The organism is Mesorhizobium sp. WSM4833 (genome assembly GCF_055811095.1).
The window spans coordinates 1-111767 of the sequence record NZ_JBVVQG010000017.1; the positions used below are offsets into that span (position 1 = coordinate 1).

General features: G+C 63.3%; 111 protein-coding genes and 4 pseudogenes (1 of these 115 running past the window's edge). 63 read left to right on the forward strand and 52 right to left on the reverse strand.

Annotation, left to right across the window (positions count from 1 at the left end; translation table 11 throughout):
- Positions 1-1110: a chorismate synthase gene (aroC, locus tag AC0L2D_RS26640; protein ID WP_013532800.1), complete on the reverse strand. Its 1110-nt coding sequence runs from the start codon at positions 1108-1110 to the stop codon at positions 1-3.
- Between the two features lie 178 nt (positions 1111-1288).
- Between aroC and AC0L2D_RS26645 the strand changes: the two genes are divergently transcribed.
- On the forward strand, positions 1289-1549 hold the full coding sequence (locus tag AC0L2D_RS26645) for a DUF1344 domain-containing protein (RefSeq protein ID WP_013532801.1): 261 nt from the start codon (positions 1289-1291) through the stop codon (positions 1547-1549).
- Between the two features lie 168 nt (positions 1550-1717).
- On the opposite strand, the gene AC0L2D_RS26650 is transcribed toward AC0L2D_RS26645, so the two are convergent.
- From AC0L2D_RS26650 to AC0L2D_RS26665, 4 genes are all read right to left on the reverse strand, one after another.
- On the reverse strand, positions 1718-2305 hold the full coding sequence (locus AC0L2D_RS26650; RefSeq protein WP_013532802.1) for a histidine phosphatase family protein: 588 nt from the start codon (positions 2303-2305) through the stop codon (positions 1718-1720).
- A 44-nt stretch (positions 2306-2349) separates the two neighbouring features.
- Positions 2350-3168, reverse strand: coding sequence for an enoyl-ACP reductase FabI (gene fabI, locus AC0L2D_RS26655; protein ID WP_063167666.1), 819 nt, complete (start codon positions 3166-3168; stop codon positions 2350-2352).
- A 106-nt stretch (positions 3169-3274) separates the two neighbouring features.
- Positions 3275-4204 carry a DnaJ C-terminal domain-containing protein gene (locus tag AC0L2D_RS26660; RefSeq protein ID WP_473543179.1) on the reverse strand — a complete coding sequence of 310 codons (930 nt, stop codon included), beginning with the start codon at positions 4202-4204 and terminating at the stop codon, positions 3275-3277.
- Positions 4205-4304: 100 nt separating this feature from the next.
- Positions 4305-4766, reverse strand: coding sequence for an RT0821/Lpp0805 family surface protein (locus AC0L2D_RS26665; protein ID WP_013532805.1), 462 nt, complete (start codon positions 4764-4766; stop codon positions 4305-4307).
- Positions 4767-4838: 72 nt separating this feature from the next.
- Between AC0L2D_RS26665 and pdxH the strand changes: the two genes are divergently transcribed.
- Positions 4839-5456, forward strand: coding sequence for a pyridoxamine 5'-phosphate oxidase (gene pdxH, locus AC0L2D_RS26670; RefSeq protein ID WP_013532806.1), 618 nt, complete (start codon positions 4839-4841; stop codon positions 5454-5456).
- 9 nt (positions 5457-5465) lie between these two features.
- On the opposite strand, the gene AC0L2D_RS26675 is transcribed toward pdxH, so the two are convergent.
- Positions 5466-6218 (reverse strand): crotonase/enoyl-CoA hydratase family protein, encoded by a 753-nt coding sequence (locus tag AC0L2D_RS26675; protein WP_473543181.1) that lies wholly within the window; start codon positions 6216-6218, stop codon positions 5466-5468.
- Positions 6219-6237: 19 nt separating this feature from the next.
- Entirely contained in the window at positions 6238-8007 is a 1770-nt protein-coding gene (locus tag AC0L2D_RS26680; RefSeq protein WP_473543183.1) for an acyl-CoA dehydrogenase, read from the reverse strand.
- 214 nt (positions 8008-8221) lie between these two features.
- Between AC0L2D_RS26680 and AC0L2D_RS26685 the strand changes: the two genes are divergently transcribed.
- Together AC0L2D_RS26685 and AC0L2D_RS26690 are read left to right on the forward strand one after the other, a co-directional pair.
- Positions 8222-8440, forward strand: a complete 219-nt coding sequence (locus AC0L2D_RS26685) for a hypothetical protein (RefSeq protein WP_473543185.1) — start codon at positions 8222-8224, stop codon at positions 8438-8440.
- Positions 8441-8686: 246 nt separating this feature from the next.
- The gene (locus AC0L2D_RS26690) at positions 8687-9796 is read left to right on the forward strand and encodes a glycoside hydrolase family 25 protein (protein ID WP_473543285.1); all 1110 of its coding nucleotides are present in this window, start codon (positions 8687-8689) and stop codon (positions 9794-9796) included.
- 13 nt (positions 9797-9809) lie between these two features.
- Here AC0L2D_RS26690 and purD read toward each other — a convergent pair whose 3' ends face one another.
- Both purD and AC0L2D_RS26700 read right to left on the reverse strand, forming a co-directional pair.
- Positions 9810-11087, reverse strand: a complete 1278-nt coding sequence (gene purD / locus AC0L2D_RS26695) for a phosphoribosylamine--glycine ligase (RefSeq protein WP_473543187.1) — start codon at positions 11085-11087, stop codon at positions 9810-9812.
- Between the two features lie 278 nt (positions 11088-11365).
- A complete protein-coding gene (locus tag AC0L2D_RS26700; protein WP_473543189.1) occupies positions 11366-12181 on the reverse strand; it encodes a phytanoyl-CoA dioxygenase family protein in 816 nt (271 codons plus the stop codon).
- Between the two features lie 89 nt (positions 12182-12270).
- On the opposite strand from AC0L2D_RS26700, the gene AC0L2D_RS26705 reads away from it, so the two are divergent.
- A complete protein-coding gene (locus AC0L2D_RS26705) occupies positions 12271-13182 on the forward strand; it encodes a LysR family transcriptional regulator (RefSeq protein WP_013532815.1) in 912 nt (303 codons plus the stop codon).
- 68 nt (positions 13183-13250) lie between these two features.
- Entirely contained in the window at positions 13251-14234 is a 984-nt protein-coding gene (ubiA, locus tag AC0L2D_RS26710; protein ID WP_027164169.1) for a 4-hydroxybenzoate octaprenyltransferase, read from the forward strand.
- 167 nt (positions 14235-14401) lie between these two features.
- Here ubiA and AC0L2D_RS26715 read toward each other — a convergent pair whose 3' ends face one another.
- From AC0L2D_RS26715 to AC0L2D_RS26725, 3 genes are all read right to left on the reverse strand, one after another.
- Positions 14402-14968 (reverse strand): DUF6101 family protein, encoded by a 567-nt coding sequence (locus AC0L2D_RS26715; RefSeq protein ID WP_013532817.1) that lies wholly within the window; start codon positions 14966-14968, stop codon positions 14402-14404.
- A 186-nt stretch (positions 14969-15154) separates the two neighbouring features.
- Complete coding sequence (locus AC0L2D_RS26720) at positions 15155-16585, reverse strand: FAD-binding oxidoreductase (RefSeq protein WP_473543192.1); 1431 nt, start codon at positions 16583-16585, stop codon at positions 15155-15157.
- An 8-nt stretch (positions 16586-16593) separates the two neighbouring features.
- Positions 16594-17568: an L-threonylcarbamoyladenylate synthase gene (locus AC0L2D_RS26725; protein WP_473543194.1), complete on the reverse strand. Its 975-nt coding sequence runs from the start codon at positions 17566-17568 to the stop codon at positions 16594-16596.
- A gap of 192 nt (positions 17569-17760) precedes the next feature.
- Between AC0L2D_RS26725 and AC0L2D_RS26730 the strand changes: the two genes are divergently transcribed.
- Together AC0L2D_RS26730 and AC0L2D_RS26735 are read left to right on the forward strand one after the other, a co-directional pair.
- A complete protein-coding gene (locus AC0L2D_RS26730) occupies positions 17761-18246 on the forward strand; it encodes a hypothetical protein (protein ID WP_473543196.1) in 486 nt (161 codons plus the stop codon).
- Between the two features lie 135 nt (positions 18247-18381).
- Positions 18382-18771 carry a hypothetical protein gene (locus AC0L2D_RS26735; protein WP_024502648.1) on the forward strand — a complete coding sequence of 130 codons (390 nt, stop codon included), beginning with the start codon at positions 18382-18384 and terminating at the stop codon, positions 18769-18771.
- A gap of 104 nt (positions 18772-18875) precedes the next feature.
- Here AC0L2D_RS26735 and AC0L2D_RS26740 read toward each other — a convergent pair whose 3' ends face one another.
- Together AC0L2D_RS26740 and glyS are read right to left on the reverse strand one after the other, a co-directional pair.
- Entirely contained in the window at positions 18876-19163 is a 288-nt protein-coding gene (locus tag AC0L2D_RS26740) for a hypothetical protein (RefSeq protein ID WP_024502647.1), read from the reverse strand.
- Between the two features lie 109 nt (positions 19164-19272).
- Positions 19273-21393, reverse strand: a complete 2121-nt coding sequence (gene glyS, locus AC0L2D_RS26745) for a glycine--tRNA ligase subunit beta (protein WP_473543199.1) — start codon at positions 21391-21393, stop codon at positions 19273-19275.
- A gap of 88 nt (positions 21394-21481) precedes the next feature.
- Here glyS and AC0L2D_RS26750 point away from each other — a divergent pair, with 88 nt between their 5' ends.
- Positions 21482-21796 carry a hypothetical protein gene (locus AC0L2D_RS26750; RefSeq protein ID WP_473543201.1) on the forward strand — a complete coding sequence of 105 codons (315 nt, stop codon included), beginning with the start codon at positions 21482-21484 and terminating at the stop codon, positions 21794-21796.
- A 3-nt stretch (positions 21797-21799) separates the two neighbouring features.
- Here AC0L2D_RS26750 and AC0L2D_RS26755 read toward each other — a convergent pair whose 3' ends face one another.
- The gene (locus tag AC0L2D_RS26755; protein ID WP_174299093.1) at positions 21800-22720 is read right to left on the reverse strand and encodes a glycine--tRNA ligase subunit alpha; all 921 of its coding nucleotides are present in this window, start codon (positions 22718-22720) and stop codon (positions 21800-21802) included.
- A gap of 218 nt (positions 22721-22938) precedes the next feature.
- On the opposite strand from AC0L2D_RS26755, the pseudogene AC0L2D_RS26760 reads away from it, so the two are divergent.
- Positions 22939-23401: pseudogene (locus tag AC0L2D_RS26760) on the forward strand (GNAT family N-acetyltransferase).
- An 81-nt stretch (positions 23402-23482) separates the two neighbouring features.
- On the opposite strand, the gene AC0L2D_RS26765 reads toward AC0L2D_RS26760, so the two are convergent.
- The 5 genes from AC0L2D_RS26765 to AC0L2D_RS26785 form a co-directional block, all read right to left on the reverse strand.
- The gene (locus tag AC0L2D_RS26765) at positions 23483-25258 is read right to left on the reverse strand and encodes a tetratricopeptide repeat protein (protein ID WP_473543203.1); all 1776 of its coding nucleotides are present in this window, start codon (positions 25256-25258) and stop codon (positions 23483-23485) included.
- Between the two features lie 256 nt (positions 25259-25514).
- Complete coding sequence (locus AC0L2D_RS26770) at positions 25515-25958, reverse strand: DUF1284 domain-containing protein (protein ID WP_024502643.1); 444 nt, start codon at positions 25956-25958, stop codon at positions 25515-25517.
- Positions 25955-26548 (reverse strand): biotin transporter BioY, encoded by a 594-nt coding sequence (locus AC0L2D_RS26775; RefSeq protein ID WP_473543205.1) that lies wholly within the window; start codon positions 26546-26548, stop codon positions 25955-25957. Before AC0L2D_RS26775 ends, AC0L2D_RS26770 begins: the two co-directional genes overlap by 4 nt.
- A 106-nt stretch (positions 26549-26654) precedes the next feature.
- Positions 26655-27323, reverse strand: coding sequence for a GntR family transcriptional regulator (locus AC0L2D_RS26780; protein WP_127290934.1), 669 nt, complete (start codon positions 27321-27323; stop codon positions 26655-26657).
- Positions 27324-27428: 105 nt separating this feature from the next.
- Positions 27429-28445, reverse strand: a complete 1017-nt coding sequence (locus AC0L2D_RS26785) for a polyprenyl synthetase family protein (RefSeq protein ID WP_013532830.1) — start codon at positions 28443-28445, stop codon at positions 27429-27431.
- 200 nt (positions 28446-28645) lie between these two features.
- Between AC0L2D_RS26785 and AC0L2D_RS26790 the strand changes: the two genes are divergently transcribed.
- The 6 genes from AC0L2D_RS26790 (at position 28646) to moaB (ending at position 32343) form a co-directional block, all read left to right on the forward strand.
- Positions 28646-28870 (forward strand): putative signal transducing protein, encoded by a 225-nt coding sequence (locus AC0L2D_RS26790; RefSeq protein ID WP_027164177.1) that lies wholly within the window; start codon positions 28646-28648, stop codon positions 28868-28870.
- The gene (locus AC0L2D_RS26795) at positions 28870-29670 is read left to right on the forward strand and encodes a tRNA1(Val) (adenine(37)-N6)-methyltransferase (RefSeq protein WP_013532832.1); all 801 of its coding nucleotides are present in this window, start codon (positions 28870-28872) and stop codon (positions 29668-29670) included. Before AC0L2D_RS26790 ends, AC0L2D_RS26795 begins: the two co-directional genes overlap by 1 nt.
- Positions 29671-29749: 79 nt before the next feature.
- Positions 29750-30613 (forward strand): S49 family peptidase, encoded by an 864-nt coding sequence (locus tag AC0L2D_RS26800; protein ID WP_063171637.1) that lies wholly within the window; start codon positions 29750-29752, stop codon positions 30611-30613.
- An 83-nt stretch (positions 30614-30696) separates the two neighbouring features.
- Positions 30697-30882: a membrane protein gene (locus AC0L2D_RS26805; RefSeq protein ID WP_023808667.1), complete on the forward strand. Its 186-nt coding sequence runs from the start codon at positions 30697-30699 to the stop codon at positions 30880-30882.
- Between the two features lie 20 nt (positions 30883-30902).
- A complete protein-coding gene (locus AC0L2D_RS26810; RefSeq protein ID WP_127371055.1) occupies positions 30903-31802 on the forward strand; it encodes a 4-(cytidine 5'-diphospho)-2-C-methyl-D-erythritol kinase in 900 nt (299 codons plus the stop codon).
- Positions 31789-32343, forward strand: coding sequence for a molybdenum cofactor biosynthesis protein B (gene moaB, locus AC0L2D_RS26815; RefSeq protein ID WP_013532836.1), 555 nt, complete (start codon positions 31789-31791; stop codon positions 32341-32343). Before AC0L2D_RS26810 ends, moaB begins: the two co-directional genes overlap by 14 nt.
- 20 nt (positions 32344-32363) lie before the next feature.
- Here the strand turns inward: moaB and AC0L2D_RS26820 are convergent, their stop codons facing one another.
- Together AC0L2D_RS26820 and AC0L2D_RS26825 are read right to left on the reverse strand one after the other, a co-directional pair.
- Positions 32364-33338, reverse strand: coding sequence for a hypothetical protein (locus AC0L2D_RS26820; RefSeq protein ID WP_127368987.1), 975 nt, complete (start codon positions 33336-33338; stop codon positions 32364-32366).
- A gap of 143 nt (positions 33339-33481) precedes the next feature.
- Positions 33482-34006, reverse strand: a complete 525-nt coding sequence (locus tag AC0L2D_RS26825) for a glycosyltransferase (RefSeq protein WP_063167649.1) — start codon at positions 34004-34006, stop codon at positions 33482-33484.
- A 148-nt stretch (positions 34007-34154) separates the two neighbouring features.
- On the opposite strand from AC0L2D_RS26825, the gene AC0L2D_RS26830 reads away from it, so the two are divergent.
- Both AC0L2D_RS26830 and AC0L2D_RS26835 read left to right on the forward strand, forming a co-directional pair.
- Entirely contained in the window at positions 34155-35309 is a 1155-nt protein-coding gene (locus AC0L2D_RS26830; RefSeq protein ID WP_023808673.1) for a PA0069 family radical SAM protein, read from the forward strand.
- Between the two features lie 152 nt (positions 35310-35461).
- Positions 35462-36163, forward strand: a complete 702-nt coding sequence (locus tag AC0L2D_RS26835; RefSeq protein ID WP_027164182.1) for a ribonuclease HII — start codon at positions 35462-35464, stop codon at positions 36161-36163.
- A gap of 274 nt (positions 36164-36437) precedes the next feature.
- On the opposite strand, the gene AC0L2D_RS26840 is transcribed toward AC0L2D_RS26835, so the two are convergent.
- The 7 genes from AC0L2D_RS26840 to AC0L2D_RS26870 form a co-directional block, all read right to left on the reverse strand.
- On the reverse strand, positions 36438-36929 hold the full coding sequence (locus AC0L2D_RS26840; RefSeq protein WP_013532841.1) for a F0F1 ATP synthase subunit B: 492 nt from the start codon (positions 36927-36929) through the stop codon (positions 36438-36440).
- A 10-nt stretch (positions 36930-36939) separates the two neighbouring features.
- Positions 36940-37539, reverse strand: coding sequence for a F0F1 ATP synthase subunit B (locus tag AC0L2D_RS26845; RefSeq protein WP_473543210.1), 600 nt, complete (start codon positions 37537-37539; stop codon positions 36940-36942).
- 63 nt (positions 37540-37602) lie between these two features.
- Positions 37603-37827 carry a F0F1 ATP synthase subunit C gene (locus AC0L2D_RS26850; protein ID WP_006206606.1) on the reverse strand — a complete coding sequence of 75 codons (225 nt, stop codon included), beginning with the start codon at positions 37825-37827 and terminating at the stop codon, positions 37603-37605.
- Between the two features lie 85 nt (positions 37828-37912).
- Positions 37913-38671, reverse strand: a complete 759-nt coding sequence (locus AC0L2D_RS26855) for a F0F1 ATP synthase subunit A (RefSeq protein ID WP_013532843.1) — start codon at positions 38669-38671, stop codon at positions 37913-37915.
- Positions 38672-38730: 59 nt separating this feature from the next.
- Positions 38731-39138, reverse strand: coding sequence for an AtpZ/AtpI family protein (locus AC0L2D_RS26860; RefSeq protein ID WP_013532844.1), 408 nt, complete (start codon positions 39136-39138; stop codon positions 38731-38733).
- A gap of 254 nt (positions 39139-39392) precedes the next feature.
- Positions 39393-40577, reverse strand: coding sequence for a cell wall hydrolase (locus tag AC0L2D_RS26865; RefSeq protein WP_473543214.1), 1185 nt, complete (start codon positions 40575-40577; stop codon positions 39393-39395).
- A 144-nt stretch (positions 40578-40721) separates the two neighbouring features.
- Positions 40722-42011 (reverse strand): MFS transporter, encoded by a 1290-nt coding sequence (locus AC0L2D_RS26870; protein ID WP_473543216.1) that lies wholly within the window; start codon positions 42009-42011, stop codon positions 40722-40724.
- A gap of 119 nt (positions 42012-42130) precedes the next feature.
- Between AC0L2D_RS26870 and AC0L2D_RS26875 the strand changes: the two genes are divergently transcribed.
- A complete protein-coding gene (locus AC0L2D_RS26875; RefSeq protein WP_013532847.1) occupies positions 42131-43039 on the forward strand; it encodes a LysR substrate-binding domain-containing protein in 909 nt (302 codons plus the stop codon).
- Positions 43040-43071: 32 nt separating this feature from the next.
- Here the strand turns inward: AC0L2D_RS26875 and der are convergent, their stop codons facing one another.
- A complete protein-coding gene (der, locus tag AC0L2D_RS26880) occupies positions 43072-44505 on the reverse strand; it encodes a ribosome biogenesis GTPase Der (protein WP_013532848.1) in 1434 nt (477 codons plus the stop codon).
- Positions 44502-45167: a tetratricopeptide repeat protein gene (locus tag AC0L2D_RS26885; protein ID WP_013532849.1), complete on the reverse strand. Its 666-nt coding sequence runs from the start codon at positions 45165-45167 to the stop codon at positions 44502-44504. The genes der and AC0L2D_RS26885 overlap by 4 nt, the downstream gene beginning before the upstream one ends.
- Before the next feature lie 213 nt (positions 45168-45380).
- Between AC0L2D_RS26885 and AC0L2D_RS26890 the strand changes: the two genes are divergently transcribed.
- Positions 45381-46388: a polysaccharide deacetylase family protein gene (locus tag AC0L2D_RS26890; protein WP_473543219.1), complete on the forward strand. Its 1008-nt coding sequence runs from the start codon at positions 45381-45383 to the stop codon at positions 46386-46388.
- 33 nt (positions 46389-46421) lie between these two features.
- Here the strand turns inward: AC0L2D_RS26890 and sbmA are convergent, their stop codons facing one another.
- From sbmA to AC0L2D_RS26905, 3 genes are all read right to left on the reverse strand, one after another.
- Positions 46422-47681: a peptide antibiotic transporter SbmA gene (sbmA, locus tag AC0L2D_RS26895; protein WP_013532851.1), complete on the reverse strand. Its 1260-nt coding sequence runs from the start codon at positions 47679-47681 to the stop codon at positions 46422-46424.
- A gap of 113 nt (positions 47682-47794) precedes the next feature.
- Positions 47795-48955: a YbfB/YjiJ family MFS transporter gene (locus AC0L2D_RS26900; protein WP_473543222.1), complete on the reverse strand. Its 1161-nt coding sequence runs from the start codon at positions 48953-48955 to the stop codon at positions 47795-47797.
- 116 nt (positions 48956-49071) lie between these two features.
- Entirely contained in the window at positions 49072-49293 is a 222-nt protein-coding gene (locus AC0L2D_RS26905) for a hypothetical protein (RefSeq protein WP_024502627.1), read from the reverse strand.
- 94 nt (positions 49294-49387) lie between these two features.
- Here AC0L2D_RS26905 and AC0L2D_RS26910 point away from each other — a divergent pair, with 94 nt between their 5' ends.
- The 3 genes from AC0L2D_RS26910 to AC0L2D_RS26920 are packed head-to-tail and all read left to right on the forward strand — an operon-like array spanning position 49388 to position 52008.
- On the forward strand, positions 49388-50380 hold the full coding sequence (locus AC0L2D_RS26910) for a LysR substrate-binding domain-containing protein (RefSeq protein WP_473543224.1): 993 nt from the start codon (positions 49388-49390) through the stop codon (positions 50378-50380).
- Positions 50377-51633: an aminopeptidase gene (locus tag AC0L2D_RS26915; protein ID WP_127366022.1), complete on the forward strand. Its 1257-nt coding sequence runs from the start codon at positions 50377-50379 to the stop codon at positions 51631-51633. The genes AC0L2D_RS26910 and AC0L2D_RS26915 overlap by 4 nt, the downstream gene beginning before the upstream one ends.
- 21 nt (positions 51634-51654) lie before the next feature.
- Positions 51655-52008, forward strand: coding sequence for a DUF488 domain-containing protein (locus AC0L2D_RS26920; RefSeq protein WP_473543226.1), 354 nt, complete (start codon positions 51655-51657; stop codon positions 52006-52008).
- A gap of 213 nt (positions 52009-52221) precedes the next feature.
- Here AC0L2D_RS26920 and AC0L2D_RS26925 read toward each other — a convergent pair whose 3' ends face one another.
- The 9 genes from AC0L2D_RS26925 to AC0L2D_RS26965 form a co-directional block, all read right to left on the reverse strand.
- Positions 52222-52572, reverse strand: a complete 351-nt coding sequence (locus tag AC0L2D_RS26925) for an ArsC family reductase (protein ID WP_473543228.1) — start codon at positions 52570-52572, stop codon at positions 52222-52224.
- A 173-nt stretch (positions 52573-52745) separates the two neighbouring features.
- The gene (locus AC0L2D_RS26930) at positions 52746-53099 is read right to left on the reverse strand and encodes a nuclear transport factor 2 family protein (RefSeq protein WP_013532858.1); all 354 of its coding nucleotides are present in this window, start codon (positions 53097-53099) and stop codon (positions 52746-52748) included.
- 136 nt (positions 53100-53235) lie between these two features.
- Positions 53236-53841 carry a 2'-5' RNA ligase family protein gene (locus AC0L2D_RS26935; protein WP_063167639.1) on the reverse strand — a complete coding sequence of 202 codons (606 nt, stop codon included), beginning with the start codon at positions 53839-53841 and terminating at the stop codon, positions 53236-53238.
- 177 nt (positions 53842-54018) lie between these two features.
- Positions 54019-55104: an ABC transporter ATP-binding protein gene (locus AC0L2D_RS26940; protein WP_027164193.1), complete on the reverse strand. Its 1086-nt coding sequence runs from the start codon at positions 55102-55104 to the stop codon at positions 54019-54021.
- Positions 55094-55702 (reverse strand): cupin domain-containing protein, encoded by a 609-nt coding sequence (locus tag AC0L2D_RS26945; RefSeq protein WP_473543231.1) that lies wholly within the window; start codon positions 55700-55702, stop codon positions 55094-55096. The genes AC0L2D_RS26940 and AC0L2D_RS26945 overlap by 11 nt, the downstream gene beginning before the upstream one ends.
- A gap of 173 nt (positions 55703-55875) precedes the next feature.
- Positions 55876-56946: an ABC transporter substrate-binding protein gene (locus AC0L2D_RS26950; RefSeq protein ID WP_024502621.1), complete on the reverse strand. Its 1071-nt coding sequence runs from the start codon at positions 56944-56946 to the stop codon at positions 55876-55878.
- Entirely contained in the window at positions 56931-57800 is an 870-nt protein-coding gene (locus AC0L2D_RS26955) for an ABC transporter permease (protein WP_473543233.1), read from the reverse strand. Before AC0L2D_RS26955 ends, AC0L2D_RS26950 begins: the two co-directional genes overlap by 16 nt.
- On the reverse strand, positions 57797-58681 hold the full coding sequence (locus AC0L2D_RS26960; RefSeq protein ID WP_013532864.1) for an ABC transporter permease: 885 nt from the start codon (positions 58679-58681) through the stop codon (positions 57797-57799). Before AC0L2D_RS26960 ends, AC0L2D_RS26955 begins: the two co-directional genes overlap by 4 nt.
- Before the next feature lie 104 nt (positions 58682-58785).
- Positions 58786-60066 (reverse strand): NAD(P)/FAD-dependent oxidoreductase, encoded by a 1281-nt coding sequence (locus AC0L2D_RS26965; protein WP_127366541.1) that lies wholly within the window; start codon positions 60064-60066, stop codon positions 58786-58788.
- Positions 60067-60303: 237 nt separating this feature from the next.
- Here AC0L2D_RS26965 and AC0L2D_RS26970 point away from each other — a divergent pair, with 237 nt between their 5' ends.
- From AC0L2D_RS26970 to AC0L2D_RS26990, 5 genes are all read left to right on the forward strand, one after another.
- Positions 60304-61461: a fumarylacetoacetate hydrolase family protein gene (locus AC0L2D_RS26970; RefSeq protein ID WP_027163817.1), complete on the forward strand. Its 1158-nt coding sequence runs from the start codon at positions 60304-60306 to the stop codon at positions 61459-61461.
- A 342-nt stretch (positions 61462-61803) separates the two neighbouring features.
- The gene (locus AC0L2D_RS26975; protein WP_013532868.1) at positions 61804-62739 is read left to right on the forward strand and encodes a substrate-binding domain-containing protein; all 936 of its coding nucleotides are present in this window, start codon (positions 61804-61806) and stop codon (positions 62737-62739) included.
- A gap of 114 nt (positions 62740-62853) precedes the next feature.
- Entirely contained in the window at positions 62854-63840 is a 987-nt protein-coding gene (locus AC0L2D_RS26980; RefSeq protein ID WP_024502616.1) for an ABC transporter permease, read from the forward strand.
- Positions 63841-63843: 3 nt separating this feature from the next.
- Positions 63844-64635: an ATP-binding cassette domain-containing protein gene (locus tag AC0L2D_RS26985; RefSeq protein ID WP_473543237.1), complete on the forward strand. Its 792-nt coding sequence runs from the start codon at positions 63844-63846 to the stop codon at positions 64633-64635.
- Positions 64636-64773: 138 nt separating this feature from the next.
- The gene (locus AC0L2D_RS26990; RefSeq protein WP_473543239.1) at positions 64774-65796 is read left to right on the forward strand and encodes a LacI family DNA-binding transcriptional regulator; all 1023 of its coding nucleotides are present in this window, start codon (positions 64774-64776) and stop codon (positions 65794-65796) included.
- Positions 65797-66125: 329 nt separating this feature from the next.
- On the opposite strand, the gene AC0L2D_RS26995 is transcribed toward AC0L2D_RS26990, so the two are convergent.
- Positions 66126-66716 (reverse strand): TetR/AcrR family transcriptional regulator, encoded by a 591-nt coding sequence (locus AC0L2D_RS26995; protein WP_013532873.1) that lies wholly within the window; start codon positions 66714-66716, stop codon positions 66126-66128.
- Positions 66717-66957: 241 nt separating this feature from the next.
- Between AC0L2D_RS26995 and AC0L2D_RS27000 the strand changes: the two genes are divergently transcribed.
- From AC0L2D_RS27000 to AC0L2D_RS27010, 3 genes are read left to right on the forward strand one after another with little or no spacing between them, the layout of a single operon-like run.
- On the forward strand, positions 66958-67212 hold the full coding sequence (locus AC0L2D_RS27000) for a hypothetical protein (protein ID WP_024502614.1): 255 nt from the start codon (positions 66958-66960) through the stop codon (positions 67210-67212).
- Positions 67206-70403: an efflux RND transporter permease subunit gene (locus tag AC0L2D_RS27005; RefSeq protein ID WP_473543241.1), complete on the forward strand. Its 3198-nt coding sequence runs from the start codon at positions 67206-67208 to the stop codon at positions 70401-70403. Before AC0L2D_RS27000 ends, AC0L2D_RS27005 begins: the two co-directional genes overlap by 7 nt.
- Positions 70396-71547, forward strand: a complete 1152-nt coding sequence (locus AC0L2D_RS27010) for an efflux RND transporter periplasmic adaptor subunit (protein ID WP_013532876.1) — start codon at positions 70396-70398, stop codon at positions 71545-71547. Before AC0L2D_RS27005 ends, AC0L2D_RS27010 begins: the two co-directional genes overlap by 8 nt.
- Before the next feature lie 22 nt (positions 71548-71569).
- Here the strand turns inward: AC0L2D_RS27010 and AC0L2D_RS27015 are convergent, their stop codons facing one another.
- Positions 71570-71755 carry a hypothetical protein gene (locus AC0L2D_RS27015; protein WP_473543289.1) on the reverse strand — a complete coding sequence of 62 codons (186 nt, stop codon included), beginning with the start codon at positions 71753-71755 and terminating at the stop codon, positions 71570-71572.
- Between the two features lie 109 nt (positions 71756-71864).
- Positions 71865-71996, reverse strand: a pseudogene (locus AC0L2D_RS27020) (LysR family transcriptional regulator); the annotation flags it as partial.
- 132 nt (positions 71997-72128) lie between these two features.
- Here AC0L2D_RS27020 and AC0L2D_RS27025 point away from each other — a divergent pair.
- The 8 genes and pseudogenes from AC0L2D_RS27025 to AC0L2D_RS27060 all read left to right on the forward strand — a co-directional run bounded on the left by AC0L2D_RS27025 (position 72129) and on the right by AC0L2D_RS27060 (position 81042).
- Positions 72129-72821, forward strand: coding sequence for a GntR family transcriptional regulator (locus tag AC0L2D_RS27025; protein WP_473543243.1), 693 nt, complete (start codon positions 72129-72131; stop codon positions 72819-72821).
- A gap of 35 nt (positions 72822-72856) precedes the next feature.
- The gene (locus AC0L2D_RS27030) at positions 72857-73963 is read left to right on the forward strand and encodes a mandelate racemase/muconate lactonizing enzyme family protein (RefSeq protein WP_473543245.1); all 1107 of its coding nucleotides are present in this window, start codon (positions 72857-72859) and stop codon (positions 73961-73963) included.
- Position 73964: 1 nt separating this feature from the next.
- Positions 73965-74321, forward strand: a pseudogene (locus tag AC0L2D_RS27035) (mandelate racemase/muconate lactonizing enzyme family protein); the annotation flags it as partial.
- A 75-nt stretch (positions 74322-74396) separates the two neighbouring features.
- Positions 74397-75149, forward strand: a complete 753-nt coding sequence (locus AC0L2D_RS27040) for a mandelate racemase/muconate lactonizing enzyme family protein (RefSeq protein ID WP_473543287.1) — start codon at positions 74397-74399, stop codon at positions 75147-75149.
- Between the two features lie 246 nt (positions 75150-75395).
- A complete protein-coding gene (locus AC0L2D_RS27045; protein WP_275953778.1) occupies positions 75396-77060 on the forward strand; it encodes an ABC transporter substrate-binding protein in 1665 nt (554 codons plus the stop codon).
- A gap of 100 nt (positions 77061-77160) precedes the next feature.
- Positions 77161-78144, forward strand: coding sequence for an ABC transporter permease (locus AC0L2D_RS27050; protein ID WP_181172681.1), 984 nt, complete (start codon positions 77161-77163; stop codon positions 78142-78144).
- A complete protein-coding gene (locus tag AC0L2D_RS27055) occupies positions 78141-79019 on the forward strand; it encodes an ABC transporter permease (RefSeq protein ID WP_127371076.1) in 879 nt (292 codons plus the stop codon). Before AC0L2D_RS27050 ends, AC0L2D_RS27055 begins: the two co-directional genes overlap by 4 nt.
- Positions 79012-81042 carry a dipeptide ABC transporter ATP-binding protein gene (locus tag AC0L2D_RS27060; RefSeq protein WP_063171624.1) on the forward strand — a complete coding sequence of 677 codons (2031 nt, stop codon included), beginning with the start codon at positions 79012-79014 and terminating at the stop codon, positions 81040-81042. Before AC0L2D_RS27055 ends, AC0L2D_RS27060 begins: the two co-directional genes overlap by 8 nt.
- Positions 81043-81075: 33 nt before the next feature.
- On the opposite strand, the gene AC0L2D_RS27065 is transcribed toward AC0L2D_RS27060, so the two are convergent.
- Entirely contained in the window at positions 81076-81978 is a 903-nt protein-coding gene (locus AC0L2D_RS27065; RefSeq protein ID WP_473543248.1) for a LysR family transcriptional regulator, read from the reverse strand.
- 112 nt (positions 81979-82090) lie between these two features.
- On the opposite strand from AC0L2D_RS27065, the gene AC0L2D_RS27070 reads away from it, so the two are divergent.
- The 7 genes from AC0L2D_RS27070 to AC0L2D_RS27100 all read left to right on the forward strand — a co-directional run bounded on the left by AC0L2D_RS27070 (position 82091) and on the right by AC0L2D_RS27100 (position 90421).
- The gene (locus AC0L2D_RS27070) at positions 82091-83746 is read left to right on the forward strand and encodes an ABC transporter substrate-binding protein (protein WP_473543250.1); all 1656 of its coding nucleotides are present in this window, start codon (positions 82091-82093) and stop codon (positions 83744-83746) included.
- Positions 83747-83763: 17 nt separating this feature from the next.
- The gene (locus AC0L2D_RS27075) at positions 83764-84633 is read left to right on the forward strand and encodes a DUF427 domain-containing protein (protein ID WP_473543252.1); all 870 of its coding nucleotides are present in this window, start codon (positions 83764-83766) and stop codon (positions 84631-84633) included.
- Positions 84634-84713: 80 nt separating this feature from the next.
- Positions 84714-85478, forward strand: a complete 765-nt coding sequence (locus tag AC0L2D_RS27080; protein ID WP_473543254.1) for an SDR family oxidoreductase — start codon at positions 84714-84716, stop codon at positions 85476-85478.
- Between the two features lie 419 nt (positions 85479-85897).
- Positions 85898-86872, forward strand: a complete 975-nt coding sequence (locus AC0L2D_RS27085) for an ABC transporter substrate-binding protein (protein ID WP_027163833.1) — start codon at positions 85898-85900, stop codon at positions 86870-86872.
- 77 nt (positions 86873-86949) lie between these two features.
- Positions 86950-88035, forward strand: a complete 1086-nt coding sequence (locus AC0L2D_RS27090) for a quaternary amine ABC transporter ATP-binding protein (protein ID WP_473543256.1) — start codon at positions 86950-86952, stop codon at positions 88033-88035.
- Positions 88032-90014: an ABC transporter permease gene (locus tag AC0L2D_RS27095; RefSeq protein WP_473543258.1), complete on the forward strand. Its 1983-nt coding sequence runs from the start codon at positions 88032-88034 to the stop codon at positions 90012-90014. The genes AC0L2D_RS27090 and AC0L2D_RS27095 overlap by 4 nt, the downstream gene beginning before the upstream one ends.
- A 29-nt stretch (positions 90015-90043) precedes the next feature.
- Positions 90044-90421 (forward strand): GFA family protein, encoded by a 378-nt coding sequence (locus AC0L2D_RS27100; protein WP_013532891.1) that lies wholly within the window; start codon positions 90044-90046, stop codon positions 90419-90421.
- 13 nt (positions 90422-90434) lie between these two features.
- Here the strand turns inward: AC0L2D_RS27100 and AC0L2D_RS27105 are convergent, their stop codons facing one another.
- Positions 90435-91793 (reverse strand): NAD(P)-binding domain-containing protein, encoded by a 1359-nt coding sequence (locus AC0L2D_RS27105; RefSeq protein WP_013532892.1) that lies wholly within the window; start codon positions 91791-91793, stop codon positions 90435-90437.
- 317 nt (positions 91794-92110) lie between these two features.
- On the opposite strand from AC0L2D_RS27105, the gene AC0L2D_RS27110 reads away from it, so the two are divergent.
- Together AC0L2D_RS27110 and AC0L2D_RS27115 are read left to right on the forward strand one after the other, a co-directional pair.
- Positions 92111-92827: a helix-turn-helix domain-containing protein gene (locus AC0L2D_RS27110; RefSeq protein ID WP_013532893.1), complete on the forward strand. Its 717-nt coding sequence runs from the start codon at positions 92111-92113 to the stop codon at positions 92825-92827.
- 154 nt (positions 92828-92981) lie between these two features.
- Positions 92982-93351: pseudogene (locus AC0L2D_RS27115) on the forward strand (endonuclease domain-containing protein).
- 119 nt (positions 93352-93470) lie between these two features.
- Here AC0L2D_RS27115 and AC0L2D_RS27120 read toward each other — a convergent pair.
- From AC0L2D_RS27120 to AC0L2D_RS27135, 4 genes are all read right to left on the reverse strand, one after another.
- On the reverse strand, positions 93471-94511 hold the full coding sequence (locus AC0L2D_RS27120; protein ID WP_473543260.1) for a heme-dependent oxidative N-demethylase family protein: 1041 nt from the start codon (positions 94509-94511) through the stop codon (positions 93471-93473).
- A 9-nt stretch (positions 94512-94520) separates the two neighbouring features.
- Positions 94521-95486 (reverse strand): PDR/VanB family oxidoreductase, encoded by a 966-nt coding sequence (locus tag AC0L2D_RS27125; RefSeq protein WP_473543262.1) that lies wholly within the window; start codon positions 95484-95486, stop codon positions 94521-94523.
- Positions 95483-96079 (reverse strand): dimethylamine monooxygenase subunit DmmA family protein, encoded by a 597-nt coding sequence (locus AC0L2D_RS27130; protein ID WP_473543264.1) that lies wholly within the window; start codon positions 96077-96079, stop codon positions 95483-95485. Before AC0L2D_RS27130 ends, AC0L2D_RS27125 begins: the two co-directional genes overlap by 4 nt.
- Positions 96080-96221: 142 nt before the next feature.
- Complete coding sequence (locus AC0L2D_RS27135) at positions 96222-97355, reverse strand: aminomethyl transferase family protein (RefSeq protein ID WP_473543266.1); 1134 nt, start codon at positions 97353-97355, stop codon at positions 96222-96224.
- 286 nt (positions 97356-97641) lie between these two features.
- On the opposite strand from AC0L2D_RS27135, the gene AC0L2D_RS27140 reads away from it, so the two are divergent.
- The 15 genes from AC0L2D_RS27140 to AC0L2D_RS27210 form a co-directional block, all read left to right on the forward strand.
- On the forward strand, positions 97642-97929 hold the full coding sequence (locus tag AC0L2D_RS27140; protein WP_473543268.1) for a hypothetical protein: 288 nt from the start codon (positions 97642-97644) through the stop codon (positions 97927-97929).
- Between the two features lie 12 nt (positions 97930-97941).
- A complete protein-coding gene (locus tag AC0L2D_RS27145) occupies positions 97942-98319 on the forward strand; it encodes a hypothetical protein (RefSeq protein WP_013532899.1) in 378 nt (125 codons plus the stop codon).
- A 35-nt stretch (positions 98320-98354) separates the two neighbouring features.
- Positions 98355-98516 carry a hypothetical protein gene (locus AC0L2D_RS27150; RefSeq protein WP_013532900.1) on the forward strand — a complete coding sequence of 54 codons (162 nt, stop codon included), beginning with the start codon at positions 98355-98357 and terminating at the stop codon, positions 98514-98516.
- 14 nt (positions 98517-98530) lie between these two features.
- Entirely contained in the window at positions 98531-99934 is a 1404-nt protein-coding gene (locus AC0L2D_RS27155) for an APC family permease (RefSeq protein WP_024502594.1), read from the forward strand.
- Between the two features lie 45 nt (positions 99935-99979).
- Positions 99980-100669: a hypothetical protein gene (locus AC0L2D_RS27160; RefSeq protein WP_473543270.1), complete on the forward strand. Its 690-nt coding sequence runs from the start codon at positions 99980-99982 to the stop codon at positions 100667-100669.
- The gene (locus AC0L2D_RS27165; RefSeq protein ID WP_013532903.1) at positions 100666-100989 is read left to right on the forward strand and encodes a hypothetical protein; all 324 of its coding nucleotides are present in this window, start codon (positions 100666-100668) and stop codon (positions 100987-100989) included. Before AC0L2D_RS27160 ends, AC0L2D_RS27165 begins: the two co-directional genes overlap by 4 nt.
- A 104-nt stretch (positions 100990-101093) precedes the next feature.
- Positions 101094-101990, forward strand: a complete 897-nt coding sequence (locus tag AC0L2D_RS27170) for a class II glutamine amidotransferase (protein WP_063167616.1) — start codon at positions 101094-101096, stop codon at positions 101988-101990.
- A gap of 4 nt (positions 101991-101994) precedes the next feature.
- A complete protein-coding gene (locus tag AC0L2D_RS27175) occupies positions 101995-102720 on the forward strand; it encodes a GltB/FmdC/FwdC-like GXGXG domain-containing protein (protein ID WP_013532905.1) in 726 nt (241 codons plus the stop codon).
- 6 nt (positions 102721-102726) lie between these two features.
- A complete protein-coding gene (locus tag AC0L2D_RS27180) occupies positions 102727-104055 on the forward strand; it encodes an FMN-binding glutamate synthase family protein (protein ID WP_063167615.1) in 1329 nt (442 codons plus the stop codon).
- A gap of 61 nt (positions 104056-104116) precedes the next feature.
- Entirely contained in the window at positions 104117-105424 is a 1308-nt protein-coding gene (glnT, locus tag AC0L2D_RS27185; protein WP_024502590.1) for a type III glutamate--ammonia ligase, read from the forward strand.
- 36 nt (positions 105425-105460) lie between these two features.
- Positions 105461-106714 (forward strand): sarcosine oxidase subunit beta family protein, encoded by a 1254-nt coding sequence (locus AC0L2D_RS27190; RefSeq protein WP_473543273.1) that lies wholly within the window; start codon positions 105461-105463, stop codon positions 106712-106714.
- A 16-nt stretch (positions 106715-106730) separates the two neighbouring features.
- The gene (locus tag AC0L2D_RS27195) at positions 106731-107006 is read left to right on the forward strand and encodes a sarcosine oxidase subunit delta (RefSeq protein ID WP_473543275.1); all 276 of its coding nucleotides are present in this window, start codon (positions 106731-106733) and stop codon (positions 107004-107006) included.
- A complete protein-coding gene (locus tag AC0L2D_RS27200) occupies positions 107006-109987 on the forward strand; it encodes a sarcosine oxidase subunit alpha (protein WP_473543277.1) in 2982 nt (993 codons plus the stop codon). Before AC0L2D_RS27195 ends, AC0L2D_RS27200 begins: the two co-directional genes overlap by 1 nt.
- Positions 109980-110603 carry a sarcosine oxidase subunit gamma gene (locus tag AC0L2D_RS27205; RefSeq protein ID WP_473543279.1) on the forward strand — a complete coding sequence of 208 codons (624 nt, stop codon included), beginning with the start codon at positions 109980-109982 and terminating at the stop codon, positions 110601-110603. Before AC0L2D_RS27200 ends, AC0L2D_RS27205 begins: the two co-directional genes overlap by 8 nt.
- 267 nt (positions 110604-110870) lie before the next feature.
- A protein-coding gene (locus AC0L2D_RS27210) for a DUF1989 domain-containing protein (protein WP_473543281.1) crosses the window boundary here: on the forward strand, positions 110871-111767 show its beginning. 1473 nt of this gene lie beyond the right edge of the window; 897 of the gene's 2370 nt are visible here — the first part of the coding sequence; the start codon lies at positions 110871-110873; its stop codon lies off the right edge, out of view.

The following is a 111767-nucleotide window of genomic DNA, read 5'->3' on the forward strand; positions in this document are numbered from 1 at the left end:
CTATTCCCCTATTCCCCTCCCCGTCTGTCCCCGATGCCGCAGATAATGATCGGCGATCGCACAGGCAACCATTGCCTCGCCGATCGGCACGGCACGGATGCCGACGCATGGATCGTGGCGGCCCTTGGTCATGATCTCGACGTCCTTGCCGTCCTTATCGATCGACTTTCGCGGGGTCAGGATCGACGAGGTCGGCTTGACGGCGAAACGGGCGACGATTGCCTGGCCGGTCGAGATGCCGCCGAGGATGCCGCCGGCATTGTTGGACAGGAACACCGGCTTGCCGTCATTGCCGATGCGCATCTCGTCGGCATTCTGCTCGCCGGTGATGCGGGCGGCCTCGAAGCCGTTGCCGATCTCGACGCCCTTGACCGCGTTGATCGACATCAGGCCGGAGGCGATGTCCTGGTCGAGCTTGGCATAGATCGGCGCGCCGAGGCCCGGTGGAACGCCGTCGGCGACGATCTCGATCACCGCACCGACCGAGGAGCCCGCCTTGCGGATGCCGTCGAGATACTGCGTGAAGACAGGAACGGAAGCCGGATCGGGGGTGAAGAACGGATTTTCCGCATCGCCGATGAAATTCCAGTTCCAGTTGGCGCGATCGATGGATTTCTCGCCCATCGACACCAGCGCACCGCGCACCACCACGCCGGGCACCACCTTGCGCGCCAAGGCACCGGCCGCCACTCTGGCTGCCGTCTCGCGGGCCGAGGAGCGGCCGCCGCCACGATAATCGCGCACCCCGTATTTGACGTCATAGGTGTAGTCGGCATGGCCGGGCCGGTACTGGCGGGCGATCTCGCCATAATCCTTTGAACGCTGGTCGACATTCTCGATCAGCATCGACACCGGCGTGCCGGTGGTGATCATCGTCTCGCCGTCCTCGTCGAGGATGAAACCTGACAGCACCTTCACTTCATCTGGTTCGCGACGCTGCGTCACGAAACGTGACTGTCCCGGCCGGCGCTTGTCGAGTTCGGCCTGGATCTCGTCGCGCGTAAAGCGGATGCCGGGCGGACAGCCGTCGACCACGCAGCCGAGCGACGGGCCATGGCTTTCGCCCCAGGTGGTGACGCGGAAAAGGTGGCCGAACGTGTTGTGAGACATGAAATACCCTGCCCGGCATCGGAGCCGGCTGAAGATTGCGTTCTATTGGCGTTTTTCACAGGGGTCAAACTGTGATCTGGCGGATTTAGTTTTGACACATTCGGTTGGTTTCTGCTCTGCTCCATCCGCTGTTGAACAGCCCGCCGCCATGCCGGTGCAATGATAAAGAGGAACGATTATGCGTACCCTGATTAGCGCCGTTGCCGCCACGCTGCTGCTTTCCACCGCCGCTTTCGCCGGCCAGACCGAAGGCCTGATCAAGAAGATCGACAAGGACACGGCGACGCTGACGCTGGATGACGGCAAGTCCTACAAGCTGAACGCAGAGACCGATCTCGACGCGCTGAAGCCGGGCATGGACATCGTCATTGCCTACGATGTGACCAATGGCGAAAACGTCATCACCGACATGGAACTGCCGGACAGCTCAGCCAACTAGAGCTTCCAACCTCAATTGAATGCAGCGTTTGCGGTTCAGCTTTCGCCGAGCCGCCTGCGAAATGGCCTAGAGCGTGTCGCGTCTGAACGGATTCAGGCGACCCGCTTTAGGTCTTTGTTTTATGCATGTCGTTCTCCCAAAACCGGGGCCAATTTTGGGCGACATGCATCAAAGCCACTCCAGACTCTTGCCTTCGAGCTTGAGCAGGCGATCCTGCGGTATTTCCAGGTTCGCTGCCTCGTCCTCGGCCAATCCCAGAACGAAACGAAACAAGGTGCGCATGACGCCGCCATGGGTCACGCATATCGTCTGGCGTTCAATCGCGTCGAAGCATGGCCTCACCCGTTCGAGCAGCATCTGATAGCTCTCGGCGCCTTCGCCGGGCGGCTGGAAGTTCCACTTGTCCAGAGCACGCGTCCCGCTTGCTCCGGGATACCGCGTCTCCAGCTCGGGAAAGGTAAATCCCTGCCAATCGCCGAAATTGACCTCGACGAGGCGCGGATCGGTTCGATAGGCATCCGGATCCAGCTTCATCGCGGCGCGAATACGCTGCATCGTTTCGCGCGTCCGTTTCATCGGACTGGCGACGAAGTCGAATTCCCAGGGATCTGGAACCAACGCAGCTAGCCGAAGCCCGTTGCCGGTCGCCTGTTCGCGGCCAAGAGCATTGAGATCGGTGTCAGCCTGCCCCTGAAGCCGCATTTCGGCGTTCCACGCGGTCTGGCCGTGGCGCGCGATATAAACCAGCGGGTACATCAGGTCTTCCGGTGCGGATCGGGACGGACGACGGTTGGGGGGTGCTAGTCCTTGACCGTCGAAATATCAGGCGCGTCGACCGCCTTCATGCCGACGACGTGGTAGCCCGAATCGACGTGGTGCACTTCACCGGTGACGCCGCGCGACAGATCGGACAGGAAATAGACGCCGGAATCGCCGACTTCCTCCTGCGTCACCGTCTGCTTCAGCGGCGAATTGTACTCGTTCCACTTCAGGATGTAGCGGAAATCGCCGATGCCGGAAGCGGCAAGGGTCTTGATCGGGCCGGCCGAAATGGCGTTGACGCGGATCTTCTTGGCGCCGAGATCGACCGCCAGGTAGCGCACGCTGGCCTCGAGCGCCGCCTTGGCGACACCCATGACGTTGTAGTGCGGCATCACCTTTTCGGCGCCGTAGTAGGTCAGCGTCAGCAGTGAGCCGCCATCGGTCATCAGCGCCTCGGCGCGCTTGGCGATGGTGGTGAAGGAATAGACCGAAATGTCCATTGTGCGCAGGAAATTGTCGCGTGACGTCTCGACATAGCGGCCAGTCAGCTCATCCTTGTCGGAGAAGGCAATGGCGTGGACGAGGAAATCAAGCTTGCCCCAATGTCTGGCGACATTGGCGAAAACCTCATCCAGGCTCGCCGGATCGGTGACGTCGCAATGGCCGGCGACAAAGGCGCCCAGTTCCGCCGCCAGCGGCTCGACACGCTTCTTGAACGCCTCGCCCTGATAGGTCAGCGCTATCTCGGCGCCATGATCGACGCAGGCCTTGGCAATGCCATAAGCGATCGACCTATTGTTGGCGACGCCAAGAATGAGGCCGCGCTTGCCGGCCATTAGGCCCTGTCCACCCGCCATGTGAGCGCTCTCCGCAAGATTTCAGCTTTGTGGGTTGCCCTATCGCACAGGCACAGAGCCCCTTCAAGCGCTCAAAACGGACAGTTCAGGGGACAAAAGCCGCCGATCAGCCTTTTTGGCTGCGCAACAGCGCTTCGAGTGCGCTGTCACCGCCTTCCGGCAGCATGATACGCACATGAGCGTAGAGATCGCCGTGACCGCCGGCCTTTTCCGGCAGGCCTCTGCCCTTCAGCCGCAGGACCTTGTCGGAGCTCGACCAGGCCGGAATGTTGACCGCGAGCCTGCCGGTCGGCGTCTCGACAGGCACCTTGGCGCCGAGCACGGCATCCGCCAGTGCCACCGGCAGATCGGCGTGCAGGTCGCGGCCTTCGATGCGGTAGCGTGGATGCCGGCGCAGATGGATCTTGACCAGCGCGTCGCCTGGCTGGCCCGGCCCCTGCTCGCCTTGGCCCTTGAGGCGGATGGTCTGGCCATCCTCGACATAGGCCGGCAGCTTGACCGCCACCTTGCGGCCGTCGGGGAACATCGCCGTCACCTTTTCAGCGGTCGCCGCTTCCTCGATGGTGACGTCGAGCATCACGTTCAGATCGGCAGCGGTCGCCTGCTGGCGGCGATCGCCCATGCCGGGACCGCGCGCGCCAGAAAAAGTGTCGCCAAAAATCTGGCTGAAGATGTCGCTGTTGCCGTCGAACGGATCGCCACCGGGTCGACCGGAGCGGAACTCGAACCGCGAGCCGCCCGGACCTTGCTGCCGGCGAAAGCCGCCAAACGGATCGCCGCCACCGGCAGCGCCCTCAAAGCCCTGGAATCGCGGCTTGCCGTCAGCGTCGATCTCGCCGCGATCGAAAGCGGCGCGATTCTTTTCGTCGCCGACGATCTCGTAGGCCTGGTTGGCCGCGGCGAAACGGTCCTTCGCCTTTGGATCATTCGGATTCTGGTCCGGATGATGCTTTTTGGCGAGTTTCCGGTACGCCGACTTTATGTCTTTGGCCGATGCGTTCCTGGCAACGCCCAGCACCTCATAGGGGTCGCGCATGCTTACTGCCCTGGAGAAGAGTTGAGTCTCTGGTTGCCTCTTATATGCGCTCCCATAGGAAGAAATTCCAGTGCTGGAGCCGCATATCAGACGCGGAAAATCAGAGCGCCTTGAAGTCCTGCATGCGCCAGCCGCCGGCGCTGGCCAGGCACAGTTCGCCTTCGAACATGGCAACGCCGTCAAAGCTTTCGCGCGAGGCCTTGAAGCGGCGGCAGGTCTGGCCGTTGTCCTTCAATTCCGCCAGATCGGTGATGGAACCGCGCGAGCCGGTACCGGCATTGGCCCATGGGACGGCCTGCCCGCCGAGCTGCTCGATGTCGGCCGAGGAGACTGCATTGCCGATCGTCGTCTGGTCGGAGTCGCGATCCAGACTGGCCGGCGCGGCCGAGGCCGATGTGCTGCTGGTCAGAATCGAGCGGTCGACTTCGGCTTTTTCCAGGCTGAAGCCGCCGGCGCCACAAGCGGCAAGCGGCAAGGCGACCGCCACGATCGCGGCTTTCGCGCTGGCCGAAGCGATAACGCTCCATTGCCTGCTGTCAAAAGCTTGCGCGATAAGCGACAATCGGCAGCCTCCCCCTTGCTTCGTTAAGAATCTTGGCTTTGTAAGAATCTTCGTGACAATTTGAGAAAAACTATGAGTGACACTGAGTTAACAAGCGGTGACTTTACCGAGGCTGCCGAGCCGTTTCGCCTGTTTGCCGCATGGCTGGACGACGCCACGAAAAGCGAGCCGAACGACCCCAACGGCGTGGCTCTGGCGACCGTCGATACCGACGGCATGCCGGATGTGCGCATGGTTTTGCTCAAGGGGTTCGATGAAAGCGGGTTTGTCTTCTACACGAATTTCGAGAGCGCCAAGGGCCAGGAGATTCTTGGCAGCATGAAGGCGGCGATGTGTTTCCATTGGAAATCACTGCGCCGCCAGGTACGCATTCGCGGACCGGTGGAGATCGTCAGCGACGCCGAAGCCGACGCCTACTATGCGACACGGCCGCGCGGCAGCCGCATCGGCGCATGGGCCTCGAAACAATCGCGGCCGCTGGAAAGCCGCTTTGCGCTGGAGAAGGCAGTGGCCGAATACACGGCACGCTACCCGATCGGCGAGATCCCGCGGCCAAAGCACTGGTCCGGCTTCCGAATCGTGCCCACGACAATCGAGTTCTGGCACGACAGGCCGTTCCGCCTGCACGACCGGCTCGTCTTCAGCCGCAACGCGAAAGGCGCCTGGGACAAGACGAGGCTTTATCCCTGAAGAAGAGGCTCAGGCCTTCTTTCTCGTCATGAACGCGGTGAGCGCGGCGCGCGCCTCATCGGACTTCAGGCGCTCGCGAAAATGCTCGCTTTCCTCGCCGATGCGGGCGACGAGGTCGTCGCGCGAGCCGCGCATCAGGTCGCGCGCGATCTTCAACGCCTGCGGCGGCTTGGCCGCGATCTGGCCGGCGGCCGCCAGCACCGAGGCCTCCAGTGCTGCTTCCTCGACCACCTCGTAGATCAGGCCGGCGGCCTTCGCCCGTTCAGCCGAAAAGCCCTCGCTGAGGCCGAGCAGCGCGAAAGCGCCTTGCTGGCCCAGTATGCGCGGCGCCAAAAGGCTCGATCCCGCCTCAGGCACCAGGCCAAGGTCGACGAAAGGCGTCCTGAACACGGTGCGTGGCGTGGCGAAGGTCAGGTCGCAATGCAGGTTGAGCGTCGTGCCGATGCCGACCGCGATGCCATCGACGCCGGAGACCATGGGTTTTTCGACCCTGGCCAGCGCCATCAGGAAGTCCCAGACTTCGGTGCCGCCGTCACCGCCGGTGGCGATGACCATGAAGTCGGCAAGGTCGTTGCCTGAGGAGAAGGCGCCGGGCACGCCGAGAAAGACATGGACGCGGATCTCCGGGTCGGCGTCGCCTTCAGCCAGGCTTTTTGACATTTTCGCATACATGGCACGCGTCAGCGCGTTCTTCTTGTCCGGCCGGTTCATGCGGATGATCTGGATGGCGCCCTGGCGCTCGACGAGGATATGGTCTGTCACGGTTCTTTCCTTGTGAACGTCAGGCGGAAATCAGCGTTTTTCCGGCAGCGGCGAGGCTTTCGGCGCCATCGATGACGCGCGCCCGCAAAGCGCTGACCTCGCCGAGCAGGTTTTCGGCGAAGAAGCGGCAAAGGGGAATACGGCCTTGGTCGGCAAGAGCGCCGCGCGCCAGATAGGCGCCGCCGGCGGCAAGCGAGATCAGCCTGAGATAGGGCGTTGCGCCCGCCAGCGCCTCGTCCGCCCGGCCTTCGGCCGCCAGTTTCTGCAGGAAGCGGGTCGCTTCGCTGAGATCGCCAAGTGCCGCGTCGAGAGCGTCGGCGGTGCGGCCGAAACCCTGCAGGTTCGAGGTCCGCACCGCTGCGGTCATATCAGCCAGTTCGGCGATATAACCATGCACATGGTCGCCGCCGCCGAGCGGCAGCTTGCGCATCACCAGATCGATCGCCTGAATGCCGTTGGTGCCCTCGTAGATCGGTGCGATGCGCGCGTCGCGATAAAAGGCGGCCGCTCCCGTCTCCTCGATGAAGCCCATGCCGCCATGAACCTGGAGGCCGAGTGAGGCAACCTCGACGCCGATATCGGTCGAGAACGCCTTTGCCAGCGGCGTCAGCAGATTGGCGCGGTCGCGCCAGTGGGCCGCCTCGTCACCGGCGGAGACACGGGCCATGTCGATGGCGTGGGCACAGGAATAGCTGATGGCGCGCGCGGTTTGGGTCAGCGCCTTCATGGTCAGCAGGTTACGCTGGACATCGGGGTGATGGACGATCGGCGCCATACCCGTGCCAGTGTAGCTCGCTGCCTTGCCCTGCCGGCGTTCATTGGCATAGGCGATCGCCTTCTGCGTTGCGGCTTCCGCGACCGCTACCCCCTGCATGCCGACACAAAGCCGCGCATTGTTCATCATCGTGAACATGCAGGCGAGGCCCTTGTTCTCCTCGCCGATCAGCCAGCCGATAGCACCGGGCTTGGCGCCCTGGAAACCATCGCCATAGATCATGGTGCAGGTCGGCGAGGCGTGGATGCCGAGCTTGTGCTCAAGTCCGGAACAGAAGACATCGTTGCGCGCGCCGAGCGCGCCATCGTCGCCGACCAGGAATTTCGGCACCAGGAACAGCGATATGCCGCGCGTGCCGGCCGGCGCATCCGGCAGCCGCGCCAGCACCAGATGGATGATGTTGTCGGTGAAGTCGTGCTCGCCATAGGTGATGAAGATTTTCTGGCCGAAGATGCGGTAGCTGCCGTCACCCACCGGCTCCGCGCGGGCGCGCAAGGCGGCGAGGTCCGAACCGGCTTGCGGCTCGGTCAGGTTCATCGTGCCCATCCACTCGCCGGAGACGAGCTTTTCGAGATACTTTGCCTTGAGGTCTGTGGAGGCGTGTTTGTCGAGCGCTTCGACAGCGCCCATGGTCAGCGTCGGGCCGATGCCGAAGGCCATGGCCGCGGAGTTCCACATTTCGAGCGCGGCAACGCCAAGCATGGTCGGCAGCGCCTGGCCGCCATATTCCTCAGGCCCGGAGAGAGCGTTCCAGCCGCCATCGATCCAGCGGCGATAGAGTTCCTTCCAGCCGGGTGGTGTGGTGACGGCAGCGTCCTTCAGCACGGCACCTTGCCGATCGCCGATCGTGTAGAGCGGTGCGACCTCTTCAGTGGCGAAGCGGCCGGCCTCGCCAAGAACGGCATCGACCAGGTCATCGCCGAGATCGTCGAACCTGCCGGCATCGAGCGCCGATTTCATGCCGGCGACGTGCTTGAGCGTGAAAGCAATATCCTCGACCGGTGCCCTATACATGCCGCTCACTCCTCCTGATGCATCGGCCCGCCCAACCCTAGAGCCGGCGCCGCTGCAAAACCACCCGCCGTATCAGCGCTCTCCCATCTTCTTTTTACGTAAACGTCAAATTTTGTCACGCGGATTTTGCAATCGCGGCGGCGCGTATTAAGTTCAATCCATGCCGGATCAAGTCGACCGGCGACGGATCAGAACCAGCCAACCGGAACCGCCCATGCTTGCCAGACCCGACGCCTATCGCTGCATCGAATGCGCCCTGCCCTATCGAGCGGAGGGGTTCTGCTACCATGGCGGCAGACTGGACCACGGGGCCGCCTACTGGTCGGATCGCGGCATATTATGCTCGCCGCAATGCTCACTCGCCCACCACCGCAAACGCGCCGCCGAGGGCACGCTGCGGCAAGAGCCGGCTCCGGACCCGTTAGAATTCTAACAGCTGATGCGTCGCCAGCTTTTCTGAAGTCAGCCCCGAAAGTACTTCCTTAACCATAGCCGTTCAGGATTTGTCTTTGATCAACGGGGATTCCCTGTTTTGAAAAGGACGGCGCGTCTCCTTCGCCGCTTGAAGAGTGTCGTGCCGACGCCCTTCAAGCCATTGTTTCCTCCGCATGTCGTTGCCCCAAAACCGCTGCACACTTTTGGGCGACATCCGCTGGCGCTTCTCGCCTTGGCGGCGACGATGGCGCTGTCCACGGCGGCAAAGGCTTCGGATTTTTCCGAACCCTGGAAGAACGCCGACCGCGCTTTGGTGGTCGATGCCTACGAATACAATTCCATCGGTTGGGCCCAACTCGCCACCGACAAGCGGGTCGTCGGCTTCATCAACAAGGCCTCCGACGGCATGCCGCCGCCCTATTTCTGCCTGGGCAACGACATTGAGGTGAAGCTTTGCAAGGCGCTGTGGAAACGCCATGCGGTGACGCGCGAACTGTTCCAGACGCGCCGGGTGGTGGCCAAGGCACTCGGCCTGAAATGGGGCGCCTATCACCTTGCCCGCCCCGGCAATCCGGTCGAGCAGGCCAACAATTTCCTCGATTTCGCCGAGCCCGCACCAGACGATCTCATGGCTCTCGACATTGAGGGCAATGATCCCTCGCAATGGATGTCGCTCGACGATGCCGAGGAGTTCGTGCGCCAGGTGCATCGGCGCATCGGCCGTTTCCCGGTGCTGTACACCAACGGCAAGACCGCCCAGTACATTGCCGACAACAGCTACCGATACCGGCTCCTGTCGCGGCTGCCGCTCTGGTATGCCCGCTACACCAACGACATCGACGTGCATTTTCCGATGGGCAACTGGCAAGGCTACGCACTGTGGCAGTTTTCGGCGCAAGCTAATTGCGGCCGTTTCCGCTGCCCTTACAGGGTTGCCGGCACGCCTAACGACATAGACGTCAATGTCGCGCCGACAGACGCCGCAACGCTGCGCGCGCAATGGCCGTTCGGCGGGCTTATCGACGTGCCGCCGGACTATCTCGCCTCCATACCGCTACCGGTTTCACGCGAGGCCGGCCTCGCCGGCAATGTCACCATCACCTATGCGTCTGTGGCCGCGCCGCCGACTTTCGAGGACATGGTCGCAGCGTTGGGCACACGCTGGTCCCGTTTCCGCGACGGCTTCCGCATGCCGGTCGTGAAGACGGTGCCCCGGAGACCGAGTTTCGGCATTGTACAATATGTCGCCTGGAAGCGGACCGAGCGGCGTTCGCCCGCACAACTCGACGCTGCCTTTGCCGCTGCCGATCCGCTCAGCACCGCTTCCACCGAACTCGATCGCGGCCAGCGGTAAGCCAACGCGGACTTCAGTTTCCCTGTTCGCGCGCCACCGCCTGCCAGCCGATATCGCGGCGGCAGAACCCGTCCGGCCAGTCGATGCGGTCGAGCGCGGCATAGGCTCGTTTCTGCGCCTCGCCGACCGTGGCGCCTGATGCCGTCACGTTGAGGACGCGGCCGCCATTGGCCACCAGTGCGCCGCCATTGATGGCGGTGCCGGCGTGGAAGACCTGGACGCCGTCGCTTGCCGCGTCTTCGACGCCGCGGATGACCGAGCCTTTTTCCGGCGTGCCGGGATAGCCTCTCGCCGCCATCACCACGGTCAATGCCGCCTCGTCGCGCCAGCGCACCGAGGTATGTGCCAGCTGGCCGTCGGTTGCCGCGTTGAGCAGGACCAGCAGATCATCCTTCAGCCGCATCATCAGCACCTGGCATTCCGGATCGCCGAAGCGGGTGTTGTATTCGATCAGCTTCGGCCCCTTGTCGGTGATCATCAGCCCGGCAAACAGCACGCCGGAGAAAGGCGCGCCCAGTTCGGCCATGCCGCGCATGGTCGGCTCGATGATCTCACGCATGGTGCGCTCGACCAGTTCCGGCGTCATCACCGGTGCCGGCGAATAGGCCCCCATGCCGCCAGTGTTCGGACCGGTGTCGCCGTCGCCGACGCGCTTGTGATCCTGCGCGGTGCCGAAGGGCAGTGCGGTGGTACCGTCGCAGAGGCAGAAGAAGCTCGCCTCCTCGCCGGTCATGAATTCCTCGACCACAACTTCCGCGCCGGCGGCGCCGAAGGAACCATCGAAGCAGGCATCGAGTGCTGCCTGTGCTTCACTGAGCGTCATGGCGACGGTGACGCCCTTGCCGGCAGCGAGCCCGTCGGCCTTGATGACGATCGGCGCCCCGGTCTTTTCGACATAGGCCCTGGCCGAGGCCAGGTCACTGAAACGGCCATAGGCGGCGGTCGGGATGTTGTAGCGGGCGCAGAGGTCCTTGGTGAAACCTTTCGAGCCTTCCAGCTGTGCCGCTGCCTTGGAGGGACCGAAGACGCGGATATTTTCGGCGCGCAGATCGTCGGCAATACCGGCGACCAGCGGGCCTTCCGGACCGACCACGACGAGGTCGATTTTTTTCTCCCGGCAGAATGCGGTGACCGCGGCGTGATCGGCGATGTCGAGCTTGACCAGTTCGGCCTCGCCGCCAATGCCCGGATTGCCGGGGGCGGCATAAAGCTTCGTCAGCAGCGGCGACGCGGCGATCTTCCAGGCGAGCGCATGTTCGCGGCCGCCGGAGCCCAGAAGAAGAACGTTCATGGCCACCTCTTGATGCCGAAATTCTGCTCTGGCGGCCATCTGATGGCGTTTTCTGCGCTTCCCGTTCTACTGCGTGCAGTAGAACTGAGCTCACGGACCAAATGTCCGCTCCGCTACGGTTCTCGAAACCACCACCATATGACTCGCCAGAGCGAATTTCGAAACAGTCTCTTGGAGACCCGCTATTGCTCTCCGGGCGACGGGTCAAGGCATCAGGGTGTTTAGATCGCAATTGCGCACGGGAACGTTATCCCCGCCGCCAATTTTCTGGCGATTCGCTAGGCGGAGAAAACCACCGGAAACCAGTCCTCGCGCAATCTCTGCCCCGGCTGCATGCCATGGCCGTGATAGGGCGGCGAGGTATGGCCCGGCCGCTCGACATAGCGCGCATCGTCACCGACCCAGCGCAGCGACAGCGCCCGGCGCCGCGCCGCGGTCATATTGCCACGCGCGCCATGCGCGGTCCTGAAGTCGAACAGGATGGCGTCGCCCGGCTCCATTTCCCATTCGAGCACCTTCATCGAAGGGTCCTTGTCGGGATCGGGCACCGGCAGATAGTCGCCCTCGCCGGCATAGAAATTGCTATCGTCGAGCCAGCGCACCGGCAGGATCATCTTGTCCCATTTGTGCGAGCCGGCGATCAGCCGCAGCGTCGCCTCTTTCACCGGGTCGATGGGTATCCAGAAGCTCACCGTCTGTTGGCCATCGACGAAATAGTAGGGGATGTCCTGATGCCAGGGCGTCGGCTTCTGCGTGCCGGGTTCCTTCACCAGCACATGATCATGGAAGAACTGCGCGGTGCGCGACTGCATCACCGCCGCCGCCAGTTCGGCGGCGGGTGAGTCCCGTACCAGGCTGACGAATTCGGGGATGCGCTCCCAGTTGCAGTAGTCATCGAAGAAACTACCGCGACCGTTGGCTATGTCGGATGCGGTGGCGCTGCGGTTCTGCATGTTGCGTTCGATGCCGGCGGCAATCGTGTCGACCCAGCCCTTGAAGGCGCCGCGAATGCAAACAGCGCCGTCACGCTGATAATCGGCAATCGTGGACGCGCCGATCCTGGTGGCGTCGAGGGTGGCAGTCCGGGAAGCCATGGCGTTCTCCTCTTGGAATAAAGCCACTATCGCAACAGTTAGTCATTCGGTAAAATAATAACTTTCGATCTGACATATAGAGTGCCCCTATGAGTGTGACTCTCACGCAGCTGCGCTATCTGGTTGCCGTGGCGCGTCACGGCAGCGTCACCGGCGCGGCAAAGATGCTGAACGTCTCTCAGCCTTCGATCTCGGTGGCCATTGACGCGGTCGAAAAGAATTTCGGCCAGAAACTGTTCGTCCGCCAGCGGGGAAGCGGCGTGTCGCCGACATCGTTCGGCCGCGCCGTCGTGGCCAAGGCAAGGCAGGTTCTCACCGAAACGGAGGAACTCATCGGCCTGGGTTCAAGCAAATCGGCTGTCAGCGGCGAGTTGGTGCTGGGATGCTTCGAGGATCTGGCGCCTTTCTTCGCGCCGGCTTTGATCCGCGCCTTCTCCGAACGCTATCCGGCCGTCAAGATCGTCGTTCGCGACGAGACGTTCGAGACGCTGGGTCGACGGCTGGGTGACGCGGCCATCGATCTCGGCCTGACCTATGATCTCAGCCTGCCGACGCATTTCGCCCGCATCCTGCTGCGTGAACTTCGCCCGCACGCGCTGTTGCCGGCAGGCCATGCCCTGGCGGATCGCCCGTCGGTCAGCCTTGCCGATCTGGCCGCCTATCCGCTGATCACCACCGACCAGCCGCACAGCTGGCAGCATATGCTCGACCTGTTCCGCAGCCGCGGCCTTTCGCCTGTGGCCGACATGACGACAAGCTCGTTCGAACTGCAACGGAGCATGGTCGCCAACGGCTTCGGCGTTGCGGTCAGCTACACCCGCCCGCATGGCGACCGCAGCTATGACGGGCTGCCGCTCATCTGCAAGCCGCTGTCGGATCCGCTGCCCATGCAGCGGATCCTGCTTACCTATGACACGCATCAGCGTGTGTCGAATGCAGCGCTGGCCTTCGTCGAGGTGGCCAAGGACTGGTTCGCCACCCGCGACATCTTTGCCTCGTGAAAGGCTGACGGGCGCCGCGTCTCCGCTTGCCGCTTGACGGTTTCCGCCGCTGCTGCCACTCCATGGGCATGGAAACCATCCAGTCGAAAGCGGCCCAGGGCCGTGTCGCCGATGCGCCGAACGGCCATTGGGTCTACCGCGTGCTGCCGCGCTCGATATGGCCCTATGCGCAGCTTGCGCGGTGGGACAGGCCGATAGGCTGGCAACTGCTGCTGTGGCCGTGCTGGTGGTCGGCGGCCTTGGCGGCGAGCGCCTATCCGCGTCCGGGCGACCCGCTGCTCTCGCTGCTGCCAGCGCCTTTGTATCTCGTGCTTTTCCTGGTCGGGGCCATCGCCATGCGCGGCGCCGGCTGCACCTACAACGACCTCGTCGACGAGGACATCGACAGCCAGGTGGAGCGCACGCGCTCGCGACCGCTGCCGTCAGGCAAGGCGACGCGCCGGCGGGCATGGCTGTTTCTCGTCCTGCAGGCCCTGGTCGGCCTCGTCGTGCTCATCCAGTTCAACAGCTTTGCCGTCCTGCTCGGCATCTGCTCACTGGCGGTCATAGCCATTTACCCGTTCATGAAGCGGATAACCAACTGGCCCCAACTTGTGCTCGGCCTTGCTTTTTCCTGGGGCGCGCTGATGGGATGGGCGGTCGAGTTCGGCGATCTCGATGGGCCTGCTGTCATGCTCTATATCGGCTCGATCCTGTGGGTGATCGGCTACGACACGATCTACGCGCACCAGGACAAGGAAGATGACGCCATTGTCGGCGTGCGCTCGACGGCACGCCTGTTCGGCGACAACACCAAGGCCTGGCTGGCCGGACTTTATGGCGGCGCGCTGATCTGCTTCGCCATCGCCTTCGCGTCGGCGCAGGCGCCGGTGGTGGCGCTGGCCGGGCTGATCGCCGCCGGCGCCCATATGGCGCGGCAGATCGCCGTGTTGGACATCGACAATCCGGACCAATGCCTGCGCCTGTTCAGGTCGAACAACCAGGTCGGCTGGCTGATCTTCCTCGGCCTGATCGGCGGCGCTGTGTGGGTGGCTCTGAAGCCGCTGGTTTAGCGGCGCTTCTTCCTTCTCCCCTTGTGGGAGAAGGTGGATTGGCGCGCAGCGCCAAGACGGTTGAGGGGTGCGTGACGGAACGCCGGCATTGCCAAGCTGGAACACCCCTCATCCGACCGAGCTTCGCTCGGCCACCTTCTCCCACAGGGGGAGAAGGAAGAACCTTCCTACTCCCGCGAAATAATCTCCTGGCCGTCGACGACCAGCCTGAGGCCGAGGTCGCCGGCCCTGCGGCGGGCGAGGAAACGCGGGCGGCGCGTGTTCGAAATCCGCCCCTTGCGCCGATCCTGCGGCGGCAGCGTCTTGATGGCGGCGCCGAGCGATTCTTCCAGGGTGCGGGCAACGCCGTCCGATTCGATGAGCAGCATCGGCAGGCGGTAAGCGTCGGCCCAGGCGCGCCAGTCGGCTGCGACATCGTCGAGATCGTCGGCCACCAGCAGCGGCACCGACAGCATCGGGTCGTTGTGCAGGAGTTCCAGGGTCACCGTGACATTGCCGTCCGGATCCTCCATGGCGCGGGCGGCAACGCCGCGGAACGCATTGGAAGGCAGAACGATGATCGCGGGCAGGCCGCTCATCTCGAGCAAGCGGCGGATCACGGCGCCGCGCTGGTCGATGGTGAAGGTTACATCGCCGTAGTCGTCGCGAGTCGCGTAGCTCACCACTTGCGGCAGGCGGAATGGGTCGAGACGCATGTTGCGTCCCGCCCAGACTGGCTTCAGTCCGGTGTTCATAGAGTGGCCTTCCTGTCTGTCTCCTGAGAGCCGGTGTCCGGTTCTCTCCGGGCCGGTTTTTCCAGCCTCGTTTGTATGGAGACAGTAGCGCGGGCTCCTTACCGCCCCGCTTAAGAAAGTCGGTTAAATTTTGCTGATCTCAGGGATGGTTATCGGAATCCCACCAGCCACAAGATGTCGAAAGGATCAGATAACCTTACCCGGATTCATGATGCCGGCCGGGTCGAAAGCGGCCTTCACCCTTCGCATCAGATCGATCGCCATCGGCGGCGCGGTGGCGATCAGTTCGTCGCGCTTCAACTGGCCGATGCCATGCTCGGCCGAGATCGAACCGTGCAGGCTGCGCACCACATCGTGCACCGCCTTGTTCATGGGGTGATAGAGAGCGAGGAACGCCTCATCGTCGCCGTCGACGGGCCGCGAAATGTTGTAGTGGAGATTGCCGTCGCCCATATGGCCGAAGCAGACCACGCGCGCGCCGGCGCTCACCGACGCCACCGCGCCGGCGGCTTCTTCGATGAAACGCGGGATCGAGGCAATAGGCACCGAAATGTCGTGCTTGATCGAGGCGCCCTCCGGTTTCTGCGCCTCGGGCAGCAACTCACGGAAATTCCAGAAGGCATCGCCCTGTGCGAGACTCGCGGCAATGACGGCGTCGCCGACGAATTCCTGTTCGAGGCCAGCCGAGAGCACATCCTCGATCAACGCTCTCGAATCCTCCGACGAACGGCCTGATGAAATCTGCATCAGCACGTACCACGGCCAGTCTTCGATCAGCGGCCGCACCACACCCTGGGCATGCGCCAGCGTGAAATCATATGGCCGCCTGCCGATCAGTTCGAAAGCGGTGAGTGCTGCCCCGGCACGGTCCATGGCCAGGCTGAACAGCGAAAGTGCCGCCTCGGGCGACGACAGGCCGACGAAGGCGACTTCGCGCCCCTTCGGCTTCGGGAACAGTTTCAGCACGGCGGCGGTGATGACGCCGAGCGTGCCTTCGGCGCCGACGAACAGGTTTTTCAGATCGTAGCCGGTGTTGTCCTTCTTCAGCTTGCGCAGGTCGTCGAACACCTCGCCGGTCGGCAGCACCACCTCGACACCGAGGCAGAGTTCACGCGCATTGCCATAGGCAAGCACGCCGGTGCCGCCGGCATTGGAGGAAAGATTGCCGCCGATCTGGCAGGAGCCTTGCGCGGCCAGCGACAGCGGGAACAGCCGGTCGGCGGCGTCGGCTGCCTCCTGCAGCGTCTGCAGGATGACGCCGGCCTCGACCGTCACGGTGTTGGACAGGACATCGATTTCGCGGATGCGGTTGAGCCGCGACAGCGACAGGACAATTTCGCGCCCGGACCTGTCCGGCACCTGCGCGCCGACCAGCCCGGTGTTGCCGCTTTGCGGCACGATCGGCGTTCCCGTCTCGGTCGCCAGCCGCATGATCCGGCTGACCTCGTCGACGCTGCCCGGCCGCAGCACCAGCGACGTCGCGCCGTGCCAGAGCCCACGTCGCTCAATGAGGTAGGGCGCGATGTCCTGCTGATCACGCAGCGCATATCTGTCGCCGACGATCGCAGCGAAGCGATCGATGAGGGCGGGATCGAGTGTCTTTGTGATTTCGATCATGGGGGAAACTATGTTGCGGGTTGCGTGATGTCACGAGGGGCGGCTGCACGCGACAGCCGATCGTTGATCGCTTCGCCGAGCCCGTCGCAGGGAATAGGCTCGACGGCGATGGTGCGCGCGCCGCTGCGGTCGAGTGCCTGCATACAGGCGAACAGATTGCTCGCCGCTTCGCGCAGGTCCCCGGTTTCGGACAAATTGAGGAAGGCTTCGGCGCGGCGCCAGCCGTCCGCCCGTTGGCTGCCGAAGCCGAGCAAAGCCTCGCCCTCGCCGACCGTGCCGGCATTGAGCCGCATCGCGGCACCTGGCGCATAATGCGAGGCAAGCATGCCCGGCGCCTCGATACTGGCGGTGCCGCCGCGCAACAGTTCCATGCCGATGGCCGCCTCGATCTCCTCGGCGGCGATGCCGCCGGGCCTCAGCAGCCGCATTCTTTCCCCCTCGGCCTTGAGAATCGTCGATTCCAGCCCGACCGGGGTCGCGCCGCCATCGACCACCAGCTTTATCCGCGCACCGAGATCGGCTGCCACCGCTTGCGCGGTCGTTGCGCTGATCCTGCCGGATGAATTGGCGCTGGGCGCTGCAAGCGGGCGGCCGAGCCTGGCGATCAGATCGCCGCCAAAGCCCCTCGGCATGCGCAAGGCGATTGTATCGAGCCCGGCGGTGACCAACGGATGGATGCCGTTGCCGGGCCGTTGCGGCAGCACCAGCGTCAGCGGACCGGGCCAGAACGCGCGCGCGAGTTTCTTCGACAGCGGATCGAACAGCGCGAGGCGCTCGGCCATCGCCATGTCGGCGACATGGGCGATCAGCGGGTTGAAGCGCGGCCGCCCCTTGGCTTCGAAGATGCGCGCGACGCCGATGCCGTTGGTCGCGTCGCCGGCCAGCCCGTAGACGGTTTCCGTCGGGATGGCGACGACATCGCCCTCCCTGAGCAGCGCCAGCGCCCGCTCCAGCGCCTCGCCCGAGCCAAGTATTTCAGCCACTCTCGTCACCTCCCAGATGCGGGGTGCGTAGTACGATGGCGGCCATCGGGCAAGTCGGCTGTTGGGTAACCGTTTGTTGGCGAGCAGGAGCATTGGCGATTTATCAATCTCTAAAATGCTATGTTTCCACGAAAGCCGGCATCAATTCCGGCCTGCTATCGAACAGCTTCTGGGCAAAGGGGAGCGACATCAGTGTCTGCGCGTATCCTGCTGGGTATCATTCTTGCTGTTGCGGCCGGCGAAGCCCAGGCGTCATCCCTGGTTTTTCCAGGCGCGCCATCCTCCACACCATCGATCGTCAGGATCGGCGCTCCTAACCAGCCTGGAACCGCCGATGCGGTCAACACCAGCGATGCGCGGTCGGTGATGGCAATAGGGGAAGCGCCGCCCGACGTCACCGATGAAAAGGTAGCGGCGATCCCGGACAAGCCCGCGACCGGACACGGCTTCCAGGCAGGCCCGATGGTCATTCGTGGCGGCGTTACCGGTCCCGATTTCCCGGCACCCGCGCCAACCTCTGCACCAGCGACCGGTGCCGCGCCGGCCGCTGGCACCGCGCCGGCAACGGCCACCGCTTCCGCTGCCCCCTCCGGGAACGCCGAGAACAAACCCGCCCCGCCGAGCGCTCCGGCCCCGGCAGCAGGGCAGCGCATGCCTCCCAACGGCTACACCAAGTAGCCCCGGCTCAAAGACAGCCGACATCGGTGGCGTGACTTGACGGCGATCTGGCGCCCGGCGCACCATTGCCAGGCAAACCCCGTTCCAGGCATTTCTGGCAGACGGGATTTCATCACTAAGGGTAAAGGGGGGTCCATGAGAAAATCTGGAATCGTAACCGGAGCAGGCCTATTGCTGGCGTCACTGCTTGGCGTCGTCGCGGCTCATGCCGACGACATGCTGGGATCCTATGTCGCGCGCATTTCCGATCGCGACCATCAGGCGAGTGACGGCTATGCGCTGGACAATGCCGCGCAGATGGTACGGCAGGACCGCGCCAACTGGCATAAATTCCACCGCCGTGACAGCGACGACGAGGCTGATGGCTGGTTCAGGACCAACGACCAGCGCGCCGACCTGCAGCGCATGCTGGAACGCGGCGGCGCGATGAGTTCCTCGACCAAGCGCGCCATCGTCAATGGCGAACCGCTGATCCAGGTCGACGTCTACGAAAACAGCGTGCGCGTCAGCATTCTCGAGAACTGACGGGCCGTCGCCGGGGCGGCTGACAGTCGGCTTCGGGGACGGCTGATAGGAAAGGCGGCGCCTCGGCGCCGCCTTGCCATCGATAGACTCGGCGGCTGAAAAAATCAGGCCGCTTCTTCCTTGTCGTCGTCGTCTTCGGACTCGTCGCCTTCAGCCTTCACGCTGTCCTCGGCGTCGTCTTCGTCCTCGTCTTCATCTTCGTCGTCATCCGAGAGCGTGGCAGCTTCAGTGGACTCTTCGCCTTCTTCATCGTCGCCGTCTTCGTCGTCATCAGACAGGTCAGCGGCTTCGATCGCTGCGGCGGCGGCATGATCGAGAATGGTTTCGGAAGCGGATTCAAGCGCCTCGGCGGGAGTTTCTTCTGTCACTTCGATTTCGTGATCGGAATTCATGGAAGCCTCCGTGGGGTTGGGGAACATGTCCCTTTTGCCACGGAGAGATCATCGCCATATGACTGTAAGCCGGCTCGAACGGCCGGTAGCAGAGAATATTTTCTTCGCCTTAACCTGCGATCCTGGAGAAATCCGCGACCTGACCGGTGGCCGTGCGGATGCGGGCGAGCAGCGCCAGGCGGTTGGCACGCACCGCCTGATCCTCATCGTTTACAAGAACATGCTCAAAGAATGAATCAACCGGCTCGCGCAACACGCTAAGCGCCAGCAAGGCGCCGGAAAAATCATCGTTTTGAATCGCTTCGCCGGCTTGCTTCTCAGCCTGGTTCACCGCCGCAAACAGCGATTTCTCGGTATCCGCGCGAAACAGCGCCGGCTCAACGGTTTCGGCGACCGCCGTTTTCTTTTTCTCCTCGGCAGCCAGAATGTTGGCCGCGCGCTTGGTGCCGGCGAGCAGGTTCTTGCCGTCCTCGGTGTCGAGGAAGGCGCCGAGCGCCTCGACGCGGCGGACGATCTGCAAGAGGTCGTCGGACTGCGGCGTGATGACGGCATCGATGAGATCGTGCCGGGCGCCCTGATCGCGGAGGTAGACTTTCAGGCGGTCGTGGAAGAAGGACAGAAGGTCAGACGCTTTCCCGACGATGGCTGCCAGCGCCAGTCGAATATCATTCTCGACCAATATTCTAACCACACCCAGCGCCGCTCTACGCAGCGCATAGGGATCCTTCGACCCAGTCGGCTTTTCGTCGATTGCCCAGAAACCGACCAGCGTATCGAGCTTATCGGCAAGCGCCACTGTGATCGAAACCGGATCGCTCGATACGCGATCGGACGGGCCTTGCGGCTTGTAGTGTTCCTCCGCTGCAGCGGCGACCGATGCGTGCTCGCCCTGAAGCAGCGCATATTTGCGGCCCATGGCGCCTTGCAGTTCCGGGAACTCGCCGACGACTTCAGTGGTGAGATCTGCCTTGGCCAAGACGGCAGCGCGGCGCGCGAGTGCGGGATCGGCGCCGACGATCGGAGCCAGTTCTTCCGCCAATCGCTTGATCCGCTCCACCCGTTCGCCCTGCGTGCCGAGCTTGGCGTGGAAAGTCACGCCGAGATGGTCGAGGCGGGCCATGCGCTGGTCGAGCGGCTTCTTGAGATCAAGCCCGAATTTTTCCGCCGATGCCTCGAGCTCAGCCAGGTCAGGCAAATCGCCCTGGTCGGTCGTCCAGAAATAAAGCGCGTCGGACAGACGGGCGCGCACCACCTTGCCGTTGCCGTGGGCGATCTCCTTGCCGCCATCCCTGGCTTCGATGTTGGCGGTGAGGATGAAGCGGTTGGAAAGCGCGTCGTCGACACCCTGCGGCCGTGTCACAAAGCACTTCTGGTTGGCGCGGATGGTCAGTCGGATCACTTCGGCTGGAATGGCGAGGAATGCCTCCTCGAACTCGCCCATCAGCACGACAGGCCATTCGACCAGCCCGGACACCTCCTCCAGCAGCCCTTCGTCCTCGACCAGGTCGAGCCCGTTGGCGAAGGCGAGATTGCGGGCATCGGCAAGGATGATCTCCTTGCGACGATCGGCATCGAGCACGACCTTGGCCGCTTCCAGTTTGGAAACATAGTCGTCGAAGCGGCGCACCATGATCGCATCAGGCGCATGAAAACGGTGGCCATAGGTGATGTTGCCGGAGCGGATGCCGTCGATCTCGAAATCGATCACGACAGGCTCCTCGGTCTCCGGGCCGAAGGTGCACAGGATCGATTGCAGCGGGCGCACCCAGCGCAATGAACCGGGCTTGGCCGAGGCCGGCCCCCAGCGCATCGATTTCGGCCACGGGAAATTGCGGATGATATCAGGCACCAGGTCCGCGATGATCTGTTCGGCCGCCCTGCCCGGCTTCGAAATGTGGGCGACATAAAAATCGCCCTTCTTCGGATCGGAATGGACATGCGCCTCGGCGATCGAGGAAAGTCCGGCCTTGCGCAGGAAGCCCTGGACCGCCTGTTCGGGCGCCGATGTCGAAGGCCCCTTGATCTCTTCGTTTATATCCTTCGAGCGCGCGGTGAGACCCCTGATGTCGAGGGTCAGCCGCCGCGGCGTCCAGTACTCGCGCGCGGCCTCATAGGTCAGCCCCGCCTCGACCAGGCTGTCGGTCAGCATCTTCCTGAGATCGCCAGCCGCCTTGCGCTGCATGCGGGCGGGAATCTCTTCCGAGCGGAGTTCTAGAAGCAGGTCAGGCATGGATGGGGCTCACGCGGCAAAATGGTCCGGGCGGGGGCATAGCAACTCGGCTGGCCGCTGTCACCCTTTCCGCACGGGGATCGCCGATTTGCACCCGTTTCCAGAAATTTTGGCCATCCTGTCGAGACGAGACCGCGCCACCCGTCCTTGGATCAAAGATTTCCATGAACCGAACGCAGCGCTGAAGCGACCCACGCTCAGGCAGGGAACATTTGGCTCAACGACCATGAAAACGGCATCCAGACTTCTGCAGATCCTCGCACTCGGCGCCTGCTTGACCGCGCAGGCTCACGGTGCCTTCTCGATGCCGGGCGTTCGACAGGCATTGCGCACAATCGACGGTGCCAGCAGCCAGAACATATTGCCGATCAAAGTTTCCTTCGAGATGACGAAGCGGGCCTGAGACTCAGGCCGCCAGGCCACCCGCCTGCGTCTTCAAAAACGCCTCACCGCAGGCCTTCGCCAGATTGCGCACCCGCAGGATGTAGCTCTGTCGTTCGGTGACCGAAATCACGCCGCGCGCGTCAAGCAGGTTGAAGACATGGCTGGCCTTGATGCACTGATCATAGGCCGGGAAAACCATGCGGTGCATCGGCAGATTGTCGTTCGATGCCGGCGCGCCGGCATCGAGCAGCGCCTTGCATTCGGTCTCGGCGTCCTCGAAGTGGCGCAGAAGCATCGCCGTGTTGGCGTGTTCGAAATTGTGGCGCGAATATTCCTGCTCGGCCTGCAGGAAGACATCGCCATAGGTGACCTTGTCGGCGCCTTCCCGGCCGTTGAAGTTGAGGTCGTAGACATTGTCGACGCCCTGCACATACATGGCCAGCCGCTCCAGCCCGTAGGTGAGTTCGCCGGCCACCGGTGCGCATTCGATGCCGCAGACCTGCTGGAAATAGGTGAACTGCGAGACTTCCATGCCGTCGCACCAGCATTCCCAGCCGAGACCCCAGGCGCCCAGCGTCGGGCTTTCCCAATCATCCTCGACGAAGCGGATGTCGTGCAGCAGCGGATCGACGCCGATCGCCGCCAGCGAGCCGAGATAGAGCTCCTGCAAGTTGGGCGGGTTCGGCTTCAGGATCACCTGGTACTGGTAATAATGCTGCAGCCGGTTCGGGTTCTCGCCATAACGCCCGTCCTTGGGGCGGCGCGAGGGCTGGACATAGGCAGCGTTCCAGCGTTTCGGGCCGAGCGCGCGCAGCGTCGTTGCCGGATGAAAAGTGCCGGCGCCGACTTCCATGTCGTAGGGTTGCAGGATGACGCAGCCGTAGGCCGCCCAATAGTTGTGCAAGGTCAGGATCAGCCCCTGGAACGAGCGGCTGGGATGCATATGGGCGGGGATTTCAATTGTCACGGGTGGCCTCGACAGCACAGGCTAGCTTGCCGGCACGTCCTAGAGACACGGCGGCGAAGCGTCAAGCAAAGCACGACGATGCGGTCGCGCCGACATTATGGACAATGTTGAAAGCTTTGCAGGGGCTGGCCCATTGCTCATCGCTCGGGCCTGCGCTCTGTTCGCCTGTGCAGCAACGACAACAGGTTTCAGCCATGCCCAGCCCGATCGTCATCCGCCCCGTTGCGCGACAGGATTTCGAGCAATGGCTGCCGCTGTGGGACGGCTACAATGCATTTTATGGCCGCTCGGGCGAAACGGCCCTGCCGGGTGAGATTACCCAGATGACATGGTCGCGTTTCTTCGATGCCTATGAGCCGGTCCACGCGCTGGTGGCCGAAAGCGAGGGACGGCTTTTCGGCCTCGTGCATTATCTCTTCCATCGCAGCACAACGGCGATCGCGCCCAATTGCTATCTGCAGGACCTTTTCACCACGCAGGCATCGCGTGGCAAAGGCATCGGACGGGCACTGATCGAGGGCGTCTACGAGCGTGCCCGGGCGGCCGGCTCAGGCCGGGTATACTGGCTGACGCAATGAGACCAATCACACGGCAATGAAGCTTTACGACAAGGTCGCCGAACACTCCGGCTTTGTCGTCTATCGCAAGCTCTTCTGAGGCAGCCAGCCGGATACGCGGTTCAAACGAAAACGGGACCCTGAAAAGAGCCCCGTTTGCGTTGAATTCAAATGGCTGACTTCATCCCTTCGGGGCGGGCACCGGCTCCGGCTTGACCTTCGGGGTCTCCTGCGCCGTGTTGGATTCGATCGGCGGCAGGCCCTTCATCAGCTTCTGCTGCAAGTTGGCCAGCACATCGGGATCCGGCTTCAGGTCGCGAGCCTGGTTCCACTGGAAGGTGGCTTCCAGCTTGCGGCCGACGCGCCAGTACGCATCGCCCAGGTGGTCGTTGAGAACCGGATCTTCCGGCTTCAGCGACACGGCGCGTTCCATTTCGCGCACCGCGTCATCGAACCTGCCGAGGCGGAAATAGGCCCAACCCAGCGAATCGACGATGTAACCGTCGCTCGGCCTGAGGTCGACGGCCTTCTGAATCATCGCCAGCCCTTCCTTGAGATTCATGTTCATGTCGACCCAGGAATAGCCGAGATAATTCAGCACCTGCGGCTGGTCGGGGAACAGTTCCAGCGCCTTGCGGAAGTTCGGCTCGGCCTTGGGCCATTCCTTCAGGCGCTCATAGGCGATGCCGCGCTGGTAGAAGATGTTCCAGTTGGCTGCGGTCGGCGTCTTCAGCGCCTCGACAGCCTTGTCGTAGAGTGTGGCGGCCGAACGGAAATCCTCCTTCGAGGAATAGACGCCACCGAGCGCCAGATAGGCGCGCATGTCATTGGGATGGGCGTCGACGAAAGCCTTCAGATGAGTGATCGCTTCTTCGTGACGGTCGAGATCGGCAAGGTTGAGGCCGAGTTGCAGGTCCGAAAGCTCCTTCAGCGGCGAACCGGCGGGAATCCGGCGATAGAGCGCGATGGCGCCTTCGCCGTCCTTCAATTGCTCGGACACGGCAGCGAGTTGCACAAGGGCAGCGTCGCTATCAGGCTTCAAAGCAAGCGCATATTGCAGATAGAGGCGCACGAACGGCTCGCCGCCGCCACGGTTGAGCGCGGTGGCGAGGTCGAGCAGGATTTCGGAGGCGCCATCGGATGAGCCGGCCACCAGGGGCGCAATCTTGTCGCCTTTTGCAATTCGGTCGCGCAAGGCGACGATTTCCAGCTTGCCAGGCGAAAACGCCTCGGCCTGGTCGAGCACCGACAGCGCCTTGGTCTTGTCGCCCTTGCGGGCCAGGAACGAGGCGTAGGCCTGGGCATTGCGCATCCAGGTTTCGGGAGCGGCACCACCGGCGGCGGTATCCTGCATGGTCGCGGCGTAGATCGCCTCGGCCTTTTCGGGCATGCCGGATGCATCAGCGATCAGGGCGCGGTGGAACGACTTGAACAGGCCGAACCAATCCGGCCCCTGCAGCTTGTCGATTGACGCCATCGCATCGGCAGGCTCGCCGGCGCCTTGCTGCGCCCAGCCGGACATCACCCCGGAGATCAGCCGGTCGAGATCGGATTCCAGCGACAGCTTGAGCCAGTACTGCGCCTTGGTGAAATCCTTCTTGTGGAAAGAATCGACGGCGAGCGCCAGCCGAGAGAAACGCTCGACGTCAGGCACTTCCTTGAGCTTGTCGGCATAGACCAGGGATTCGTCGAAGCGCCCTTGCGCGATCAGCGACAGCATCAGGCTCTGCTGCAGGCCGGTGTCGCTCGGGTCGAAGGCCAATGCTTGCTTGTAGTAGGCGATGGCGCTGTCGAGGTCGTTATCGCCTTCGGCGATCCGGGCTGCCAGATAGGCGCCCGAAAACGACGTGATCTTGACCGGTTCGGTGGTTTGCTTGGCATAGGCCGGCAAAGCCGAGATCGCCATGCCTGTCACAATTGCCAGCCTTGTCAGCCAGCGCGCACGTCCTTGCCGCATCGTATCCCTTTCAGCCAGGCGCCATCTCCGCGTCAGCGGGATCGGCGTAGACTCGATCTTTCCAGGCAAAGCATGGCCTTTTTGGGGTCGCGCTTCAATCCGCCTCGAATTCACAATCCGGGCACCCGATTAACAAATCATGGCGACAGGCACCAGTTTCCGCTCTTGGGATTTCGGCCATGGCCCTACGCGGCGCCGAATATATCACAGATTCGACGCTGAGGCTCCGCTTCGACCGCTAAGGCTCGGGCCAATATCAGCCCTCGCCTGGCGAGGCAGACCGTTGCACCAGCGTGTCGCCGTAGCCGCCGGCCGCTATCGTGCTGCACAGTTCGTTCCATTCGCAGCCGCCGCAGGCCTTGCGTACACGGCCAGCCGAAAAGGCCTGCCGCATCCGGCCCAGCATCGCAGCATCGAGATCAAGACGGGCGCCGACGCGGATTGGCCGCGCCAGCAACTCGCCCACATCCTGCGTGGCGAGCCGGTCCCGCTCGACGACACTCTCGTTGAGGCAGTGCGGTTCCAGCTCATCAAGCAACGGGGCGCAGACATCGTCCGGGCCGGAAACGAGGAGGATGTCCTCGCCCCGGCTCAGGCGCTCCGCGACGCGATCATAATTGGCGGTGAAGGCGGGGCTGTATCCTTTGCCCACATAGGTGAGCAGGCAAAGGAGGTGATGGGCGCGCAGCCTGATCGTCACGGATTGACCAGCTTGGCCTTGCCGCCGGGAAGGGCCATGAGGGTCGCGGCACCCAGCGCCGACTTGAGCAAGCCGCCGACGATGAACGGCAGGAAGCCGAAGGTAACGGCCTGTTCGGCTCCAATCATGACGGCAAGCCATGCTGTGCCCAGCACAAGGCAGGCAAGGTTGCCAAGCAGCATGGCGACGAAGGCAAGCATCACCCTTTTGCCGTTCCAGCCGCGTTCGGCCAGCCAGCCGACGAGGGCGCCGACAAGCGGGAAGGCGAAGAGATAGCCAGCCGTCGGCCCGACGAAATGCGCCGCACCCGCTGCCCCTCCGGACAGAACGGGAAAGCCGACCGCACCCTCGACCAGCCAGGCGGCGATGGTGAGCGCGCCAAGCCGCCAGCCATAGAGCGCGCCGATCAGTGTCACCGCGAAGGTCTGCATAGTCACCGGGACCGGCACCATCGGCACTTCGATGTAGGACGACAGCGCCAGGAACAGGGTGCCGAGCACGACGGCTCCGACCTGCCAGGCAAGGGAACGATCCTGGAGCCGGAGCGGGCTGAACGACGGCTTGCTGGACGAGAATGCGACGTCTGTCATTTGGATTCCTTCGATCGATTGCAAATTATAGATAATTTCTGTTTTCGATCTATTATCGAATCCACACTTCCCTGGAGATTGCAAGCCCTGGCTTGGCAGAGGCCGTCTAGCCTACGATGGCGAAGGCTTCGCGCGTGGTCCCTGAGGCCGTCCTTACCGGCTTGCGGCCAATCCATTGGACGTGCCGCCCCAGTGTGACGGCCGCCGATTCGGTGTTTCCCTGCCGCAAGGCGGTGAGGATCGCGCGATGGTCCTGATCGGTGCGCGTCTCCCACTCCGAACGCCATGCCGCGAACAGGAAACGGGCGCTTGCCGCGTGCAGGTCGTCGATGGTGGCGAGCAGGCGCGGCATGCCGCATGGCGACAGGATCAAGCGGTGGAAGGCGCGGTTGGCTTCCTCCCAGGACCTGACATCGCGGGACTTGTCGCCGGCCTTGGTCGCCTCCTCGGCGAGATCGAGAATGGCCGATGTCAGATGCGGCGCGGCGTGACGCAGCGCCAGCACTTCAAGGGCGGCGCGCATTTCGGCGACTTCCTTGACCTCGCCCAGATCGAAAGACGCGACACGCACGCCGCGGCGCGGCTCGCCGATGGCCAGCCCTTGCGCCTCGAGGCGGCGGAAGGCCTCGCGCACCGGAACATGGCTAGTTTGGAATTCCTCGGCGATATGATCCTGCCGAAGCCTGGCCCCCGGCTCGATCGCGCCCGAGATGATGCGGTCCGCCAGAACCTTGCTGATGCGCACCGCGATGGTGTCGTCTGTGCCCTTTGCCATGTTTTATAGATAATTTGCGGCGGTGCGGCTTGTCGAGACGGCGGGACCGAATTCCTAATCTTCGTCTTAGCGCAGGCCAGAGGTAGCGTCGCGAAAGACCAGCCTTTAGTTGACCCGGCTGATGCAGAAATCGATGACGTCGATCAGCGCCGATTTCTGCGGCGTCGCTTCGAGCGGCGCCAGCGCGTCGCGGGCAATCTCGCCGAAATGGCGGGCACGCCCGATCGTGTCGGCAATGGCGCCGTGGCGGGTCATCAGGCCGGTCGCCTTTTCCAGGCCGGCGTCATCGGCGACATTGTCCTCGATGGCGCGCTTCCAGAAGGTGCGCTCGGCCTTGGTGCCGCGCCGATAGGCGAGAATGACCGGAAGCGTCACCTTGCCCTCGCGGAAATCGTCGCCGACATTCTTGCCCAGATCCTTGCTGGTGCCGCCATAGTCCAGCGCGTCGTCGATCAGCTGGAAGGCCAGGCCGAGATTCATGCCATAGGAGCGCAGCGCGGCGCGATCGTTGCGCGTCGCCTGGGCGATGACCGGGCCGACCTCGGCAGCAGCCGAAAAAAGTGCGGCGGTCTTGGCCTTGATGACGGCGAAATGCTCGTCCTCGGTGGTTTCGAGGTTCTTGGCGGCGGCAAGCTGCATGACCTCGCCCTCGGCGATGATCGAGGCCGCACTCGACAGGATATCGAGCGCTTCGAGCGAGCCGACATCGACCATCATGCGGAAAGCCTGGCCGAGCAGGAAGTCGCCGACCAGCACGCTTGCCTGGTTGCCCCAGATCATGCGGGCGGTCTTCTTGCCGCGGCGCATGCCGCTCTCGTCGACGACATCGTCGTGCAGAAGCGTCGCGGTGTGCATGAATTCGACGGAGGTGGCGAGCTTGACGTGGCCCTCGCCGGCATAGCCGAACATCTGGGCTGCGGCCAGCGTCAGCATCGGCCGCAGCCGTTTGCCGCCGGACGAGATCAGATGGTTGGCGACCTCCGGGATCATCTCGACGTCGGAGCCGGCCTTGGACAGGATCAATTCATTGACGCGCCCCATATCGGCGGCAGTCAGATCGATCAGATCCTTGATGGAGGCGGGCTCCCGCTTCCCGTTTTCGATGTTGAGAACGACACCCACGACAATCACTCCCGTCTTGGTATAGAGCGTGCGACGGCACCCTTAGTCCCTGTATGGACTCTAGGGCGGCGGACATGGGCTCGGCAAGTGGCGAATTGGCGCGGCGGCGGCGACAGAATGTCAACGACCCCAAGGGAACGGCTCTGCCCCGGAATCCCCTGCCCGTTTACATCAATAGCGCAAACTGCGAGTTTCATACGATGATAGAACTAGTCCGCACCAACGATGCCGTGATCATTTCCTTTGTCGAATCGCTGATGCGCGACGCCGGCATTGCCTGCTTTGTCGCCGACCAGAATATGAGCATTCTCGAAGGGTCGATCGGTCTTTTGCAGAAGCGCGTCATGGTCGACGCCGACCAGGCCGACGCGGCACGGCGCATCCTCAGGGATGCCGGCATCGCCAACGAAATCCGCGGAAGATAATGTCCGCCGCGCCCGCCGCCCTTGTCCCGGACACGCCGGCCCATACGGTCGACGCTTTCCATCGCGGCCGATTCTGGCTGGTGCAGCCCAAGCAAGGCGGTCATCGCGCCGGCATGGATGCGATGATGCTGGCGGCATCCGTGCCGTCCTCCCTTGCCGGTCGTCTCGCCGATTTCGGTGCCGGTGCCGGGGCCGCCGGCCTGGCGGTGCTGTCGCGCTGCCCGGCCGCCGAGGCGGTGCTTGTCGAACGCGCGCCGGAAATGGCGGCCTTCGCGGCAGCCACCCTTGCCCATCCCGGCAATGCCCATCTGAGCGATCGCGCCTCCGTGCTGGTCGCCGATGTCACCGTATCGGGCCGGGCGCGGGCGGCCGCCGGCCTCGCCGACAATGATTTCGACTTCGTCATCATGAACCCGCCCTTCAACGCTCCCCGGGACCGCGCCTCCCCCGATCGCCTCAGAAAAGAGGCCCATGTCATGGAGGACGGGGTGTTCGAGAGCTGGATCCGCAGTGCGGCGGCGGTGGTCAGGCCGCGCGGCGGGCTTGCCGTGATCGCCCGCCCCGAACAGCTCGGCGCCATTCTCGATGCGATCGCAGGGCGCTTCGGCGATGCCGAAATGCTCGCCGTCCACCCTCGCCCAGACGCCGCGGCAATCCGCATCGTTGTGCGGGCAGCGCTCGGGGCACGGGGAAAGCTTGCCATCCGCCCGCCCCTGATGCTGCACGCGCAATCAGGCAACGGCCCTGACGAGCGCAGCGAAATGATTACCAACGGCCTCGCCTCGCTGTTCGGAGATTGAGCTATTCTGCCTGGCCACATTGCCGTTGGCCGGGAAATCCCTACATGCCTGCAACCTATCGACCGGAGACCGCGCCCTCGTGAAACGCCTTATCAACCGCCTGCTGCCGAAATCCTGGCGCTCCACCGTCGTCACCATTCCGGTCATCCGGCTGCACGGCACCATCATGGCAGGCGGTGGCCAGTTCCGGCCGAGCCTGTCGCTGGCCTCCACCGCTGGCCTCATTGAGAAGGCGTTTTCCTACGACGCCCCGGCAGTCGCCATCTCGATCAATTCGCCCGGCGGCTCGCCGGTGCAGTCGCGGCTGATCTTCAAGCGCATCCGTGACCTGGCCACGGAAAAGAACAGAAAGGTGCTGGTCTTCGTCGAAGACGTGGCGGCGTCGGGTGGCTACATGATCGCGGTTGCCGGTGATGAGATCTTCGCCGACCCATCCTCCATCGTCGGGTCGATCGGCGTGGTCTCGGCTTCGTTCGGCTTCCCGGAACTGATGAAGAAGATCGGCATCGAGCGACGCGTCCACACCGCCGGCCAGAACAAGGCGGTGCTCGACCCGTTCAAGCCCGAGAAAAAGGAAGATGTCGAGCGGCTGAAGGCGCTGCAGCTCGAGGTGCACGGCACGTTCATCGACCTCGTCAAGGAGCGGCGCGGCGCGAAACTGAAAGACGACCCGGACCTGTTCACCGGCCTGTTCTGGACCGGCATCAAGGGCCTTGAACTCGGCCTGGTCGATGCGCTCGGCGACATGCGCACGGTGCTCAAGACCCGTTTCGGGGCGAAAACCCAGCTCAGGCTGATCACGACACCGCGCGGTTTCCTCAGCCGCTTCGGCCTGTTTGGCTCAAGCAAGGGCTTTTCAGCGCCCGATATCGCAGGCGCTGCCGCCAGCGGCCTGATCGATGCGGCGGAAGAGCGCGCATTGTGGTCTCGCTTCGAGCTTTGAAAACCCGGCAAAAGCGTCTAGCATGAGAGTTTAACCGACCCGACCGGCCACCTTCGCCGGCCCAGCGTGGGAGGAGTTTTGGTATGCCGCAGATCATTTTCTTCGCCGTCGTTGGCGTCGCCGCCTATTTCGGCTACCGCACCTTCATCCGCGAAGCCGAACGCGTGACCGCCAAGGTGCGGCGTACCGAAAAGCAGACGGCCAACGGCGCGATCGGAACGCTGGTCAAGGACCCGAAGACCGGCGAGTACCGGCTGGCCAAGGACTGAGCACCATTTCGCAGACCATTGTGGACACCGACATCGGGTCGCGTAGCTGGCACGCGCACGCCAAGATCAATCTTGCGCTGCATGTCACCGGCAGGCGCCCTGACGGCTATCATCTGATCGAAAGCCTGGCGGTGTTCACGCGGTTTGGCGACAGGATCGAAATCGCGCCCGCCGACATCGATGAATTTACCGTGTCCGGCCGCTACGCCCCGGCCGTTCCTCTCGACGCCAGCAATCTGGTGCCTAGGGCGCGCGATGCCCTGCGACAGGCGGTCGGGCACGAGAGAACACCGCCGGTCGCTATCCGGCTGGAAAAGAACCTGCCGGTCGCCTCCGGCGTCGGCGGCGGTTCGAGCGACGCGGCGACCGTGCTGCGCGGGCTGGTGGAGACATGGGGCCTGGATATAGACGGCGCAGAGCTGGCGCGGATCGGCATTTCGCTCGGCGCCGATGTGCCGATGTGCCTGGCGGCAAAGCCGCTGGTCGCGCGCGGCATCGGAGATGAACTGTCGATGGTGCCGGATTTTTCGGCGCTTGGCCTGGTGCTGGTCAATCCGGGCACCCCGGTCTCGACGGCGGACGTCTTTGCGGCGCTTTCCCGGCGCGACAACGAGGCCTTGCCGCCGCTGCCGCGCAGCATCGATTTTCATAGCCTGCGCAACTGGCTGGAGATCACCCGCAACGATCTCGAGCCCGCCGCGCTGGCGATGCAGCCGGCTATCGGCAGGGCGCTTTCCTGGCTGAACAAGGCCGGATCGGGTTTTTCACGGATGTCCGGGTCCGGCGCCACCTGCTTCGGCCTGTTCGAGACCGGCAATGTCGCCAAGCGCGCCGCCGCCGAAATCCGCGGCCGCCAGCCCGACTGGTTCGTCGCGGCGACGCGCAGCATCGCATCGGAGGGATCGGATGGCCAGAATTGACGAGAGCCGCTCCTTCATTCCCGTGCGCATCGCGGTGCTGACCGTTTCAGATACGCGCAGCCTCGCCGACGACAAATCCGGCCAGACGCTGGCCGACCGCATCACCGAGGCCGGCCATATGCTGGCGGCCCGCGATATCGTCACCGACGATCGGGAAAAAATCCGCGACACGGTTCTGGCGTGGTCGCGGGACAAGAATATCGATGTCGTCATCACCACCGGCGGCACCGGTTTCACCGGCCGTGACGTGACGCCGGACGCGCTGGAGCCGATCTTCGAAAAGCGCATGGATGGCTTTTCGGAAGTGTTCCACCGGATCTCCTACGACAAGATCGGCACCTCGACGATCCAGAGCCGGGCGACCGGCGGCATCGTCAACGCCACCTTCGTCTTCGTGCTGCCGGGTTCGCCAGGCGCCTGCAAGGACGCGTGGGACGGCATCCTGAAGGCACAGCTCGACTACCGGCATATGCCGTGCAACTTCGTCGAGATCATGCCGCGCCTGGACGAGCATTTGCGGCGCGGCAAATCAGCTCCGTAAAGCCGAGGCAAGCGTCGCTCTCAGCGGATGACCGGCTCGCCATGAAACCGCCGGCGCGACGGCGGCGAGACGCCGAAGCCGACTTCCATCATCAGTCGCGGCGTGCGTGCCGGCACGGTGCCCATATGGAAGCCAAAAGGGTCCTCGACGAAACCGAGACCGGCCTCGCCGGTCAGCGTCACCGGGCTCTGCTCGCCATAGACATCCAGGACCTGTTGCGCGGGGTGGCCAACCAGAAGCGTGAGCTGGTGCTTGAGGCTGCGGCGCTTGTGGCTGCCCCTGACATAGACATGCGGACCGGTGTCGGTGTCGACCGGCTTGAGGTAGAAGAAGAATTTCAGCATGCGCCAATCATCGAGGTCGAAATGATACTTGCCGAGCGAGGCGAGGTTCTTGTCGGCATCCGAAGCGGCACCGGTTGGAAAACTCCACCAGACGCGCGTCGTGATCAGTTTTGCCTGGCCGCCGAGATAGTGCGCGGCAATATCCAGAAGCAGCGGATCGCGCTGGATGGCAAGCGCCGCCGGGCAGTCGAGGATGCGCTCGAAAAAATGCCCGCTGAGCAGCGAGCGGCCAAGGCGTTTCTCGGCCTCGGCATGTTCCCCCGGCATGAATTCGAGACGGCGGTCGAAATTGCCGAAGCAAGGCGTGCGCCCGGCGAAGTCGGCGATCTCTTCATGGATATCAGGCGGCAGGACCAAGCCTGAGAACAGCCCGTCGGAGCGCAACGCATCGACGACCGCTCCCCGTTCGACACCGGCAAACATCGTATCCCCGGCATTGGCGACCGGGCGGGCGCGTTTTGCGCCCAGCCAATGCATGCGGCGTCCAGGCATTGTGCGCGCCAGCACGAACATCGGCAGCCAGGCGGGGTTTTCGCGCAGGTCCTTGAGATAGGTGGGAATGCGCACCGCGATGCGTCGCAACAGACTGCCGTCGCGCGCAATAGCCTCGAGACTGGCCGCGCCGGATGTGTCGGGGGTTGAAAGCTTCATTGGGTCCTCGGCTATGAGAGCACCACCGATGCCGCATCGGTGCTCGCCACTCGGCATGTCCCAAACCCAATTCCCGCTTGAACGGAAGCTAACCCCGCGTCAGATTTTGTGCAATGCACAATGGCCTGAGCAGCTGCAAAAAATCATGTCGAGGAGCGGCGTTCCTGCTTGGCGGGCGCCATCCAGATCTCGGCGTCGAGCCGCTTCGTTGCGAGGCCGCGGGCGATGGCCTCAGCACTGCCGGCACTCTTGGCCGCGGCCGCCGCCTGACGCTTGCTGATCAGCAATCCGTCGGCCAGGGCGCGGTTTCCCGAAAAGACCCGTGCCAGGAATGGCGTGCGGCTGGCCCGCGTGCGCGAAAACCGTGCCGCCATGGTCTGCCTGGCCGTATGCGCGACAACCTCATCGATCCAGCCCTCCACCAACCGCGCGCCCGGTTCCAGGAGCAGCAACCAATCCCCCTTGGCCTGGCGGATGCCGGCAGCGACACCGCCGGTCACGTACTGACAGCCGGCATGCTCGGCCACACGATGCGTCTGGTCGGCGGAGCCTGTGTCGCAGACGATAACTTCACGCACCACGCCTTCGACCGCGCCGCCAATCAGCGAGGCGAGCGTGCGGGCGAGGCCCTCCTCGTCATTGCGGGTTTCGATGAGAACACTGAGCATCCTTAGCCGAATAGCGGAAAGCGCCGCACAGCGCCAGTTTTGCATCGCACATAGAAAGTTCTTGCTTTGTTCTCGTCGATGAAATAGGAATAATTTCATGAACAGAGCGATTCGACACAACACGGACAGTCCCTGGGATCGGGCGAAAATGGAACAGATCGTGCGCGCCGACATTGCAGCTTTCGGAGCAGGAAGAGCCGAGATGGCCAATGCGATGGTCGAGCAGAGCGGCATGCGTGTCCGCCCGGACCGCAACCGCGGCAGGTCGGCCGGCATCAACCCGTCCGGCCGATTCGAGCCAGTCAGCCGGCACGTGTTCGACGATGGCTGGAATTCGCTGGAAGAACTGCCCCCCTTCAAGACCGAAGTGCAGGTCGAGAAGCCGCGCACCATCATCACCCGCAACGAATCGCCCGACATTTCCTTCGACCGTTCCATCAACCCTTATCGCGGCTGCGAGCATGGCTGCGTCTACTGCTTTGCCCGCCCGACGCACGCGTTCATGGGCCTGTCGCCGGGTCTGGATTTCGAATCGAAGCTGTTCGCCAAACCTGATGCGGCGCGCTTGCTCGACAAGGAGCTTTCGAAGGACAGCTATCAGCCGCGCACCATCGCCATCGGCACCAACACCGACCCCTACCAGCCGATCGAGAAGCAATACCGGATCATGCGCGAAATCCTCGAAGTGCTGGAAGCGCGCGGCCATCCGGTCGGCATCGTGACAAAGTCCGCCCTGGTGACGCGCGATATCGATATCCTGTCGCGCATGGCCGAACGCGGGCTAGCCAAGGTGGCGCTGTCGGTGACGACGCTCGACCGCATGCTGGCGCGCACCATGGAGCCGCGCGCGTCGACACCGACCAAGCGGCTGGAAGCGATCCGGCAGCTTTCGGATGCCGGCATTCCGGCGTCGGTCATGGTGGCGCCGATCATTCCGGGCCTGACCGATCCGGAGATGGAACGCATCCTCGATTCGGCACGTGCGGCCGGCGCGCGCGAGGCGGGTTATGTGATCCTGCGGCTGCCGCTGGAGGTCAGCCCGATCTTCAAGGACTGGCTGCTGCGCCATTATCCCGACCGTTACCGCCATGTGATGTCGCTGGTCCGCTCCATGCGTGACGGCAAGGACTACGATTCGGAATGGGGCAAGCGCATGAAGGGCGCCGGTCCCTATGCCTGGCAGATCGGCCGGCGCTTCGAGATCACAGCCAAGCGGCTTGGTCTCAATGCCGAACGGCGCACGCTGCGGACCGATCAGTTCGTTGCCGCCGGGAAAGACCAGGTGCAACTGACGCTGCTTTGAAGAGACAATTCGTCGCGATGGTTTGATCCGTCGCGCACCAAGAATCCCGTCCGGCCTGCCCCGGCCTGCAGACGGTGCCCTCCCGGTCCGGCGCCCCACCCGACCCGGAGGGACTTGCGGAGAATCGGAGCCGATGCGAACCTCGCCGCAACATGGCTCGCGCGCGTTCTGATTCTCCGCCTCTCTTTGAGATCATCGAGAAGCCCGACTTCTCCTTCGAGACGAAGGCGATGGCGGAGGGCCTGTGGCCGGTCGCCGGGATGGACGAGGCAGGCCGCGGCCCCCTGGCCGGGCCGGTGGTCGCCGCAGCGGTGGTGCTCGATCCCGCCAACATTCCCGACGGCCTCGACGATTCCAAACGCCTCAGCCATTTGCAGCGTGAGGCCCTGTTCCTGCGCATTCTCGGCTCCGCACAGGCGGTCTCGATGGCCTCCATCAGCGCCGAGGGCATCGACGGCAGCAACATCCTCAAGGCAAGCCTGGAAGCCATGCGGCGCGCGCTGGTAGGGCTGTCGGTCCGGCCGAAGCTTGCGCTTGCCGATGGACGCGACGTGCCGCCGGGACTGCCTTGTGAAGGGCGCGCGCTGATCAAGGGCGACCAGCGTTCGCAGTCGATCGCCGCCGCCTCGATCGTCGCCAAGGTGATGCGCGACCGCATGATGTGCGGCTGCGGCAACCATCACGACCGCTACGGGTTCGAAGTCCATATGGGCTACGCCACGGTTCGCCATCGCACCGCGATCGAAGCGCATGGCCCGGTGGCGCGGCTGCACCGCGTGTCGTTTGCGCCATTCCGGCTGGGTGGGGCCGAGGTGGACGTGGTGGAAGAAGAGAGCTTCGCCGGGCTGGATTGAGCGACGACGACGACAAGCCAATCTCCCCCTTGTGGGGGAGATGTCCGGTAGGAGAGAGGGGGGCGCTGTCCCGCCGGCCTCTCAATCGATTGCAGTTATGCCCTCAGGCTTGTCCCGATAGACCTTAGGACAACAAAGGTTAGCGTTCCTTCACGCCCCCCTCTGCCCTGCCGGGCATCTCCCCCACGAGGGGGGAGATTGGCAGCTTCAGCGCCGCAACAAAAAAGCCGCCGGGTTGCCCGGGCGGCTTTCGATGACTGGCTAGACGAACCGCCTAATTCAGCTTCGACTTCACGTCCGCGAGCGAAGCCTTGAACAGATCTGCACCGGCCTTGGCGTCGATCTTGCCGGCAAGCAGCGCGCGTGCTGCCTCGACGGCGATGTCGACGGCGCTGGCGCGCACTTCGCTGATGGCATCACGCTCGGCCTGACCGATCTTCTGTTCGGCAAGCGCGGTGCGCCTGACGACATAGTCCTCGGTCTTCTTATGCGCGTCGGCGGCAAGCATGTCGGCTTCGCGCTTGGCGGCAGCGACGATGTCGGCGGCCTCCTGCTCGGCTTCCTTGCGCTTGCGCTGGTACTGGCCGAGCAGCTGCTGGGCCTCCTCGCGCAGCCGGCGCGCTTCGTCCAGTTCATTGCTGATCCTGGCGGCACGGGCGTCGAGCGCCTTGGCGATCATGCCAGGCACCTTGATGTAGACGGCAACGCCAAGGAAGATGATCAGGGCTATCGTGGCCCAGAGCGTCGCGAGAGATGTGTAATCCATGATGCGCTCCTCACCAGGCCACGGATTTGACCGCGGCCGCGATCTCGGCCTTGCTGGCCTTGCCGCCAACCAGAGCCTCGACGATCGCCGAAGCGGTGTCCTCGGCGATGCTGCCGACTTCCTTCATGGCATTGGCCTTGATGGAAGAAATGCGGGCTTCGGCTTCGCCAAGCTTCGCGTCGAGCGCGGCCTCGACCTTCTTGCGAGCGGTGTCGGCCTCGGCCTTGGCAGCGTCGTTGGCCTGCTGGCCGATCGCGTTGGCCTTGGTCTTGGCTTCCGCCAGTTCCTGCTCGTAGGCAGCAACGGCGGCGTCGGCCTCGCCCTTCAACCTGGCCGCCTGGTCGAGGTCCTGCGTGATGCGATCGTTGCGGACATCGATGATGCCGCCGACGCGCGGCATCACCACCCGCTTCAGGAAGAGATAGAACAGCCCGAAGGTGATAGCCAGCCACAGAAGCTGCGACGGGAACGTCGCCGGATCGAATGGCGGAAACGTGCCATGCGCTTCAGCAGGCACGCTGGTGCCGGAATGCGTGTCGCCTTCCGTCGCAGCGTGGCTGGTATCGGCTGATGGCGCGGACTCTTGCGCAAAGGCAGATGTCACGAACATGGACTATCCCCGAAATTCAGGCCCGCCGCTTGCGCGGCCGGCCTGTCCAATCTTCCCGAGTGCTCAGCCGAACAGGGCCAGAAGCGCGATGAGAAGCGAGAAGATGCCCAGAGCTTCGGTCACGGCAAAGCCGAAGATCAGACGGCCGAACTGGCCATCGGCGGCCGACGGGTTGCGCAGTGCGCCCGCCAGGTAGCTGCCGAAGATGTTGCCGAGGCCAATGCCCGCGCCACCCATGCCCAGGCAAGCGATGCCGGCGCCGATGTACTTTGCTGCTTCTGCGTCCATTTGTTCAACTCCTTTGGATCTAAAATTCCGTTGCGATTCCATCCGGCGCCAATGTTGGAAATCTTTGGGCCGGAAACTTTTGGACCTAGTGCCCTGGATGCAGGGCGTCGTTGAGATACATGCAGGTCAACACGGCAAAGACGTAGGCCTGCAGGAAGGCGACCAGCAGTTCCAGTGCCGTCAGCGCCACCGCCATCGCCAGAGGCAGGATCGAGCCGGCGACGCCAACCGCGCCGAGCGCGCTCAGGCTGACGACGAAGCCGGAGAACACTTTCAGCGTGATGTGGCCGGCGAGCATGTTGGCGAACAGACGAACCGAGAGGCTGACCGGGCGCGACACGAAGGAGATCACTTCGATCAGCACCACGAGAGGCAGCAGGAAGACCGGCACGCCGTGCGGCACGAACAGTTTCAGGAAGCCAAGACCATGCTTCATGAAGCCGTAGACGACCACGGTTGCGATCACCAGCACGGCAAGGCCGAAGGTGACGATGATGTGGCTGGTGACGGTGAAGAAATAGGGGAACAGGCCAAGCAGATTGGCGACGAGCACGAACATGAACAGCGAGAACACGAGAGGGAAGAACTTCATGCCCTGCGTGCCGGCGGCGTCGCGCAACATGTTGCCGACAAACTCGTACGCCATCTCGGAGACCGACTGAAGTCGCCCGGGAACCAGGCTGCGGCTCGACGTCGTGAGAAACAGGAATCCAGCCGCGACGATCACGGTTGCGACCATGAACAGCGCCGAATTGGTGAAAGACAGGTCATAGCCGCCGATGTCGATCGGAATCAGCTTGTTGATATGGAACTGGTGGATCGGATCGACCTTGTCAGCTGCCACGTTCAAACCCCGTCAATGCCGCGTACGGCCTCGTTACCATTACCGCGCATGGTGCGCGGTCATTTCTTGTCGTCTTGGCCACGGCGCGATTTATCGCCCTGTCCAAATTCTGCCACGACGCCGGCGGAACGCATCACATTGAGCACTCCGGCGCCAAAACCAAGCAGCAGAAACACGATCAGACCCCATGGCGATGTCCCCGCCAAACGATCGATGACCCAGCCGATGCCGGCACCCACCACCACCCCGGCGATAAACTCGCTGGAGAGTTTGAGCGCCTGACCATAACCGGCCACACTGCCCGCTTTCGCGTCGTCTTTCCCCTCGAGCCGGCCCGGCCGCCTTGTCGCAAGCGAAGCTTCAAGGTCACGGCGGCGGCGCTCAAGATCGTCGTCGCGGATGTCGGGTTCATGCTGATTGCCGCGGCCGGTTTCTCCGGTTCCGTCTGGCCCATTCTTGTCGGCCATCGCAACCCCCCTGCCCGGTCAGACCGTCACCGTCCGTCCGCTTCTAAAGTCGCCGGCAACATAGTTAGAGGGTTTGCGCCCGTCAAGCCACGGGCGGAAGTTCATTGCCATGTATTTTAGGCAATGAAATCAATGAATTACGAAGGTGCGACATCGTGCCCGCCAGGATGACGAGGATGCATGGCGCGAATCCCCCGCGCAATGGCTCTTTGATCGGCTGCGCGCCACATCAAGGATCAGCGGCTGCTCCGCACTCAGCTCCAGCCGCCGCCATAGGTCCGATAGAAGATATGCAGGCCGATCTTGGTCATCTTCTGCATCGTGCGCGCCCAGCCGGGATGGACATATTGGGCATAGTAGTGGGTCGACGATCCGACTTCCGGAATGAAGATCTTGCCGGCGGTGACGGCCATGGCGATCTCCTGGGCGGTCTTGTAGGCGGCTGGGCTATCGATGCGCTTCTTCCTGCCGTCGCAGGCGAAGGAGAACTGGCAACGGTTGAACCAGCTGTCGTTCTGGTAGACGACGCCGCAGATCGAATTCGGATAGGTCGGATTGCGGACGCGGTTGAGGATGACCTGGGCGACAGCGGCCTGGCCGCGCACGGATTCGCTCCTCGCCTCGAAATAGATTCCGTTGGCAAGGCATGCCTGCTCCTTCTTGGAGAAGACACTCGCCGGCAGCGGGTTCTGGATCCACGAATGATCGCCCTTGGCCATCGGCGGAATGAAGCGGCCCTCATTGGGCTGCTCGTCCTGAAGCAGGGCCTCGAAGGGCGATGCCTTGGCATAGTCCGGCTCGGATTGCGCATAGGCGGTGGCCAGCACATCCGGATGGTCGTTGTTGACCAGCGCCGCCAGCATGGCCGGCACGCCGGGATCCGGCTTCTTGTCCTCGCGCGCATGGAATGCCGCGGCGATCTGGATTTCCTTGCCTTTGATCTGCGGCTTGGCGAAAGCCATTTTCAGGCCGCTGTCCATGCTGGGTCGCAGCAAGGAGGACGTGCGCTCGAAGATCGAGCCGGCGTTGAAGTTCTTTGGCGGTGCGACGGGAGACATCTGGACGATGCGCCCTTTCTTCTCGGCGCGCACCACGCGGTCCTCATCGGGCGTGGCGCTGACCTTGCCGCCCTTGCCGCGAAACGACACGTTGCCGATACCGGCCAGGTGGACGCCCGATCCGGAAATGGAGCCGGTGACATCGGAATCGACAAAGGGCATCTCGGCCGCGTGGGTCGATCCGGCGACGGATTTCTCGACATAGGAATTCCAGCGCGTGCTCGATGCTTCGAGGCCGGAAACGAGGCTCGTCATGTCCTGATAGGCGGCGACGGTCGGAAAGCCGATCCAGATGCCGAAACCGATGACGAGCGGACCCAGAAAGCCACGTTTTCTCTCACCGGCGGCGGCAACCAGCCGCTTCAACACACGTCGATGCACGGAACTCTCTCCAGGAACGCTACAGACCCCACTGGAGAGCAAAATGATGCATTAACCTTGATGGGACGTTAACGGATTCGATCGGGTTTTCCCGGTCGGCCCGAGGTCGTGGTTGCGAAGTCGGGCGATTTTGCGGCCGACTATTCAGGCCGGACGCAGGAAGATCGGCCGGGCGATCAGCGCGCAGATGGCGGCCGCCAGCCAGACGCCGGACCAGGACCAGAGGTGCAAGAGCCCCGGAATGGCCACCGGCACCAGGAAGAAGCCGACGAAAACAAAGGTGTTGGCAAGGCTGAGCGCGGTTCCGACATGGCCGGCGCCGGCAAGGGTGGCAAGCTCGGTGTAGGCGACGCCGTGCCAGGCGGAGACAGAGATGCCTGCGACAATAAGCACGACCGGAAGAACCGCCAACCAAATGAGCTGGCCGCCCGGAATGGTTGGGCCGAACAGGACCAGCAGCCAAAGCATGGCGAAGGCAAGGGCGCTGAACGCGCTGCACAGGCGAAGAAATTGGCGGCGGTTGCCGTGACGGTCGGTGAAGCGGCCGCTCCAGATGCGCATGACCATGGCGCCGATCTGCACCGCGGCGAGGCTGGCACTGATTGCCGCCGTTCCCAACCCAACGAAGTCGTGCAGGAACACGGAGGCGAAGGTGAGCACGGCCACCTGCGGAAAACAGAGCAGGCCGATGGCGGTCGCGATACGCCAGACGTCGCGATTGCGCAGCGGCGCCGGTCCGGCCACAGCCGAAGCGGGATGGCCCTCGCCTGCCGTCGGCGGCTCGTGCAGCCAGCGCCAGGCGAACAGGGCAGACAGAGCGGATGCACCCGCCAGGACTCCGAACACCGCGGCAAAGCCGAAAGCCAGCGCAAGCGAGGGCAGCACGAGCGCGCCAAGGCCGCCGCCAAGCGGCACCGCCGTCTGCCTGATGCTCATGGCGAAGCCGCGCTCGTTTTCCCGAAACCAGCCCATGATGGCGCGGCCGCTCGAACCGTTGACGCTGCCGCCGAGCAATCCGGTGATGAATAAGCTCGCGGAGAGCAGCGTGACATCGGGAGTACCGGTCCTTGTCGGCACGACCAGCATCGCCATGACCAGGAGCCACGCCGCCGTCGCGCCGAGCCCGATCAACAGCACGCGGCGGTCGCCCCAGCGATCGGTGAGCAAGCCCCAGGGCAGTTCGCTGAGCGCGACCCCAAGCCCGAGAAGGCCGAGCGCCAGACCGAGTTCGGCATTGCCTAGGTGATAGCCCTGGCGAAGAACGACCGCCGTCGCCGGGATGCCGGAGAACGTAGCCGAGAAGGCGGCATTGGCGGCAACGCCGATGCCCAGGACTTTCCAGCGATGGCCCGGCTTGAACACCCTCCCGGTGGAACCGGTATCTTCCAGAAGTTCCGACGGCTGCCGGTCGGTGCAATTGACAATGGCGGACATGACTTCATTTCCCGTGCTGGCCAGCGGTCCGGCCTTGACGATCTGTCCCTACCGCCATAATTTCATCCTGAAAATCAGGAAGTTTTGAACTTACAATCCTGAAAATCGGGACTTCCAACATGCGACGCGTGACATTCGACCTCGACGTCTTGCGCAGTTTCGTCACCGGCATGGAGCTGGGTAGCTTTGCCAAGGCCGCTGACCGGCTTGGCCGGTCGACGTCGGCGGTCAGCGCGCAATTAAAGAAACTGGAAGAACAGGCGGCGACGCCGATCTTCCGCAAATCAGGACGGGGCCTCGCTTTGACCGAGGCCGGCGAGACCATGCTCGGCTATGCGCGCCGGCTGATCGAGTTGAACGACGAGGCGGCATCCGCCATCCACGGTGTCGAGCTGGAAGGCTGGGTACGGCTCGGCTTGCAGGAAGATTTCGGCGAGGCGGTGCTGCCGGACGTGCTCGGCCGATTTGCCCGGGCGCACCCCAAGGTGAAGATCGAAGCCAGGATCGCACGCAGCCACGACCTTGCCGAAAGGGTCCTGTCAGGCAGCCTCGATATCGCGCTCGCCTGGCACTGCGGCGAAACGCTGCCCTACAGCCAGCATGTCGCCGATGTGCCGATGCGCTGGATCGGGCCGGCAAAGCGTATCGAGACCAGCCTGCGCAACAGTGAGCCGCTGCCGCTGGTGGCGCTCGAAGCGCCATGCCTTCTGCGCACGGTGGCAACCGAAACGCTCGACCGCGCCGGCCTGTCGTGGCGGATGGCCTTTTCCAGCCCGAGCCTTGGCGGCATCTGGGCAGCCGTGGCGGCGGGGCTGGGGCTGACAATCCGCACCGACATCGGCCTGCCGGCCAGCGTCAGCGCGATGACGCCGGAGATCGCCGGGCTGCCGGCATTGCCCAAAATGGCGTTGGTGCTGCACCAGAAGGATGCTGAACTGGATCCGGTGGCAGCGCGGCTGGCCGACATATTGCTGCAGGCGGCGTTGCAGGCGCTGCCACGGGACGAGCGGTTGAAGGAGGTCGCTTAGACAGCCGGAACAGGTATCCAGCGCCCGACCGCTTATTTACGCTTGTTCGACCTGCCGGCGAACGGATTGTCCGACGTGCGCAGCGCGATGCGGATCGGCACGCCGGGCATATCGAAGGCTTCGCGCAGGCTGTTGGAGAGATAGCGGACATAGGATTGCGGCATCGCATCGGGCCGCGAGCACTGGACAACGAAACCCGGCGGCCGGGTCTTGGCTTGGGTGACGTATTTGACCTTCAGCCGGCGCCCGGCCACGGCAGGCGGCGGATGGTGTGCCAGGATGCCTTCCAGCCAGCGGTTGAGCTTGCCGGTCGAGACGCGGCTGTTCCATACCTTGTGGGTCCTGATGACGGCATCCATCAGCTTGTCGAGGCCGCGCCCGGTCTCGCCGGAGACAGGTACGGCCTGCAGGCCGCGCGCCTGGGGAAGAAGCCGTTCCGTCTTCTCGCGCAGTTCGGCCAGAAGCTCCTGGGGATGGTCGATCAGGTCCCATTTGTTGAAGGCGATCACCGGCGCCCGCCCTTCCCTGATGATCAGGTCGGCGATCTGCAGATCCTGCTTCTCGAAGGGAATGGTGGCGTCGAGCACGATGATGACGATCTCGGCGAAGCGGATGGCGCGCAGGCCGTCCTGCACCGACATCACTTCGAGCTTTTCGTGAATCCTGGCCTTGCGGCGCATGCCGGCCGTATCGAACAGCTTCAGGCGGCGGCCATGCCAATCCCAATCGACCGAGATCGAATCACGGGTGATGCCGGCTTCCGGTCCGGTGAGCAGCCGTTCTTCGCCGATCAGCGCATTGATCAGCGTCGACTTGCCGGCATTGGGACGGCCGACGACGGCGATGCGCATCGGCTTGGTGTCGTCATAGGTGTGCTCGGCATCCGGATCGGCGATATCCTCGCCGATCAGCACCTCGCCGGCAGCGATCTCTTCGTCTTCGCCATCTTCGTCTTCGCCGAAGGCGCGCGCTTCGCCGAGCGCGCCGATCACGGCGTCGCGCAAATCGGGCATGCCCTGGCCATGCTCGGCCGAAACCGGGATCGGCTCGCCAAGGCCGAGCTCCCAGGCTTCCAGCATACCGCCCTGGGCGCCCTTCGCCTCGGCCTTGTTGGCGACCAGCACGACCGGCTTGCCGGACTTGCGCACGATCTCGGCGAAGGTCCTGTCATCAGGCAAAAGGCCGGATTTGGCGTCGATGGTGAAGAAGATCAGGTCGGCCTCGCGGATAGCGATCTCGGTCTGCGCACGCATGCGGCCGGGCAAGGTCGAGGCACCAGCGTCCTCGAAGCCGGCGGTGTCGATGACATCGAAATGCAGGTCGTAGAGCTTGGCGGCGTGGACGCGACGGTCGCGGGTGACGCCCGGCGTGTCGTCGACAAGCGCCAGCTTTCTTCCCACCAGCCGATTGAAGAGAGTCGATTTGCCGACGTTAGGTCTGCCGATGATGGCGACTTTGAAGGTCACGACGCACTGCCCGACCCGCGGATCAGCTCGGACATCAACGTTGCGCGCTCGCGGGTGTTGCGCGGGGCGCCGTCATCGGCGGCGATCTGGTCGAACAGTTTCAGCGCGTCCTGCGTCTTGCCTTCCTTCCAGGCGGAAAGGCCGAGCGCCTCGCGCGCCGTGTGGCGCAGCGTGTTGGTGTCGGATGTCAGCGCTTCGACACGGCTGGACACGTCGGCGAACGAGCCATGGTCGACGAGCAGCAGCGCTGCCCGCAGCCGCGCCATGTCGCGAATGCTCTGGGGAATGGCCGTGTCGGCGGCGACTTCGTCGAAATCCTTGACGGCGGCGGGAACGTCGCCCTTGTTCGCCTTGACGGTCGCGCCGCGCATGCGTGCGAGCAGCGGATAGGCGCCGTAGCCATCCTTCTCCAACTGATCGAGCGCGGTCAGCGCCTCATCGTTCTTGCCGTCATTGGCAAGCTTCAGCGCCTGCGAGAACGCATCGCCCGAGCGGTTGGCGCGCGTCTCGTCCCAATAGCGATAGCCGACGAAGGCTGCGGTGCCGAGCACCACGAGGATCGCAACGACAATCAGGGCTGGGCCAAAACGGTCCCACAGCGCCTGCGCCTGTTCGCGACGGATCTCGTCGTTGACTTCACGGATAAAACTGTCGTCGGACATCAAATCAAACCATTCCTGCCCGGTCGGGCCTTTGTCAGCCCGCGTTTTAGCGAAATTTTGCCGGCATGGAAGGGGTTCAACCGGAAAATCGCTATTGTCCGGGGCAAACGGATGTTTGCCCCGGACGAGCAGCCGAAGAGGCCCATCGCACCCGCGCCACATTTAGGCGATAGCCGGCTTGCAGACGTTCCCCGAGTTAAGATCAGATTTCCTATGCTTCGTCCGTTCCGCGTTGTTACGTTTTCGCTTGCCGCGCTCGTCACTGCCGGCGTGGCTCTGGCCGACCCGCCCGCGCCACCGGTGCCGGCAAAGCCCAAGCAGGTCGTCATCATCTCGTTCGACAGCGCCCGCGACATTTCGCAGTGGAAGCGCAGTCGAGCACTGGCTGAGCGCACCGGCGCACATTTCACCTATTTTCTGTCCTGCGTCTTCCTGCTGTCGACGGAAACACGCAAGGAATACACCGCACCCGGCAGAAGCGCCGGGAAATCCAATATCGGCTTTGCCGCCTCGAAACAGGAAGTCACCGACCGGCTCGAGCAGATCGGGCTTGCCGCGCATGAGGGCCACGACATCGCCAGCCATGGCTGCGGCCATTTCGACGGCAAGGACTGGAGCAAGGCCGACTGGCTGAAAGAGTTCGGTTCGTTCGAGCACATTCTCGAGAACGCCTATGCCATCAACGGCATTGCGCCCGAGCCTGAGGGCTGGCGCGATTTCGCACGGCATGCGGTTGTCGGTTTTCGCGCGCCGTATCTGTCGACGGGCAAGGCGCTCTATGAAGCGCTGCCGGCCGCCGGCTATCAATTCGACGCCAGCGGCGTCTCGCAGGGCCCCGCCCGACCGACGGCCAGCAACGGCGTCATGCACTTTTCGCTGCCGCAGATTCCAGAAGGACCGAAGTCACGGCCGGTGATCGCCATGGACTACAATCTCTATGTCAGGCATTCCGGCGGCTTCGAACGGCCAAGCCAAGCGGGCGAGTTCGCCAACCGGACCTATGATGCCTTCCGCGCCGCCTTCGACAAGCAGTATGCCGGCAAGCGCATTCCGCTGGAGCTCGGCTTCCACTTCGCGCTGATGAATGACGGCGCCTACTGGAACGCGCTGGAGCGCTTTGCCGGCGAGGTCTGCGTCAAGGCCGATGTCGAATGCATCAGTTTTCGCGATTATGTTTCGCGGCAGGATGCCGGCCAGAGGCAGGTCTCAGTCGGCGGCTGAGCCGCCAACCCGGTTCGTTTCCAACCTCGATCTTTAGGCCGGATCCTCAGCGCCCTGCCTTGCCAGATAGCGCTGGTCGATATCGGGCAGCGGCTCGCCTTGCAGCGTCGCCTCGAAGGCGCGCAGGCGCTTGTGGACCGATTGCAGCTCGACGATGGTCGACCAGGAGGTGAGCAGAAACTGCAGTGAACCGGTCACCTTGCCGAATGCGTTCGAAATCTGGTTCAGCGCGCCGAACGTGATCTTGTGCGCCACCAGCGAGGGACCGAGGATCAGCAGCGAGAAAATGTTGTCGGCCTGCAGGTAGGTGTAACGGACGACGTTGAAATAGATGTAGTGGAAATAGAGCCTGAAATAATTGTGGCGAACATTCTCGAACAGCTCGGCCGTGGTGGCCGGCTGGGCCCGGTCCGCGTGATCCTCGCCGTAGACGAGTTCCTTGCGGTAGGCTGCCTCAACGCGCTGGTTGCGGAACTGCAGCCCTGGAAGTTTCAGACCTGCAACCATGACCGAGATCGTCCCGAACAGACACCAGGCAAGGGCTGCGACAACCAATGGCTGTGGAATCGCGCCGATAATCGGCAACTCGGTGATATGGGCCTGCAACTGGATCATGACCGGCAGGAATGCGATCAACGTCATAATCGACTGGACGAAGCTGGAGCCGAGATCTTCCATGATCTGCGAGAACCGCATCGTGTCTTCCTGGATGCGCTGCGAGGCACCCTCGATGTGGCGTAGCCTGCCCCAATTCTCGACGAAGTAGTTGTTCATCGCCGTGCGCCAACGGAAGATCCAGTGACTGACGATGAAGGCGTTGACCACCTGCACATTCATGCCGACCAGGGCGAGCCACGAAAAATCAGCCAATCCGATATAAAATTCGCTGTTGGTCGACTTTCCAGTCCCCGACATCAGGCCCTGCACATAGTCGAAGAAAGGCCCATACCAGGCGTTGACCGCGACACTGACCTGCACATTGAAATAGATGAAGAACAGAATGACCGCGGTCATCAGGATCGACCAGCGTTGCCACGGATGCGGCGAATACCAGCTCCAGAATGCGTAGAAGACGAGCACGCAGAACGCGAAATAGAGATAGAACCAGAGGAACGGCTTCGATACGAGGATGGCGATGCCGATGATGGGCGGCGCGCCGGCCGCGGCGGGCGGCAATCCGAAAACCGTACCTAATTGTTCACCACCGAAGAACCAGAACAGGATCGCCGCAAGGCTCCAGACGGCGGCCGAAGTGAAGAACAGCTTCGGCTGCGGGAAAAAGGATACGAACACTGTGGCGAATTCCTCGATCTAGGCGCAAATCAGCTGACGACAGCGGGCATAAAGTCACACATTAGTGGGAAAGAAAATGCCCGTGCCCGATGCCCGGCACAGCAAGCCCACAATCATGGCGATTTTGGCGCAGCCGACCATGTGATGGCGCCGGAGACGACCAGCACGATCGCGGCTGTGATCGAGGCGAGGAAGAAATCGCCGGACATCTGCGCCAGAAACCCGGCGGCGACCGGCCCGATGATCTGGCCAAGGCCGAACGCAGCCGTCATCAGGGCGAATATCCGCCGCGGCGCGCTTGGCGCCTGCTGCCGGGCGGCCTGCAGGCCAAATGCGGTGATGGCGATGAAGGTGCCGCCGAGCAGCACGCCGGCAAGCAGCGGCCCGGTGGCTCCGCCGATGGCGACGCTGGCGGTGACGCCGGCAACTTCGATGAAGCACGCCAGCGCATAGGCGGCATAGAGGCCGGTCCGGGCCGCGATCTTCTGCCAGAGCCAGACTGAGGGAAAGCCCGCAAGACCGGCGACCATCCACACAATGGCCTCGAAGACGCGGCTGCCGCCGCCTTGCCGGACGATGGCGACCAGGAATGTCGCCGTCACCACATAGCCAAAGCCGAACAGGCCGTAGGCGACGATGACCTTGACCAACGACCGGTCCATCCGCAGTGCCGGCTCGCGGGTGACTTCGCCGTTGCCGAGCGGACCCTCATTGGCCAACAGCGCAACGAGGACGAAACCACAGGCCGAAATCGCCGCCGACCACAGCCAGCCTGCAGCCCAGCCCGAATGCTCGGCGACCAGCACCGCCATCATCGCCGCCGATGCCGCTATGCCGAGCCCGACGCCGCCGAAATGCCAGGCCTGCAGGTCGTTGCGACCGGCAGCCGCGATATGGCTGAACACGATGCTGGCCATGAAAACCATGACGAAGGCGCTGGCCAGACCGGCCAGAAAGCGGATGGCGAGAAAGGCCGCCATCGCTTCGGTCAGCCCCATCAGCGCGGCAAGGACCGTACTGGCGCCAAGCCCCGCCAGCATCAGCAGGCGCTCGCGCCCATGCGCCCAGCCGCCCGCCGCTGCCAACGCGCCGACGAGATAACCGAGATAATTGGCCGACGCGATCCAACCGGCATCGGCAGGCGACAGACGCAATTCCTGCATCATGCCGGGCAGGATCGGCGTGTAGACGAAACGGCCGATGCCCATGGCAACCGCCATGGCAATCATGCCGGCGAAGGCGAAACGCAGCGCTGTCGAGGTGGCTGATGTCATTGCACTGCACAATAAGTGCAGGGATTGCTGAAACAATCGCCATCTGTTGGGCCAGTGCGTGCGCGGGACGTGGTGCTCGCCTCGACTTTCCTCAAGCCGGAACGCTTGGCGCCTGCTCAGCAGCGGCCGCCGGCGTGCAACGGGGCCGTCTCGTGCACTGTCCGCCGTGCCGTCAGCCTGAACGGCACATCGCCCAGTTCGCGTTCCGACATGGTGTTCAGCACCGGATGCGAAAGCGGATCGGTCAGCCATCTCTGCGTTTCGCCGTCCGGGTGCGGCTCATACGGCGTACTCGCAGCGAAAAAGACCTTCAGCGACGACGACAAGATCCTCAGCATTTCCGGCTCCACAGGTCTGTCTCTTCCGATAAAATCCGCCGTTTCGACATGCCTTTCAATTGAGATTTCAGCCGGATCAGTTTAGAAAAACTCAATGGCCATGCTCAACCGCGTCCACCTCAACGGCCTGCGCGCCGTCGAAACCGTTGCCCGTCTCGGATCGCTGGCGGCGGCCGCCGGTGAGCTCAACGTTTCCGTCAGCGCCGTCAGCCAGCAGATAAGCCGTACCGAAAAACAGCTCGGCCAGGCGCTGTTCGAGCGAACGGCGAGCGGTCTGGTGCTGACCGAATTCGGCGCCGTCTTCGCGGGCCGCCTTGGTGCTGGATTTCGTGAGCTTTCCCAGGCCGTGGCGCTGGCCGACGAGGCTACGCAATGCACATTGGTGGTTTCGGTGGCGCCGGCCTTTGCCTCGAAGTGGCTGTTGCCCAGGCTATCTCGCCACTTCGACCGACATCCCAACGTGCTGCTGCGCATCGACGCTTCGGTGCGGCTGGCCAATCTCGATCACTCAGACATCGACATCGCCATCCGGCTTGGCGACGGCAAATGGCCGGGCGGGCGCACGGAACTGCTCTTGGCGCAGGAAGTCTTCCCGGTCTGCGCGCCGGCGATTGCCCAAAAACTGAAGTCGATCGAGGACCTTGCCCAGACCTGCGCGATCACCGACGAGCGAGCAATGATCAACTGGGAAAGCTGGTTCGAGACGGCCGGCGTCCCACCTGTCAGCTTCCTCAAGGGTGCGCGTTTCACCGACCCGATGCTGTGCCTGGAATCGGCGATTGCCGGCCACGGCGTGATGCTGGGCTGGCAATTGCTCGCCGCGGATGCGCTGGCCGACGGGCGGCTGGTGGCGCCTTTCGGTATCCGCGCCCAGAGCGGGCTCGGCTATTGGCTGGTGACCTCGTCCGTCAAGGCGGAAAGCCGCAAGGTCCGGGATTTCAAGGTCTGGATCAGGGAAGAGATCGAAGCAACCATGGCGCGGTTCGGGTCCGCAAACCCAAAACCCGCCGGCGCGATCGCGGTGGAAAGCGCCGCGCCGCCGCTCTATGGTAGGTCGGACATCAAACTACGACAGGCAGGATCATGACCACACATTCGCGCGGCGTTTCCGCATCAATCGACCCGGTGAAGCTCGACAGGCTGGCGGAAGTCGCCATCAAGGTCGGGCTGCAATTGCAGCCAGGGCAGGATCTGGTGCTGACGTCATCGATCGCGGCACTGCCGCTAACCAGGCGGATCGTCGAGCATGCCTACAAGGCCGGCGCCGGCCTGGTGACGCCGATCTTCAACGATGACGAGATGACGCTGGCGCGCTACCGCTTCGGCGCCGATGCGAGCTTCGACCGCGCCGCCGGCTGGCTCTATGAAGGCATGGCGAAGGCCTTCTCCAACAATGCGGCCAGGCTTGCGGTGCGCGGCGAGGATCCGTCGCTGCTCTCCGCACAGGATCCGGCGAAAGTGGCGCGCGCCAACAAGGCCAATTCGATGGCTTATCAGCCGGCGTTGGAAAAGATCACCGGCTTCGACATCAATTGGAACATCGTCGCCTATCCGGACCTCGCCTGGGCCAAACAGGTCTTCCCCGGCGATGCCGACGATGTTGCGGTCGTGAAACTCGCCGATGCCATCTTCGCCGCGTCGCGGGTCGATGTGGAGGATCCGATCGGCAACTGGAGGGCGCACAACGCAGCGCTGCGCAGCCGCACCGAATGGCTCAACGGCCATAATTTCCATGCGCTGCACTTCACCGGACCGGGCACCGACCTGACGGTTGGACTGGCGGACGGCCATGAATGGATGGGCGGCGCCTCGACCGCCAAGAACGGCATCACCTGCAACCCCAACATCCCGACCGAGGAGGTCTTCACCACGCCGCATGCGAGGCGAGTCGAAGGCCATGTCTCCTCGACCAAGCCGCTGTCCTACCAGGGCACGCTGATCGACGACATTTCGGTGCGTTTCGAAGAAGGCAGGATCGTCGAGGCCAAGGCATCGAAGGGCGAGGACGTGCTGAAGAAAGTGCTCGACACCGACGAGGGCGCGCGCCGTCTCGGCGAGGTGGCGCTGGTGCCGCATTCCTCGCCGATCTCGGCCAGCGGCCTGTTGTTCTTCAACACGCTGTTCGACGAGAACGCCGCCTGCCACATCGCGCTCGGCCAATGCTATTCGAAGTGCTTCGTCGACGGCGCCTCGCTCAGCCAGGACGAGATCGCCGCGCGCGGCGGCAACAAGAGCTTCATCCACATCGACTGGATGATCGGCTCGGACAAGATCGACATCGATGGCGTCCACAAGGACGGCGCCCGCGTGCCTGTCATGCGCAAGGGCGAGTGGGCCTGAGGGTTCCAGCCAGGAGGTGTGATGGCCTTCAAGATCGCGGTCAAGCGTATCTACGAGCCGCCCGCTGCCGATGACGGGCAGCGGGTTCTGGTCGACCGCATCTGGCCGCGCGGCGTCAGCAAGCAAGACGCCGCGCTGACGCTGTGGTTGAAGGACATCGCGCCGAGCGACGAGTTGCGCAAATGGTTCGGACACGAGGCGGTGCGCTGGGCGGAGTTTCAGGAGCGGTATGGCGCTGAGCTGGATGGGAATGGCGCGGCGGTGACGCAGTTGCGAGGCCTGCTGGGTAACGGCAAGGTGACGCTGCTCTACGGCGCGCATGACGAGGCGCACAACAATGCGGTGGCGCTGGCGGGGTATCTGCGCGGACGCTGAGATTTTATGGCGGTCGGCGGGACAGCGCCCCCCCTCTGGCCTGCCGGCCATCTCCCCCTCAGGTGGGGAGATCCGCTGTCATCATCTTCTTCGCAAATCCCGAACGTGACAGGAATGGCGGAGCGGCGAAGCTGCCAATCTCCCCACTTGAGGGGGAGATGTCCGGCAGGACAGAGGGGGGCGCCACGGAACACCGTGGACCGAGAGGCAGCTCTACTCCCCCACCGCCGCCTCATAGACATCAGCCTTGAACCCGACCATAACCCGGTCGCCTACCTCCAGAACCGGCCGCTTGATCATGATCGGCTTGGCCAGCATCAGCGCCTTGGCGCTCTTCTCGTCGAGACCCTGCTTTTCCTTGTCCGGCAGCTCGCGGAACGTCGTGCTCGCCTTGTTGAGCAGCTTTTCCCAGCCGACCTTGCCCGCCCAACCATCCAGCCGCTTCGCGTCCAGTCCCTCGGCCCTGAAATCGTGAAACCGGTAGGCTACGTCATGGCCTTCCAGCCAGACGCGCGCCTTCCTGACCGTGTCGCAGGTGGTGATGCCGTACATGGTGATCGTCAAAAGCGTGCTTCCTTGGCTGACTGTCGAATCCGTTCCACAGACTAAACCGCCCTTCCCGATTTGCCAGAGCCGTTGCCATATCTCCGTTCCACATGACGGCCAGGACAATGTCCTGGCCGTCTAACCTCCAGATCATGCAGCAGCGATGTGAGCCGGAAGCCGGGGGTCCGGCCTCAATAATAGAAGCGCTCTTCGGTGATCTTGCCGTTTTTGACCGTGTAGAGGCCAACTTCATCCATGGTGACACGCTCGCCGGTAGCCTTGGGCGTTATGTCGAACTTGAAGCGCACCGCGAACTGGTCGCCATTGACATAGGGGCCTTCGACAGAGCCGCCATGGACTTCATTGTTCTCCTGCCACCACTGGCCCTTCTGCCTGAGAGCCTCCTTGCCACGGGAGATGGCCATCGGCCCCTCCATGGCTTCGTAGCTCACGATATCGTCGGAATTGTACTTCTCGGCGGCAGCTTCGTTCTCGCCCTGCTTGAGCAGCTCGGTAAAATCCTTGGCAATTTCCGCGATGGTCATTTGCGTTCCTCCTGTTCAGACGCACTGCAAATAGGCAACGACTCGCTGGCCTGCCATCGTCGGACCACGGGGTAGCTGACAAGCCATGTCAGGATGATGGATATCGCTCGGAGTATGTGACGACGATGTGAGCACATCACATCGCGCTCAGCGGCCAACATTCCGGGAAAACGTACTTCTTCAGTCCGCGCAAGCTGTGCACAAGGACGAACTCTCGTGCAACAAAGCTGATTGGGCCCATAGGCTGTTTGGGGACAAGTTTTCGGTCATATGCAAGCGTCAGATGCGGAACGAAACCATCTGACGCCTTGAGGCCTTCGCGCAGCATTTCGACGCCGAGCTTCCTGCTCAACTCACAAACCGGTCCGTCATCGGCGAGAAGCACGAAAGGGTGTTTGGCTGGCTTGCCCCTAGTCGCCGGTCGGCCGGGAAAGCTACTGGCATAGCGAAAGGTAACCTCGAACGGGGCCATCGCAATGCGCCGTCCCGATCGGGCGGCCGCAAAAAGAATTTTGGACCGTAGCCTTTTGTAATCACCGACATGCTGCAGGCTAACGTGAAAACGCTCCGGTAGCAGTTGGTCGCCGGTTACCCCGCATTGGCCGCATAGCCGATTTTGACAATCGGCAAAGCGCGAATGGTCCTTAGACTGCAAAAACAAACCGAAGAACACGCGCTCGGGCCGTTTAGGCCGCCATGGCGGCTCTGGAAGTCCATAGTCGAATTCGCCTTGCAGATACATACGCACACGCCCGGCAAAGAACGCTCCTGTTTTGCTCCATTCCGGAACAAAACAGGAACGCTCTCCTTGAGTCAAGCCTGGAATCTATTCGAGCTCACGCCCAGCAGCCGATGATACCCTCGACCTCGAGGAAATCGTGGATCGCCCAGTTGGCCCCGGTTTTTAGAGTTCGATGAACTAACCTGGCAGCACTGGGCAGTTGGCGCCACGGCGCAGGCTGATATGCGCCACGTCGCCGACCTGGAAGCGAAAACCCTCGGCCTGGCGCGGCGCGTCGATGACGACAGGTGCGCCCTGCCCGAGTTCGGCATGCAGGCGCAGCGTGCGGCCGTGAAAGACGACGCTGTTGACGCGCGCCGGTGCGGTGCCGGGCGCGGCCTCGGTCATCGCCAGCAAATCCTCCGGGCGCACGCCGATGGTGCGGGTAGCGCCCTCGGCAGGTGCCTCGCCGGTTTCAGAAATAGCCTCCAGCGGCAGGGTGCCGGCGGTGAAACGCAAGCGATCGCCATCGCGGCCGACAAACCGTGATTGCAGGAGATTCATGGTGCCGATGAAGCTCGCCACAAACTTCGTGGCAGGCCGGTCATAAAGTGTGGCCGGCGGTGCGATCTGCTCGATGCGGCCCTTGTTCATGACGACGATGCGGTCGGAAATCGACAGCGCTTCGGTCTGGTCGTGGGTGACCATGACGAAGGTGGTGCCAAGCCGCGACTGCAGCCGCTTCAGCTCAACCTGCATCTGTTCGCGCAGATGCGCATCGAGCGCCGACAACGGCTCGTCGAGCAGCAGCACGCGCGGCTCGCAGACGATGGCACGCGCGAGCGCGACGCGTTGGCGCTGGCCGCCAGACAGTTCGGAGACACGGGCGCCAAGCTTGTCGGCGAGACCGACCATGTCGAGCGCTTCGCCGGTGCGCTTAGCCTGTTCGGCTCCAGACAGTTTGCGCAGCGACAGACCGAAGCCGACATTTTCTGCAACATTCATGTGCGGGAACAGCGCGTAGTCCTGGAACACGGTATTGACCGGCCGGTCGAACGGGCGAAGTGCCGTGATATCGCGGCCGTCTAGCAGCACCTTGCCGCTCGACGGGCTTTCGAAACCGGCGATGACGCGCAGACTGGTGGTCTTGCCGCAACCCGACGGCCCGAGCAGCGTGATGAACTCGCCGCTGATAATGTCGAGATCGACGGCGTCGAGCCCGACGATGCCGCCAGGAAAAATCTTCGAGACCGCCTGCAGCCGGACGAGTGGATCAGGCGCCATCGCGAACCTCGGACGGCTTCGTGGTGTTGACCCAGAGAATCTGGCACCGCTCGGCGCCCGGATTGCGGAAGGCATGCAAAAGCGTGCTCTTGAAGGCAAAGCTGTCGCCGGCCTTCAGCACGTACTTTGTCGAATCCACCACCAGTTCGACCTCACCAGCCAGCACGAAGCCGAATTCATGGCCGGCATGCGCATAGGCCTCGACCGTGCCGCCGCCGGCTTCCACCGTCACCAGCATGCCGGTCAGCGTCGCGCCCGGGGGTGACAGCAGCGCCTTGGCAATGCCTTCCGATTTCACCGGGATTTGCCGCCGCTTGTCGGCACGCACGCAATAGAGGTCGTTCGCCGTATCGCTGCCGTCGGCGATCAGCGCCGACGGCTCGATGTCGAGGGCGGCGGCGAGCGGCCAGATCACCTTGACGCGCAGCGAGGACATGCCGCGCTCGATCTGGCTCAATGCACCGATCGACACGCCGGCCTTTGCCGCAAGATCGGCCAGCGACAGCTTGCGCTCCAGCCGCAGCGCCCGCACCCGCCTGCCGACCCGCACATCGGCATCGTCCTTCGGCTTTTCAGCCGTTTCGTCCAGCATGTCCATGCGTTAGTCCTCGTTTGCTTTCCCTTCTCCCCTTGTGGGAGAAGGTGGATCGGCGCGCAGCGCCGAGACGGTTGAGGGGTGTTCCAGCGGAGTGAGACGCTGGTGTTCCCTGGAGCACCCCTCATCCGTCGCCTTCGGCGACACCTTCTCCCACAAGGGGAGAAGGGGGAGCTTTATCCCCCCGCCTTCACCTTCTCAAACATCTTGGCGAGGTCGTCATTCTGTTTCATCGGTCCGGTGAAGATGGTGGTCTTCAGCATCACCTCCGGGTCGGACGGCAGCTGCAATTTCTCCAGCTCCTCCTTCGGCACCGCCGCGAAGGCCGAACTGGTCGAGCTGCCATAGCCGTAGGCCTCGATCAGGTATTTGCCGGAATCCGTCTCCAGCCGGCTGTTGATGAAATCATAGGCGAGGTCGACATTCTTGGCGTCCTTGAGCATCACGAAGCCGCAGGCCCAGGTCAGCATGCCCTCCTTGGGCTTCATGAACTCGACCGGCACGCCCTGCTTCTTGAGCGAGGTGGCCGACGCGTTCCAGGTCATGGCGGCGACCAATTGGCCGCTGGCCAGCGCCTGTTCGACGGAGGTCATGTCGGTGGTGTAGTTGGAGAGCAGCGGGCGCTGCTCGCGCAGCTTCTCGGCCACCTTGTCCATTTGCTCCGGCGTCATGTCGAACGGATTGACGCCGGCGAGCAGCGCCGCCACGACAGGCGTGTCATGCACCGCGTCGATCGTCGCCATGCGACCGGCATACTGCTTGTCCCACAAAAGGTTCCAGCTCGCTTCCGGGTTCTTCACCAGATCGGTGCGGTAGAGGATCGAGGTGTTGCCCCAGTCCCACGGGACCATCCAGACCTTGCCGTCGCCAGCCTGCAGGTCTGGCAGGTTCTTGAACACCGGGAAGATCGAGTCCCAGTTCTTGATGCGCTTGGTGTCGATCGGCTGCAGCAGGCCTTCCTTGTTCCAGCGCGCCACCTTGTCATAGCAGGGATGCGCAATGTCGGGTCGGAAGCCGGCCTTGACCTTGGTGAAGGCGTCATCGTCGTCACCGAAGATCGAGGCCTCGACGCCATCGGGATGCGCGGCAAGGAAGCTCTTGTTGAAGTCGGGCAGTTCATAGCCCGACCAGGTGAAATATTGCAGTTTGTCGCCGGCGAAAGCGACGGTCGACGACAGCGCCAGCGCGAACGCCGTCAATCCAGCGCAAACAGTCTTTGCAGAGATCGATTTCAGGTCGAATGCCATTGCAGTTCTCCTCTCTTGGTTTGTTTTGGTTGTGATGGATCCGCAGGCTTTGGCGCCGTGGCGGACAAGCCGCGATGGCGCAGGATTTCAGCTGCTGCAGCGATGACGAAGGACACCGCCAGGATCGAAGTGCCCAGTGCCATCACCGTCGGCAGCGACCGGGGAAAACGCAGCTGGCTCCAGATGTAGAGCGGCAGCGTCGGCTCGGTGCCGGCCAGGAAGAACACGACGATGAATTCATCGAAGGAGATCAGGAAGGCCAGCATGAATGCCGAGACGATGGCCGGCAGGCTGAGCGGCAGCATGACCCGCCGGAAGGTCGTCCAGTCGGAGGCGCCGAGATCGAGTGCCGCCTCGCGAATGGTTTTCGGGACGGCGGCGAAGCGGCTGCGCATGATCACCACGGTCGTGGGCAGCGCCACCAATACATGGCCGAGAACGATGGCGACGCGCGATGGCCCCAGACCAACGAGGTTGATGAGGATCAGCAGCGATATGCCGACGATGACGCCCGGGATCAGGATCGGCAGCCTTGCGATGGCGCTGATGGTGGCGGCCAGGGGCGAGCGGCCGTAGAGGTCCATGTAGGATACGGTGATGCCGCACAGCGTCGCACCCGTGGCGGCGATGGCGCCGATGGCGAGGCTGTTCAAGAGTGCACCGGTCAGCGCCGAATTGCCGAACAGCGTCGCGTACCATTGCAAGGTAAAACCTTGCAGCGGAAACGCTGCCTGGATCGAGTTGTTGAAGGAAAACAGCGGGATCAGCAGCACCGGCAGATAGAGAAAGACCAAATAGGCGGCGACATACATGCCGAGCCAGCGGCCACCTCCCTGCGTGCGTGCAGTGCTCATGTGCGGCTGCCAAATCTGCGGTCGGCGAAGCGGGCGACCAGCACCACGCACAGGATGACCAGCATGACGGCGACGGAGAGTGCTGCGCCAAACGGCCAGTCATTGGCCTTGCCGAATTGCGCCTGGATCAGCGTGCCGATCATGGTGCTGGCCGGGCCGCCGACGAGCGCCGGAGTGACATAGTCGCCGACCGTCGGCACGAAGACGACGAGGGCTGCCGCCAGCACGCCCGGCATCGAATTGGGCAGCACGATCCGGCGGAAAGAGGTGAATGGCCGCGCGCCGAGATCGGAAGCGGCCTCGATCAGCGATTTCGGGATGGTGTCCAGCGCCACGTAGATCGGCAGGATGGCGAAAGGCGCATAGGCGTGCGCCAGCGTGACGACGACGGCGGCCGGCGTGTTGAGAAAGGCCAATGTCGGCTCGGACCAGATGCCGCTTTCGATCAGCGCCGAGTTCAAAACGCCATTGTAGGCGAGCACGATCTTCCAGGCGAAGACGCGCAGGAGATAGCTGGTCCAGAACGGCAGCGTCACCAGGAACAGCAGCAGGCCGCGCCGCCGGCCGGCGTGGAAGGCAAGGTAGTAGGCGACGGGATAGGCAGTGACGACCGTCGCCAGCGTGACCAGAGCGGCAATGATCAGCGAGCGCAGCGTCACCGTCCAGTACAGCGGATCGGACACCACGGTGACGAAGTTCGCGACGGTGAAACCGGCGCCGAGCAGCGAACCGTCATTGCCGCGGAAGGCGAGGAAAAGCACGAGGCCAAGCGCAAACAGGATCAGCAGCAAGGTGACCAGCGCGCCCGGCAGCAGCATGGCGACCCGGAAGCCCTGGGAAGACCGGGCCTCTGGCGCTGATGTGGCAACTAGGGTCGACATCGACCTGCCTATTGGAAATTTGAAATTGGCTTAGAGTTTTTCATATTCATGAAACTGTCAAGCAGAATCCCCTAACGGAGCCCCAAGGGGATGAAGCGCCCTGGTCAGCGCTCCAACGCATCGAGCAGGCGATACCAGGCGATGGTCGCGGCGACGCCGACCTGGCGGAAGGCGTGAAACGGGATCGGCCGGATCGGCGAGACCGGGAAAGGCAATTGCCTGGCGTCGCCACTTTGGAGGTAGCCGGCGATGCGCTCGCCAAGCGCAGTCATCAGGCCGACACCACGACCCTGGCAGCCGACCACGGCGAGCAGGCCTTTCTCCGGCTCGTGGATGTGCGGCAGGTGGTCCGGCGTCATCGCCACCCGGCCGAACCAGCGCTTCTCGATGGGAACGCCGGACAGCGAGGGATAGAGCCGTACCAGCGCACGCTCGAGATGCGCCCAGTCGCCGGCGCTCGTCGGCAGCGCCATGCGGCCCCGTCCGCCAAGCACCAGCCGGCCGTCGGCGCTCTTGCGGTAGTAGACGAGGATGCGCCTGGAGTCCGACACCGCCTGCCCTTCCGGCAGGATCGTGGCCGCCAGATTGGACGGCAGCGGCGCTGTGGCGATCTGAAAGGAATGCAGCGGCACGATCGTCTGGGCGAGACCGGGGATCAGACCGTCCGTATAGGCGTTTGTCGCCAGCACGACCGCCTTTGCCTGCAATTCCAGGCCATTTTCGATCAAAATACGCCAAACACCGGCGGCATTGGCGAGCCGCACGACCCTTTGGCGCTCTGCTATCCTCACGCCAGTCGCGGTCCCGACCCGGGCAAGTTCAGACGTGTAGGCGAGCGGATCGATCACACCGGCGCGGCGGTCGAGCCAGCCGCCGAGATACCCCTGTGCGCCAGTCCTGGCTGCGGTCTCCGCTGCGTTCAGCAACCGGACGTCGGCACCGCGCGCGTGCCATTGCCGGTCGCGGTTCGTCGCCGCCTTCAGCGCGGCCTCGGTGTGCGCCGCCTGGATCCAGCCATTTCGAACGAACGGCACCGCCAGATTCTCGTCGCGGATCAGCTCGAACACCGCGTCGGCGGTCGACGCCGCGAAATTGACAAGCGCCTCGCCGCGCTCCGGGCCAAAATGCTCCAGCAACCATTCCGGATCGTATTTCAGGCCGGGAATGACCTGGCCGCCATTCAAGCCTGATGCGCCCTGGCCGATCTCGCCGGCGTCCAGCACCTGCACCGACAGGCCAAGCCGGGCGGCATGCAAGGCAGTCGACAAGCCCATGATGCCACCGCCAACGATGGCGAGATCGACCCGTTCGCCATTCGGAAGCGATTGAAACGTGGAAGCTGCCTGCGGCCTGCGCCAGATGGGATCGGAGAATGCTGTCGCCAAGGGTCACCTGAATGCGCTGCGATTGGTGAAAATCCTAGTCAGAATTTCACAATTTTGAAAGAGCACCATGGCTTTCGCCTGTGGACTGCCGCCGAGACGACCGGAGACCCAGAGTTCCGATCGCCTGCGACGGGATAGACCTTTGACGGGAATCCGGTGAAAGTGCCACGCCGATCCGGCTAGCCCACATTGTCGATCACTTCACCACATTGTCGATCACTAAGAGGACAGAGCGCCATGACGAACCCGACCCACCTGCCCAGCGAGGGCCTTTTTGTCGGACGCGCCAGAAGCAGCGGTGCTGCATACCCGCTGGTCGTCACGGTTCGCGATGGCACGGTCTTCGACATCACCTCGCGTACGGCACCGACCATGCGCGACCTTTGCGAGATGGCCGACCCGGCTGGGCATGTCCGCTCGGCCGAAGGCAGACCGATCGGTTCGCTCGATGACATCGCCGCCAACAGTTTTGAAACCGGGCGCGATCCAGCAAAACCCTACCTGCTCTCCCCGGTCGACCTGCAGGCGGTCAAGGCATCGGGCGTCACCTTCGTCGTCAGCCTGCTGGAACGGGTGATCGAGGAACAGGCGCGTGGTTCGGCTGAAAAAGCCGATGCCATCCGCGCCGACATTGCCGGACTGATCGGCCACGACCTGTCGAAGCTGAAGCCCGGTTCGCCCGAGGCGATGGAGATCAAGGCCAAGCTGATTTCGCGCGGCGCCTGGTCGCAATATCTGGAAGTGGGCATCGGCCCCGATGCCGAGATCTTCACCAAGTGCCAGCCGATGGCCTCGGTGGGCTTCGGCGCCGATGTTGGGCTGCACCCGGTGTCGACCTGGAACAATCCGGAACCCGAGATCGCCATGATCGCCGCCTCCAGCGGCAGGATCGTCGGCGCCACTATCGGCAACGACGTCAATCTGCGCGACGTCGAAGGGCGTTCGGCGCTGCTGCTCGGCAAGGCCAAGGATAACAATGCCTCGGCCTCACTCGGCCCCTTCATCCGCCTGTTCGACGACAAATTCTCCATCGATGACGTCAAGCGCGCCGTCGTGCGCCTGAAAGTCGAGGGCGAGGACGGGTTCTCGCTGGAGGGCGCAAGCTCGATGGCCGAGATCAGCCGCTCGCCGGAGGAACTGGTCGCCGCGGCCATGGGGCCGCACCACCAGTATCCGGACGGGCTGGCGCTCTATCTCGGCACCATGTTCGTTCCATCCAAGGATCGCGGCGAGAAGGGCAAGGGATTTACCCACAAGGTCGGCGACATCGTCACCATCTCGTCGGAAAAATTCGGCGCGCTGGTCAACCGGGTGCGGCTGTCGCCCGACTGCCCGCACTGGACCTACGGCGCCAGCCACCTGATGCGGGAGTTGGCCAGAGCCGATCTGATCTAGCAACCGGTATCGTCGGCGCCCTGCCAGGGCGCTGCGGACCTGGTCCCGTGGGCCTGGGATGGTCGTCGGCGTGCCCTTGTCGGCGCAGGCCGCGTTCGCGCGACCGAAACAATCACACCAATTATCCGACAGTCGGAAAATCACCTCAACTGATGCAATCTGATGGGAGCGCTGATGACGCCCCGTCGGGCGCCCACTACACCTGCAGATGGAGGCCTGGCAGATGGAGGCTTGCCATCCGTCGAAAAAAGGGATGCTCTGACGCATCCGATCGGCGCTGGCAAAAGACGCAAAACAAGGGACGGATTTTGAACTGACGATCTACAAACGGGAGGAAATCAAATGCTGACACGGCTAAGACTCGTTCTATACGGCCTGTTGGTGGCGCTGATGGTGGTACCAGCAGCGGCACAGGCTAAGACGTTCTACTGGATTTCGCATGGCGGTCCGGCCGATCCGGTCTGGACCTACTTCCTAGCCGGCGCCAAGCAGTGGGCTAAGGACACCGGCAACACGGTCAACACCTCGTTCCACAACGGCGATGTCGCCTCGCAGCAGGAAGCGGTTCGCGCCGCCCTCTCCGCCAAGGCCGATGGCATCGTCACCACGAGCCCCGATCCGGGCAGCCTGATCGAGATCGTCAAGGAAGCGCGTGCGGCGAAAGTGCCGATCATCAATTTCAACACGCCTGATCCGAAAGCCGATTTCAACGCCTATGTCGGCGGCGACAATGTCACCTTCGGCAAGCATTGGGCACAGTATCTGGTCGACAAAGGCCTGGTGAAGAAGGGCGACTTCGTCTGGATGCCGGTCGAAATCCCCGGCGCCACCTATGGCGTGCAGGAAGAGGAAGGCATCAAGAGCGTCTTCGAGCCGCTCGGCATCACCTATGAAATCACGGAAGCGACGCTTGATCAGGCTGAAGTGATCAACCGCATGGTCGACTACCTCACGGCGAACAAGGCCAAGGTCAAGGCGATCATCGGCCTAGGCGACCTCGTCACCGGCTCGATCAAGCGGGTGTTCGACCAGGTCGGCATCAAGCCGGGCGAAATCCCGGTCGTCGGCTGGGGCAATTCGCTCGACACCACCCAGGAAGTGCTGAACGGCTATGTCAATGCCGGCCAGTGGCAGGACCCGCAGGCGACCAGCTATGTCGCGCTTTCGCTGGCCAATATGGCCGCCGGCGGCATTCCTCCGGGCTTCAACGTCATCACCGGCGCGCTCTATGAAAAAGACACCGCGCAGATCTACGACGATATCCTGTCCGGCAAGTAACATCCAATCTCAACAGTCGCGGCCGCCCAACGGTCGCGACTGGCTCTCCATTTCGCCGAGCCCTTCGCACGCGATGTGCAACGCTCAGCCTTCCACTCATGTCGCGGATTGCCTGTGGAAAATCATTCGCTCGTCCCACGCCTGATCGCACGGCCGGAATTCGGCCCTTTCGTGCTGCTCGTCGTCGAGATCGCCGTTTTCTGGAGTTTCAACCACGACTTCCTGTCGCCGCAGAACATCTCCAACACGCTGGCTTTCACGGTCGAGCTCGGCCTGATCGCGCTGGCGATGACACTGTTGATGACATCCGGCGAGTTCGACCTCTCGGTCGGCTCCCTGTTCGGCTTCTCGCCGGTCTTGATGTGGACCCTGTTCAACAGCGGCCTGACCTCGCTCGAAGTCGGCTTTGTCGCCGCGCTGCTGGTCGCCGCCTTCATCGGGCTGGTCAATGGCTGGTTCGTGACGCAGCTCAAGATCCCATCCTTCCTGGTGACGCTCGGCATGCTGCTGGTGGTGCGCGGCACCGCCCTTTTCGTCACCGACGGTTTTCCCCAGCGCACCTGGAGTGCGGAGGGCAGTTGGCTGGCGGAAGCGCTGGTCGGCGACTTCTTCATCGGCCCGTTCCGCATCTACATGTCACTGTTCTGGTTCATCGCCGCGGCGATCGCGCTCGGCTACGTACTGACGCAAAGCCGCACCGGCAACTGGATCCAGGCGGCCGGCGGCAACCCGAGCGCGGCGCGGGCGCGCGGCGTCAATGTCAGCGGGGTCAAGATCGGCCTGTTCGTGCTGTCGTCGGTCATGGCCTCGCTTGCCGGCGTCATCTCTTCGTTGCGCACGTCCGCCGCCAACCCCAACAGCGGTACCGGCTATGAGTTGGAAGTCATCGCCATGGTGGTGATCGGCGGTACCGCACTTACCGGCGGGCGCGGCACGATCATCGGCACCGTGCTCGGCATCCTGATCCTGCGCGTGATGCGCAACGGCATCGTGCTGATCGGCGTGCCTGGTCTTGCCTATAACATCTTCATCGGTGCCATCATCCTCGGCATGATGGCACTGCATTCATGGCTGGAACGCCGGCATCAGGCGGGGACTTGAACCATGGCCGAGCCACTGATCCGCATGACGAACATCCGCAAGTCCTACGGCCGCGTGCAGGCGCTGGAGGATGCCAATTTCCATGTCAATGAACGGGAGATCGTCGGCTTGCTCGGCGACAATGGTGCCGGCAAGTCGACGCTGATCAAGGTGCTTTCGGGTGCCGTTCCGCTGACCAGCGGCGATATCTTCATCCGTGGCAAGAAGGTGAGCCTGCGCAGCACCAGCGACGCCATCGCCCATGGCATCGAGACGATCTACCAGGACTCCGCACTGGTCACGCAACTGTCGATCGCCCGCAATCTGTTCCTCGGACGCGAGCCGATCAAGCCGCCGCGCTTCCTCAACCGGATGGACCAGGACGCCATGAACACGGTTGCCCGCGATTTGCTCAAACAGGTCGGCATCACGAAGAACATCCCGCCGACGACGCCGATCGGCTCGCTCTCCGGCGGCGAGCGTCAGGCGGTGGCGATCGCGCGCGCCATGCATTTCGACAGCGACCTGATCATCCTCGACGAGCCCACCAACAATCTGGGCGTCGCCGAAACACAGGGCGTGCTGAGTTTCGTGCGCAGCGCCCGCGATTCCGGCCATTCCTGCATTTTCATCGCCCACAACATCCACCATGTCTTCCAGGTGGTCGACCGCATCGTCGTCATGCGCCGGGGCAAGGTGGTCGCCGACGACATCGACCCGAAGACGACCAGCGTGGCGGAGGTAGAGCGGATCATCACCGGCATGTCGGACAAGGAAATCCGCGATGCCATCACCGATGGCAAGCCGTCGCACTGACTATCGGGTGATGGGCGGCAATCATCCGCCACCTCAGATCGCATCGCTTGTCTGACGCGCCACCGCATGGCGAACAGGATTGCAGCATGAAAGCCACCGTCTCGGATATTGCCCGCAATGCGGGCTGTGGGTAGCGGCATGAAAGCCACCGTCTCGGACATCGCCCGCAATTGCGGGCTGTCGACCGCAACGGTCGACAGGGTGCTGAACAACCGGCCGGGTGCGAGTGCGGCCAACCGCCAGCGCGTCATGGAGGCGGCCAAGCAACTCGGCTACCTGCCGGTCGCCGATCAGGTGACGCTGCCCTCACGGCCCGCCCACCTCGAATTCCTGCTGCCGATCGGCAGCAATGCCTTCATGCGCGATCTCGCCGGGCATATCGAGGACTACGCCGCGCGTCTGCCGCTTGTCGCCTCGTGCCGGATCCACAATCTCGCCGGTATCTCGCCGAACGCGCTGCAGAGCGCTGTCGAAAACCTGTCGCTCAGGGCCAATGGCGTTGGCGTGATCGCTGTCGATCATCCGCGTACGCGCAACATCCTGCGCGACATCGTCGAAGCCGGCATGCGTCTGGTGACGCTGGTGTCCGATGTTCCGACGGCACCGCGCGCGGCCTATGTCGGCATCGACAACCGGGTGGCGGGACGAACGGCGGCGCTGCTGATGGGACGCTTCCTTGGCGGCCGCACCGGCCATCTGGCGATGGTCGTCGGCTCACGTTCCTATCGCGGCCACGAGGAACGCGAGATGGGTTTCCGCTCGGTGCTCAATGAGGAGTTTCCCAATCTGACCGTCAGCAGCGCCGTCGAGATCAACGACGAGCCCGATGCCAGCTACACCGAGACCATGAAGGCACTGCACGACGAGCCGGAGTTGCTCGGCATCTATTGCGTCGGAGCTGGACATTCGGGCGTTGCAAAGGCGATCCGCGAGGCCAGGCCGAACCGCAAGCCGGTGTTCATCTGCCACGACCTGACCAAGGACACGCGCGGTCATCTCGTCGACGATCTCGCCGATGTCGTCATCTACCAGAATGCGCGGCTGATCGCCGAGCAGTCGGTCATTCGCCTGCTCGGCTCGATTGCCTCCTCCGCACCCTATCTGACGCGCAAGTTCATCGAACCGCGCTTGATCTTCAGGGAAAACGTGCCGGTGCAGTGAAGCAGGCGGCCTGCAAAAATGCCTGTTGCCGGATTTGTATGATAATTGGCACGGCAAATCTGCACAGCAGCTATGCAAGTTTCTTTGTTGCCGAATCGTTGGGCAACTCGTAGGTTCTGGTTGTCGGCCATCTACTCCTCCCAGATGCGATGCCGACGCTGAATGGGGTGCACCTCCTCCCGCGCCACATTCGAAAATCGAGCCCGCTGCCACCTCCTCCCGGCAGCGGGCTTTTTTCGTTTGGCCGACAGGGATGGCGGCACAGCGACACCAAAGCGCGCCCAGTCATCACGCGATGAATGGCGCACATTGACAGGCGACAGGTCACGTCAACCCGCGGCAGCGCCCCGGAACGAAACGATCAGCCCTTCGGCCATGCGCACGAACTGGGTGCTCGGACCCTCGGTACCCACGGTCTGCACGCTGACACGCGCGCCCTCGAACAGCAGCGACAGCGTATCGGCGAGCAGTTCGGCCTGACCAATGCCGGCATCCCGACATAGCGTCACAAGGCGCGCGCGCTGGGCTTCCTTGAGCTCCTTGATCACCAGCCTGGCCGGATGGTCCGGCTCGGTCAGCTCAGCGGCGGCGTTGGCCATGTCGCAGCCGCGGCCGTCCGCATTGAGCATGGCAGCCGCCTTGCGAACCCAGGCATGCAGCTGGGCAAGCTTATCACCAGGGAATTCGGCCTCGAATGCTTCCCACATAGCGCCGGCCTTGGCCGCATTGGCGCGCAGGCATTCGACGATCAGTTCGTCCTTGGATTCGAAGTGACGATAGAGCGTCATCTTGTTCGTGCCGGCAGCTTCGGTGATGGCGTCGACGCCGACGCCCTTGATGCCATGCTTGTGGAACATGTCGCGTGCCGTCTCCAGGATCCGATCCCGGGGACGAGAGCGCTCCACGATGCCGTCTGCCATCATGATCTCCTTTCGTTTCCAAAAAACCCTCGGCCACCTCTTGACTAGGGTGTTACCGGTCTGTAACTTCCAGAATGTTACTTACTGGTAACACCTATATCGTCCACCGTCAATAACAAGGCCGTGAACGGCCCTGCCAGACGAGAGGGGCGAGAAACTGCCAATCATGCGGCCTCGGCCGGTGAAGAAATGAAAACGGTTCGCGAGCACGGGCTGCGAATCGACAGACAAGGAGCCGGCCATGCCACAGCGCCGCGATCTTACCATAGATGAAGCCGTCCGGGATCCGATGATCCGGCTGGTCATGAAAGCCGATGGCGTCGACCCGCGCGCCTTCGAGACGATGTTGCGCTCGCTCGCCGATACGCAGCGTGGCGAGGTGCCGTTGCTGCGTTCGCGGGACGGCCTCGGTGACAAGCGCGGCCAAAGGCTGTCTAGGGTTGCCAGCGCCTTCGGGCGGGCAACAGCAGCCGGAGAGGCGTGCGTGTCGTGGTAAATTTTTTCATTCACCGTCCGATCTTCGCCTCGGCGATCGCCATCATCATGGTGCTCGCCGGGTCGATTTGTTATTTCCTGCTGCCCGTCTCGCAGTTTCCCGACATCACGCCGCCGCAGGTCGTGGTCAGCGCCCATTATCCGGGCGCCAGCGCACAAGTGGTGGCCGACACGGTGACGACGCCGCTGGAGCAGCAGATCAACGGCGTGCAGGGCATGACCTACATGTCGTCGACGAGTTCCAATGACGGCTCCTCGACCATCACCATCACCTTCGATGTCGGCTATTCGCTGAGCACCGCCGCCGTCGACGTGCAGAACCGCGTCTCGCAGGCCGCCTCGTCGCTGCCGGCGATCGTCAACCAGGGCGGCGTGACGATCAAGAAGCAGAATCCGAATTTCGTCCTCATCGTCAACCTGACTTCGCCCGACAGTTCGGTCGATCCGGTGGCGCTGAGCAACCTTGCCTATCTGCAGGTGGTCGACCCGCTGAAGCGGCTGCCCGGCGTCGGCGACGTGCAGATCTTCGGCGAGCGGCGCTATTCGATGCGCGTCTGGCTCGATCCCGACAAGCTCGCCAATCTCGGCATCACCGCCGTCGATGTGCAAAACGCCATCGCCGAGCAGAACGTCCAGGTGGCGGCCGGCAAGATCGGCCAGTCGCCGGCACCCGCCGGCACCGCCTTCGAGATGCAGGTCAACGCCGTCGGCCGCTTGAGCGATCCCAAGGAATTCGGCGACATCGTCGTGCGCGCCAACACCGATACCGGCTCGCTGGTCAGGCTGCGCGACGTCGCCCGCATCGAACTCGGCGCGCTGCAATATTCGTCGTCTGCCTTCTTCGGTAAAGACCCGACCGTGGTGCTTGCCGTTTACCAGATGCCCGGCTCCAACGCGCTCGATCTGCAGCAGCGCGTCAAGGACAAGATGCAGGAGCTGTCGGGTCGTTTCCCGAAGGGCGTGTCCTATGCGATGCACTACGACACCACCCGCTTCGTCTCGGCGTCGATGCATGACGTGCTGATCACGCTCGGCGAAGCGCTGGTGCTGGTCGTCGCCGTGGTGTTCCTCTTCCTGCAAAGCTGGCGCACGACGATCATCCCGACCATCGCCATTCCGGTGTCGCTGGTGGCGACGCTGGTCGTCATGGAGATGCTCGGCTTCTCGCTCAACATGCTCTCCCTGCTCGGCATGGTGCTGGCGATCGGCCTCGTCGTCGACGACGCCATCGTCGTGGTCGAGAATGTCGAACGACAGCTGGAGGCCGGGCTCAAACCGCTTGCGGCGACCAAGGCCGCAATGACCGAGGTCACCGGCCCGATCATCGCCACCACCGCGGTGCTGATGGCGGTGTTCGTGCCGGTCGCCTTCATTCCCGGCGTCTCCGGCAAGCTCTACAACCAGTTCGCACTGACGGTGGCGATCTCCGTCGGCATCTCCGCCTTCAACTCGCTGACGCTGAGCCCCGCGCTCAGTGCCGCCTTCCTGCGGCATCGCGGCGAAACGCAGTTCGCCCCGTTCCGCTGGTTCAACACCGGCTTCGACAGGCTGTCGCACGCCTATGCCAATGGTGTGCGCATCCTCATCCGCTTGCGCTGGATCATGCTCGGCCTGTTCGCGGCGGGGCTGGTCGCCACCTACTTCGTCTGGCAGCGGCTGCCCTCGACCTTCCTTCCGATCGAGGACCAGGGCTATTTCTTCGTCGTCATCCAGTTGCCCGACGGCGCGTCGCTGGAACGCACCGACGCGGTGGCGCAGAAGGCGCGTGACATCCTGCAGGCGACGCCCGGCGTCGACATCGTCGGCTCGATCAGCGGCCTGAACTTCCTGACCAGTGCCGCGCAATCGAATTCGGCGGTCGAATTCGCCATCCTAAAGCCGTGGGAGGAGCGGGGCCCCGACCAGAGCGCGTCGAAGCTCGTCGCCGATGTGCGCGGCAAGCTGATGCAGATCCCGGAAGCCTTCGCGCTGAGCTTCGATCCGCCGTCGATCCCCGGTATCGGCACGACGGGCGGCTTCGAATTCGTCGTCGAGGATCTGACCGGCCGCGGCAGTTCAGCCCTCAACGATGCGACGCAAGCCGTGATCGCCGAGGCGCGCAAGCAGCCGGAAATCAACCCGCAGCAGCTGTTCTCGCCGTTCTCGACCTCGACGCCACAGTTCAACTACGACCTCGACCGCAGCAAGGCCAAACTGCTCGGCCTCAACCTGCCCGATGTCTTCAACACGCTGCAGATCTATCTCGGCTCGCTCTACGTCAACGACTTCAACCTGTTTGGCCGCACCTTCCGGGTGACCATCCAGGCCGACAAGGATGCACGTGCGGGTGCCGCCGACATTTCGCGGCTCTATGTGCGCAATGCCTCCGGCGGCATGGTGCCGCTCTCGACGCTGGGCAAACTCGTGCCCTTCGTCGGCCCGGAGACCGTGCCGCACTACAACAACAATGCCTCGGCCTCGATCAATGGCGGCGCCGCACCGGGCTTTTCCTCCGGCCAGGCGGTTGCCGCCATGGAACGGGCCGCTGCAACCGCGCTGCCAAGGGATTTCGGTTTCGAATGGACCGGCATCACCTTCCAGGAGCTCAAGGCAGGATCGATCGCGTCCGTCGTCTTCGGCCTCGCCATTGTCTTCGTCTTCCTGATCCTGGCGATGCAGTATGAGAGCTGGGCGATGCCGTTCATGGTGCTGTTGGCGGTGCCACTGGCCCTGTTCGGCGCCTTCGCAGCGTTGTTGCTGCGTGGCATGCAGATCGACGTCTACTCACAGATCGGCTTCGTCATGCTGATCGGCCTGGCGGCCAAGAACGCGATCCTGATCGTCGAATTCGCAAGGCGACGGCGCGAGGAAGGCCTCAGCATCGTCGACGCGGCGATGGAGGCGGCACGGCTCAGGCTGCGGCCGATCCTGATGACGGCCTTCGCCTTCATCCTCGGCGTGCTGCCGCTGATGTTTGCGACCGGCGCCGGTGCGGCAAGCCGGCAGTCGATCGGCACCACCGTGTTCGGCGGCATGGTCGCGGCGACCATCCTGTCGCTGGTGTTCGTGCCGGTGTTCTACGCGGTCATCGAACAGCTGCGTGAACGCCGCGGTAAAGACGAGCCCACCTCTCAAGACAATGAACCAACTGCTGAGCACGCTTTACCGCCCCTGGCGGAAGCGGCCGAAAGATTGGAGACTGATCATGCGTAAATGGAAAATCGCGTTGGGAACGGCTGTCGCGCTGGGTGCGATCTCGGTGGCCAGCGTCCACCTGCTCGATATGGGCAATCTCAGCCTCAATGCCGGCACGGCAGGTGCGGCGCCCGCCCCGGCGGCGTTCGTCATGCCGGTGCCGGTGGTCAGCGTCGTCAAGAAGACGATCCCGATCTACCTCGACTATGCCGCGCGGACAGAGCCGATCCGCAGCATCACCTTACAGGCGAGGATTCCCGGCTATCTGCAGGAGCAGACCGCAGCCGACGGCGTCGACGTCCGGCAAGGCGATCTTCTCTACAAGATCTCGCCTGACGACTTCCAGGCGGCGCTCGACCAGGCCAAGGCCCAAGTGCAGCGCGACACAGCGACGCTCGACTATGCCCGCTCGAATCTTGGTCGCGGCACCGAGCTCGCCAAGAGCGGCTACCTCGCCAAGGACGGCTTCGACCAGCGCACCAGCACCTTGCGCGAAGCGCAGGCATCGCTGGCGCTGAACCAGGCGGCGGTCCGCACGGCAGAGCTCAATCTGAGCTACGCTGAAATCCGGGCGCCGTTTGCCGGGCGCCTTGGCCGCAACCAGGCCTCGGTCGGAACGCTGGTCAGCGTCGCCGGCACCGTGCTCAACACGCTGGTGCAGCTCGACCCGATCTACGTCACCTTCAACCCGAGCGAGACGGATCTGACCGAGATCGAGCAAGCCCGTGCGAACGGCCCGATCGAAGTGGATGTCCTGCTCCCCGGCCAGACCGAGGCAAGCCAGAAGGGCGAGCTTACCTTCATCGACAATTCGGTCGACCGCTCGACCGGCACGATCACGGCGCGCGCGACGATCGGCAATGGCAAGTTTACGCTGCTGCCGGGCCAGTATGTCCGTGTCCGGCTGCATGTGAGAGAGCAGGCCGATGCGCTGATGGTGCCCCAGACGGCGCTGGGCTCAAGCCAGCTCGGCAAATATCTCTATGTCGTCGGCAAGGGCAACACGGTCGACCAGCGGCTCGTTTCGCTCGGACCGACGAGCGGCGATCAGGTCGCCATCCTCAGCGGCGTCGCCGAGGGCGACCAGGTGATTACGGGCAATCTGCAGAAGATCGGCCCCGGAGCGCCCGTATCGCCGATACCGGAAAAGCCGGCCACCTGAACACCCCCGTCAGGATCCGGCTTCAGCGCGGCGCCCCGGCCTTCCCACAGGTCGCGGGCGCCGCTCGACTGAGCAGTTTCACCAGGCCGGCAACATCGGCCCGGTCGGCCTTGGCCGGCGGCATGAATGCACAATAGGGGTGCCTGAGGCGCACCGAGACGGAGGAGAGCGCAATCAGCCGACCGGCCTCCAGATCGGCGCGCGCCATGACCCGCTGGCCAAGCGCGATGCCCAGGCCGAGCCTTGCCGAGGCGATCGGCGTCGGTGAGCGCGATGCGGTTGCCGCTGCGCACGAACAGCTGCTTGCCGAACCAGGTTTCGAGATTGCGTATCTGCTGGCTGACCGCTGCAGAGGACACGCCGAGTTCAGAGGCGGCCAGAGTGAAGCTGCCGGCACGGGCGGCAACTTCAAAAGTCTTGATCGCATTCAGCGGCGGCAACCGTTCCACAGCGGCTCCATATGATTCGCCAGAGGGAATTTCGAAACGGTCTCAGCAGCGTTGGCCAATCAATTGAGATAGCCTCTTGTTAGATTGTCGACAATCTGCTTGTCTTGCTTTCGGTTTCCTGGGAGTGGCCGAATGGCGAAAGCGGATGTCAGTCCGATCGCGGACACGACGCGACGCGCCGAGATCGTTGCGCTGTTGCGGCGCGCGATCCTGACCGGGCAGCTCGCACCCGGCCAGAAGCTCAACGAACTGCGGATTTCCGAACAGATGCGGGTCAGCCGCGCGCCGCTGCGCGAGGCGATGCGCGAGCTGGTCCAGGAAGGCATCCTGACCAGCATCCCCTATGCCGGCACCTTCGTCATCGAGGTCACAGCCAAGGACATCGACGATGCCTATTCGTTCAACAAGGTGATGGACGAGCTGGCCATCGAGCGGGCGTGGCCGCTGCGTGACCAGCGCTTCTTCGACGAGCTCGACCGGCGCCACGAAGCCGTGAAGCAGGCGACCCGCGCATTGGACACGACACGCCAGATCGAAACCGCGCTGCAACTGCATGGCCTGATCTACGAATGGGCCGACAATTCGGTGCTGCTGGAAACCTGGCAGCGGCTGACCAGCCGGCTGCAGATGTATTTCGCGCTCCACCAGCATGCCCGCAATGAGCCGGTGCCGGCCGAAGACGTTCACGAAACCTATGTGCGGTTGCTGAAGGGCAAGGACATGCGTGCGGCCCAGCGCCATGCCAGGGAGCATATCGATCTCGACTTCGAGGAGTTGCTTGCCTACGCCCGCGGCCTCGAACAACGCCCATCGAGGGGCGCCTGACCCGTTCCCAACACCACAGACAGCGGACAAGACACGTGCAGATCGAGACCATCAAGGCCTACCACGTCATGCAGCCCTTCGTTGACGGGCCATACCGCATGTCGAAGGGGCGCGAGGCCGACGCCTTCGACGCCGTGATCGTGTCCATGACATCAGACAGCGGCATCACCGGCTGGGGCGAGATGGCGCCGCTCGGCAATTTTTACTCGGCCGCCTTCCCCGCCGGCGTTCGCGCCGGCGTGGTCGAGATCGCGCCGCATCTGATCGGCCGCGATCCGCGCGAGCTGGCCAGCATCGGGCGGCTGATGGACACGGTGTTCAAGGGCCATCCCTACATCAAGTCGGCGCTCGACATGGCCTGCTGGGATCTGGCGGCGCGCGCAGCCGACGTGCCGCTGGTCACGCTGCTCGGCGGCAAGGAAAGCGACACCGCGGAACTCTACAAAGTCGTCACGCACGGGAGCGTCGACGCCATGGCCGCGCTGGCCAAGCGCATCGTCAAGGACGGCTTCCACCGGCTGCAGGTCAAGGTCGGCGGCAATGTCCATGACGACATCGAACGCGTCATCGCGGTTGCCTCCTCGGTGCCGAAAGGCACGGTCATCTTCTGCGACGCCAATGCCGGCTGGACTCCCTATCAGGCGCGCCAATTCGCCGATGCCACGCGCGCCATCGACTACACGTTCGAGCAGCCCTGCACCACGATCGATGAAAACATGTCGGTGCGCCGCATGCTCGACAAGCCGATGGTGCTCGACGAATCCGTCACCTCGCTCGAGGCGATGCTGGAAATTCATCGCCTGGGCGCGGCCGACGGGCTGACGCTGAAGATCTCGCGCCTTGGCGGCGTGACGAAGACGCGCCAGATCCGCGACATTGCCGTCGACCTCGGCTTCATGATCACGGTCGAGGACACGGGCGGCGCCGAGATCGACACCGCGGCGATGGCGCATCTGTCGCTGTCGACGCCGGAAGAGCGCCGGCTGCACGCCATCGCCTTCCATGAATGGGTGACGGTGCGCACGGCATCGAACATGCCACCGGTCACCGGCAGCCGCATGGGCATTCCAGACGGGCCGGGTCTCGGCATAGACGTCGTTCCCGATCTGCTCGGCGCGCCGTTCTTCGAGGTCAGGCGCTGAGATGAAAATCCGCAGCATCAAAGCCACGCCGATCAATCTGCGCCTCGAAGCGCCCTATGCCTGGGTGTTCGGCGAACTCGACGGATTTTCACCGACCGTCGTCGAAGTCGAGACCGAGGATGGCCTGGTCGGCCTCGGCGAAGCGCCGACGCCAGCGGCGGCCGCGATCATCAATAATGTCCTGGCGCCGCGGCTGGTCGGGCGCGATGCCTTCGACATCGCCGGCGCCGAGCATGTCTGCCTGCCCTTTTGAACCGGCGTGCAGTCGATCAACGACCGCACGCGCATCATGGCTTTCGGCGCCATCGAGATGGCTTTGTGGGACCTGCGCGGCAAGGCGTGGAACCAGCCGCTCTATCAGTTGCTTGGCGGCGCCGTACGCAAGGATATCCCGTTCACCGACTATTTTTCGCTGCGCGGTGATGGGCCAAATGTGAAGGGCGAGACGACGCCCGAGGAAGTCGCCGACTATTGCGTCGAATTGCACGAGACGCATGGAACGACTTTCTTCGAAGGCAAGTTCTCGACCGAAGATCCGAAAATCTCGCTCAGGATGGTCGAGCTGATCCGCAGGAAACTCGGCGACGATGCGATGATCCGTATCGATTCCAACCAGGCCTATTCGCTCAGCACCGCGCGGCGGCTGGCGCGCCCGCTGGAAGAATTGGGCGTGCGCAACTGGGAGGATCCGGTGGCGACCATCGAGGAGATGCGCGAGTTGCGGCGCCATTGCTCGATCCCGTTCTCGACCCACAACATCGACATTGCGCGCGCCATGGAAACCAAAGTGCCGGACGCCTTCGTCGGCAACCCGACGACGCATGGCGGCATCGGCCGGCTGTTGCGCTTCGTCGGCGCCTGCGAGCATGCCGGGATCGATTTCTGGTGCTACAGCGGCGACAGCGGCATCGGCAGCGCCGCCTATCTGCATCTGTGCGCGGCACTCGGCTGGATCAGGGAGCCGAACCAGTCGCTGTTTCGCATGCTGCCGATGGATGTCACCGAGGAAGGACCGTTTTCGCCGAAAAACAATGTCGTGCGCGTTCCGGAAGGTCCCGGTCTCGGCGTCACCTTGTCGCGCGAAAACCTCGCTGCCTGTCACAGAGACTTTACCGAGAAAGGACCGTGCAACAAGTATCATGACCCGGCAAAGCCCGGAACCTATCGCCGTTTGCCGCTGAACTAGATGACGGCTAGCGGCCAAGACCGACGGCCAGACACGAGAAGCCAACCGCCGCGACTTCGGTCGGGAAGGTTGGACAAAGACGGTGGAAGCAGTGCAGCCAACAATCCGGAGCGTCCATGCCACGACTGGATGGACCGGACAAAACCGCATGCTAAAGTTCCGATAGACAGGCCTCCGGTGCCGGGAAAATGGAGCAATCCACGAAATTTCGTCAACCATAAGAAATAGGGGAAAGGGTAAAAACCCATGAGCAAGAACCACAGCATTCTCGATCTGATCCGGCGCAATCGCACGCCGATTGAAAATCACCTGATCGATGGCCTCGTCGACGGCCGTGTCAGCCGCCGCGACTTCGTCCGTCACGGCAGCCTGCTCGGCCTGTCGCTGCCGCTGCTGGGCCGCATCGGCATGGCCGCCGGCCTTGGCGGCATGCCGTCGCTGGCGCGCGCCCAGGGCGCGCCGGGCGCCACCATCCGCGTCGCCAGCAGTGTGCCGGCGGCGACGATCGACCCGGTCAGCATTGCGGACGCCGGCGGCCTGCTGATCATGCAGCAGGTTGCCGAATTCCTTTGCGTCGACGGCCCCGATCTGGTGCTGCAGCCGGCCTTGGCCGAAAGCTGGAAGCCGAACGACAACGGCACGGTGTGGACCTTCAAGCTGCGCAAGGGCGTAAAATTCCACAGCGGCGGCGAGATGAAGGCCGACGACGTCGTGGCCAGCATCGACCGCCTTGCCGACCCGGCCAACTCGTCCAATGCGCTGTCGGTGTTCACCGGCATCCTGCAGAAAGGCGCTTCAAAGAAGGTCGACGACTACACGGTGGAATTCCACCTCGATGCGCCGAACGGCAACTTCCCCTACATGGTGTCGTCCGACAACTACAACGCCGTCATCATCCCGGCGAGCTACAAGGGCGACTACGAAAAGAGCTTCGACGGCACCGGGCCGTTCAGAATTGAGAAATACACGGCAAAGGTCGGCGCGTCCTTCGTCCGCAACGAGGACTATTGGGGTCCCAAGGCCTTGCCCGAGCGCACCGAATTCACCTTCTTCACCGACATGCAGCCGCAGATCCTGGCGCTGCAGGGCGGACAGGTCGACATCATCAACCAGATGCCGGTGTTGGCCGGTGTCGCTCTGCTCAACGATCCGAACATCGACATCATCAGCCTGAAGTCGTCGGCCCATCAGCAGCTGCACATGCGCTGCGACGAGGGTCCGTTGAAGGATGCGCGCGTGCGCCGAGCCATTGCGCTCTGCCTCGATCGCGACAAGCTGGCCGCCGGCCTGATGAAGGGACGCTCCGCCCTGGGCAATGACAGCCCGTTCGCCGCCGTCTATCCTTCGACCGATACGAGCGTGCCGCAACGCAAGCAGGATATCGCCCAGGCCAAGCAGCTCATGGAAGCAGCCGGCCTTGGCCAGGGCTTCAAGATAACCCTGACCACCGAACGCTACCTGGAAATCCCCGAATACGCCCAGCTCATCCAGAACTGGGTCAAGGAGATCGGCGTCGAGCTCGATCTCAACATCCTCGACCAGAGCGGCTATTACGGAGACGCGGTGTTCGGCAAATCGAACTGGCTGGATTCGGTGATGGGCATCACCGACTACGGCCACCGCGGCGTGCCGAACGTCTATCTTGCGGCACCGCTGAAGAGCGAAGGCACCTGGAATGCGGCGCATTTCAAGAACAAGGACTATGACGCGCTGGCGACCAGCTACATCGCAGCACTCGACCTCGAGGCGCAGAAGGCCGACGCCGGCAAGATCCAGAAGCTGTTGCTCGAGGAAACGCCTGTTATTTTCGGCTATTTCTACGACTATCTGACGGCGACGGCGAAGGGCGTGGCCGGCGTACAGCCGACCGCCATGTCGCAGCTGTTCCTCGACAAGGCATCGAAAGCCTGAACTAACTCTTTGTTGGAGCATGACCTTTTCCGAAAACCGGTCCCCACTTTTCGGGATCATGCTCAAAGGGAAAGCCAATCCTCTAACAGCCAGCTCCCGCATGGGGCTGGCTCCACAAGGAGTCTTAGCCATTCTCTCCTTCCTTGCCCGGCGTGTCTCGCTGTCGCTGGTGACGCTGTTCCTGCTCAGCATCATGGTGTTCCTGGGCGGCCAGGTGCTGCCCGGCAACGTCGGGCGCGCCATATTGGGTCCATTCGCCGACCAGCGCGCGGTCGACGCGCTCAATCACACGCTCGGCGTCGATCGCCCGCTGCTGGCACAGTACTGGGGCTGGATCTCCAATTTCGTCCAGGGCGACATGGGCACGTCCTACATCTTCCGCTCGCCGGTCGCGCCTTTCGTCATCGATGCGCTCGGCAATTCGATGAAGCTGGCGGCGGTCGCCTTCGTGCTGGTGGTACCGATCGGCATCCTCGGCGGCGTCGTCGCCGCGCTCAACCTCAACCGCCCGCTCGACCGCATCATCAGCCTCGGCGGTCTGTCGGTGACGGTGCTGCCGGAATTCGTCACCGGCATCATCCTGATCCTGATCTTTGGTGTCTGGCTGCGCTGGCTGCCGATATCGGCCGCATGGCCGCGCGACGCCGGCTTCTTCACGCAGCTCTACTACCTGATCCTGCCGTCGCTGCCGCTGTTCCTGGTGCTGTTCGGCTACATCGCCCGCATGGCGCGCTCCGGCATGATCGAAGCGCTCGATTCCGACTACACGCGAACGGCCGTGCTGAAGGGCCTGCCCTGGCGCACGGTGATCTGGCGCCATGTGCTGCGCAATGCGCTGCTGCCGACCATCACCGTTATCGCCACGCAGACCGGCTACCTCATCGGCGGCCTTGTCGTCATCGAAACGCTGTTTCGCTACCAGGGCATCGGCTCGCTGATCTTCACTGCCGCCCGCGGCAAGGATTTCCCGATGCTGGAATCGGGCATCCTCACCATCGGCATCGTCTATGCCGTGGCCACTCTTGTCGCCGACTTCCTCTATTCCGTGCTCAATCCGCGCATCCGGCTGGGGTCAGACCAATGAGCACCATCCAGACCACCTCCTCGAGATCCGACGACACGCGCCCGCGCGGCCCGCTGGCCGAGGTCTTTTTCTCGCTGCTGCGCTCGCGAACATTCCTTGTCGGTTTCGCCATCGTGCTGTTCTGGGTTGCCTGCGCGCTGTTCGGCGAGCACTTCGCACCCTACGACCCGCTCGCCGACGACATCATCAACGCGCTGGCGCCGCCTTCTTCCGAACACTGGTTCGGCACCGACCAGATCGGCCGCGACGTCTTCTCGCGCGTCATCGTCGGCTCGCGCGACATCCTGACCGTCGCCCCGCTGGCGACCTTGCTGGCGACAGTGGCCGGCACGGCGCTCGGCCTCGTCACCGGCTATTTTCGCGGCCTCGTCGACGATGTCGTCAGCCGAATCCTGGAAGCCTTCATGGCGATCCCGGTGGTCATCGTTGCGTTGCTGGCGATCGTTGCGCTCGGCACCTCGAAGACGACGGTCATCGTTGTCATCGGCTTAAGCTTCGCGCCGATCATCGCGCGCACCGTGCGCTCCGCGGTGCTGGCCGAGCGTGAACTCGACTATGTCGCTGCCGCGCAGCTAAGGCATGAAAGTGCCCTGCATACGATGTTCGTCGAGATCCTGCCCAACGTCATTCCGCCGATCCTGGTCGAAACCACTGTGCGGCTCGGCTATGCCATCTTCGCCGTCGCCACGCTCTCCTTCATGGGTTTCGGCATCCAGCCGCCCTCTCCCGACTGGGGGCTGTCGATCTCCAACAATTACGGCATGATCGGCGGCGGCTTCTGGTGGACGGTGCTGTTCGATGCGCTCGCCATCGCCTCGCTGGTCATTGGCGTCAATCTGGCCGCCGACGGCGTTCACGGAGCGCTCAATGACTAACTCCGCCAAGGCCGAAAACGCACTCGAAGTCACCGATCTTTCGGTTGCCTACCGCGTCGCCGGCCGCAACCGCGCCGTGCTGCGTAACCTCAGCCTCACCATCGGCCAGGGCGAAGCCTATGGGCTGGTCGGCGAATCCGGCTGCGGCAAATCCACCGTGGCGCTTACGGTGGTGCGCTATCTGCCGAGAAACGGTTCTATCACCGGCGGCACGATATCGCTCGACGGCCAGAACGTGATGAAACTCGACGCCGAGGCGCTCAGGCGGGCGCGGGCCGAAAGCGTCTCCATGGTCTATCAGGACCCGGGCAAGGCGCTGAACCCGTCGATCCGCGTCGGCCGTCAGTTGACCGAGATTTTTGAACTCGGCGGCATTTCGGGACAAGCGGCCACCGACCGGGCGATTGCCATGCTGAACCGCGTGCGCATCTCCGACCCCGTCAGCGTCATGCAGCGCTACCCGCACCAGCTTTCCGGCGGCATGCAGCAACGCGTGGCGATTGCCATGGCGCTGGCCAACGATCCCTCGATGCTGATCCTCGACGAGCCGACCACCGGCCTCGATGCGACGGTAGAGGCCGAAGTGCTCGACCTGATCGCGCAGCTGCGGCAAGAACTCTCGGCCTCGATCCTGTTTATCAGCCACAACCTCGCCGTCGTCTCCAACATGTGCGACCGCGTCGGCGTGCTCTATGCCGGCATGCTGGTCGAGGAAGGACCGACGGAGGTCGTCTTCAACGACCCGCGCCATCCCTACACCGTAGCCTTGCTGCGCTGCCTGCCGCGCGGGGGCCAACGCAAGGACCAGGGCCGCCTCGACACCATTCCCGGCTTCCTGCCCGGCATCGGGGTCGACATCAAGGGCTGCGCCTTCGCCGATCGCTGCGCGCTCGCCGACGACCGCTGCCGCAGCGAATTGCCACCACTCTTTGATCTGGGCGGCCGGCTGTCGCGCTGCTTTCATCACGACAAGGCGCAGGCGCTGCCGCGCGCGACGCCGAGCGATGTGGCGCCTGTACCAAGGGCGGCGGCAGCGCCGGTGCTGCGCGTCACCGGGCTGAACAAGACCTATGCCAGCCATGGCCATGCACTGCGCGCCGTGAAGGACGTGTCGCTCGACCTGCGGCCCGGCGAAACGCTCGGGCTGGTCGGCGAATCCGGCAGCGGCAAAACGACCTTCGCCAGGCTGCTGCTCGGCCTTGTGCCGCCGGACGCAGGCGGCACCATCGAGCTGGAAGGCAAGGCGCTGGCGCCCAGGCTGGAGAACCGCAGCGACGACCAGATCAAGGCGATGCAGATCGTCTTCCAGAACCCGGACTCCGCACTCAACCGATCGCATTCGATCCGGCATCTGATCGGACGCGCGCTGAAGCGGCTGGCGGGCCTCTCCGGCAAGGCGCTGGAGGCTCGTCTCAACGACCTCGTCCGCTCGGTGCGGCTCACCGACCGCCATCTTGCCGTCAAGCCACGCCAGCTCTCCGGCGGCCTGAAGCAGCGCGTCGCCATTGCCCGCGCCTTCGCCGGAGACCCGCGGATCGTCGTCTGCGACGAGCCGACCTCGGCGCTCGACGTCTCGGTGCAGGCGGCCATCCTCAATCTGCTCGCCGACCTGCAGTCGAAGGAAGACGTCAGCTACATCTTCATCTCGCATGATCTGGCCGTGGTGCGTTACCTCTCCGACAAGATCGCCGTGCTCTATCTCGGCCGCATCATGGAGCTCGGACCGTCGGAAGAGGTCTTTTCCGGGCCGCATCATCCCTACACCGAAGCGCTGCTGTCGGCCGTGCCCAAACTCGACCAGACCGAGACGGCGCGCATTCGTCTCGACGGCGAAATCCCGAGCGCCACCAATCCGCCGTCGGGCTGCGTGTTCCACACGCGCTGCCCGCGCAAGATCGGTCCGATCTGCGAACAGCAGGAGCCGCCGCTGAGCGAGGCCCAGCCCGGCCATTCGATCCGCTGCCACATTCCATATGCCGAACTGGCCAGGCTACAGAGAGCGGCCGTGACCGAGCCGGCATAGCGAGCGTCACCATCACCCGCGTGGCTTGGCCGGTCAGATCTGACCGGCCATGCTGAGAGCACGGTCGCCTTCCGAAAAGCCCTGCCCTTCGGCCCAGTCTCTGGCCAGCGTGCGCAGGCCTGTGAGCGCGACATCCAGAACATCCGACGAGGCGGGGTTCGAGGGATAGGCGAGGTAGATCGGCCGCTGGAACACCGGCGTATTGTCGATGCGCCGCATTTCGCCGCGCTCGATATGGCCGCTGACGGCGCTGAGCGGCAGATAGGCGGCGGCCTGCTGCGACAGGACATGCTGGAGGCCGATAAAGACCAGTCCGGCCGATATGGCCGGCTTGACCATGCCGGCAAAGGCGCGGTCGTGCTCGATGCGGAACTCAAGCCCCCAGTCCATCAGGATGTAGTTTTCGGTCCACGGCCTGGTCTGCGCGGCGTGCTGCACCAGCACGACCTGATCGACGGCCAGCGTTTCGTAGACGATGCCGGGGTGCGGCCGCGGCAGATAGAGGATGCAGATATCGAGCAGGCCTTCCGCCAGTTGGTCGATCGCCGAGTCCGGGAAACTGCCTTCAAGCCGCAGCGCCACGTTCGGCCGCCTGGTGCGCATCCACTCGACCCATGGCGAGGTGATGCGGTCCCACAGATAGGCAGGCGCGGTCAGCCGCAGCAAGGTCTCGTAGCCATCGGGAACGGCGATGTCCTGCCGCGATTGCTCCCAGGTGCGGGTGATGGAAGAGGCATGTGGCAGGAACTGCCGCCCGGCCGGCGTCAGCGTGACGCCATCGCGGTCGCGCACGAAAAGCCGGCGGCCCAACTGCTCCTCCAGCCCCCTGATCCGTGCGCTGACGGTGGACTGCGCGAGGTTGAGCCGGCTGGCCGCAACGGTGAAGCTGCCATGGGTGGCGACTTCGAGAAAGCTGCGCAGATTTTCAGTGTCCATGCCCACCTCTGCATCGAAAATTTCGATGACCCCTATCAAAAAATATCGCTTTCCGGCGGCAGTCAACAATGAACTAGATGGCCGAACCCCAAGACAAGCGAGGAATCCAGCCATGCCCAAGCATTTCCGGATGATCGACAACGCTCGCAGAACGCTCACTGCAATCGAAAATTCCGCTGTCGACGAATTGCTGGCCGGCAGGATGGACCGCCGCGACTTCCTGCGCTATGGCAGCGTGCTTGGTCTCTCACTGCCGTTCCTGGGCAGCCTTGTCGCGGCCGCCGGCCTCGGCACGCAGCAAGCACGCGCGGAGGGCAAGCCGGGCGGCACGGTGCGCGCCGGCGTGGCGACGCCGGGCGGCGCCATCGATCCCGTCACCTATTATGACAGCGGCAGCTACCAGCTGGTTTTCCAGACCGCCGAATTTCTCTGCATCACGCAGCCGGACCCCACCTTGAAGCCGGTGCTGGCGGAGAGTTGGGCGCCGAACGAGGACGGCAGCGTCTGGACGTTCAAGCTGCGCAAGGGCGTGAAATTCCACAATGGCGAGGATTTCAAGGCCGACGACGTCGTCGCGACCTTCGACCGGCTGGCCGACCCCAACGGCGCTTCCAATGCACTTTCCGTGTTCAAGGGGCTGCTGTCGAAAGGCGGCACCCGGAAGGTCGACGACCACACCGTCGCCTTCCATCTCGATGCGCCAAATGGCAGCTTTCCCTATTCGGTGTCGATCGACAATTACAACGCCGTCATCCTGCCGGCGAGCTACAAGGGCGACTACGAAAAGACGTTCGAAGGAACCGGGCCATTCCGGCTGGAGACCTACACGCCAAAGGTCGGCGCGACCTTCATCCGCAATACCGACTATTGGGGCGAGAAGGCGCTGCCCGACCGGCTCGAATTCAAATTCTACGGCGACGTGCAACCGCGCATCCTGGCGCTGCAGGCCGGCGAGGTCGACATCCTCGACGCCGTTCCGCTCGATGTAAGCCAGGTGGTGCTGAACAGTCCTGATATCACGGTGCTGCGTGTCGCTTCGACCGCGCACCGGCAGCTTCACATGCGCTGCGACACCGGCCCCTTCACCGACAAGCGCGTGCGCCAGGCGCTGGCGCTGTGCATCGACCGCTCCAAGCTGGTCGACGGGCTGTGCCGCGGCATGGCGGCGACCGGCAATGACAGCCCCTTCGCACCCGCTTTCCCCGCAACCGACAAGACGGTGCCGCAGCGCGTCCAGGATATCGCCAAGGCCAAGCAGTTGCTGGAGGCGGCGGGCCTTGCCAGTGGTTTCGACATCACGCTAACGACGCTGCGCTATTCCGACATTCCCGGCTACGCGCAATTGTTCCAGAATTTCGCTAAGGAAATCGGTGCCCGCATCTCGCTCAACATCGAGGACCAGGACAAATATTACGGCAAGGCGGTGTTCGGCCAGTCGGACTGGCTGGACAGCCCACTTGGCATCACCGACTACGCCCATCGCAGCGTGCCGAACGTCTTCCTGAAGAGCCCGCTGGTCAGCGACGGTCCGTGGAATGCGGCGCATTTCAAGAGCCCGGCCTATGACGGCATGGTCACCAGCTATCTCAAGGCGCTCGATGTCGGCGCGCAGCGCGCTGCCGCCTCCGACATCCAGAAACTGCTGCTCGACGAGACGCCTGTCATCTTCAGCTATTTTCCCGATCTGCTGGTGCCGGTGCGCAAGAATGTCAGCGGCTTGCCGCCGATCGCCGCCGGTCTGCTGCTCGATCGCGTGTCCCTGAGCTGATCGTGCCTCAACGCCCGATGACAAAAGAAACAAAACGGGAGACTACCATTCGCAAGCCTCATCTGCGCGGCCGCGGGCCGCATTTTCCGCTGCTCGACAGCATCGAGCAGTACGACTTCGAGCCGGGCTACATAGCCTTCACCATGCCGACGCAGAAGCGCCTGCGTGTGCAGGTGGGGTCAATGACCGTGGCCGATACGACCAACGCCTTGGTGTTCTACGAATCCGATCATCTGCCGGTCTACTATTTTCCGATCGGCGACGTTCGCGAGGAGTTCCTGCTGCCGAGCAAGACCACGACAGAGGACCCATTCAAGGGCACAGCCACCCACTATTCGCTCAACACCGGCATCACGCTGGTCGAGGACGCGGCCTGGCGCTATCTCGATCCGGTCAAGGGCTGTCCGCCGATATCGGACTACATGTCTTTCACCTGGAGCAAGATGGGACACTGGTTCGAGGAGGACGAGGAAATCTTCGTCCACGCCCGCGATCCGTTCCGCCGCGTCGACTGCCTGCCGTCGTCGCGGCGCGTGCAGGTCATCCTCGATGGTGAGCAGGTCGCCGATTCACGCCGCGGCGTGTTCCTGTTCGAGACCGGCCATCCGGTGCGCCACTATCTGCCGATCGCCGACACGCGGCTCGATATGTTCGCGCCCAGCCGCTACATTTCGCGCTGTCCTTACAAGGGCATCTCCAACTATTATCACGTGACTACCAAGGCCAAGCGCCACGAGAACCTGGTCTGGTATTATCCGGAGCCGGTGCATGAGGCGGAGCGCATCAAGGGGCTGGTCTGTTTCCACCACGAGCTGGTCGACAAGATCCTGGTCGATGGCGTCGAAATCCCGAAGGAAGCCACGGCCGCGTCGAGCGGTTATTTCTAGGCATCGACGCCGCTTGCGCGCGGGCGCTTGATCGAAGCACGGGTCAGCGCATACCCTCCCTGGGACAGGGAGGACACTCGATGGATCTTTTCAAGCTGGATGGCGATGTCGCGCTGGTCACCGGCGCCGGCAGCGGCATCGGCCAGGCCATCGCGATCGGGCTGGCCGAGGCAGGCGCCGACATCGCCTGTTTTGGTCACGCGTCGAAAGGTGGGCTGGATGAAACGGCGCACCGGATCACGGCACTCGGCCGCAAGGCGCTGGTGCTGAACGGCACAGTGACATCGCAGAGCGATCTGGCGGCGGCGATCGATCGAGTCGAGAGCGAACTCGGTGCGCTGACCGTTGCGGTCAACAATGCCGGCATTGCCGGCTCCGAACCCGCCGAGACGATGCCGCTGGAGACGTGGCAGAAGGTGCACGAGGTCAATGTCGCCGGCGTGTTCCTGTCCTGTCAGGCCGAAGCGCGCAAGATGCTGGTGCGAGGCAAGGGCTCGATCATCAACATCGCCTCGATGTCGGGCACCATCGTCAACCGGGGCCTGACGCAGGCGCACTACAACTCTTCGAAGGCCGCCGTCATCCACATGTCCAGGAGTCTCGCCATGGAGTGGGCCGATCGCGGCCTGCGCGTCAATGTCGTCAGCCCGGGCTACACACTGACGCCGATGAACAAGCGGCCTGAGGTGGCCGATGAGGTGAAGATCTTCAAGCGCGACACGCCGATGGGGCGGATGGCGGCGCCGGAGGAAATGGTCGGACCTACGGTGTTCCTGGCCAGCCGCGCAGCGAGCTTCGTCACCGGCCTCGACCTGATTGTCGATGGCGGCTACGTCTGCTGGTAGAGGTTCAACTTCGCCTGCAGTCTGAATTTATACGCCTCGCGCGGTGTTAGTCGTTGCGCGACATGAACCTTGATATATATAATTTCATCCCATGAAACTGGCTTGGCGAGATGGCGCTTGCCGGGTCGACAGCCGAGAACATGAGACCTTGATGGCTCGCACCTTGCAAGGCGCCGCAAGACTGGCAATCGATCCGCAGATGACCGCCCCCGCAGCGATCCGTCGGCAACCATGACGCCGACACTGCAGTCCTGTTCCATCATCACTAGAATTGAGCACCATCTTGCCTGCGCCGGCCAAAGCCGGGGCAACAATCTGGCGCCGACGGCCTTGCGCAAAGACCAGCCTTTCCAACACAATCAAGAAAAGCCGCAAGAAGGGAACGAACGATAATTTTCACAGCTTGAAGGAGAACAAGCATGTCACTTCGCAGTGTGATTTCGAACTTAACAATGGGAACCTTCGCACTCGCCGCGGCGAGTGCACTGACACCTTCCGCCCAAGCCGCCGCACCAGAATCCAACGATCCGATCAAGATCGCGCTGTTCGACTGGACCAGCGTCAATCTGAACGCCAAGATCCTCGGCGGTATCCTGGAAAAGCTCGGCTATACCGTCGAGTATCCCACGGCCGACTACCTCTCCAGCCTGACCACAGGCCTCACCAATGGCGATCTCGATGTCGGCCTGGAGTTCTGGGACACGACCGCCGGCGAAGCCATGAAGGCCTCCGATGCGACCGGCCAGACCGAACGGCTGGGCAAGCTCGGACCCAAGGCCAAGGAAGAGTGGTGGTTTCCGGAATACATGAAGGAGAAATGCCCGGGCCTGCCCAATTGGGAAGCGCTAAAGGACCCGAAATGCGCCGAAGCCTTCTCGACGGCGGAGACCGCACCGAAGGGACGCTATCTCGGCGGCCCGGTGACCTGGGAAGGCTTTGACGACGAGCGCGTCGAGGCGCTGAAACTGCCCTTCACCGTCATCCATGCCGGCACCGACGCGGCGATGTTCGCCGAGCTCGATTCCGCCTATCAGCGCAAGGCGCCGATCATGCTGTGGATCTATTCGCCGCATTGGGCGCCGGCCAAATACAAGGGCGAGTGGGTTGAATTCCCGGAATACACGCCCGAGTGCTACAACGACCCGAAATGGGGCGTGAACCCCGACGCCAAATATGACTGCGGCAAGCCGCATGGCGAGATCTGGAAATACTCCTGGTCCGGCATGAAGGACAAATGGCCGGTCGCCTACAAGGTGGCCAAGGCCTACACGATCGACACCGATGAGCTCAACAAGATGAGCGGCGAGATCGATCTCGGCGGCAAGACACCGGAGGACGTCGCAGCTGCCTGGATCGCCGCCCACGAGGCCGACTGGAAAGCCTGGGCGCAGTGATCGTTCCGACTGGAAAAATGAGACCCGGCTGCTGACCAGCCGGGCCTCACTTGTTGATATTCCAGAGGGACGTTCGAATGACGGACAGGACTGAACAGGAGCCAAACACGGCGGGCGCGCCAAAAGACGCCCGTCCGGTAAAGCTTGCCTGCCGCAACGTCTGGAAATTGTTCGGATCGAACGCGGCCAATTTCATCCGCGAACGTGACGGCAAGGCCAGCATGGCCGACGTCACGGCTGCCGGGCTGGTCGGCGCGGTGCGCGCCGTCGACCTTGAAATCCGCCAGGGCGAGATTTTCATCATCATGGGCCTGTCGGGCTCCGGCAAGTCGACGCTGGTGCGCTGCATGTCGAGGCTGGTCGAGCCGACCCACGGCAAGGTCGAATTCGAGGGCAATGACCTGCTGAAAATCTCCGATGCAGCACTCATCGAATTGCGACGACACCGCATGGGCATGGTGTTCCAAAATTTTGCGCTGTTGCCGCATCTCAACGTGCTGGAGAACATCGCCTTCCCACTCAGCATCCAGGGGCAGGACCGGGCGACACGCGAAGCAAGGGCGCGCGAGGTCATCGAGCTTGTCGGCTTAAGGGGTCGCGAGCATTTCTATCCGCGCGAACTGTCCGGCGGCCAGCAGCAGCGTGTCGGCATCGCCCGCAGCCTGGCGACAAAACCGGAAATCTGGTTCCTCGACGAGCCGTTCTCGGCGCTCGATCCGCTGATCCGCCGCGAGATGCAGGACGAGCTGATGCGGTTGCAGATGATGCTGCACAAGACCATCGTCTTCATCACCCATGATTTCGACGAGGCCATCCGGCTGGCCGACCGCATCGCCATCATGAAGGATGGCGAGGTCATCCAGATCGGCACGCCGGAGGAACTGGTGGTCAATCCGGCGACCGACTACGTCGCCGAGTTCACCCGCGACGTCGACCGCGCCAAGGTGATCTCGGCACGCAGCCTCATGCGCGCCTGCGACGGCTCGGAGCACGGCGGAACGGTGGCGCCGGAGGCCAAGATATCCAGCTTTTCCGCCAGCATCGTTGCCGCCAACAAGCCGTTCGCGGTGGTCAACGGCACCGGCAAACCGATCGGCGAGGTGACGCCGCAAGCGGTGATCGATCTGCTGGCCGGCATTGAGCGTTCCGGAGCCGGCACATGACGGTGACGGCAAGCGCCGGCGAAACGCGGTCGCGCCCGGTTCAGGTCTGGCTGTTCGTCTGGGCGGTGGCACTCGCGGCCGTGCTTGTCGTGTTCCTGTTGCAAGACCGCCTGTCCTGGGCGGTCAATTATCCGGCCAGCGCCGTCGTGCCGGTCGCCGATTGGGTCAGCGCGCTGATGCGCTGGATCAAGTCGAACCTGTCCTGGTTGACCCGCTCGATCACCGCTGTGCTCGGCGTTCCGCTCGATTTCGCGCTCAATCTGCTGGCCAAGAATTTCAAGATCGGTCACGGCGCGGACGCCTATGTCCTGCCGCGGCTGTCCTGGGTCGGCGTCTGTGCTGCCGCCTTCATCACCGGGCATGCCGCCGGCGGCAGAAAACTCGGCCTGCTGGTCGGCGGCTGCTTTCTCTATATCGCGCTGTTCGGCCAATGGACCAGCGCCATGCTGACGCTTGGGCTGATCTCCATCGCCGTGCCGTTCTGCATCGTCACCGGGCTGTTCGCCGGCATCTGGGCGTGGCGCAAGCCGTGGGCCGAAAGGCTCATCGTCTCCCCTGCCCTTGACCTGATGCAGACGATCCCGACCTTCGCCTATCTCATCCCAATGCTGCTGCTGTTCGGCAACAGCCCGGTCTCGGCGATGATTGCGACCGCCATCTTCGCCACCCCGCCGATGGTGCGAGCAACGATGCTCGGCCTGTCGCGGGTGCCGTCGGAGATCGACGATTTCAGCGAAATGGCCGGCTGCACGGCGCAGCAGAAACTGTGGCGGGTGCTGCTGCCGTCGGCGCGGCCGACATTGATGGTCGGCGTCAACCAGGTCATCATGCTGGCGCTGAACATGGTGATCATCGCTTCGATGATCGGTGCCGGCGGCCTCGGCTACGACGTGCTCCTGGCGCTACGCGCGCTGAAGGTCGGCGAGGCGATGGAAGCCGGCCTTGCCATTGTGGCACTCGCCATCGCACTCGACCGGCTGAGCCAGGCCATCGCGCACAGCCAAGCAAAGGGCCATGTCCATCAGGAGGTAAGCCCGAGCCTCTGGCGGCGCTACCCCAACCTGACGCTGGCCATCGCCATCCTTGTCGTGACAACACTGTTCGGCCTGTTCGTGCCGGCCTTGGCAGTGGTGCCGAAAGCGATCACTTTCACCACGGCGCCGCTGTGGAAGGCGGCGGTGAACTGGGTGACCATCAATTTCTTCGACACGATCGAAGCGTTTCGCGTGGCGCTCATCCTCAATCTGCTGAACCCGCTGCGCGCCTTTTGCGAGGGCTTTCCGTGGCTCGGCGCTGTCTTCCTGCTCGGCCTTGCCGGCTATCAACTCTCCGGCCTGCGTCTCGCCGTCCTCGTCGCCGCGCTGACCGCCTTCTGCGCCATCACCGGCCTGTGGGAAAAGACCATGGCGACGGTCTATCTCTGCGGTATTGCGGCCCTCATCGCCTGCCTGATCGGCATCCCGATCGGGCTGATGGCTTCGCGCAGCGACCGGTTCGAGAAGATCGTCACGCCGGTCATCGATACGCTGCAGGTGCTGCCATCCTTCTGCTTCATCATCCCGGTGGTGATGCTGTTTCGGGTCGGCGACGTCACCGCGATGATCGCGACGATCGCCTTCGCCGTGGTGCCGGCGATCCGCTACACCAATCACGGCATCAGGCAGGTGCCGCCGGCGCTGATCGAGGCGGCCAAGGTGTCGGGCTGCACGCCGCGCCAGACCTTCTTTCGCGTGCAACTGCCGCTGGCGCTGCCGGAAATCATGCTGGGCGTCAACCAGACGATCCTGATGGCGCTGGCAATGATCATAATCTGCGCCATGGTCGGCACCCGCGATCTCGGCCAGGAAGTGTTCATCGCACTGTCCAAAGCCGATTCCGGCCGCGGCATCGTCGCCGGTCTCGCCATCGCCTTCATCGGCATCGTCGCCGACCGGCTGTTCAGCGCCTGGACGGCGAAGGCGCGCGCAAGGCTGGGTTAGGATTAGCCGCCCCGACACAGGAGAGAATGATGACTGGCCGGATCGCTCACTGCACCTGCGGCCAATTGCAGATCCGCTGCCCGCAAGAGCCGGCCAAGGTCTCGCTTTGCCATTGCCTGGACTGTCAGCGGCGGACCGGCAGTCCGTTCGGGATCGCCGCTTTCTTCGATGCCGCCGAGACCGAGATCAGCGGCTCATTCCAGACATTCCAACGCGATTCCGACAGCGGCTTTCCCGTCACCTTCCATTTCTGCGGAACGTGCGGCTCAACGGTCTTCTGGTATCCGTCACGAAAACCGGCGGCGGTAGCCGTCGCAGTCGGCTGCTTCGGAGACCCGGCATTTCCGGCGCCGACGCAGTCTGTCTATGGCGAGAGTCGCCACGGTTGGGTCGAGGCGCCGGCCTGACGGCGCCCACTCGTTATTCCGCCGCAACGCCCTTCACCTCAAGATAGCTCTCCATCGAATCATCGAGCGCCTGCAGCCACGGCGTATGATGCAGCGGCGCCATGGTGCCGGTCATCAGCGAGCGGTAGGCGTGGTCGCGGAAGCTCATAATGTCTTCGCCCTTGTGGTGTTCCCATTCCATGAAGGTCTGGTTGACCGCCTCGACGTCGAAACCGGGATAATCGGTCTGGTCCATCAATTCCTTGGTGTAGTCGCCCTGGAACCAGATCATCTGCTCGGCGTCTTCCAGCGTTTCCTCACGCGCGCGCCACTTCGCGCCGTGAGCGGCCATCGCCTCGGCCGAGGGCAGCTTGATGCGGCCCATGATGACGTCGCGGGCAAACCAGGCCTGCGCGTCGAACATATTGAAGGTGTAGAACTGATCCTGCATGCCGATATAGGAAAGCTGTGGGTTCTTCTCCCAGACGACGCCTTCATAGAGATCGAGCGGCCACATGCGGTTGGCTGTCTTGAGCTTCAGATCGTCGGTCAGGAAGGGGAAGGAATGCAGGTACCCGGTGCACAGGATGATGGCGTCGACATCCTTGGTCGTGCCATCCTTGAAATGCGCGGTCTTGCCGACGACCTTCTGCAGCAGCGGCACCTCTTTCCAATTCTCCGGCCATTTGAAACCCATCGGCTTCGAGCGGTAGCTGGAGGTGATGGATTTGGCGCCGTATTTGTAGCATTGCGAGCCGATGTCCTCGGCCGAATAGGAGCGGCCGATGATCAGGATATCCTTGCCCTTGAACTCCATCGCGTCGCGGAAATCATGGCTGTGCAGGATGCGGCCATTGAAGGTGGAGAAACCCTCGAAATAGGGCACGTTGGGTACCGAGAAATGCCCGGAGGCGACGACGACATTGTCGAACTCTTCCGAGTAGGTGACGTCGTTGGTGCGGTCATGCGCGGTGACGGTGAATTTCTTCGTCTCGTCCGAAAACGTCACCATGCGCACCGGGCTGTTGAAGCGCACCCATTTGCGCAGGCCTGATTTCTCGACGCGCCCCTTGATGTAGTCCCACAGCACGGCGCGCGGCGGATAGGAGCCGATCGGCCGGCCGAAGTGCTCCTCGAAAGTATAGTCGGCGAATTCCAGGCATTCCTTTGGTCCGTTCGACCAGAGATAGCGATACATGGAACCGTGCACCGGATCGCCATGCTCGTCGAGACCGGTGCGCCAGGTGTAGTTCCACAGGCCGCCCCAGTCCGACTGCTTTTCGAAGCAGACGATCTCGGGAATGTCGGCGCCCTTGTCGGCCGCCGATTTGAAGGCCCTGAGCTGTGCCAGGCCGGATGGGCCGGCTCCGATGACGGCAACGCGACTTTTCATGGCAGGCCTCCCGATCTGGTTTCGACTTTTGCCTTGACGCAACTCCCAAGGGGAAAGCGCTATGCGCTTTCCCGGAATTGCTCTTACGAAACAAATTTCACTCACAGGGACAGTAATTGGCCCTTTCGTGCTGTCAACAGCCCGGTGCGGAAACAACGTTCCGCCGATGTGGATTTCCCGCAAAAAACCGGACGCGGCCAAACGCCGGATCGTGCGCATGCGCTTTCAGGCGACTTGCCGTCGCAGTTGCGCTGCTGTATCGGCACCTGACATGTTCACCTAGAGTGAAATAAATCCGCAGGAGTGCCGGGGGCGACATGGCGAAGAAGGTTTCCGATTCCAAGGCTGGTCCAGCCGGTGCAAAGGCCAAGCCGCAGCCAAAGGTCTCGGCCGACGGGAAAACCATCCGCGCGCCGCTGACGCAGAACCCGCATGCCATTCGCGACACGCGCGAAAAGGTGCTGGAGGTGGCGATCGGCCGCGAGGTGCGCGCCTTCCGCAAGAAGCTCGGCATCACCGTCGCCGATCTGGCGGTCGCCACCGACATTTCGCTGGGCATGCTGTCGAAGATCGAGAATGGCATCACCTCGCCGTCACTGACCACCTTGCAGGCGCTGTCGCGGGCGCTCGGCGTCCCGGTGACAGCCTTCTTCCGCCGCTTCGAGGAAGAGCGCAGCGCCGTTTTCGTCAAGGCCGGCCAAGGCCTCGATGTCGAGCGCCGCGGCACGCGCGCCGGTCACCAGTACAATCTGCTCGGCCATATCGGCTCCAACACCAGCGGCGTCGTCGTCGAGCCCTATTTGATCACGCTGACCGAGGATTCCGATGTGTTTCCGACCTTCCAGCATGAGGGCATGGAGTTCCTCTATATGCTCGAGGGCGAGGTCGTTTACCGGCACGGCAGCAATCTCTACCCGATGAAGCCCGGCGACAGCCTGTTCTTCGACGCCGACGCGCCGCACGGGCCGGAACAGCTGACGAAACTGCCGATGCGGTATCTGTCGATTATCTGCTATCCGCAGAGCGCGGGTTGAGCGGGACTCGATCTCCCCTTGGTCTCTCGTGAGGCAAATCGGCTTCGCGACGGCTCCTCTTTTGCAGCACTGGTAATTGGCGAAAGCCGAAGTGACATTCGATCTCCCCCCTTGAGGGGGAGATGTCCGGCAGGACAGAGGGGGGCGAGCCGCGATGACACACAATCTGGTATCCGCCAAGAACCGCCGCAATGCGCGCACGGTGCGCAAGGTGATGACCGATCCGAACTAAAGCTTTGGAATGAGATCAGGGCACACAGGCTAATGGGACTAGGATTTCGGCGCCAGATGCCTATCGCCGGCCATATCGTCGATTTTGCATGCCGGACAAAAAGCTGATCGTCGAGCTTGATGGTTCTCAGCATGGCCAGGCCGAAACGTCGGAATCAGACGCTGCAAGAACTGCCAGGTTTGAAGCGCTGGGCTGGACGGTCCTGCGCTTCTGGAACGACGATGTCATTCGCGATATCGACAATGTCTGCCAGCATGTCGTGATTATGGCTGGGCTGGACGACGCGTCGTAAGCGCGGAGGTGGAGATTGGGTAACGCAGGCGCTCCACGGCGCCCCCCTCTGCCCTGCCGGGCATCTCCCCCTCTTGGGGGGAGATTGGCTGCTTTGGAGGCAGCGCCAACATCAGCTATTCAATCCGATCCGAACCCAGGGCTCGTCGGGCTGCCGTCGTCGAGCTTCGACAGCCACTCGACCAACGTTGACCTATACCGGGTCAGGCCCTTGTAGTTGGCGAGTTCGTCGGGCAGGTCGCGGATGACGCGGTGCAGGCGCCGGGCCCATTTTGGTTGCGTCACCAGCTCATCCATCTTGATCAGATAGCAGCGGATCGGAAAGACGATGCCGTTCGAGCGCGGCAGGCGCCAAAAACTCTGCAGCTCGACGCGCAGATGCACTTTGTCGCCGACATTTTCCGGCGTCACCGTAGCCCGGTCCGGACCCCATTTGTGATAGTTTTCGGGGCTGGTGTCGAGGCGCGGATTGATGGTCATCGTCCAGTTCAGGCGCCTGGCCGGCTTGCCTTGCTGGATGTTGGTGAGGAATTTCAGCGCCCTGACAAAAATCCCCTTCTCATGCGCCAGCGGCACCGGCGCGTGCCATTCGAAAAAGTTCATGCCGATGTCGAAATCGAGCGACCAGTCGGCTTGGGTGGTGACCATGCCGGCATCCATCCACAGATTGCCGTCGCGCTGGTCGAGGATGCAGAAGTCGCCCTGGCTCTGGCGGGTGATGTACTCCATCGGGCCGTAAGGCAGCGTCGAGGTGTCGCCGAAGGTGAAGGTGTCGTCGATGCCGAGCGGCCGGTTGATCCAGCGCCAGCGGTCGCCGTCGCGGGTCAGCGTGAAATGCTCGGGATAGCCCAGCGCCTGCTGCTCCATCAGCAGTTCCAGCAAGTCCCAACCGGCCAGCGTCATGTGCGGCAGCGACTGGCAGCGCAGCGGGTCCTCGGCCAGCACCAGCGCCCGGTCCTGCATCTCGGCGACATAGTGCTCGTCGACGTCGATCAGGTTTTCCAGCACGCTGCCTTTCGGCCCGACGACATGCGGCTCAATGTTGACCGCATACATGTAGGCGTCTTCGTGGAAAGGGAACGGGAAGCGCCTGATGTGCTCAGGGCTGTTCCTGAAGGTGAAGTCGTCGCGGAACGTTTCCTTGCGAAAGGTGATGCCCATGATTTCCTCCTAGCGCTCCAGGACCAGCGACCGGCCTTCGAAGCGCGACACGCACGGCATGATCTTCTTGCCCGAACGGTGCTCTTCCTCGCTCAGCCAGTGGTCGTTGTGGATGAACTTGCCGTCGCAAGAGATGACATTGGTTTCGCACTGGCCGCAGACGCCGCCGCGGCAGAGATAGGGCGGATCGACGCCGGCCGCTTCGATCGCTTCCAGCAGGCTCTGCTGCTCATCGACGCGGATCGTCTTGCCGCTGACGGCAAGCGTCACGTCGAAAGGCAGGCCAGGCTGGGGGGCCGCGAAATGCTCGAAATGCACGGTTTCCGATGGCCAACCGAGGCTTACCGCGCGATCACGCACCCAGTTGATCATGCCGGCCGGGCCGCAGACATAGAGATGCGTGCCGAGCGGCTGCGTCGACAGCAGCCGGTCGAGTTCGATGCGCTCGTCAAGGTCGTCATGATAGAGCCTGACCCGTCGGTCGTAGCGCTCGCGCAGCACATCGGCGTAGGTGCCGAGCGATGCGGTGCGGCAGGTGTAGTGCAGTTCGAAATTGCCGCCTTCCGCCGCAAGCTGAGCGGTCTGCGCCATGAACGGCGTGATGCCGATGCCGCCGGCCAGCATCAGATGCTTTTTGGCGCGCAGGTCGAGCGAGAACAGATTGACGGGATAGCTGACCACCATCTCCATGCCGGGCTTGACGTTCCGGTGCATGAACAGCGAGCCGCCGCGGCCGACATCGTCGCGGCGCACCGAGATCGTGTATTCGCGCGTGTCGAGCGGCGAGCCCATCAGCGAATAGGGGTTGAGCCTGGTGCGTTCGCCGTCGCGCATCTCGACCACGATATGGGCACCGCCGGAAAAGGTCGGCAGCAACTCGCCGTCGCGCCGGCGGAAATGGAAGCGGGTGACGAGGTCGTTGACCGGGACGACGTCGCTGACCACGACATCGAGTTTTGTGGTTCCGGTGCTCATCGGAAAACCTCCTCCATCGGAGGAATCTCGCTGCGATCCTCGGCGTTGATGCAGACGCCCTGGAACGCCGCGATGCGCCTGGAATAATGATCGCGCACCAGAAGCAGCAGGCCGCAATGCGCGCAGGTCGCCGGCTGCGTCGTCACATTCTCGGTGATGCCCTTGCAGTGGACGCATTGCATGCGCCGCGCCAGCGAACCGCGGTGCTCGGTCTGGATCGAAGTGTGGTCGATGCCGGCTTCAAGCGCCACCTGCATCGCCTGGCCGATCAGGCCCTCAGTGCCGGCGAGATAGAGGCGCAGGCCCATATGCGCATTTGCCAGTGTCTGCCTAAGCCGTGGCAGCAGGCTGGCGAAGGATGGCGACAGATGAAACTGCGCCGGTCTCAGCGCTTCGAGGGCTGCGGTGTGTTTGCCGTCAGGCCCGGGAATGAAAACGATTTCGGCGTCGTCGAAAAACCCGGGCGGCGCCCTCCCGGCCATCTCCGCTATCGCCAGCGCCCCTTCCGCATCCGCGATAAAAAGATGATGCTTGCCGGGCTGCGGAGACAAGGTTCCGTAAACAGGCCGGCTGATGATGCTTTTGGCTGCCATTTAAGTCTTCGTGCCTTCGAGCGCTTCACCGTTTCATAGAAACGGCGGACCGCTCTATCTCTTTGCTTTGACGCAATTCCGGACGGAAAACCGTTTCACACTTTTCCTGGAATTGCTCGAACCCCTCGCTGTTGATTATGCCTCAACCTTTCGCCGTGCGCTTGGTCTTCTTGGGATCGTCGAATGGCAATGGCTGGGCGGTGGCCTTGATGGCGCCGCTCCTGTTGCGGATTTCGAGCTTGGTGTCCTTGACCGCGCAGTCGACGTCGAGGCGGGCGATGCCCATCGATTTCTCGACCAGGCGCGAATACATGGCGCAGGTTACCACGCCCACCTTCTTGCCGTCGCGATAGACCGGCGCACCCTCATCGGCCGGCTCCTTGCCGTCGAGCAGAACGCCGTAGATCTTGAAGCGCTCCTTACCCTTGAGGCGATAATGCTCCTCGGCGCCGCGGAAGCCGGTCTTTCCGGGGCTGACGGTGAAGTCGAGGCCGAGTTCCCACAGCGTGTCGCCGGGTCCTTCGTTCTCGAACGGGTATTTCTGCGAATTGTCGTAGGGGTAGAACAGCAAGTAGCTTTCCACCCGCAGCATGTCGAGGGTGGTGAAGCGGCACGGAATGATGCCGGCGCTCTTGCCCTCGTCGAGGATCCTGTCCCAGATCGTGCCGGCATCCTGGCCGCGGCAGAAGATCTCATAGCCGCGCTCGCCGGTGTAGCCGGTGCGCGAGATCATGACGGGCAAGCCGAACAGCTGCGTCTGCATATGATGGAAATAGTTTAGGTCGCGAATCCCCGGCACATGCTTGGCCAGATAATCGACTGATGTCGGACCCTGCAGCGACAGATCGTGCAGATTGTCGTCGAAACGCAGCGAGACGTCGCGCCCTACCGAAGCACGCTGCAACTCCTCATGACCGGTGCCCGAACCATGCACGACCATCCAGGCATTGGGGCCGGTGCGGTAGAGGATGCAATCGTCGGTGAATTTTCCCGCCTCGTTCAGCATGCAGGCATAGGCCGACTTGCCGGGGTAGATCTTTTCGACGTCGCGCGTCGTCGCCAGGTCGATCAGGTGTGAAGCATGCGGCCCGGTGATGTGCACCTTCTTGAGGCCGGAGACATCCATCAGGCCAGCCTTGGTGCGGATGGCGATGTACTCCTCGTCGGCATCCTTGTCGTAGGTCCAGGCGGTTCCCATGCCGCTCCAGTCTTCGAGCTTCGAACCGAGCGCTCGGTGGCGATCCGCCAGGGTCGAAAATCTCCAGGATGCCGTCATCCGCTCGTCCTCCGTTTCGATAAAGCTCTGCTGTTCCCTGCCCCCTGCGCAGTGGCGGGAGCTTTGACCGAATATTGATCGCAAACGCCAGGACGCCGCAATACCCATAAGCAATTAATTTCATTGTCAGGCAAAATCCACCGCGCAAAGCAAACAGTTAACCTCACGTAAATCGCGCTTGACAATTGCGGGATTCGGACTGAATTTATGAAAAAAATTTCACTCTCTTGAAAGAGAGCAGCGTCCGGCCAATTCGGGGCCTGGCGTTGGAAAAAGGGGAAAACCGATGTCAGACATGCAACAGCGCATCGAAGCGCTGTACCGCTCCGACGTGAGCGGATCCGCGCTCCTGATCGTCTGCCTGTGGGCGACGATCCTCTTCGTCCTGCTCATGACATGGCCCTACATCCCGCACAGCGGCATCAAGGCCGTGGTCGCGATCGCCGCCGCCGCCGTGCTGATCTTCAACACGGCCGCCATCCTGGCGATGGTCAAGCACTACAAGGAAGACAAGGAATTCATCTACGGGCTCGACATCAAGAACGCCGACGCATTCCGCAACCGCAAGTCCTGAGGGGTAGAAGAAATGTCCCGCTACACGCCGCCGGAGCAGAGCAAGGCCGGGCAGGTTTTCGACATCGCTGTCGTCGTCGTCGCCATTTTCGTGGCGCTGTGGCTGCCGCTGAAACTGGGCCTCGCCGGTGCGGCGAAATCCATCGACGCGCTCGACGCCAAGACGTGGGAAGCGCTCGGCCAGAACCCGACCATGGCCTCGATCTGGGAAAAGCTCGGCTACACGCCCGAGACCGCGCACGACATCATCCAGAACCGCTTCCATTATGTCATCGACTGGCCGACGCTGATCATAATGGCTGCGGTGCTGATAGGCTATTTCGTCTTCCTGTTTCGCGCATCCGACCGCGAATATCGCGACGTCATCAACGAAAAATTCGACGACAAGTAAGAGTTCTGAGGACGATTTAATTCGGGGACACGATCATGTGGGTGGCACTCTCTTACGCATGCTGGGGCATCTCGATCGTGCTCGCTTTGTGGATGCTTTACGACTGGTTCAAGGTCGACACGACCTTCTCCGAAGAGGTGCTGACCTCGTCGCGCGAAGGCGAACTGGAAGCCACTTCCGAAAAACACCGGATCTGAGTGAGGATTGAACAATGACGATCGCACTTGAACCGGCTGCCCCGGCTGTCCAAGGGGACAGAGTTTCACTCCTGCGCGTGCTCGGACCGGCCCATGTCTGGGCGCTCGGCGTCGGCATCGTCCTGGTCGGCGAATTCACCGGCTGGAATTTCTCGGCTGACAAGGGTGGCGCGCTGGCCGCGCTGATCGTCTGCTGGGTCGTCGGATTGCTCTACACCTCGGTCGCGATGATCGATTCCGAGGTGACATCGACCGTGGCCGCCGCCGGCGGCCAGTATGCGCAGGCAAAGCACATCGTCGGACCGCTGATGGCGTTCAACGTCGCGCTGTTCCTGGTCTTTGCCTACACGATGCTCGAAGTGTCCGACGCCATCCTGCTCGGCGACACCATCGTCGCCAAGGCCGGCGTCGAAGGGCTCACCCACAATTCCTTCATCGCCGCGACCATCGTCGTGCTGGCGTGGCTGAACTATCGCGGCGTGCTGATGACGCTCAACGTCAACTTCGTCATCACCGCGATCGCCTATATCTCGATCGTCATCCTGTTCTTCTCGGTCAGCCCGTGGACGCAAGGCGCGGTGCTGAAGCTGAACGAACTGGTCACCCCTGGCAATGCGCTTCCCTATGGCTGGATCGGCGTCATCGCCGCCTTCCAGTTCGGCATCTGGTACTATCTCGGCATCGAAGGCACCACACAGGCCGCCGAGGAAGTGCGCTCCCCGGCCCGCTCGCTGCCTTACGGCACCATGGCCGGCATGATCACGCTTTTGATCGCGGCGGCCATGACCTGGTATGTCTGCGCCTCGCTGATGCCCTGGGAATATCTCGGCATCACCTACTATCCACTGTGGGACGCCGGCAAGCTGACCGGCAGCCCGCTGCTCGAGAACCTGTTGTTCGTCGCCACGCTGCTGGCGGCGCTGGCGTCGGCCAATGGTTGCATCAACGATGCGGCGCGCGCCTGGTTCTCGCTCGGCCGTGACCGCTATCTGCCGACATGGTTCTCGGCCGTGCATCCGAAATATCGCACGCCCTATCGCTCGATCCTGTTCCTGCTGCCGATCGCGCTGGCCTTCGCCTTCATCGCCGACCTCAACCAGGCGATCACCTTCTCGATCCTGTCGGGGGTGCTGCAATACACGTTCATGAGCATCAACATCATCATGTTCCGCAAGAAGTGGCCGCTGGGCTCGATCCGCCGAGGCTACACCCACCCCTTCCATCCGATCCCGGCCATGGTGCTGTTCTGCCTGTGCGTGGTGACCTTCTTCGCCATCTTCCTCGGCTTCGGCTCGCAGCTGATCGCCATGGTCGCCTTCTACTTCCTGATCTCGCTGTGGTTCCACTTCTACCGTTACAAATTCGTGCGGCGCGGCGACCAGTTCACCATGCCGTGGCCAAAGCCGCAGGGTTATTGATGGGAGTAGGCCCGTCCGGATCCCGGGCGGGCCTGGCATGAGAAAATGTCCGATCTGACATCAGCACTGCTGGCCGGGGCCATTTTCCTGGTTGTCGTTCTCCACCTTGCCTGGCAAGCGCGTGCCAGCCGCAGCAGGGCATCGATGGCGCTCGCCGTCGAGCAGGACCGCATCCGCACAATCATCGCCGATGCTGCCAATGTTTCGGATGGCACCGCCGGCGTCATCACCTGGGAAGGATCCTGGAACAGCAAACGTGTCCAGGTGCGCACCATCGTCGATACGCTGGCGACGCGCAAACTGCCGGCGCGCTGGCTCAGTGTTTCGATCACCGAAGAGGTCGCGGTACCAGCCACCTTCGACATGATGATGCGGCCGGGCTCGCCGACGACCTTCTCCAATTTCGATCATCTCGAGCATACGCTGCCCAAGGCTCCGGGATTTCCCGCCGAGTCGGTGCTGCGCACCGACCGCAGGGCGGCGCGCTTTCCGCAAGGCCTGATCGCCAGCCATATCGAGATCTTTTCCGAAGGGCGCGCCAAGGAACTGCTGATCACGCCCAAGGGTATACGCATCGTCTGGCTTCTGGCCGAAGCCGAGCGGGCGCGCTATGGCGTTTTCCGGCAGGCCGAATTCGGCGACGCCGCACTCGATCCCGCGCTGATCGAAAGGCTGCTGATGTCGGTGTCGGCGCTTCGCGACGCGATCAACAAAAGCGAACGGCAGGCCGCATGACCAGTTCCGCCACTGCACCCACCAATCCCTATCTGGTTCTCGGCGCCGCAATCGTGCTGCCGGGAAGCGGGCACGTCATTCTGGGCGTGCCGGTGCGCGGCCTTCAATTCCTTTTCTTCATGGTGATCCTGGCATGGGTGACGGCCAAGATCGCGCCGCCCGATGCCAGCTTCGTCGGCCGTCACGCCGGCGGCTTCCTGATCTATGCTTTGTCGATCCTGGACGCCTACAAGCTCGCCCGCATCCGCACCGCCAAATGGGTTCACAACGCCCGGCAAGGCAACGATAGTGGGCAGAGCGGCATTGAGACGCATAGGTAATTAGAGGAATATTTTTTTCATACGATTGAATTTGCGGACCTCATTCGATACATCATTTCAGAGTTGCAAACGATCTCTTAGCTACAAAACGTCGGGAGGCTGACATGTGTGGAATTGTCGGACTGTTTTTGAAGGACAAGTCGCTGGAACCCCAGCTTGGCGCGATGCTGTCGCAGATGCTGATCTCGCTCAGCGATCGCGGTCCCGATAGCGCCGGCATCGCCATCTATGGCGCGCCGTCCAAGAATGAGGCCAAGATCACCATCCAGTCGGCCAAGCCCGACCGCGATTTCCGCGGCCTCGAGGCGGAGCTCGCCAAGGCCATCGGCACGCCGGTGACGATCGCGGTGAAATCCACCCATGCGGTCGTCAGGACCACGCCTGCCAAGATCGATGAAGCGCGCGAAACCATCCAGGCGCTGCGCCCCGACATCCGCATCATGGGCGCCGGCGACGTGGTCGAGATCTACAAGGAAGTCGGCCTGCCCGAGGCAGTCGTCGATCGCTTCGATGTCCGCAAGATGACCGGCACACATGGCATCGGCCATACCCGCATGGCGACGGAATCGGCGGTGACGACGATGGGCGCGCATCCGTTCTCGACCGGCGCCGACCAGTGCCTGGTGCACAATGGCTCGCTGTCGAACCACAACAATGTCCGCCGCGAACTGATCCGCGAAGGCATGACCTTCGAAACCGAGAACGACACCGAAGTCGCTGCCGCCTATCTCTCGTCACAGATGGCGCATGGCAAGAATCTCGGCGAGGCGCTGGAAGGCACGCTCTCCGACCTCGACGGCTTCTTCACCTTCGTCGTCGGCACCAAGAACGGCTTTGGCGTGGTGCGCGATCCGATTGCCTGCAAGCCAGCCGTGATGGCCGAAACCGACCAATATGTCGCCTTCGGCTCGGAATATCGCGCGCTGACCAAACTGCCCGGCATAGACAATGCGAGGGTCTGGGAACCCGAGCCCGCAACCGTCTATTTCTGGGAGCATTGAGTTCATGCCGGCAACCACGCTTTCAAAAACCGCGGCACACGACCCTCGGGTCTTCGATCTCGACCAGTTGTCGCTGCGCGAACTCAACCAGGCGCTGCACAATCTGGCTCCCGGCTCGAACGAAACGGCATGGGAAGTGCTGAACCCGAAAGGCAGCCATTCGGTGGCCGTTGGCGTCGACCAGCCTGTTGCCATCGATGTGCGCGGCAGCGTCGGCTATTACTGCGGCGGCATGAATTCCGGCAGCACCATTACCGTGCATGGCTCGGCAGGGCCTGGAGTCGGCGAGAACATGATGTCGGGCTCGATCACCATCAAAGGCGACGCCAGCCAGTATGCCGGCGCCACCGGCAAGGGCGGCCTGCTGGTCATCGAAGGCAACGCCTCGTCGCGCTGCGGCATTTCGATGAAGGGCATCGATATCGTCGTGCATGGAAATATCGGCCATATGTCGGCCTTCATGGCGCAGTCAGGCAATCTGGTGGTGTTGGGCGATGCCGGCGATGCGCTCGGCGATTCCATCTACGAGGCGCGGCTCTTCGTGCGCGGCAAGGTCGACAGCCTGGGCGCCGACTGCATCGCCAAGGAAATGCGGACCGAGCATCTGGAATTGCTGCAGGGCCTGCTCGACCGCGCCGGCGTCACCGGCGTCAAGCCGTCGGAGTTCAAGCGCTACGGCTCGGCGCGTACCCTCTATAATTTCAATATCGACAACGCCGACGCGTATTGAGGCAGCATGACCTACAGGAACCCGCCGACGACGCCGCGCAAATCCGCGACCTTCGACGACTACACGCTTTCCGAGATCCGCCGTGCCGCGGCGACCGGCATCTATGACATCCGTGGCGCCGGCGCCAAGCGCAAGCTGCCGCATTTCGACGACCTACTGTTCCTCGGCGCCTCGATCTCGCGTTACCCGCTCGAAGGCTATCGCGAGCGCTGCGACACATCGGTCGTGCTCGGCTCTCGCCATGCCAAGAAGCCGATCGAGTTGAAGATTCCGATCACCATTGCCGGCATGAGCTTCGGCTCGCTGTCGGGTCCGGCCAAGGAAGCGCTCGGACGCGGCGCTACCCTGTCGGGCACCTCGACCACGACGGGCGACGGCGGCATGACCGAGGAGGAGCGCGGCCATTCCAAGCAACTGGTCTATCAATATCTGCCCTCGCGCTACGGCATGAACCTGCGCGATCTGCGCCGCGCCGATGCGATCGAGGTCGTCGTCGGGCAAGGTGCCAAGCCGGGTGGCGGCGGCATGCTGCTTGGCCAGAAGATTTCGGATCGTGTCGCCGAAATGCGCACGCTGCCGAAAGGCATCGACCAGCGCTCGGCCTCACGCCATCCCGACTGGACTGGACCCGACGATCTCGAGATCAAGATCCTCGAATTGCGCGAAATCACCGACTGGGAAAAACCGATCTATGTCAAGGTCGGCGGCGCGCGCCCCTATTATGACACGGCGCTTGCCGTGAAGGCCGGCGCCGATGTCGTTGTCGTCGACGGCATGCAGGGCGGCACCGCCGCCACCCAGGAAGTGTTCATCGAAAATGTCGGCCAGCCGACGCTTGCCTGCATCAGGCCGGCCGTGCAGGCGCTGCAGGACCTCGGCATGCACCGCAAGGTGCAGCTGATCGTCTCCGGCGGCATTCGCAACGGCGCCGATGTCGCCAAGGCGCTGGCGCTCGGCGTCGACGCGGTCTCGATCGGCACGGCTGCCCTTGTCGCGCTCGGCGACAACGATCCGCGCTGGGAGGCGGAGTACAACGAGCTTGGCACCACGGCCGGCGCCTATGACGATTGGCACGAGGGTCGCGACCCCGCCGGCATCACCACGCAGGATCCGGAACTGATGAAGCGGGTCGATCCGGTGACTGCCGGGCGCCGGCTGGCGAACTACCTCAAGGTGATGACGCTTGAGGCTCAAACGATCGCCCGCGCGTGCGGCAAGAACAGCCTGCACAATCTCGAACCCGAGGACCTGGTCGCGCTGACGATCGAGGCAGCCGCCATGGCCGGCGTGCCGCTGGCCGGCACCAACTGGATACCGGGGAAGAACGGCTTCTGATCAACGAAGGGCCGATTCCCGCATACTCGGGAACAACAATCGATAAAAATGGGGAACTACCGTGGCAACTGATCTTGCTGAATTCGCAAGGGCGAAAAACGTCAAATATTTCATGATTTCCTACACTGACCTGTTCAGTGGCCAGCGTGCCAAGCTGGTGCCGGCGCAGGCGATATCAGACATGCAGAAGGACGGCGCCGGCTTTGCCGGTTTCGCCACATGGCTGGACCTGACGCCGGCGCATCCCGACATGCTTGCGGTGCCGGATCCGGATTCGGTGATCCAGCTGCCGTGGAAGCCTGAGGTCGCCTGGGTCGCGGCCAACTGCATCATGGACGACAAGGAGGTCGACCAGGCGCCGCGCAACACACTAAAGCGGCTGATCGCGGAAGCCGCCAGCGACGGCATGCATGTCAAGACCGGCGTCGAGGCCGAGTTCTTCCTGATCTCGCCTGACGGCAAGACGATCTCCGACGAATACGACACGGCCTCAAAACCCTGCTACGACCAGCAAGCGGTGATGCGCCGCTACGACGTCATCGCCGAGATCTGCGACCACATGCTGGCGCTCGGCTGGGGCGCCTATCAGAACGACCATGAGGACGCCAACGGCCAGTTCGAGATGAACTGGGCCTTCGACGACGCGCTGGCCACCGCCGACAAGCACTCGTTCTTCAAATTCATGGTCAAGTCGATCGCGGAAAAGCATGGCCTGCGCGCGACCTTCATGCCGAAGCCCTTCCAGGGCCTGACCGGCAATGGCTGCCATGCGCATATCTCGGTCTGGGACAAGGCCGGCAAGACCAACGTCTTCGCCGACAATTCGATGGAGCTCGGCCTGTCGGCCAAGGGCAGGAATTTCCTCGGCGGCATCATGAAACATGCCTCCGCACTGGCCGCGATCACCAACCCGACGGTGAATTCCTACAAGCGCATCAACGCGCCGCGCACCATTTCGGGCGCGACCTGGGCACCGAACACGGTGACCTGGACCGGCAATAACCGCACCCACATGGTGCGGGTGCCCGGCCCCGGCCGCTTCGAGCTGCGGCTGCCGGATGGCGCCGCCAATCCCTATCTCCTGCAAGCGGTCATCATCGCCGCCGGCCTCGACGGCATTCGCTCGAAGGCCGATCCTGGCAAGCGCTACGACATCGACATGTACCAGCATGGCCATACGGTAAAGGGCGCGCCAAAACTGCCGCTCAACCTGCTCGACGCCTTGCGCGAGTTCGACAAGGACAAATCGCTCAAGGCGGCGCTGGGTGAGGAATTCTCGTCGGCCTACCTAAAGCTGAAGCACCAGGAATGGAATTCCTATGCTTCGCACTTCACGCAATGGGAGCGCGACCACACGCTGGATATTTGACCACCAGCGCGACGCGAGCGACCTCGGAATGAACTGATGAAATATTCGATCTTCTCGCTCGCTCGTGCCGCCCTGTCCGGCCACAAGAACTGGCAGCGCACCTGGCGCGACGCCACGCCGAAGGATCGCTACGACGTGGTGATCATCGGCGGCGGTGGGCACGGGCTGGCCACCGCCTGGTTCCTCGCCAGCGAGTACGGCATCAAGAATGTCGCCGTGCTCGAAAAAGGCTGGATCGGCTCCGGCAATGCCGGCCGCAACACCACCATCATCCGCTCCAATTACGGTCTGCCCGGCAACACCGGCTTCTACGAATTGTCGATGAAGCTGTGGGAGCGGATGGAGCAGGACCTCAACTACAATGCGATGGTCAGCCAGCGCGGCGTCATCAACCTCTACCATTCCGATGCGCAGCGCGACGCCTATGCGCGGCGCGGCAACACTATGCGCATCAACGGCATCGACGCCGAACTGCTCGACCTCGCTGCCGTCAGGAAGATGATCCCGTTCCTGAACTTCGACAATGCGCGCTTTCCCGTGCAAGGCGGGCTGTTGCAGCGGCGCGGCGGCACGGCGCGGCACGATGCGGTGGTCTGGGGCTATGCGCATGCGGCGAGCGAACTCGGCGTCGACATCATCCAGAATTGCGAAGTCACCGGCTTCGTCAGAGACGCCAATGGCAAGGTGGCCGGCGTCGAGACGTCGCGCGGCAAGATCGGCGCCGGAAAGGTTGGCATGGCGGTCGCCGGCTCCTCGTCGCGCGTCGCGGCAATGGCCGGCCTGCGCCTGCCGATCGAGAGCCATGTGCTGCAGGCCTTCGTCTCCGAGGCGATCAAGCCGCTCATCCCGGGCGTCATGACCTTCGGCGCCGGCCATTTCTACGTCAGCCAGTCCGACAAGGGCGGCCTCGTCTTCGGCGGCGATATAGACGGCTACAATTCCTACGCCCAGCGCGGCAACATGCCTGTGATGGAAGACGTCTGCGAGGGCGGCATGGCGCTGATGCCGATGATCGGCCGCGTGCGCCTGCTGCGCCAGTGGGGCGGCATCATGGACATGTCGATGGATGGTTCACCGATCATCGACAAGACGCCCGTCGACGGGCTCTATCTCAACGCGGGCTGGTGCTATGGCGGCTTCAAGGCGACGCCAGGGTCCGGTTTTGTCTTTGCGCACCTCCTGGCTCGCGACGAGTCGCATGAAGAAGCGGCACGGTTCCGCCTAGACCGGTTCCGAACTGGCGCCATGATCGACGAAAAGGGCCAGGGCGCCCAACCGAACCTGCATTGAAGGCGGTTTAGAAGAAATGCGCATTGCCTGTCCTTTCTGCGGTGAACGCGAACTCGGCGAGTTCACCTATCTCGGCGACGCCAAGCCGGTGCGGCCCGCGGCCGGCGCCTCGGAAGACGAGGTCTTCGACTATGTCTATCTGCGCGACAATGTCGCCGGCGCGACCAGCGAATACTGGTACCATGGCGGTGGTTGCCGGGCTTGGCTGAAGGTCACCCGCAACACGCTGACGCACGAGATTTCCTCCATCGAACCGGCGGCTGGTGCCGGCGCTGCGAAGGTTGGTGCGTGATGGCCGGCGCGCAGACACACCGGCTCGGCAATGGCGGGCTTGTCGACCGCTCGGCACCGCTGAACTTCCGTTTCGACGGCAAGGCTTTCTCCGGCTTCCAGGGCGACACGCTCGCCTCGGCGCTGATCGCCAACGGCGTCAAGCTGGTCGGCCGCTCATTCAAATACCATCGCCCGCGCGGCATCCTGGCTGCGGGCTCGGAAGAACCCAATGCGCTGGTTGAGCTGCGCACCGGGGCACGGCGCGAGCCGAACACCAAGGCGACGACAGCCGAACTCTATGACGGGCTCGAGGCCGCCAGCCAGAACCGTTGGCCGTCGCTGCGCCACGACGTGATGTCGGTCAACCAGCTGTTCGCGCCGATCTTCGTTGCCGGCTTCTACTACAAGACATTCATGTGGCCGGCGAAGTTCTGGGAAGCGATCTATGAGCCGGCGATCCGCCGCGCCGCAGGCCTTGGCCGTGCCGCCGGCATCGCCGATCCCGACCATTACGACAAGGCATGGGCGCATTGCGATGTGCTGATCGCCGGCTCCGGCCCGGCTGGCCTGGCCGCGGCATTGGCAGCCGGCCGCTCTGGCGCCCGCGTCATCCTGTGCGAAGAGGATTTTGTCCTCGGCGGCGGTCTGCTGTCGGATGGCGGAATGATCGACGGCGAACCTGCGGCCGAGTGGATTTCGCGGACGCTGGCTGAACTGGCTGGTATGCCCGACGTCCGCGTCATGACCCGCACGACGCTGTTCGGCGTCTACGATGGCGGCACCTACGGCGCCATTGAGCGGGTCAACGACCATTTGCCCTCGCCGCCCGAGCACCAGGTGCGCCAGCGCCTGTGGCGGATCGTGGCGAAGCGCTGCGTCGTGGCAGCCGGCGCCATCGAACGGCCGATCGTCTTTGCCGGCAACGACACGCCCGGCGTGATGATGGCCTCCGCCATGCGGACCTATGTCGCGCGCTACGCCGCAGCGCCGGCAAAACGGATCGCGCTGTTCACCAACAATGAGGATGGCTGGCGCACGGTCGAAGCGGCCCTCGGTGCCGGCCTGCAGATCGCGGCGGTCATCGATGCACGGCCCGAAATATCGCCGGCGCATCGTTCGCTGGCCTCGAAGGGCGGCTTCCCGGTGCTGCACGGTTCCGTCAGCGGCGTCGACGGCGGCAAGGATGGCGTCAGGAAAATCGCGGTGTCGCTGACCGGCGGCGCGCGCGCCGAGGTCGAAGCGGACGGGCTAGCCGTTTCCGGCGGCTGGAACCCGGCGGTCGGGCTGACCTCCTATCATCGCGGCCGGCCGAAATGGCGCAGCGACATCTCCGCCTTCGTGCCCGACGGCGCGCCTCCAGGCATGGTCGCCGCAGGTGCCGCCAATGGTGCCTTTGGCCTTGGCGCCTGCCTCAGTCAAGGCTTTGCCGCCGGCGCGGCAGCCGCGCATGATGCCGGCCGGACCGGCAATGCGGGATCGGCGCCTGTCGCCGACGACGAGGTTTTCTCGCTCACCCCGCTCTGGCATGTCGCCGGCAAGGGCAAAGCCTTTGTCGACCAGCAACACGACGTCACCGCGTCCGACATCGAGCTGGCGCAGCGCGAGGGTTTTGAATCGGTCGAGCATCTGAAGCGCTACACCACGCTCGGCATGGCGACCGACCAGGGCAAGACCTCCAACGTCGCCGGCCTCGCCATCATGGCGGCGGTAACAGGCAAATCCATTCCCGAGACTGGCACGACCATCTATCGCCCGCCTTACGTGCCCGTCGCCATCGGCGCCTTTGCCGGACACCATCGCGATGAGACTTTTCATGCAACGCGGCTGACGCCGTCGCATCACTGGGCCGTGGAACAAGGTGCTGTCTTCGTCGACACCGGCCTGTGGAAGCGGGCGCAGTGGTACCCCCGCGCCGGCGAGAAGGACTGGCTGGAATCGGTGACGCGCGAGGTCAAGGCGGTGCGCTCAGGCGTCGGATTCTGCGATGTCTCGACGCTCGGCAAGATCGACGTGCACGGTCCGGATGCCGGCGCCTTCCTCGACCGCGTCTACATCAACACCTTCTCCAGTCTTGCAGTGGGCAAGGCGCGCTACGGTCTGATGCTGCGCGAGGACGGCATCGTCTATGACGACGGCACGACGTCGCGGCTGGCCGAGGATCATTATTTCCTGACCACCACCACGGCCAAGGCCGGGCTGGTGATGCAGCATCTCGAATTCTGTCGGCAGGTGCTGTTTCCCGAACTCGATGTGCAGCTGACCTCGGTTTCGGATCAGTGGGCGCAATTCTCGATTGCCGGACCCAAGACACGCGACTTGCTGAAGGAGATCGTCGATCCGGCCGAGGACCTGTCGAACGAAGGCTTTCCGTTCATGGGCGCGCGCGAAGTGACATTGCGCGGCGGCCTCAAGGCGCGGCTGTTCCGCATCTCGTTCTCCGGCGAAATGGCCTTCGAGATCTCGGTACCGGCACGCTTCGGTGATGCGATGGCGCGCAATCTGATGCTGGCCGGCGCGCCATTCGGCGTGACGCCTTACGGCACCGAGGCGCTCGGCGTCATGCGCGTCGAAAAGGGCCACATCGCCGGACCGGAACTGAGCGGCACGACGACAGCGGCCGATCTTGGTCTGGGCAAGATGATGTCGACCAAGAAAGACTATATCGGCCGCGTCATGGCCGGACGCGAGGCGCTGGTAGCCCCGGATCGCCAGGTCGTCGTCGGCATCAAGCCGACGGACGAGACACGCCGGTTGCGCTCCGGCGCACACATCATCCCGAAGGGGCAGACGCCCGGCCCCGGCAACGACCAAGGCTATGTCACCTCGGTCTGCTTCTCGCCGACGTTGGATCAGTGGATCGGGCTCGCGCTTGTCGAACGCGGCCGCGAACGCATCGGCGAGATCGTGCACGCGCATGATCCATTGCGCGGCGAAGACTATGACGTCGAACTCTGCAATCCCGTCTTCTACGACCCGGATGGAGGGCGCCAGCGTGGTTGAGTTTTCCTGGGCTCCCCGCAGTCCGCTTGAAAAGGCGCTCGTTGCCGGCGTGCATGGTGCACGCGGTATTGAGGCCGGCGTCTCGCTGACCGAGATCCGCAATTTTGATCTGATCCAGGTGATGGCGCGGCGCGGCCAGGCGGCCGAGCTGGGACAAGCCGCCAAGGCTCGGTTTGGTGTTGCTGTCCCTGATGCGCCCAAGGCGGTGCGGACTTCGGACGCAACGCTGATCTGGTCGGGACCGGACCAGTTCTTCGTGCTGTCGAAGGGCGGCAAGCACACGATGCAGACGCTGGAGCCCGCATTGTCCGGCTCGCTGTCGGACCAGTCGCATGCACGGGTTCTGGTCAGCATCTCCGGCGCCAAGGCGCGGACAATGCTGGCGAAACTGTCGTCGATCGATTTGCATCCCGATGCGTTTCCGGTTGGCGCCGCCGCCGCGACGTCGATGGATCACACCAGCGTCACGCTCTGGCGCGACAGTGATCGGACGGATGGGCAGGCGGTGTTCAACGTTCTGATGTTTGCGACGTTTGCCGAGAGCCTTTGGCATACGATGCTTGACGCTGCGGCCGAGTACGGCGTGGACATCAGTCACTCCAAGGACTTAGCGTAACGCTTGTGCGCGGCCTTCCCTTCTCCCCTTTGTGGGAGAAGGTGGCCTCGCGAAGCGAGGTCGGATGAGGGGTGCTCCAGCTTGGCAAGAACGGTGATCCGGCCAGCACCCCTCAACCGTCTCGGCGCTGCGCGCCGATCCACCTTCTCCCACAAGGGGAGAAGGGAAAAAGCGCGCTCTCCTTGCCAAACGCGATCCCCCTGCTATTCTTCCCGCTAAAGTAATTTTACACACAGGCAAACTTGTTTCTCGAACTGCAAGGCTGAGATGAGCCAGTCGCCCTACCCCGCAATTGCTGCCGGACCGCCCAAGCCTAGCCTCATCCTGAGGCCCGGCCAGATCGCGCTGCCGCCGGGCATGGAGCGTTATACGATCCAGGGCAACGGCGCGGTGCTGATCGACATCGAGGCCGGCGACGCAATCACCGTGCGCAATGTCGAAGGCGGCCAGGCCTGCGAACTTCTGGCCTGGGACAGGACCGGCGCGACCGATCCCGGCATTTTTGGTGAAGCATCGAACAGCAACGCTGCCGGCATCAAAGCGCTGCTCATAGAGGGCGACGACAGTCTCGCATCCCTGCGGAGCGGGCTCGCCCGCCAGCAGGTGCAGCTTGACCACGCCAAGGCCGTGCGGGTGTTCGGCGTCACGACACCGGCCGGCACCGAGCAGGCTTTCACCGTCGCACGCGATGGTGCGGTGCTGATTGCCGCCCCCGGCGGGCCGATGCTGGTCGATGGTTATGACACGGCGACACCGCTGACCGTCTTCGTTCGCCGCGCCACGATCCGCCCGGCGGCGAAATCGGTATTGGCTGATCCGCTTGCCGACCCGGTGCTCGATTTGCGCGTCCATTCGGCGACCGCGGAGGCCTATTTCGTTAGGGCTGGCGACTATCTGCAGATCATCGATGTCGACGGGCGCCAATGCACCGATTTCCAGTGCTTTTCGGCGCGCAAGCTGGACAGGGGACTGGATCATCCGCTCGACGTGACGACGACGCGCACGCTCATGGGTGCGAGCTACCCGATGCCCGGCCTGCATTCCAAATACTATGACCAGGACATGGAGCCGCTGGTCGAGGTGGTGCAGGACACATGCGGCCGGCACGACGCCTTCGCGCTCGCCTGCGCCGCCAAATATTACGACGACATCGGCTATCCCGGA

What these genes read in the sequence shown, in the direction of transcription:
- aroC (WP_013532800.1), bottom strand. Translation starts at nt 1,110, where the DNA reads ATGTCTCACAACACGTTCGGCCACCTTTTCCGCGTCACCACCTGGGGC.
- AC0L2D_RS26645 (WP_013532801.1), top strand. Translation starts at nt 1,289, where the DNA reads ATGCGTACCCTGATTAGCGCCGTTGCCGCCACGCTGCTGCTTTCCACC.
- AC0L2D_RS26650 (WP_013532802.1), bottom strand. Translation starts at nt 2,305, where the DNA reads ATGTACCCGCTGGTTTATATCGCGCGCCACGGCCAGACCGCGTGGAAC.
- fabI (WP_063167666.1), bottom strand. Translation starts at nt 3,168, where the DNA reads ATGGCGGGTGGACAGGGCCTAATGGCCGGCAAGCGCGGCCTCATTCTT.
- AC0L2D_RS26660 (WP_473543179.1), bottom strand. Translation starts at nt 4,204, where the DNA reads ATGCGCGACCCCTATGAGGTGCTGGGCGTTGCCAGGAACGCATCGGCC.
- pdxH (WP_013532806.1), top strand. Translation starts at nt 4,839, where the DNA reads ATGAGTGACACTGAGTTAACAAGCGGTGACTTTACCGAGGCTGCCGAG.
- AC0L2D_RS26680 (WP_473543183.1), bottom strand. Translation starts at nt 8,007, where the DNA reads ATGTATAGGGCACCGGTCGAGGATATTGCTTTCACGCTCAAGCACGTC.
- AC0L2D_RS26685 (WP_473543185.1), top strand. Translation starts at nt 8,222, where the DNA reads ATGCTTGCCAGACCCGACGCCTATCGCTGCATCGAATGCGCCCTGCCC.
- AC0L2D_RS26690 (WP_473543285.1), top strand. Translation starts at nt 8,687, where the DNA reads ATGGCGCTGTCCACGGCGGCAAAGGCTTCGGATTTTTCCGAACCCTGG.
- purD (WP_473543187.1), bottom strand. Translation starts at nt 11,087, where the DNA reads ATGAACGTTCTTCTTCTGGGCTCCGGCGGCCGCGAACATGCGCTCGCC.
- AC0L2D_RS26700 (WP_473543189.1), bottom strand. Translation starts at nt 12,181, where the DNA reads ATGGCTTCCCGGACTGCCACCCTCGACGCCACCAGGATCGGCGCGTCC.
- AC0L2D_RS26705 (WP_013532815.1), top strand. Translation starts at nt 12,271, where the DNA reads ATGAGTGTGACTCTCACGCAGCTGCGCTATCTGGTTGCCGTGGCGCGT.
- ubiA (WP_027164169.1), top strand. Translation starts at nt 13,251, where the DNA reads ATGGAAACCATCCAGTCGAAAGCGGCCCAGGGCCGTGTCGCCGATGCG.
- AC0L2D_RS26715 (WP_013532817.1), bottom strand. Translation starts at nt 14,968, where the DNA reads ATGAACACCGGACTGAAGCCAGTCTGGGCGGGACGCAACATGCGTCTC.
- AC0L2D_RS26720 (WP_473543192.1), bottom strand. Translation starts at nt 16,585, where the DNA reads ATGATCGAAATCACAAAGACACTCGATCCCGCCCTCATCGATCGCTTC.
- AC0L2D_RS26735 (WP_024502648.1), top strand. Translation starts at nt 18,382, where the DNA reads ATGAGAAAATCTGGAATCGTAACCGGAGCAGGCCTATTGCTGGCGTCA.
- AC0L2D_RS26740 (WP_024502647.1), bottom strand. Translation starts at nt 19,163, where the DNA reads ATGAATTCCGATCACGAAATCGAAGTGACAGAAGAAACTCCCGCCGAG.
- glyS (WP_473543199.1), bottom strand. Translation starts at nt 21,393, where the DNA reads ATGCCTGACCTGCTTCTAGAACTCCGCTCGGAAGAGATTCCCGCCCGC.
- AC0L2D_RS26755 (WP_174299093.1), bottom strand. Translation starts at nt 22,720, where the DNA reads ATGCATCCCAGCCGCTCGTTCCAGGGGCTGATCCTGACCTTGCACAAC.
- AC0L2D_RS26765 (WP_473543203.1), bottom strand. Translation starts at nt 25,258, where the DNA reads ATGCGGCAAGGACGTGCGCGCTGGCTGACAAGGCTGGCAATTGTGACA.
- AC0L2D_RS26775 (WP_473543205.1), bottom strand. Translation starts at nt 26,548, where the DNA reads ATGACAGACGTCGCATTCTCGTCCAGCAAGCCGTCGTTCAGCCCGCTC.
- AC0L2D_RS26780 (WP_127290934.1), bottom strand. Translation starts at nt 27,323, where the DNA reads ATGGCAAAGGGCACAGACGACACCATCGCGGTGCGCATCAGCAAGGTT.
- AC0L2D_RS26790 (WP_027164177.1), top strand. Translation starts at nt 28,646, where the DNA reads ATGATAGAACTAGTCCGCACCAACGATGCCGTGATCATTTCCTTTGTC.
- AC0L2D_RS26795 (WP_013532832.1), top strand. Translation starts at nt 28,870, where the DNA reads ATGTCCGCCGCGCCCGCCGCCCTTGTCCCGGACACGCCGGCCCATACG.
- AC0L2D_RS26805 (WP_023808667.1), top strand. Translation starts at nt 30,697, where the DNA reads ATGCCGCAGATCATTTTCTTCGCCGTCGTTGGCGTCGCCGCCTATTTC.
- moaB (WP_013532836.1), top strand. Translation starts at nt 31,789, where the DNA reads ATGGCCAGAATTGACGAGAGCCGCTCCTTCATTCCCGTGCGCATCGCG.
- AC0L2D_RS26820 (WP_127368987.1), bottom strand. Translation starts at nt 33,338, where the DNA reads ATGAAGCTTTCAACCCCCGACACATCCGGCGCGGCCAGTCTCGAGGCT.
- AC0L2D_RS26825 (WP_063167649.1), bottom strand. Translation starts at nt 34,006, where the DNA reads ATGCTCAGTGTTCTCATCGAAACCCGCAATGACGAGGAGGGCCTCGCC.
- AC0L2D_RS26830 (WP_023808673.1), top strand. Translation starts at nt 34,155, where the DNA reads ATGGAACAGATCGTGCGCGCCGACATTGCAGCTTTCGGAGCAGGAAGA.
- AC0L2D_RS26835 (WP_027164182.1), top strand. Translation starts at nt 35,462, where the DNA reads ATGGCTCGCGCGCGTTCTGATTCTCCGCCTCTCTTTGAGATCATCGAG.
- AC0L2D_RS26840 (WP_013532841.1), bottom strand. Translation starts at nt 36,929, where the DNA reads ATGGATTACACATCTCTCGCGACGCTCTGGGCCACGATAGCCCTGATC.
- AC0L2D_RS26845 (WP_473543210.1), bottom strand. Translation starts at nt 37,539, where the DNA reads ATGTTCGTGACATCTGCCTTTGCGCAAGAGTCCGCGCCATCAGCCGAT.
- AC0L2D_RS26850 (WP_006206606.1), bottom strand. Translation starts at nt 37,827, where the DNA reads ATGGACGCAGAAGCAGCAAAGTACATCGGCGCCGGCATCGCTTGCCTG.
- AC0L2D_RS26860 (WP_013532844.1), bottom strand. Translation starts at nt 39,138, where the DNA reads ATGGCCGACAAGAATGGGCCAGACGGAACCGGAGAAACCGGCCGCGGC.
- AC0L2D_RS26870 (WP_473543216.1), bottom strand. Translation starts at nt 42,011, where the DNA reads ATGTCCGCCATTGTCAATTGCACCGACCGGCAGCCGTCGGAACTTCTG.
- AC0L2D_RS26875 (WP_013532847.1), top strand. Translation starts at nt 42,131, where the DNA reads ATGCGACGCGTGACATTCGACCTCGACGTCTTGCGCAGTTTCGTCACC.
- AC0L2D_RS26885 (WP_013532849.1), bottom strand. Translation starts at nt 45,167, where the DNA reads ATGTCCGACGACAGTTTTATCCGTGAAGTCAACGACGAGATCCGTCGC.
- AC0L2D_RS26890 (WP_473543219.1), top strand. Translation starts at nt 45,381, where the DNA reads ATGCTTCGTCCGTTCCGCGTTGTTACGTTTTCGCTTGCCGCGCTCGTC.
- AC0L2D_RS26900 (WP_473543222.1), bottom strand. Translation starts at nt 48,955, where the DNA reads ATGACATCAGCCACCTCGACAGCGCTGCGTTTCGCCTTCGCCGGCATG.
- AC0L2D_RS26905 (WP_024502627.1), bottom strand. Translation starts at nt 49,293, where the DNA reads ATGCTGAGGATCTTGTCGTCGTCGCTGAAGGTCTTTTTCGCTGCGAGT.
- AC0L2D_RS26910 (WP_473543224.1), top strand. Translation starts at nt 49,388, where the DNA reads ATGGCCATGCTCAACCGCGTCCACCTCAACGGCCTGCGCGCCGTCGAA.
- AC0L2D_RS26915 (WP_127366022.1), top strand. Translation starts at nt 50,377, where the DNA reads ATGACCACACATTCGCGCGGCGTTTCCGCATCAATCGACCCGGTGAAG.
- AC0L2D_RS26920 (WP_473543226.1), top strand. Translation starts at nt 51,655, where the DNA reads ATGGCCTTCAAGATCGCGGTCAAGCGTATCTACGAGCCGCCCGCTGCC.
- AC0L2D_RS26930 (WP_013532858.1), bottom strand. Translation starts at nt 53,099, where the DNA reads ATGACCATCGCGGAAATTGCCAAGGATTTTACCGAGCTGCTCAAGCAG.
- AC0L2D_RS26935 (WP_063167639.1), bottom strand. Translation starts at nt 53,841, where the DNA reads ATGTATCTGCAAGGCGAATTCGACTATGGACTTCCAGAGCCGCCATGG.
- AC0L2D_RS26940 (WP_027164193.1), bottom strand. Translation starts at nt 55,104, where the DNA reads ATGGCGCCTGATCCACTCGTCCGGCTGCAGGCGGTCTCGAAGATTTTT.
- AC0L2D_RS26945 (WP_473543231.1), bottom strand. Translation starts at nt 55,702, where the DNA reads ATGGACATGCTGGACGAAACGGCTGAAAAGCCGAAGGACGATGCCGAT.
- AC0L2D_RS26950 (WP_024502621.1), bottom strand. Translation starts at nt 56,946, where the DNA reads ATGGCATTCGACCTGAAATCGATCTCTGCAAAGACTGTTTGCGCTGGA.
- AC0L2D_RS26955 (WP_473543233.1), bottom strand. Translation starts at nt 57,800, where the DNA reads ATGAGCACTGCACGCACGCAGGGAGGTGGCCGCTGGCTCGGCATGTAT.
- AC0L2D_RS26960 (WP_013532864.1), bottom strand. Translation starts at nt 58,681, where the DNA reads ATGTCGACCCTAGTTGCCACATCAGCGCCAGAGGCCCGGTCTTCCCAG.
- AC0L2D_RS26970 (WP_027163817.1), top strand. Translation starts at nt 60,304, where the DNA reads ATGACGAACCCGACCCACCTGCCCAGCGAGGGCCTTTTTGTCGGACGC.
- AC0L2D_RS26975 (WP_013532868.1), top strand. Translation starts at nt 61,804, where the DNA reads ATGCTGACACGGCTAAGACTCGTTCTATACGGCCTGTTGGTGGCGCTG.
- AC0L2D_RS26985 (WP_473543237.1), top strand. Translation starts at nt 63,844, where the DNA reads ATGGCCGAGCCACTGATCCGCATGACGAACATCCGCAAGTCCTACGGC.
- AC0L2D_RS26990 (WP_473543239.1), top strand. Translation starts at nt 64,774, where the DNA reads ATGAAAGCCACCGTCTCGGACATCGCCCGCAATTGCGGGCTGTCGACC.
- AC0L2D_RS26995 (WP_013532873.1), bottom strand. Translation starts at nt 66,716, where the DNA reads ATGGCAGACGGCATCGTGGAGCGCTCTCGTCCCCGGGATCGGATCCTG.
- AC0L2D_RS27000 (WP_024502614.1), top strand. Translation starts at nt 66,958, where the DNA reads ATGCCACAGCGCCGCGATCTTACCATAGATGAAGCCGTCCGGGATCCG.
- AC0L2D_RS27010 (WP_013532876.1), top strand. Translation starts at nt 70,396, where the DNA reads ATGCGTAAATGGAAAATCGCGTTGGGAACGGCTGTCGCGCTGGGTGCG.
- AC0L2D_RS27015 (WP_473543289.1), bottom strand. Translation starts at nt 71,755, where the DNA reads ATGGCGCGCGCCGATCTGGAGGCCGGTCGGCTGATTGCGCTCTCCTCC.
- AC0L2D_RS27025 (WP_473543243.1), top strand. Translation starts at nt 72,129, where the DNA reads ATGGCGAAAGCGGATGTCAGTCCGATCGCGGACACGACGCGACGCGCC.
- AC0L2D_RS27045 (WP_275953778.1), top strand. Translation starts at nt 75,396, where the DNA reads ATGAGCAAGAACCACAGCATTCTCGATCTGATCCGGCGCAATCGCACG.
- AC0L2D_RS27050 (WP_181172681.1), top strand. Translation starts at nt 77,161, where the DNA reads ATGGGGCTGGCTCCACAAGGAGTCTTAGCCATTCTCTCCTTCCTTGCC.
- AC0L2D_RS27055 (WP_127371076.1), top strand. Translation starts at nt 78,141, where the DNA reads ATGAGCACCATCCAGACCACCTCCTCGAGATCCGACGACACGCGCCCG.
- AC0L2D_RS27060 (WP_063171624.1), top strand. Translation starts at nt 79,012, where the DNA reads ATGACTAACTCCGCCAAGGCCGAAAACGCACTCGAAGTCACCGATCTT.
- AC0L2D_RS27065 (WP_473543248.1), bottom strand. Translation starts at nt 81,978, where the DNA reads ATGGACACTGAAAATCTGCGCAGCTTTCTCGAAGTCGCCACCCATGGC.
- AC0L2D_RS27070 (WP_473543250.1), top strand. Translation starts at nt 82,091, where the DNA reads ATGCCCAAGCATTTCCGGATGATCGACAACGCTCGCAGAACGCTCACT.
- AC0L2D_RS27075 (WP_473543252.1), top strand. Translation starts at nt 83,764, where the DNA reads ATGACAAAAGAAACAAAACGGGAGACTACCATTCGCAAGCCTCATCTG.
- AC0L2D_RS27080 (WP_473543254.1), top strand. Translation starts at nt 84,714, where the DNA reads ATGGATCTTTTCAAGCTGGATGGCGATGTCGCGCTGGTCACCGGCGCC.
- AC0L2D_RS27085 (WP_027163833.1), top strand. Translation starts at nt 85,898, where the DNA reads ATGTCACTTCGCAGTGTGATTTCGAACTTAACAATGGGAACCTTCGCA.
- AC0L2D_RS27090 (WP_473543256.1), top strand. Translation starts at nt 86,950, where the DNA reads ATGACGGACAGGACTGAACAGGAGCCAAACACGGCGGGCGCGCCAAAA.
- AC0L2D_RS27095 (WP_473543258.1), top strand. Translation starts at nt 88,032, where the DNA reads ATGACGGTGACGGCAAGCGCCGGCGAAACGCGGTCGCGCCCGGTTCAG.
- AC0L2D_RS27100 (WP_013532891.1), top strand. Translation starts at nt 90,044, where the DNA reads ATGACTGGCCGGATCGCTCACTGCACCTGCGGCCAATTGCAGATCCGC.
- AC0L2D_RS27105 (WP_013532892.1), bottom strand. Translation starts at nt 91,793, where the DNA reads ATGAAAAGTCGCGTTGCCGTCATCGGAGCCGGCCCATCCGGCCTGGCA.
- AC0L2D_RS27110 (WP_013532893.1), top strand. Translation starts at nt 92,111, where the DNA reads ATGGCGAAGAAGGTTTCCGATTCCAAGGCTGGTCCAGCCGGTGCAAAG.
- AC0L2D_RS27120 (WP_473543260.1), bottom strand. Translation starts at nt 94,511, where the DNA reads ATGGGCATCACCTTTCGCAAGGAAACGTTCCGCGACGACTTCACCTTC.
- AC0L2D_RS27125 (WP_473543262.1), bottom strand. Translation starts at nt 95,486, where the DNA reads ATGAGCACCGGAACCACAAAACTCGATGTCGTGGTCAGCGACGTCGTC.
- AC0L2D_RS27130 (WP_473543264.1), bottom strand. Translation starts at nt 96,079, where the DNA reads ATGGCAGCCAAAAGCATCATCAGCCGGCCTGTTTACGGAACCTTGTCT.
- AC0L2D_RS27135 (WP_473543266.1), bottom strand. Translation starts at nt 97,355, where the DNA reads ATGACGGCATCCTGGAGATTTTCGACCCTGGCGGATCGCCACCGAGCG.
- AC0L2D_RS27140 (WP_473543268.1), top strand. Translation starts at nt 97,642, where the DNA reads ATGTCAGACATGCAACAGCGCATCGAAGCGCTGTACCGCTCCGACGTG.
- AC0L2D_RS27145 (WP_013532899.1), top strand. Translation starts at nt 97,942, where the DNA reads ATGTCCCGCTACACGCCGCCGGAGCAGAGCAAGGCCGGGCAGGTTTTC.
- AC0L2D_RS27150 (WP_013532900.1), top strand. Translation starts at nt 98,355, where the DNA reads ATGTGGGTGGCACTCTCTTACGCATGCTGGGGCATCTCGATCGTGCTC.
- AC0L2D_RS27155 (WP_024502594.1), top strand. Translation starts at nt 98,531, where the DNA reads ATGACGATCGCACTTGAACCGGCTGCCCCGGCTGTCCAAGGGGACAGA.
- AC0L2D_RS27160 (WP_473543270.1), top strand. Translation starts at nt 99,980, where the DNA reads ATGTCCGATCTGACATCAGCACTGCTGGCCGGGGCCATTTTCCTGGTT.
- AC0L2D_RS27165 (WP_013532903.1), top strand. Translation starts at nt 100,666, where the DNA reads ATGACCAGTTCCGCCACTGCACCCACCAATCCCTATCTGGTTCTCGGC.
- AC0L2D_RS27170 (WP_063167616.1), top strand. Translation starts at nt 101,094, where the DNA reads ATGTGTGGAATTGTCGGACTGTTTTTGAAGGACAAGTCGCTGGAACCC.
- AC0L2D_RS27175 (WP_013532905.1), top strand. Translation starts at nt 101,995, where the DNA reads ATGCCGGCAACCACGCTTTCAAAAACCGCGGCACACGACCCTCGGGTC.
- AC0L2D_RS27180 (WP_063167615.1), top strand. Translation starts at nt 102,727, where the DNA reads ATGACCTACAGGAACCCGCCGACGACGCCGCGCAAATCCGCGACCTTC.
- AC0L2D_RS27190 (WP_473543273.1), top strand. Translation starts at nt 105,461, where the DNA reads ATGAAATATTCGATCTTCTCGCTCGCTCGTGCCGCCCTGTCCGGCCAC.
- AC0L2D_RS27195 (WP_473543275.1), top strand. Translation starts at nt 106,731, where the DNA reads ATGCGCATTGCCTGTCCTTTCTGCGGTGAACGCGAACTCGGCGAGTTC.
- AC0L2D_RS27200 (WP_473543277.1), top strand. Translation starts at nt 107,006, where the DNA reads ATGGCCGGCGCGCAGACACACCGGCTCGGCAATGGCGGGCTTGTCGAC.